This is a genomic window from Stenotrophomonas sp. PvP093 (assembly GCF_017876915.1).
Lineage (GTDB): Bacteria > Pseudomonadota > Gammaproteobacteria > Xanthomonadales > Xanthomonadaceae > Stenotrophomonas > Stenotrophomonas muris.
In genome coordinates, this window is sequence record NZ_JAGIOX010000004.1 from 2,494,481 (window position 1) to 2,609,823 (window position 115,343).

Annotated in this window: 98 protein-coding genes and 1 pseudogene (2 of these 99 running past the window's edge); 76 read left to right on the top strand and 23 right to left on the bottom strand. The window is 67.3% G+C overall.

Going from position 1 to position 115,343, the window contains the following annotated elements; all coding sequences use genetic code 11:
- The 4 genes from J3A72_RS14035 to flgA form a co-directional block, all read right to left on the bottom strand.
- Positions 1-400, bottom strand: partial view of an ATP-binding protein gene (locus tag J3A72_RS14035; RefSeq protein WP_014647069.1) — the start only. Its footprint begins 821 nt before the window's first position; 400 of the gene's 1,221 nt are visible here — the first part of the coding sequence; it begins with the start codon at positions 398-400; its stop codon lies off the left edge, out of view.
- Positions 401-491: 91 nt separating this feature from the next.
- Positions 492-830, bottom strand: a complete 339-nt coding sequence (locus J3A72_RS14040; RefSeq protein ID WP_014037132.1) for a FlgN family protein — start codon at positions 828-830, stop codon at positions 492-494.
- The gene (flgM, locus tag J3A72_RS14045) at positions 827-1,132 is read right to left on the bottom strand and encodes a flagellar biosynthesis anti-sigma factor FlgM (protein ID WP_014647067.1); all 306 of its coding nucleotides are present in this window, start codon (positions 1,130-1,132) and stop codon (positions 827-829) included. Before flgM ends, J3A72_RS14040 begins: the two co-directional genes overlap by 4 nt.
- A gap of 75 nt (positions 1,133-1,207) precedes the next feature.
- The gene (gene flgA / locus J3A72_RS14050) at positions 1,208-1,864 is read right to left on the bottom strand and encodes a flagellar basal body P-ring formation chaperone FlgA (RefSeq protein ID WP_140222812.1); all 657 of its coding nucleotides are present in this window, start codon (positions 1,862-1,864) and stop codon (positions 1,208-1,210) included.
- A gap of 258 nt (positions 1,865-2,122) precedes the next feature.
- On the opposite strand from flgA, the gene J3A72_RS14055 reads away from it, so the two are divergent.
- From J3A72_RS14055 to J3A72_RS14375, 65 genes and pseudogenes are all read left to right on the top strand, one after another.
- On the top strand, positions 2,123-3,067 hold the full coding sequence (locus J3A72_RS14055) for a chemotaxis protein (RefSeq protein WP_140222813.1): 945 nt from the start codon (positions 2,123-2,125) through the stop codon (positions 3,065-3,067).
- A 151-nt stretch (positions 3,068-3,218) separates the two neighbouring features.
- Positions 3,219-3,614: a flagellar basal body rod protein FlgB gene (flgB, locus tag J3A72_RS14060; protein WP_005409576.1), complete on the top strand. Its 396-nt coding sequence runs from the start codon at positions 3,219-3,221 to the stop codon at positions 3,612-3,614.
- A gap of 3 nt (positions 3,615-3,617) precedes the next feature.
- Positions 3,618-4,025: a flagellar basal body rod protein FlgC gene (gene flgC / locus J3A72_RS14065; RefSeq protein ID WP_005416461.1), complete on the top strand. Its 408-nt coding sequence runs from the start codon at positions 3,618-3,620 to the stop codon at positions 4,023-4,025.
- Positions 4,026-4,048: 23 nt separating this feature from the next.
- Positions 4,049-4,732: a flagellar hook capping FlgD N-terminal domain-containing protein gene (locus J3A72_RS14070; RefSeq protein ID WP_014647064.1), complete on the top strand. Its 684-nt coding sequence runs from the start codon at positions 4,049-4,051 to the stop codon at positions 4,730-4,732.
- Between the two features lie 32 nt (positions 4,733-4,764).
- Entirely contained in the window at positions 4,765-5,988 is a 1,224-nt protein-coding gene (flgE, locus tag J3A72_RS14075) for a flagellar hook protein FlgE (protein ID WP_014647063.1), read from the top strand.
- Between the two features lie 32 nt (positions 5,989-6,020).
- Complete coding sequence (locus J3A72_RS14080; protein WP_032961905.1) at positions 6,021-6,770, top strand: flagellar basal body rod protein FlgF; 750 nt, start codon at positions 6,021-6,023, stop codon at positions 6,768-6,770.
- A gap of 103 nt (positions 6,771-6,873) precedes the next feature.
- Complete coding sequence (gene flgG / locus J3A72_RS14085) at positions 6,874-7,659, top strand: flagellar basal-body rod protein FlgG (RefSeq protein ID WP_005409571.1); 786 nt, start codon at positions 6,874-6,876, stop codon at positions 7,657-7,659.
- Between the two features lie 22 nt (positions 7,660-7,681).
- Positions 7,682-8,374, top strand: a complete 693-nt coding sequence (gene flgH / locus J3A72_RS14090) for a flagellar basal body L-ring protein FlgH (RefSeq protein WP_140222814.1) — start codon at positions 7,682-7,684, stop codon at positions 8,372-8,374.
- Positions 8,375-8,376: 2 nt separating this feature from the next.
- Positions 8,377-9,513 (top strand): flagellar basal body P-ring protein FlgI, encoded by a 1,137-nt coding sequence (locus tag J3A72_RS14095; RefSeq protein WP_140222815.1) that lies wholly within the window; start codon positions 8,377-8,379, stop codon positions 9,511-9,513.
- A 1-nt stretch (position 9,514) separates the two neighbouring features.
- A complete protein-coding gene (flgJ, locus tag J3A72_RS14100; RefSeq protein ID WP_014647059.1) occupies positions 9,515-10,714 on the top strand; it encodes a flagellar assembly peptidoglycan hydrolase FlgJ in 1,200 nt (399 codons plus the stop codon).
- 8 nt (positions 10,715-10,722) lie between these two features.
- The gene (gene flgK, locus J3A72_RS14105) at positions 10,723-12,603 is read left to right on the top strand and encodes a flagellar hook-associated protein FlgK (protein ID WP_032961912.1); all 1,881 of its coding nucleotides are present in this window, start codon (positions 10,723-10,725) and stop codon (positions 12,601-12,603) included.
- Entirely contained in the window at positions 12,600-13,802 is a 1,203-nt protein-coding gene (flgL, locus tag J3A72_RS14110) for a flagellar hook-associated protein FlgL (protein WP_126412109.1), read from the top strand. Before flgK ends, flgL begins: the two co-directional genes overlap by 4 nt.
- Positions 13,803-14,201: 399 nt before the next feature.
- Entirely contained in the window at positions 14,202-15,419 is a 1,218-nt protein-coding gene (locus tag J3A72_RS14115) for a flagellin (RefSeq protein ID WP_140222816.1), read from the top strand.
- Positions 15,420-15,491: 72 nt separating this feature from the next.
- Positions 15,492-16,676 (top strand): flagellin, encoded by a 1,185-nt coding sequence (locus J3A72_RS14120; protein WP_005413266.1) that lies wholly within the window; start codon positions 15,492-15,494, stop codon positions 16,674-16,676.
- A gap of 86 nt (positions 16,677-16,762) precedes the next feature.
- A complete protein-coding gene (locus tag J3A72_RS14125) occupies positions 16,763-17,941 on the top strand; it encodes a flagellin (protein ID WP_014647055.1) in 1,179 nt (392 codons plus the stop codon).
- 441 nt (positions 17,942-18,382) lie between these two features.
- A complete protein-coding gene (gene fliD / locus J3A72_RS14130; protein WP_014647054.1) occupies positions 18,383-19,798 on the top strand; it encodes a flagellar filament capping protein FliD in 1,416 nt (471 codons plus the stop codon).
- A gap of 128 nt (positions 19,799-19,926) precedes the next feature.
- Positions 19,927-20,343, top strand: a complete 417-nt coding sequence (gene fliS, locus J3A72_RS14135; RefSeq protein WP_005416447.1) for a flagellar export chaperone FliS — start codon at positions 19,927-19,929, stop codon at positions 20,341-20,343.
- The gene (locus tag J3A72_RS14140) at positions 20,340-20,633 is read left to right on the top strand and encodes a hypothetical protein (RefSeq protein WP_032959403.1); all 294 of its coding nucleotides are present in this window, start codon (positions 20,340-20,342) and stop codon (positions 20,631-20,633) included. The genes fliS and J3A72_RS14140 overlap by 4 nt, the downstream gene beginning before the upstream one ends.
- Positions 20,630-21,208 carry a PilZ domain-containing protein gene (locus tag J3A72_RS14145; protein ID WP_014647052.1) on the top strand — a complete coding sequence of 193 codons (579 nt, stop codon included), beginning with the start codon at positions 20,630-20,632 and terminating at the stop codon, positions 21,206-21,208. The genes J3A72_RS14140 and J3A72_RS14145 overlap by 4 nt, the downstream gene beginning before the upstream one ends.
- A gap of 92 nt (positions 21,209-21,300) precedes the next feature.
- A complete protein-coding gene (locus J3A72_RS14150) occupies positions 21,301-21,933 on the top strand; it encodes a response regulator transcription factor (RefSeq protein WP_032959406.1) in 633 nt (210 codons plus the stop codon).
- Positions 21,934-22,254: 321 nt separating this feature from the next.
- Positions 22,255-23,664, top strand: a complete 1,410-nt coding sequence (gene rpoN / locus J3A72_RS14155; RefSeq protein ID WP_140222817.1) for an RNA polymerase factor sigma-54 — start codon at positions 22,255-22,257, stop codon at positions 23,662-23,664.
- A gap of 14 nt (positions 23,665-23,678) precedes the next feature.
- A complete protein-coding gene (locus tag J3A72_RS14160) occupies positions 23,679-24,056 on the top strand; it encodes a response regulator transcription factor (protein ID WP_010485922.1) in 378 nt (125 codons plus the stop codon).
- A complete protein-coding gene (locus tag J3A72_RS14165) occupies positions 24,053-25,558 on the top strand; it encodes a sigma-54 dependent transcriptional regulator (protein ID WP_075076490.1) in 1,506 nt (501 codons plus the stop codon). The genes J3A72_RS14160 and J3A72_RS14165 overlap by 4 nt, the downstream gene beginning before the upstream one ends.
- 185 nt (positions 25,559-25,743) lie before the next feature.
- Positions 25,744-26,160: a hypothetical protein gene (locus tag J3A72_RS14170; RefSeq protein WP_075076491.1), complete on the top strand. Its 417-nt coding sequence runs from the start codon at positions 25,744-25,746 to the stop codon at positions 26,158-26,160.
- Positions 26,161-26,497: 337 nt separating this feature from the next.
- Positions 26,498-26,863: a flagellar hook-basal body complex protein FliE gene (gene fliE, locus J3A72_RS14175; RefSeq protein WP_014037113.1), complete on the top strand. Its 366-nt coding sequence runs from the start codon at positions 26,498-26,500 to the stop codon at positions 26,861-26,863.
- Between the two features lie 13 nt (positions 26,864-26,876).
- Positions 26,877-28,523: a flagellar basal-body MS-ring/collar protein FliF gene (fliF, locus tag J3A72_RS14180; protein ID WP_014647047.1), complete on the top strand. Its 1,647-nt coding sequence runs from the start codon at positions 26,877-26,879 to the stop codon at positions 28,521-28,523.
- 7 nt (positions 28,524-28,530) lie between these two features.
- Positions 28,531-29,517: a flagellar motor switch protein FliG gene (gene fliG / locus J3A72_RS14185; RefSeq protein ID WP_024958226.1), complete on the top strand. Its 987-nt coding sequence runs from the start codon at positions 28,531-28,533 to the stop codon at positions 29,515-29,517.
- Positions 29,514-30,155 (top strand): FliH/SctL family protein, encoded by a 642-nt coding sequence (locus tag J3A72_RS14190; RefSeq protein ID WP_014647045.1) that lies wholly within the window; start codon positions 29,514-29,516, stop codon positions 30,153-30,155. Before fliG ends, J3A72_RS14190 begins: the two co-directional genes overlap by 4 nt.
- A complete protein-coding gene (locus tag J3A72_RS14195; protein WP_014647044.1) occupies positions 30,152-31,537 on the top strand; it encodes a FliI/YscN family ATPase in 1,386 nt (461 codons plus the stop codon). The genes J3A72_RS14190 and J3A72_RS14195 overlap by 4 nt, the downstream gene beginning before the upstream one ends.
- 3 nt (positions 31,538-31,540) lie before the next feature.
- The gene (fliJ, locus tag J3A72_RS14200; protein WP_075076492.1) at positions 31,541-32,008 is read left to right on the top strand and encodes a flagellar export protein FliJ; all 468 of its coding nucleotides are present in this window, start codon (positions 31,541-31,543) and stop codon (positions 32,006-32,008) included.
- Positions 32,008-33,174: a flagellar hook-length control protein FliK gene (locus J3A72_RS14205; RefSeq protein ID WP_075076493.1), complete on the top strand. Its 1,167-nt coding sequence runs from the start codon at positions 32,008-32,010 to the stop codon at positions 33,172-33,174. Before fliJ ends, J3A72_RS14205 begins: the two co-directional genes overlap by 1 nt.
- A 192-nt stretch (positions 33,175-33,366) precedes the next feature.
- On the top strand, positions 33,367-33,882 hold the full coding sequence (locus tag J3A72_RS14210; RefSeq protein WP_049441913.1) for a flagellar basal body-associated FliL family protein: 516 nt from the start codon (positions 33,367-33,369) through the stop codon (positions 33,880-33,882).
- 10 nt (positions 33,883-33,892) lie between these two features.
- Positions 33,893-34,897 carry a flagellar motor switch protein FliM gene (gene fliM / locus J3A72_RS14215; protein WP_014647040.1) on the top strand — a complete coding sequence of 335 codons (1,005 nt, stop codon included), beginning with the start codon at positions 33,893-33,895 and terminating at the stop codon, positions 34,895-34,897.
- Complete coding sequence (fliN, locus tag J3A72_RS14220) at positions 34,894-35,229, top strand: flagellar motor switch protein FliN (protein WP_005409543.1); 336 nt, start codon at positions 34,894-34,896, stop codon at positions 35,227-35,229. Before fliM ends, fliN begins: the two co-directional genes overlap by 4 nt.
- Entirely contained in the window at positions 35,226-35,645 is a 420-nt protein-coding gene (fliO, locus tag J3A72_RS14225) for a flagellar biosynthetic protein FliO (protein WP_014037105.1), read from the top strand. The genes fliN and fliO overlap by 4 nt, the downstream gene beginning before the upstream one ends.
- 1 nt (position 35,646) lies before the next feature.
- On the top strand, positions 35,647-36,426 hold the full coding sequence (fliP, locus tag J3A72_RS14230) for a flagellar type III secretion system pore protein FliP (RefSeq protein ID WP_075076494.1): 780 nt from the start codon (positions 35,647-35,649) through the stop codon (positions 36,424-36,426).
- Between the two features lie 66 nt (positions 36,427-36,492).
- Complete coding sequence (locus J3A72_RS14235) at positions 36,493-36,762, top strand: flagellar biosynthetic protein FliQ (protein WP_005413254.1); 270 nt, start codon at positions 36,493-36,495, stop codon at positions 36,760-36,762.
- 13 nt (positions 36,763-36,775) lie between these two features.
- Complete coding sequence (fliR, locus tag J3A72_RS14240) at positions 36,776-37,567, top strand: flagellar biosynthetic protein FliR (protein WP_014037103.1); 792 nt, start codon at positions 36,776-36,778, stop codon at positions 37,565-37,567.
- 275 nt (positions 37,568-37,842) lie between these two features.
- Positions 37,843-39,975, top strand: a complete 2,133-nt coding sequence (locus tag J3A72_RS14245) for a bifunctional diguanylate cyclase/phosphodiesterase (RefSeq protein ID WP_075076495.1) — start codon at positions 37,843-37,845, stop codon at positions 39,973-39,975.
- A gap of 206 nt (positions 39,976-40,181) precedes the next feature.
- On the top strand, positions 40,182-41,312 hold the full coding sequence (flhB, locus tag J3A72_RS14250; RefSeq protein ID WP_049441911.1) for a flagellar biosynthesis protein FlhB: 1,131 nt from the start codon (positions 40,182-40,184) through the stop codon (positions 41,310-41,312).
- Positions 41,313-41,356: 44 nt separating this feature from the next.
- Positions 41,357-43,417, top strand: a complete 2,061-nt coding sequence (gene flhA / locus J3A72_RS14255; RefSeq protein ID WP_153643679.1) for a flagellar biosynthesis protein FlhA — start codon at positions 41,357-41,359, stop codon at positions 43,415-43,417.
- 145 nt (positions 43,418-43,562) lie between these two features.
- Positions 43,563-45,179: a flagellar biosynthesis protein FlhF gene (gene flhF / locus J3A72_RS14260; protein WP_046430441.1), complete on the top strand. Its 1,617-nt coding sequence runs from the start codon at positions 43,563-43,565 to the stop codon at positions 45,177-45,179.
- The gene (locus J3A72_RS14265; RefSeq protein WP_032959426.1) at positions 45,166-46,053 is read left to right on the top strand and encodes a P-loop NTPase; all 888 of its coding nucleotides are present in this window, start codon (positions 45,166-45,168) and stop codon (positions 46,051-46,053) included. The genes flhF and J3A72_RS14265 overlap by 14 nt, the downstream gene beginning before the upstream one ends.
- Complete coding sequence (locus J3A72_RS14270) at positions 46,050-46,796, top strand: RNA polymerase sigma factor FliA (protein WP_075076496.1); 747 nt, start codon at positions 46,050-46,052, stop codon at positions 46,794-46,796. The genes J3A72_RS14265 and J3A72_RS14270 overlap by 4 nt, the downstream gene beginning before the upstream one ends.
- A 57-nt stretch (positions 46,797-46,853) precedes the next feature.
- Positions 46,854-47,246: a chemotaxis response regulator CheY gene (cheY, locus tag J3A72_RS14275; protein WP_005413247.1), complete on the top strand. Its 393-nt coding sequence runs from the start codon at positions 46,854-46,856 to the stop codon at positions 47,244-47,246.
- Complete coding sequence (locus J3A72_RS14280; protein WP_006442968.1) at positions 47,246-47,851, top strand: protein phosphatase CheZ; 606 nt, start codon at positions 47,246-47,248, stop codon at positions 47,849-47,851. The genes cheY and J3A72_RS14280 overlap by 1 nt, the downstream gene beginning before the upstream one ends.
- Positions 47,852-47,853: 2 nt before the next feature.
- On the top strand, positions 47,854-49,698 hold the full coding sequence (locus J3A72_RS14285; RefSeq protein WP_075076497.1) for a chemotaxis protein CheA: 1,845 nt from the start codon (positions 47,854-47,856) through the stop codon (positions 49,696-49,698).
- A 90-nt stretch (positions 49,699-49,788) separates the two neighbouring features.
- Positions 49,789-50,529: a flagellar motor protein gene (locus tag J3A72_RS14290; RefSeq protein WP_005409527.1), complete on the top strand. Its 741-nt coding sequence runs from the start codon at positions 49,789-49,791 to the stop codon at positions 50,527-50,529.
- 1 nt (position 50,530) lies between these two features.
- A pseudogene (gene motD, locus J3A72_RS14295) lies at positions 50,531-51,376 on the top strand (flagellar motor protein MotD); the annotation flags it as partial.
- A gap of 175 nt (positions 51,377-51,551) precedes the next feature.
- Positions 51,552-52,334, top strand: a complete 783-nt coding sequence (locus tag J3A72_RS14300; RefSeq protein ID WP_014647028.1) for a ParA family protein — start codon at positions 51,552-51,554, stop codon at positions 52,332-52,334.
- Positions 52,331-53,596: a chemotaxis protein CheW gene (locus J3A72_RS14305; RefSeq protein WP_075076498.1), complete on the top strand. Its 1,266-nt coding sequence runs from the start codon at positions 52,331-52,333 to the stop codon at positions 53,594-53,596. Before J3A72_RS14300 ends, J3A72_RS14305 begins: the two co-directional genes overlap by 4 nt.
- A gap of 285 nt (positions 53,597-53,881) precedes the next feature.
- Positions 53,882-54,190 carry an STAS domain-containing protein gene (locus J3A72_RS14310; RefSeq protein ID WP_209572044.1) on the top strand — a complete coding sequence of 103 codons (309 nt, stop codon included), beginning with the start codon at positions 53,882-53,884 and terminating at the stop codon, positions 54,188-54,190.
- Complete coding sequence (locus J3A72_RS14315) at positions 54,187-54,552, top strand: response regulator (RefSeq protein WP_005409521.1); 366 nt, start codon at positions 54,187-54,189, stop codon at positions 54,550-54,552. The genes J3A72_RS14310 and J3A72_RS14315 overlap by 4 nt, the downstream gene beginning before the upstream one ends.
- Positions 54,553-54,597: 45 nt before the next feature.
- On the top strand, positions 54,598-56,586 hold the full coding sequence (locus J3A72_RS14320) for a chemotaxis protein CheA (protein WP_014647024.1): 1,989 nt from the start codon (positions 54,598-54,600) through the stop codon (positions 56,584-56,586).
- 371 nt (positions 56,587-56,957) lie between these two features.
- Positions 56,958-59,207: a methyl-accepting chemotaxis protein gene (locus J3A72_RS14325; RefSeq protein ID WP_075076499.1), complete on the top strand. Its 2,250-nt coding sequence runs from the start codon at positions 56,958-56,960 to the stop codon at positions 59,205-59,207.
- Between the two features lie 160 nt (positions 59,208-59,367).
- Positions 59,368-60,141 (top strand): flagellar brake protein, encoded by a 774-nt coding sequence (locus tag J3A72_RS14330; RefSeq protein ID WP_075076500.1) that lies wholly within the window; start codon positions 59,368-59,370, stop codon positions 60,139-60,141.
- Between the two features lie 183 nt (positions 60,142-60,324).
- Positions 60,325-60,816: a chemotaxis protein CheW gene (locus J3A72_RS14335; protein WP_075076501.1), complete on the top strand. Its 492-nt coding sequence runs from the start codon at positions 60,325-60,327 to the stop codon at positions 60,814-60,816.
- A gap of 213 nt (positions 60,817-61,029) precedes the next feature.
- Entirely contained in the window at positions 61,030-61,335 is a 306-nt protein-coding gene (locus J3A72_RS14340; protein WP_223224824.1) for a hypothetical protein, read from the top strand.
- Between the two features lie 101 nt (positions 61,336-61,436).
- Positions 61,437-63,812, top strand: coding sequence for a methyl-accepting chemotaxis protein (locus tag J3A72_RS14345; protein ID WP_075076502.1), 2,376 nt, complete (start codon positions 61,437-61,439; stop codon positions 63,810-63,812).
- An 816-nt stretch (positions 63,813-64,628) separates the two neighbouring features.
- Positions 64,629-66,899, top strand: coding sequence for a methyl-accepting chemotaxis protein (locus tag J3A72_RS14350; protein WP_075076503.1), 2,271 nt, complete (start codon positions 64,629-64,631; stop codon positions 66,897-66,899).
- A 37-nt stretch (positions 66,900-66,936) separates the two neighbouring features.
- Complete coding sequence (locus tag J3A72_RS14355) at positions 66,937-67,806, top strand: CheR family methyltransferase (RefSeq protein WP_049416359.1); 870 nt, start codon at positions 66,937-66,939, stop codon at positions 67,804-67,806.
- Positions 67,803-68,399: a chemoreceptor glutamine deamidase CheD gene (gene cheD / locus J3A72_RS14360; RefSeq protein WP_014037083.1), complete on the top strand. Its 597-nt coding sequence runs from the start codon at positions 67,803-67,805 to the stop codon at positions 68,397-68,399. Before J3A72_RS14355 ends, cheD begins: the two co-directional genes overlap by 4 nt.
- Positions 68,396-69,469 (top strand): chemotaxis response regulator protein-glutamate methylesterase, encoded by a 1,074-nt coding sequence (locus J3A72_RS14365; protein WP_014647016.1) that lies wholly within the window; start codon positions 68,396-68,398, stop codon positions 69,467-69,469. The genes cheD and J3A72_RS14365 overlap by 4 nt, the downstream gene beginning before the upstream one ends.
- Before the next feature lie 414 nt (positions 69,470-69,883).
- Entirely contained in the window at positions 69,884-70,522 is a 639-nt protein-coding gene (locus J3A72_RS14370; RefSeq protein WP_075076504.1) for a hypothetical protein, read from the top strand.
- The gene (locus J3A72_RS14375) at positions 70,519-71,994 is read left to right on the top strand and encodes an XVIPCD domain-containing protein (protein WP_075076505.1); all 1,476 of its coding nucleotides are present in this window, start codon (positions 70,519-70,521) and stop codon (positions 71,992-71,994) included. The genes J3A72_RS14370 and J3A72_RS14375 overlap by 4 nt, the downstream gene beginning before the upstream one ends.
- 144 nt (positions 71,995-72,138) lie before the next feature.
- Here the strand turns inward: J3A72_RS14375 and acnB are convergent, their stop codons facing one another.
- From acnB to J3A72_RS14390, 3 genes are read right to left on the bottom strand one after another with little or no spacing between them, the layout of a single operon-like run.
- Positions 72,139-74,730, bottom strand: coding sequence for a bifunctional aconitate hydratase 2/2-methylisocitrate dehydratase (acnB, locus tag J3A72_RS14380; RefSeq protein WP_014647014.1), 2,592 nt, complete (start codon positions 74,728-74,730; stop codon positions 72,139-72,141).
- Positions 74,731-74,773: 43 nt separating this feature from the next.
- The gene (locus tag J3A72_RS14385; RefSeq protein ID WP_005416402.1) at positions 74,774-75,172 is read right to left on the bottom strand and encodes a type II toxin-antitoxin system VapC family toxin; all 399 of its coding nucleotides are present in this window, start codon (positions 75,170-75,172) and stop codon (positions 74,774-74,776) included.
- Between the two features lie 6 nt (positions 75,173-75,178).
- Entirely contained in the window at positions 75,179-75,403 is a 225-nt protein-coding gene (locus J3A72_RS14390; protein ID WP_005409505.1) for an AbrB/MazE/SpoVT family DNA-binding domain-containing protein, read from the bottom strand.
- 302 nt (positions 75,404-75,705) lie between these two features.
- On the opposite strand from J3A72_RS14390, the gene acnA reads away from it, so the two are divergent.
- Entirely contained in the window at positions 75,706-78,459 is a 2,754-nt protein-coding gene (acnA, locus tag J3A72_RS14395) for an aconitate hydratase AcnA (RefSeq protein ID WP_069118468.1), read from the top strand.
- 128 nt (positions 78,460-78,587) lie between these two features.
- Here acnA and J3A72_RS14400 read toward each other — a convergent pair whose 3' ends face one another.
- Complete coding sequence (locus tag J3A72_RS14400; protein WP_014647012.1) at positions 78,588-80,138, bottom strand: BCCT family transporter; 1,551 nt, start codon at positions 80,136-80,138, stop codon at positions 78,588-78,590.
- A 168-nt stretch (positions 80,139-80,306) separates the two neighbouring features.
- On the opposite strand from J3A72_RS14400, the gene betI reads away from it, so the two are divergent.
- The 5 genes from betI (at position 80,307) to J3A72_RS14425 (ending at position 87,123) form a co-directional block, all read left to right on the top strand.
- A complete protein-coding gene (betI, locus tag J3A72_RS14405) occupies positions 80,307-80,897 on the top strand; it encodes a transcriptional regulator BetI (protein WP_014647011.1) in 591 nt (196 codons plus the stop codon).
- A gap of 38 nt (positions 80,898-80,935) precedes the next feature.
- On the top strand, positions 80,936-82,408 hold the full coding sequence (gene betB, locus J3A72_RS14410) for a betaine-aldehyde dehydrogenase (RefSeq protein WP_014647010.1): 1,473 nt from the start codon (positions 80,936-80,938) through the stop codon (positions 82,406-82,408).
- A gap of 101 nt (positions 82,409-82,509) precedes the next feature.
- Positions 82,510-84,192 carry a choline dehydrogenase gene (gene betA / locus J3A72_RS14415; protein WP_046430400.1) on the top strand — a complete coding sequence of 561 codons (1,683 nt, stop codon included), beginning with the start codon at positions 82,510-82,512 and terminating at the stop codon, positions 84,190-84,192.
- A gap of 220 nt (positions 84,193-84,412) precedes the next feature.
- The gene (locus J3A72_RS14420) at positions 84,413-86,089 is read left to right on the top strand and encodes a long-chain fatty acid--CoA ligase (RefSeq protein WP_014647008.1); all 1,677 of its coding nucleotides are present in this window, start codon (positions 84,413-84,415) and stop codon (positions 86,087-86,089) included.
- Positions 86,090-86,250: 161 nt separating this feature from the next.
- Positions 86,251-87,123, top strand: a complete 873-nt coding sequence (locus J3A72_RS14425) for a crotonase/enoyl-CoA hydratase family protein (protein WP_014647007.1) — start codon at positions 86,251-86,253, stop codon at positions 87,121-87,123.
- A 70-nt stretch (positions 87,124-87,193) separates the two neighbouring features.
- On the opposite strand, the gene J3A72_RS14430 is transcribed toward J3A72_RS14425, so the two are convergent.
- The 8 genes from J3A72_RS14430 to J3A72_RS14465 all read right to left on the bottom strand — a co-directional run bounded on the left by J3A72_RS14430 (position 87,194) and on the right by J3A72_RS14465 (position 99,161).
- Positions 87,194-89,371 (bottom strand): response regulator, encoded by a 2,178-nt coding sequence (locus tag J3A72_RS14430; RefSeq protein WP_075077052.1) that lies wholly within the window; start codon positions 89,369-89,371, stop codon positions 87,194-87,196.
- On the bottom strand, positions 89,368-90,513 hold the full coding sequence (locus J3A72_RS14435; RefSeq protein WP_032959453.1) for a two-component system response regulator: 1,146 nt from the start codon (positions 90,511-90,513) through the stop codon (positions 89,368-89,370). The genes J3A72_RS14430 and J3A72_RS14435 overlap by 4 nt, the downstream gene beginning before the upstream one ends.
- Positions 90,514-90,717: 204 nt before the next feature.
- Complete coding sequence (gene lysS / locus J3A72_RS14440; RefSeq protein ID WP_049440102.1) at positions 90,718-92,229, bottom strand: lysine--tRNA ligase; 1,512 nt, start codon at positions 92,227-92,229, stop codon at positions 90,718-90,720.
- Positions 92,230-92,416: 187 nt separating this feature from the next.
- Complete coding sequence (locus J3A72_RS14445) at positions 92,417-94,057, bottom strand: acetolactate synthase large subunit (protein ID WP_014647004.1); 1,641 nt, start codon at positions 94,055-94,057, stop codon at positions 92,417-92,419.
- Positions 94,058-94,119: 62 nt separating this feature from the next.
- Positions 94,120-95,505 carry an NAD-dependent succinate-semialdehyde dehydrogenase gene (locus J3A72_RS14450; RefSeq protein WP_075077053.1) on the bottom strand — a complete coding sequence of 462 codons (1,386 nt, stop codon included), beginning with the start codon at positions 95,503-95,505 and terminating at the stop codon, positions 94,120-94,122.
- Between the two features lie 660 nt (positions 95,506-96,165).
- A complete protein-coding gene (locus J3A72_RS14455; protein ID WP_019661470.1) occupies positions 96,166-96,948 on the bottom strand; it encodes a helix-turn-helix transcriptional regulator in 783 nt (260 codons plus the stop codon).
- A gap of 156 nt (positions 96,949-97,104) precedes the next feature.
- Positions 97,105-98,230, bottom strand: a protein-coding gene (prfB, locus tag J3A72_RS14460) for a peptide chain release factor 2 (protein WP_014037064.1) whose coding sequence is annotated in 2 segments (ribosomal slippage) — positions 97,105-98,154 and positions 98,156-98,230 — 1,125 coding nt in all. Because the reading frame shifts where the segments join, the coding sequence is not laid out codon by codon here.
- A 70-nt stretch (positions 98,231-98,300) separates the two neighbouring features.
- Positions 98,301-99,161 (bottom strand): LytTR family DNA-binding domain-containing protein, encoded by an 861-nt coding sequence (locus J3A72_RS14465; protein WP_032959458.1) that lies wholly within the window; start codon positions 99,159-99,161, stop codon positions 98,301-98,303.
- Positions 99,162-99,336: 175 nt separating this feature from the next.
- Between J3A72_RS14465 and J3A72_RS14470 the strand changes: the two genes are divergently transcribed.
- Entirely contained in the window at positions 99,337-100,536 is a 1,200-nt protein-coding gene (locus J3A72_RS14470) for an acyltransferase family protein (RefSeq protein ID WP_049418897.1), read from the top strand.
- Between the two features lie 102 nt (positions 100,537-100,638).
- On the opposite strand, the gene J3A72_RS14475 is transcribed toward J3A72_RS14470, so the two are convergent.
- Together J3A72_RS14475 and recJ are read right to left on the bottom strand one after the other, a co-directional pair.
- Complete coding sequence (locus J3A72_RS14475) at positions 100,639-103,551, bottom strand: VIT domain-containing protein (protein ID WP_075077082.1); 2,913 nt, start codon at positions 103,549-103,551, stop codon at positions 100,639-100,641.
- A 142-nt stretch (positions 103,552-103,693) separates the two neighbouring features.
- Complete coding sequence (recJ, locus tag J3A72_RS14480) at positions 103,694-105,451, bottom strand: single-stranded-DNA-specific exonuclease RecJ (protein WP_075077098.1); 1,758 nt, start codon at positions 105,449-105,451, stop codon at positions 103,694-103,696.
- Between the two features lie 145 nt (positions 105,452-105,596).
- Between recJ and J3A72_RS14485 the strand changes: the two genes are divergently transcribed.
- Positions 105,597-106,637 (top strand): DUF1176 domain-containing protein, encoded by a 1,041-nt coding sequence (locus J3A72_RS14485; RefSeq protein WP_075077083.1) that lies wholly within the window; start codon positions 105,597-105,599, stop codon positions 106,635-106,637.
- Between the two features lie 112 nt (positions 106,638-106,749).
- Here the strand turns inward: J3A72_RS14485 and J3A72_RS14490 are convergent, their stop codons facing one another.
- The 5 genes from J3A72_RS14490 to J3A72_RS14510 form a co-directional block, all read right to left on the bottom strand.
- Positions 106,750-107,667 carry a phosphoglycerate mutase gene (locus J3A72_RS14490; RefSeq protein WP_053494864.1) on the bottom strand — a complete coding sequence of 306 codons (918 nt, stop codon included), beginning with the start codon at positions 107,665-107,667 and terminating at the stop codon, positions 106,750-106,752.
- Between the two features lie 4 nt (positions 107,668-107,671).
- On the bottom strand, positions 107,672-108,136 hold the full coding sequence (greA, locus tag J3A72_RS14495; protein ID WP_026347191.1) for a transcription elongation factor GreA: 465 nt from the start codon (positions 108,134-108,136) through the stop codon (positions 107,672-107,674).
- A gap of 8 nt (positions 108,137-108,144) precedes the next feature.
- Positions 108,145-111,387 carry a carbamoyl-phosphate synthase large subunit gene (gene carB, locus J3A72_RS14500; RefSeq protein ID WP_014646994.1) on the bottom strand — a complete coding sequence of 1,081 codons (3,243 nt, stop codon included), beginning with the start codon at positions 111,385-111,387 and terminating at the stop codon, positions 108,145-108,147.
- Between the two features lie 149 nt (positions 111,388-111,536).
- Positions 111,537-112,664 (bottom strand): glutamine-hydrolyzing carbamoyl-phosphate synthase small subunit, encoded by a 1,128-nt coding sequence (carA, locus tag J3A72_RS14505; protein ID WP_014646993.1) that lies wholly within the window; start codon positions 112,662-112,664, stop codon positions 111,537-111,539.
- 336 nt (positions 112,665-113,000) lie between these two features.
- The gene (locus J3A72_RS14510) at positions 113,001-113,672 is read right to left on the bottom strand and encodes a dihydrodipicolinate reductase C-terminal domain-containing protein (RefSeq protein ID WP_014646992.1); all 672 of its coding nucleotides are present in this window, start codon (positions 113,670-113,672) and stop codon (positions 113,001-113,003) included.
- Between the two features lie 120 nt (positions 113,673-113,792).
- Here J3A72_RS14510 and J3A72_RS14515 point away from each other — a divergent pair, with 120 nt between their 5' ends.
- The 3 genes in view from J3A72_RS14515 to J3A72_RS14525 are tightly spaced (at most 55 nt apart) and all read left to right on the top strand, a layout consistent with a single transcriptional unit that may run on beyond the window.
- On the top strand, positions 113,793-114,572 hold the full coding sequence (locus tag J3A72_RS14515) for a 3-oxoacyl-ACP reductase (protein ID WP_075077085.1): 780 nt from the start codon (positions 113,793-113,795) through the stop codon (positions 114,570-114,572).
- Positions 114,573-114,576: 4 nt separating this feature from the next.
- Positions 114,577-114,972: a MerR family transcriptional regulator gene (locus J3A72_RS14520; protein WP_075077086.1), complete on the top strand. Its 396-nt coding sequence runs from the start codon at positions 114,577-114,579 to the stop codon at positions 114,970-114,972.
- Positions 114,973-115,027: 55 nt separating this feature from the next.
- Positions 115,028-115,343 carry the 5' portion of an NAD(P)H-dependent oxidoreductase gene (locus J3A72_RS14525; protein ID WP_049408776.1) on the top strand. The gene runs 266 nt beyond the window's last position, so only the first 316 of its 582 coding nucleotides appear in the window; its start codon is at positions 115,028-115,030; its stop codon lies off the right edge, out of view.

The window sequence follows — 115,343 nt, forward strand, 5'->3', positions numbered from 1 at the left end:
CCTGGCGCAGCTCGGCGTGGCGCTGCTGCAGTTCGCGCTCGTAGTCTTCCTGCCCTTCGATGTGGCGGAACAACGCAAGGAAATGCCCTTCGCCGACCGGACCATGGTGGTACAGGTGGGCGATGACCACGCCCTCGCCCAGCGGCAGGCTGCCATTCCAGTGGCCATGCTGGCGGGCCTGCTCCAGTGCATCAGGGGGGAGCAGCTCGCGCAGCCGCTGCGGCGGCGGCAATCCGCCGTCCGAGCCACTGGCCAGCAGGTTCTGCGCGGCCGGGTTGGCCAGGGCCACCTGCCCGTCTTCAGTGAACAGCAGCAGGCCTTCGCGCAGGCGCTCAAGCAGGGCCTGCAGCACCGGCTGCGGCGGAAGGGGGGCGGTAACCAGGGCGTTGGCAGCGGACACGGCGACTCGGGGCGTTCGAACAGGCGCCCAATATACGCGGTCATGCAGCGGGCTTCAGCCCACCGGGAGGGGGTGTGCGACCGCCGTCGCGTCAGGCGACGGCGAGTGGCCGGCCGATGCTGACCGTGTGCGACTGGCCCTTGGCATCGTAGGCCGAGGCATCTTCGGTACGGCCGAGCTGGCGCAGCGCCCAGTTCACCTCGCGGCGACGGCGCGACAGCAGCACGCCGTTGGCGCGGTTGCGCTCGGCCAGTTCCTGCAGCTGTTCGCCCTCGCCCACCGGCGGCGCGCCTTCCAGCGCACGCAGCGCTTCCAGCTTGGCGCCGGTGGCCCGGATCAGGGCGTGCACGTCGTGCTCGACCAGGGCCTGGCGCTCAACGTCCAGGGCCTGGGCGAGGCGCTGCAGCGGCTCGCTCATCGCCGCAGTCATCCGTGCAGCTGCTGGTCCAGATCGAGCATGCGCGATGCGATCGCGTCCGGGTTGATCTTGTAGGTGCCGTTCTGCAGTGACTCGCGCACGGCCGCCACGCGCTGGGCGTCGATCGCCGGGGCGGTGGTCAGCTCACGCTCGATGGCCTGCAGGTTGGTGGCCTCGCCGGTCAGGCGCAGGCTGTCGGCCGCCTCGACCGGGCGCGCCGCCGCATCGGTGCTGACGCCGGGCTTGCTGGCCGGGGTCGTCACGCTGCGCAGTGCCTGGGGGACCTGCAGGTTGCCGTCGATTTTCTGGCTCATGGGGTGTCCTGGAGTTGCCGTTCACAAGGGATAACGGCCGCAGGGCCGTGATCTTTAGGGATATTTTGCGGTAAATCAACGCGCCACGATTACGTCACCTGCGGCGTCGACCGTGCCCTGCACGATCCGCCGCGAGGACAGGTTCTCGACCGAGACCCGCTCGTTCTCACCGGCATCACCCATCGCACGGCCGGCAATGCGCACCTCGACCGAGCCGCGACGCGACACCAGGGCTACATTGTCTCCTCGCTTGATGAGACGCTGGACCACCAGATCGTTGTTCGACAGCAGGGCTCCGGCCTGCAACGGACGGCGGGCGATGCGGCCGATCGCTGCATTGGGATCGGACAGCACCGCGCCGGCAATCCGGGCAGCGTCACGCTGGGCAGTGGTGATATCGGCGGCCGTGAGGGTTTCTCCAGTGCCGATTCCGCGGTTGAGCACCAGCACGGTCTGGTTGCGCCGCACCTTCACCGGCACGAACAGGCGCCAGCCGCCCGCATCGGGACAGCTCACCTCCACCGTGGTGTTGGCGGTGGGCTGCACCTGCAACGCGCTGCCGCATTTCGGCAGGCGCAGCGCATCGGCCACCTGCGCCTCGCCTTCACTGCCGGCAGGCAGCGTCGACAATGCGGCCGCGCGGATGCTGGCCACCGGTTGCCAGTCGGCAGCCGCCGCCCACGGCGCAGCAGCGGCCAGTGCAAGGGCCAGTAGGGATGTGATCCGGCGCATGGCGCCTCCTGTCGATGGGATCTGGCCCAGCAGCGTGCAAGGGGTGTGCCAGAGACCGGGTCCCGTTGATCGGATCCGGGATGGGGATTCGACCGGATGGGTAGAGTCGACTGCCAGTCGACTTTCGCGCGAAGCGCGGGGTTTCCCGTGATCGGATCGAAGAGCAGTCGACTGACAGTCGCTCTACAAAAGCGGTGTGGAGCGCGCGGACGACAGAGCGCCCTCAAGTTCCGCCCCCACCACGCCGATACAGCAGCCATGTCCCATGACCTGCTCAACCGGATCGACCAGCGGACCCGACTGGCCGGCCACAACCGCCTGGCGCTGCTGCTGTTCCGCCTCGGCGGACGTCAGCTTTTTGGCGTCAATGTCTTCAAGGTGCAGGAAGTCCTGCGCCGCCCGGAGCTGTTCCAGGTGCCCGGCCTGCCCAGCCAGTTCTCCGGCGTGGCCGACGTGCGCGGCCGCTCGGTGCCGGTACTGGACCTGGGCCTGGCGATCGGCCACCCCGAGCGCGAACCGGACGCGGACACCTCGCCCGGCTACCTGGTCGTCACCGAATTCAACCGCTCGATCCAGGGCTTCCTGGTCAGTGGCGTCGAACGCATCGTCAACATCGCGGTGGAAGACATCCACCCGCCACCGGAGCTGGGCGCCGAGTCGAGCTACCTGACCGCGGTGACCCGCTTCCAGGGCGAGCTGATCCAGGTGATCGACGTTGAGAGCGTGCTGGCCGATATCGCCCAGATGCGCGGAGAAGCGGTACTCGACCCGGCAATGGCCATGCCCGCCGACGGCCCGCAGCTGCAGGTGCTGGTGGTGGACGACTCGCGCGTGGCCCGCCAGCAGATCCGCAGCGTGCTGGACCAGCTGGGCGTGGGTGCCACCCTGCTTTCCGACGGCAAGCAGGCGCTGGACCACCTGCTGCAGGTCCACGCCTCGGGGGAAAACCCGGCTGAGCGCTATGCCATGGTCATCTCGGACATCGAGATGCCGGCCATGGATGGCTACACGCTGACGACGGAAATCCGGCGCCACCCGGGCCTGGCCGGCCTGTACGTGCTGCTGCACACCTCACTGTCGGGCGTCTTCAACAACGCCATGGTCGAGCGCGTCGGCGCCAATGCGTTCGTCGCCAAGTACTCGCCGCACGAGCTGGCCGACTTCGTGCTGGACCGCCTGCGCAAGGTGGCGCTGGCGGCGTAAGGCCCGCCGAGGGGTCGGATGCCGGAACGGGCTCCGACCCCGCATCGCAACGCGTCAACCACGGGGTCAGAGCCCCTGCGGGGATCTGACCCCCTCTCCATTTGGCACACCCCTTGCAGCTCCCCGGGCAACGTTCCCGTGGGAGTGCACCGTGCGCAACCTGATTACCGACTACCTGGGCGTCCACGCCCAGGCCATGCCGTTGCGCGAACAGCGGATGAAGCTGATCGCCAGCAACCTCGGCAATGCCGACACTCCCGGCTACAAGGCCCAGGACCTGGACTTCGATGCCGCCCTGCGCCACGCCCAGGGGCAGGATGCCAATGGCCTGATGGCCACCACCCATGAGCAGCACTACGAGATCAGTAGTGGCCTGAACCCGTTCCAGATCGCGCGCGAAGGCGTGCAGCCCAGCCTGGACGGCAACACCGTCGACCCCGATGCCGAGCGTGCCGCCTATGGCCGCGCCGCACTGGAATACCGCGCCTCGCTCAGCTTCGTCGAGAGCAAGGTGCGTTCCATGCTGACCGCGATCACGGGGCAATAAGCCATGAGCAACCTGCCGATCTTCGACATCGCCGGCTCCGCGCTGCAGGCACAGTCGGTGCGCATGAGCACCATCGCCTCCAACCTCTCCAATGCCGACACCGTCGCCGGTTCCGCCGACGCCGTGTACAAGCCGCTGGAACCGATCTTCCAGGCCGTCACCAGCAAGAACGATCCCAACATCACCTCGGTGAAGGTGAAGGAGATCACCCAGAGCGAGGCCGCGCCGATCAAGCGCTACGAGCCAGGCCACCCGCTGGCCGACGCCGATGGCTACATCTACCAGCCCGATGTCGATCCGGTGGCGCAGATGGTCAACCTGATCTCGACCTCGCGCAATTACCAGGCCGGCGTGGAGATGTTGACCACCGCCAAGGAACTGGCCCTGGCCACCCTGACCATGGGCCGCTGAGGCCCGCAGCACCGGATACCGCCATGACCACCGCCGTCAACAACCAGACCAGCCAGGACGTCTATTCCGCGCTGGGCCTGAACGCCCCCAACAGCAACGCCACGAAAAAGAAGAACACGCTGGACCAGGCCGACTTCCTGCGCCTGATGACCGAGCAGCTGCAGCACCAGGATCCGCTGAAGCCGATGGACAACACGCAGATGGTCGCGCAGATGGCGCAGATGTCCACCGTGCAGGGCATCACCGATCTGAACAAGACGGTGAAGGGCTTCCAGGAGTCGATGGCCAGCGACCAGGTGCTGCGTGGCGCTGCGCTGGTCGGCCACCAGGTGCTGGTGCCGTCGGAAAAGCTGGTGCTGGAGAAGGAAGGCAATGTCGAAGGCACGGTGGCTGCACCGTCGGCCGGCATCATCACCGTGGACATCACCGACGCCAACGGCGCCAAGGTCACCTCGCTGAGCGTGGAAGCCAAGGCTGCCGGCGAAACCGCCTTCCAGTGGGACGGCAAGGATGCCAACGGCAAGCGCATGGAGCCGGGCAAGTACTCCATCGTCGCCAACCATGTCGACACCGCCGGCAAGAGCACCAAGCTGTCCACCTACGTACAGGCGCCGGTGGAGAGCGTGACCGTTGGTTCCGACGGCCTGTACCTGAACCTCAAGGGCCTGGGCACGGCCCCGATCGACTACGTGCTCCGCGTCAGCTGAGCCGCACCTTCCGCATCAACCAGGAGCATCCCATGGGCTTCAATGTCTCGCTGTCCGGCATCAACGCCGCCAACACCGACCTGAGCGTCACCGCCAACAACGTCGCCAACGTCAACACTACCGGCTTCAAGCAGTCGCGCGCGGAGTTCGCCGACCTGTTCGCTTCGACCAGCTACGGCCTGTCGAAGAACCAGACCGGCTCGGGCGTGCGCGTTTCCAACGTCGCCCAGCAGTTCATCCAGGGCCACAACGAGCAGACCGGGCGCAGCCTGGACATGGCCATTTCCGGTGAAGGCTTCTTCACCATGAACATGAATGGTTCGCGCGTGTACTCGCGCGCCGGCAACTTCCAGACCGACTCGGCCGGCTACGTGGTCAACCCGCAGGGTGCGCGCCTGCAGGTGTTCGCGCCGAATGCCGATGGCACCAACTTCGATGCAGGCCGCCTGGTCGACCTGCAGCTGCTGACCACCGACAGCCCGCCGAAGCAGACCAGCGAAGTGAAGGTTGGCTTCACCCTGCCGGCCAACGCCAAGCAACCGACGGTGGCGACCTTCGACCCGGCCGATTCGAACAGCTACAACCACTCCAGCGGTGGCATCACCGTGTACGACTCGCTGGGCGTGAGCCACATCCAGGTCTCGTACTTCGTCAAGGGCGCCAACCCCAACGAATGGACCGTGCGCAATTACGTCGATGGCCAGCCGGCCGGCGCACCGACGCCGGTCACCTTCGACAACAGCGGTAAGCTGGTCGCACCTGCCAACGGCAAGGTCAGCCTCGGCACCTTCACCCCGACCACCGGTGCCGGCCAGTTGAACATGACGCTGGACATCAGCGGCTCCACCCAGTACGGCGAGAAGTTCGCCCTGCGCAATACCCAGCAGGACGGCTATGCCGCCGGCAAGCTCAACGAAGTGACCGTGTCCGAATCCGGCGTGGTCTACGCCCGCTATTCCAACGGCGACGACAAGCCGCTGGGCCAGGTCGCCCTGACCACCTTCAACAACACGCAGGGCCTGGAATCGAAGGGCAACAACCTGTGGGTGGAGACCTTCGAATCGGGCACGCCGCGCACCGGCATGCCGGACACCTCCAACCTCGGCAAGATCCAGGCCGGCTCGCTGGAAGCGTCCACCGTCGATCTCACCGAGCAGCTGGTCAACATGATCACCGCGCAGCGCAACTTCCAGGCCAACGCGCAGATGATCACCACGCAGGACCAGATCACCCAGACCGTCATCAACATCCGTTGATGAGCTGCTGACCCTGTCACGGAACTCCCCGCATGGATAAAGCCCTTTACGTGGCGATGACCGGTGCCCGCGCCTCCCTGCAGGCGCAGGGAACGCTCAGCCACAACCTCGCCAACTCGGACACCCCTGGCTTCAAGGAAGCGCTGGCCAACACCGAAGCGTTCCCGATCAAGGGCCCGGGCTTTGCCTCGCGGGTGGATGCGCTGCACGTCGACGCCGGCTTCAACCGTACGCCCGGCTCGCAGCACATCACCGGCAAGCCGCTGGATCTGTCCCTGCAGACCGGCACCTGGCTGGCCGTGCAGTCCAGCGACGGCAGTGAGGCGTACACGCGCGGCGCTGCATTGTCGGTCACCCCGAACGGCCAGCTGGTGACCTCCAGCGGCCGTCCGGTACTGGATGACAACAACAACCCGATCGCCATTCCGCCCTACCAGGCGATGGAAATCGGTGCCGACGGCACGCTCTCGATCATCCCGCAGGGCGAAGGCCCGCAGACCATGGCGCAGATCGGCCGGATCAAGGTGGTACAGGCGCCGGACGAGCGCCTCGAGCGTGGCCTGGATGGCCTGTTCCGCAACACCGACCCACTGCAGCCGTTCGCACCGGCACAGGGCACGGCCGTGCACAGCGGCCAGCTGGAAGGCAGCAACGTCGATGCCGCCGGTGCACTGGTGCAGATGATCCAGCTGCAGCGCCAGTACGAAATGCAGGTGCAGGTGATCAAGCACGGCGACGACAACGCGCGCAGTGCCAACAGCCTGCTGCGCCTGGGCAGCTGACGGAATTCCGGCGCCGCCCGGGCGCGGCGCTGGCACACCGCTTGCACACCCGTTACCAGGGGCCGCATCGCGCGGCCGGCTTTACCCAGACAGGACACCGAAGATGAACCAGGCATTGTGGATCGCGAAAACCGGACTGGATGCGCAGCAGATGCGCATGTCGGTGGTTTCCAACAACCTCGCCAACACCAACACCACCGGCTTCAAGCAGGACCGTGCCAGCTTCGAGGACCTGCTGTACCAGCAGGTGCGCCAGCCCGGCGGCTCTTCGTCGGCGCAGACCCAGCTGCCGACCGGCCTGCAGCTGGGTACCGGCGTACGCGTGGTCGCCACCGCCAAGAATTTTGAGCAGGGTGGCCAGCAGCAGACCGGCCGTGCGCTGGACGTGATGGTCAACGGCCGCGGCTTCTTCGAAGTGCAGATGCCCGACGGCAGCTCGGCCTACACCCGTGATGGCTCGTTCAAGATCAACCAGGACAGCGAGCTGGTCACCAACAGCGGCTACCCGGTGCAGCCGGGCATCCAGATTCCCGAGGGCGCACAGTCGGTGACCATCGGTACCGACGGCACCATCAGCGTGAAGATGGCCGACGGCGCGGCGTCAGTGGAAGTGGGTGCGCTGACCCTGACCGACTTCGTCAATCCGGCCGGCCTGCAGGCGCGCGGCGAGAACCTGTTCCTGGAAACCACCGCTTCCGGTCCGGCACAGAACGGCAATCCCGGGCTCAACGGCCTCGGCACCGTGGTGCAGGGCGCGCTGGAAGGCAGCAACGTCAATGTGGTCGAAGAGCTGGTGTCGATGATCGAAACCCAGCGCGCCTACGAAATGAACGCCAAGGCGATCTCCACCACCGACTCGATGCTCGGCTATCTCAACAACAAGCTCTGACCGGCCCAACCGGGAAACCGCCATGTCGCCCATTTCCAGATTCACCCGCACTGCCCTCGCCTGCGCCGTGGTCGCCCTGCTCGGTGGCTGCGTGATCGCCGGCGACGTGCGCCCCTACGCGGCGATGGCACCGATCCAGCCGATCATGCCGCCGCAGGCCGCGCCGACCGCCGGTGCGATCTACGCTGCCGGCCCGACCCTGCAGCTGTACTCGGACCGCCGCGCACGCGATGTCGGCGACCTGCTGACCATCACCCTGCTGGAAAACACCACCGCGCAGACCAGCGCCAACACGGCCACCAACAAGGAATCCAACCTGAGCCTGGGCACGCCGTCCATCCTCGGTGCGCCGGTCACCCTGGGCGGCAAGGACATCCTCAGTGCGACGGCCAAGGGCGCGCGTGACTTCACCGGCAAGGGCAACAGCGCGCAGAGCAACCGCCTGCAGGGCAGTGTCACCGTCACGGTGATCCAGCGCCTGCCCAATGGCAACCTGGTGGTACAGGGGCAGAAGAACCTGCGACTGAACCAGGGTGATGAACTGGTGCAGGTGCAGGGCATCGTGCGCCCGGGCGACATCAACCAGGACAACACCATTCCTTCCAGCCGCGTGGCCGAAGCCCGCATCGTCTACGGCGGCCGCGGCCCGGTCGCGCAGTCCAACGCGATGGGCTGGCTGAGCCGCTTCTTCAATTCCGGCCTGACGCCGTTCTGAGTATGGCCATGAAACTCCTCCCCTCTTCTTCCTGGCAGCGCCGCGTGGCGTCGTTCGTCGCGCTGATGCTGCTGGTCGTGGCAGCCCCGGCCAGCGCCGAGCGCATCAAGGACCTGGCCCAGGTCGGCGGCGTGCGTGGTAACGCCCTGGTGGGCTACGGCCTGGTGGTCGGCCTGGATGGCAGCGGCGACCGCACCAGCCAGGCGCCCTTCACCGTGCAGAGCCTGAAGAACCTGCTCGGCGAGCTGGGCGTGAACGTACCGGCCAACGTCAATCCGCAGCTGAAGAATGTTGCGGCCGTCGCGATCCATGCCGAGCTGCCGCCGTTCGCCAAGCCGGGCCAGCCGATCGACATCACCGTGTCGTCGATCGGCAACGCCGTCTCGCTGCGCGGCGGCTCGCTGCTGATGGCCCCGCTGCGCGGCGCCGACGGCCAGATCTATGCGATCGCGCAGGGCAACCTGATCGTCGGCGGCTTTGGTGCGCAGGGCAAGGATGGTTCGCGGGTTTCGGTGAACGTACCGAGCGTGGGCCGCATTCCCAATGGCGCCACGGTCGAGCGTGCCCTGCCCGACCCGCTGACCAATGGCGGCGACATCACGCTGAACCTGCACAACAACGATTTCACCACCGTTTCGCGCATGGTCGCCGCACTCAACAACGCGTTCGGCGAAGGCGCCGCGCGTGCGGTCGACGGCGTGACCGTGGCCGTGACTGCGCCGACCGATCCGGGCGCACGCATCGGCCTGCTGGCCCGCATCGAGAACCTGGAGCTGACCCCGGGCAGCGCCCCGGCCAAGGTCGTGGTCAATTCCCGCACCGGCACCGTGGTCATCGGCCAGCAGGTGCGGGTCGGCCCTGCCGCGATCTCGCATGGTTCGCTGACGGTGACGATCCAGGAGAACACCAACGTCAGCCAACCCAATGCCCTGTCCGGTGGCCGTACCGTGGCCAGCCCACAGTCGACCATCACCGCCACCAACGACGGCAGCCGCATGTTCAAGTTCAGCGGCGGCACCACCCTGGACGAGATCGTGCACGCGGTGAACGCCGTGGGCGCGGCGCCGGGCGACCTGATCGCGATCCTGGAAGCCCTGAAGCAGGCCGGCGCATTGAGTGCCGAGCTCGAGGTGATCTGACATGCGCATCAATCCCGCATTCGACCTGCACCCGGCGCAGCAGAACGACCCGGCGAAGATCGACAAGGTCGCACGCCAGCTGGAAGGCCAGTTCGCACAGATGCTGGTCAAGAGCATGCGTGATGCCAGTTTCGGCGACTCGCTGTTTCCCGGCGAGAACAAGATGTTCCGCGACATGTACGACCAGAAGATCGCCGAGGCGATGACCCGCGGCAAGGGGCTGGGCCTGTCCGGCATGATCAGCCGCCAGCTGTCCGGCCAGGCCGCCGACGGCCCCGCGCTGGATACCCGCGTGGATCCGGCCAAGGCCAGCCGCGCCTACCAGCTCAACGCGCCGGACAAGCCGGCACCGTCGCTGCCGTTGGAAGATGGCAGCCAGGCCGTGCGCATGCTGCAGCAGATGGCGGCCGGCGCACAGCACGGCGCGCAGGCCGCGCTGGCACCGATGGAACAGGCACTGGACCTGATCGCCGGTCGCGAAAGCAGCAGCCTGCACCGCTCGCTGGGCACCGAGGATCCGTACATCGGCAACCTGCAGGGCGAGGACTGGTCCACCAACAACGACCAGTGGTCGGCGACGGCCAGCAACCGCGGTACGGCCATGAGCCAAGCCGATGCGATGGCTACCCGCACCGCCGTGGCCCAGCTGGGGCCGCACACGCCGGAAGGTTTCGTCGCCAGCATCTGGCAGCACGCGCAGAGCGCGGCCAGGGAACTGGGCGTGGATGCCCGTGCGCTGGTCGCCCAGGCCGCGTTGGAAACCGGCTGGGGCAAGCGCCACATCCGCCAGTCCGACGGCAGTACCTCGCACAATCTGTTCGGCATCAAGGCCACCGGCTGGAGCGGCCAGCGCGTTGAAGCCGGCACCCACGAATACGTGGATGGCGTACGCCGCAACGAAACCGCCAGCTTCCGCGCCTACAGCTCGCCGGCCGAAAGCTTCGCCGACTACGTGCGCCTGCTGAAGACCAGCCCGCGCTACCAGCAGGCCCTGCAGGCCGGCACCGACGTGCAGGGCTTCGCCCGTGGCCTGCAGCGCGCCGGCTATGCCACCGACCCGCGCTATGCGGCCAAGATCGCCGCGATCGCCGGCGGCCCGACCATCGAGCGTGCCGTAGCGGCCGTGACCGACGCCGGCGCGCGCCTTGGCCAGACCTTCGCCAGCACCGCGACCGCGGCGCTGGGTATCACCCGTCGTTGAGGAACCCCATGTCCAGCGTACTTTCCACCGGTACCGGTGCCCTGCTCGCCTTCCAGCGTGCGTTGGCGACCACCAGCCACAACGTGGCCAACCTCAATACGCCCGGCTACAGCCGGCAGAAGGTCAACTTCGCTACCGCCGACCCGCAGAACTACGGCTATGGCACGGTCGGCAACGGCACCCGGATCACTGACATCCGCCGCACTGCCGACCAGCTGGCGATCTCGCGCCTGCTCGACAGCAGCGGTGAACTGGCGCGCCTGAAACAGCTTTCGGGCATGGCCGACCGGGTCAACGCGCTGTTCTCCGATGCGGCCACCAATGTGGCCGGCGTCTGGTCGAACTTCTTCGATTCGGTCAGTGGCCTGTCGTCCAACGCGGCCGGCACCGCCGACCGCCAGAACATGCTCGACGGCGGCAAGGCCTTGGCCAACCGCTTCGTGCAGCTCAACACGCACTTGAACAACCTCAACAGCGAGGTCAACAACGGCCTGCTGGCCGGTGCCACCGAGGTCAACCGCCTGGCGCAGGAAATCGCGCAGATCAACGGCGCCATCGGCACCAACATCGCCTCTGCCGCACCCGATCTGCTCGACCGCCGCGACCAGCTGATCACCCAGCTGATCGGCTACACCGGTGGCACGGCGGTGATCCAGGACGGCGGCATCATGAATGTCTACACCGCCGGCGGCAACGCGCTGGTGGTGGGTACCACGGCGACCAAGGTCACCACCGTGGCCGACCCGTACCAGCCCGAGCGCCTGCAGTTGGCGCTGGAGACCCAGGGCAACACCATCCGCCTCGACCCGAAGGCGGTCGGCGGCCAGATCGGTGGCCTGCTGGAATTCCGCGACACCGTGCTGACCCCTGCCCAGGCTGAACTGGGCAAGCTGGCGGTGGGCCTGGCCGAGAGCTTCAACCAGGCGCACCACCAGGGCGTGGACCTGTATGGCCAGCTGGGCGGGGACTTCTTCACCATCGGCAACCCGCGCGTCACCGGCAACAACAGCAATACCGGCACCGCCAGCCTCAGCGCAACCTACGGCGACCTGGGCAAGCTGGACGCGCAGAACGTGGTGCTGCAGTTCGATGGCACCAACTGGAAGGCCAGCCGCGCCGACACCGGCGCCAGCATCCCGCTGACCGGCACCGGCACCGCCGCCGATCCGCTGGTGATCAACGGCGTCAAGCTGGTCGTCGGCGGTACGCCGGCTGCAAATGACCGCTTCCTGCTGCAGCCGACCGCGGGCGTGGCCGGCAGCATGGAAGTGGCAATCACCGATCCGTCGCGCATCGCCGCCGCTGCAGCGGTGAAGGGCGCGGCCGCCACCGCCAACACCGGTACCGGCAAGCTGAGCGGTGTCACCGTCACCGATTCGACCAACGCCAACCTGCGCAATCCGTCGGCGATCGTGTTCACCTCGGCCACCACCTACACCATCGACGGTGGGCCGCCGCAGACCTACACGCCCGGCCAGACCATCAGCGCCAACGGCTGGAGCTTCGTGCTGGACGGTGCACCGAAGGTGGGCGATACCTTCAACATCACCCCGACCCCGGCCGGTTCGTCGGACAACAGCAACGCGTCGAAGCTGGCCAAGGTGGAAAGCGCGAAGGCGTTCAACGCCGGAACGGTGACACTGAACGGCGCGCTGGGTGGCCTGACCACCCAGGTCGGCGCCGCCGCCCGCTCGGCCGAGTACTCGCTCGACGCGCAGCTGGTGATCAATGACAAGGCGCAGGAAGCCCGCGACGAAGTCTCCGGCGTGAACCTGGACGAGGAAGCGGCGGACATGCTGCGCCTGCAGCAGGCCTACCAGGCCGCCTCGCAGCTGATCTCGACCGCCGACAGCATGTTCCAGACCATCCTGGGAGCCGTCCGCCGATGAGCAGCCGCATCTCCACCAGCATGATGTTCAACCAGTCGGTGTCGCTGATGATGGCCAAGCAGGCCAAGCTCAGCCACCTGGAGCAGCAGATCGCCACCGGCAGCAAGATCGTCAGCGCCAAGGACGATCCGGTTGCCGCCGGCACTGCGGTCGGCCTTGACCGCAGCCTGGCTGCACTGGACCGCATGAAGCTCAATGCCGGCAACGTGCAGAACCGCCTGGGCGTGCAGGAAAACACCCTGGCACAGGTCAACGAGCTGATGGCACGCGTCAACGATCTGACCATCCAGGCCAGCAATCCGGCGCTGAGCGCGGCGGACAAGAAGACGCTGATCACCGAGGTCAACCAGATCCGCGACGGCCTGCTGTCGCTGGCCAACGCCGATGATGGCACCGGCCGCTACGTGTTCGGTGGCACCAACGACGGCGACCCGCCGTTTGCCAAGATCAACGGCAAAGTGGTCTACCGTGGCGACCAGACCCAGCGCCAGGTTGAAGTCGGTCCGGATACCTACGTGAAGGACGCGCTGCCCGGCAGCGAGATCTTCATGCGCATTCCCACCGGCGATGGCTTCGTCGACGGCAGCGCTGCGGCCGGCAACACCGGCAACGGCGTGCTCACCAACATCACCCGCGACGGCAGCGACAGCTGGAACGGCCAGGGCTTCAGCGTGCGCTTCACCACTGGCAACCAATACGAGGTGGTGGACGGTGCGGGCAACGTGACCGGAACCGGCACCTACAAGGCCGGCGACGATCTGGAAGTGAACGGTGTGCGCCTGCGCATCACCGGCGCACCGGCAGCGGGCGACAGCTTCAGCGTACAGGCCGCCAGCAGCCGCGACATCTTCTCCACCATGGACAACCTGGTGGCGGCGCTGGGTGCCGACACCGGTACCACCGCGCAGATGACTGCGCAGCAGAACCAGCTGCAGAGCGCACTGCGCGACGTGGCGCGCGCTTCCGAGCGGATGATCGATTCGCGTGCCGCAGGCGGTGCGCAGTTGAAGGCGCTGGACAATGCCGCCGACATGCGCGAGGCCAATGGCGTGACCCTGAAGACCACGCTGTCGCAGATGCGCGACCTGGATTACGCCGATGCGCTGAGCCAGTACCAGCTGCAGAGCACCGCGCTGCAGGCGGCGCAGACGATCTTCTCGCAGATGCAGTCGATGTCGCTGTTCAACAAGCTGCGCTGACGCGCCGCCCGCGTCAGTCCCGAAAGGCCGCGATGCCCTGCATCGCGGCCTTTTTCGTTTGCGCGCCTGCCCGCCGCTGCGCGGCCACCTGGCCGTCGCCGACCGATTTTCCGTGATTCTCCATCAAGCCCGGCCCGACCCCGCCGATACCTTCATCAGCGCTGGTCAGGCCCTGCCCGACCGCCCCTCCCGGGGCCGCTTCCACCCTGGCAACAGGGCTGAAAACCCCGGGAAAACAGCTTCAGGCAACGAATTCTGGCTTCAACGGAATTCACGGCTAAAGGTTGTTGACAAAGCGCCGTTATTCATTTGGCAACGGCGAAGCACACAGCCACACAAAAAAACAGGCGGCGCTTCGTTTCATTCACCAACGGGTTCCATATAAGAGGAGACGACCCCATGGCACAGGTAATCAACACCAATACGATGTCGCTCAACGCCCAGCGCAACCTGAGCACCAGCGGCAGCTCGCTCGCCACCACCATCCAGCGCCTCTCGTCCGGCCTGCGCATCAACAGCGCGAAGGACGACGCGGCCGGCCTGGCCATCAGCGAGCGCTTCACCACCCAGATCCGTGGTCTGGACGTGGCCATCCGCAACGCCAACGACGGCATCTCGCTGGCCCAGGTCGCCGAAGGTTCGCTGAACGAAGTCGGCAACAACCTGCAGCGCATCCGCGAACTGGGCGTGCAGGCTTCCAACGCCACCAATTCGGCCAGCGACCGCAAGGCCCTGCAGGCTGAAGTGACCCAGCTGGTCAGCGAGATCGACCGCGTCGCCAAGCAGGCCGACTTCAACGGCACCAAGCTGCTGGACGGCAGCTTCACCAGCCAGCTGTTCCAGGTGGGCGCCAACGCAGGCCAGGCCATCGCCATCAACAGCGTGGTCAACGCCAAGGCCGATTCGCTGGGCGCGGCCACCTTCGCCAACGGTTATACCGGCACCGCACTGGCGGTGGACAAGGCGACGGCCGACACCACCTACTCCGGCCTGCAGGTCTCGGTGACCCCGCCCGGCGGCACCGCCACCACGGTCACCATCAGCGACTTCACGGTGAAGGCCGGCGAATCGATCACCTCGGCCACCGCCGCGGCGATCAACAACAAGCTGGGCGAAACCGGCGTGGTTGCCTCGGTCAATACCGGCGTCGTCAGCCTGGCCTCGGTCAAGGATGGCCAGACCTTCGCCCTGGGTGTCAGCGCGGCGACTCCGCCGGCCGGCGCCACCGCCGCGACCCTCGCCGGCCTGGGCCTGACCGAGACCAGCACCAACGGCGGCACCCTGACCGGTGCAGCGGCCAGCTTCGTCAAGGACCTGAACGTCACCACCGCCGAAGGCGCACAGAAGGCGATGTCGATCGTCGACAAGGCCCTGGAATCGGTCAACAGCGTCCGCGCCGACCTCGGCGCGATCCAGAACCGCTTCACCTCGGTGGTCGCCAACCTGCAGACCTCCTCGGAGAACCTGTCCGCATCGCGCAGCCGCATCCGCGATACCGACTTCGCCAAGGAAACCGCCGAACTGACCCGCACCCAGATCCTGCAGCAGGCCGGTACGGCCATGCTGGCCCAAGCCAACCAGGTACCGCAGAACGTGCTCAGCCTGTTGCAGCGCTGACATGAGCCGCCCCCGGGGCACGTCGGGGGCGTCTAACCCAACTCACGTGCAACCGCTCAAGGACCTCTCCTCATGGCACAAGTCATCAACACCAATACGATGTCGTTGAATGCTCAGCGTAACCTGAGCACCAGCGGCAGCTCGCTGGCTACCACCATCCAGCGCCTGTCCTCCGGTTCGCGCATCAACAGCGCCAAGGACGACGCCGCCGGCCTGGCGATCTCCGAGCGCTTCGGCACGCAGATCCGCGGTACCGACGTCGCCATCCGCAATGCCAACGACGGTATCTCGCTGGCCCAGGTCGCCGAAGGTTCGCTGACCGAAATCGGCAACAACCTGCAGCGCGTCCGCGAGCTGTCGGTGCAGGCCTCCAACGCCACCAACTCGGCCAGCGACCGCAAGGCGCTGCAGGCCGAAGTGACCCAGCTGGTCTCGGAAATCGACCGCGTCGCCAAGCAGTCGGACTTCAACGGCACCAAGCTGCTGGACGGTTCGTTCTCCAGCCAGCTGTTCCAGGTCGGTGCCAACGCCGGCCAGGCCATCGCCATCGACAAGACCATCGATGCCAAGGCCAACGCCCTGGGCGGCGCCAAGTTCGACACCAACGCGCTGGCCCTGGCCGACCCGGGCACCAACGCTGATTTCAGCACCAGCGGCCTGCAGATCAATGGCGTTGCCATTGCCGATGTCTCGGTCAAGCAGGGCGCCGACGCCGCTGCCACCGGCAAGGCCTCGCGTGAAGCACTGGTGACCGCGATCAACGCCAAGATCGGCGAGACCGGCGTGTTCGCGGAAGTGAACGGCACCGCTGGCGTGACCCTGACCTCGGTCAAGGACAGCGTCAACGCCGATGGCTCGTTCAAGGCCATCACCGCGACCCCGGGCACCTGGACCGGCGCCACCGCGCCGACCTTCACCGCCTCGACGGCCGCACCGGCCGCCAAGTACGCCAGCGACCTGGACGTCAGCACCGTGAAGGGCGCCCAGCAGGCGATGGAAATCGTCGACAAGGCCCTGGGTGCGATCAACAGCACCCGCGCCGACCTCGGTGCGATCCAGAACCGCTTCACCTCGGTCGTGGCCAACCTGCAGACCTCGTCGGAAAACCTGTCGGCTTCCCGCAGCCGCATCAAGGACACCGACTTCGCCAAGGAAACCGCCGAACTGACCCGCACCCAGATCCTGCAGCAGGCCGGTACGGCCATGCTGGCCCAGGCCAACCAGGTGCCGCAGGGCGTGCTCAGCCTGCTGCGCTGATCCGCTCGCTGATCGACCTCCGGGCGCCGCATGACGCGGCGCCCGGATCCTGAAACACGTTCCACCTTCGCCAAAGGAAAAGCACCATGGCACAAGTCATCAACACCAATACGATGTCCCTGAATGCTCAGCGCAACCTGAGCACCAGCGGCAGCTCGCTGGCTACCACCATCCAGCGCCTGTCCTCCGGTTCGCGCATCAACAGCGCCAAGGACGACGCCGCCGGCCTGGCGATCTCCGAACGCTTCGGCACCCAGATCCGCGGTACCGACGTCGCCATCCGCAATGCCAACGACGGCATCTCGCTGGCCCAGGTCGCCGAAGGTTCGCTGACCGAAATCGGCAACAACCTGCAGCGCGTCCGCGAGCTGTCGGTGCAGGCCTCCAACGCCACCAACTCGGCCAGCGACCGCAAGGCGCTGCAGGCCGAAGTGACCCAGCTGGTCTCGGAAATCGACCGCGTCGCCAAGCAGTCGGACTTCAACGGCACCAAGCTGCTGGACGGCACCTTCTCCAGCCAGCTGTTCCAGGTCGGCGCCAATGCCGGCCAGGCCATCGCCATCGACAAGACCATCGATGCCAAGGCCGGCTCGCTGGGCACCTCGACCTTCGCCACCGGCGCGACTGCCGCCCTGGCTGCCAGCACCGACGGCGCCCGTTTCTCCGGCACCGTGATGGGCGTGGACATCGGCACGGTTGAAGTGAAGGCCGGCGCCACCACGGCCGATGCCTCCAAGGCCGTCGCCACCGCCATCAACGCCAAGATCGGCGAGGCCGGCATCTACGCCGAAGCCAATGCCGACGGCACCCTGAAGCTGAGCTCGGTGAAGGAAGGCAAGGCTGTCGCCGCCGCCGATATCGCCCTGATGCGCAGCGACTACGACGCGACCGCCAAGACCTGGGGCACCGCGGCAGCTGCGGGCGCCTACACTGCCGGCACCGATACCTCGGCCAACGTGCAGAAGCTGGACGTGAGCACCGTGCTCGGCGCCCAGCAGGCGCTGGAAGTGGTCGACAAGGCTCTGGGTGCGATCAACAGCACCCGCGCCGACCTCGGTGCGATCCAGAACCGCTTCACCTCGGTCGTGGCCAACCTGCAGACCTCGTCGGAAAACCTGTCGGCATCGCGCAGCCGCATCAAGGACACCGACTTCGCCAAGGAAACCGCCGAACTGACCCGCACCCAGATCCTGCAGCAGGCCGGTACGGCCATGCTGGCCCAGGCCAACCAGGTGCCGCAGGGCGTGCTCAGCCTGCTGCGCTGATCCACGGCAAGAAGGCGCCGCTACCGTCGGGTCGAACCGACGGTAGCGGCAACCGGGAAGCCACGATGCACGAAGGCGCGGGCCATGCCCGGCCCGGGATCACTCCCGAACCGGCTTGGCATCGCCCGCTCCTGCGGACCTCTCTTTCAGCGCTGTACCTTTGACTGTACGTACCGGGCGGCTTCGTCTCCCCCCGATTGTCAGTAGCCTGATCCCTCCCCTGCATTGGGGGAGGGCTTTTTGCAGACTCCCGGCAGCCCGCGGTGAACCTACCCGCACCCTGCCCCAGCCCTCCTGCAACCCGCGTGCCAGAACCCGCGCCAGGCGATTGGCACGGCACGTGCATCGACGAAGTCCTCAAGACCCAGCGGCGCAGGCCGCTATTTTCGTTGACGACGGGCCACCGCACGGCGGCCGGGCCCGGATACCAGGAGAAACGACGTGGCAGACTTTGGATACGGTGGCATTGGCTCGGGACTGGATATTTCCAGCATCGTCAACCAGCTGGTCGCAGCTGACCGCAAGCCCGCCGACAATGCGCTGAACCTGCAGCAGTCCAAGGCCAAGATGCAGTTGTCGTCGATCGGCACCATCACCTCTGCCTTCGACAAGCTGAAGACGGCGCTGACCGCACTGAAGGCCACCACGGCGTTCGACACGCGCACGGTGACCGCCAGCAAGGGCGGCGACAAGGGCACCGACGAGATCCTGACGGCATCGGTCGCGCTGTATGACGTTGGCACCACCAAGGCTGCGGCCTCCAACGGCACGCACGTGGTCAATGTCACCTCGCTGGCGACAGCGCACAAACTGATCGCCGATACCTCGGTACCCAAGACCGACACGTTTGCTGCCGGAACCTTGACGCTGACCGTTGGCGTGGGCGACAAGGCCAAGACCATGAACGTGGAGGTGGAGGACGGCGACACGCTGACCACCATCCGCAACAAGATCGATGCGGCCGGCCGCAAGGAAGGCGTGCAGGCCACCCTGATCAGCTCCGGCGACAACCAGTACCTGTCGATCGCCCAGGAGAAGACCGGTGCCGCCAACGCGATCAAGCTCGAATACGCCGGCAGCGACGCCAAACTGGGCGGCCTGGTCAACAGCCTCAAGCAGAACACCGCCGCCGCCGACGCCGAGCTGACCATCGATGGTGTGAAGGTCGTCAGCGCCAGCAACACCGTGGCCGATGCGGTTCCGGGCCTGACCCTGAACCTGAAGATGCCGGGCACCAGCACGGTGACCATCAGCACGGACACTGCGGCAGCCACCAAGGTGATGCAGGAGTTCGTCACCGCCTACAACGCTGCACTGGCGGCGATCAACACCGAAACCAAGTACGACGCCAAGACCAAGGAAGCCTCCACGCTGACCGGCGATGCGCAGATGCGCGGCGCCACCAGCCAGCTGCGCTCGGTGATGTCGAGCGTGCTCAAGGACCTGGCCGGTGACAAGCTCGATGCCAAGGCGATCGGCCTGGATACCCGTGGCTATCCCAATGCCGACGGCACGCTGATCCTGGACACCACCAAGTTCGCCGCCGCACTGGCCAGCCAGCCGGAGAAGATGCGCCAGGCGATCACCGGTGATACCGGCGGTGCCGGCAAGCTGTACACGCTGGTCGACGGCTATGTCAGCACCACGGTCGGCAAGGAAGGCGCCTTCGTTGCCCGCACCAAGGGCCTGAACACCACGCTGGACAACATCGACAAGCGCCGCAAGGACCTCGACACGCGCATGAAGAGCGTGGAAGAGCGCTACAAGAAGCAGTTCCTGGCGCTGGACAGCCTGATGGGCAAGCTGCAGCAGAGCAACACCGCGCTGCAGCAGCAGCTGGCCCAGTTGAACCGCTGACGGAACATGCACGGCACTCAAGTTTGCCGCGCAATGCACCGATAACGGACGCAACAGCAATCATCGCCGCGCCGTCGGCACCGGTCCCCGCGATCACCCGACGGCACCCCGCGCAAGGAGAATCACGAATGTACGGTTCCAGCCGTCAATATGCCGAGCAGTACCGCCAGGTGGGGGTGACCAGTGCGGTCGCCGATGCCGATCCACACAAGCTGGTGGCGATGCTGCTGGCCGGCGCGCTGGAGCGCGTGCGCCGCGCCCTGGCCAGCCTTGAACGCGGTGACCAGGCCGGCAAGGGCAAGGCGATCGGCGAAGTCTGCGCGATCGTCGGCCACCTCAACGGCTCGCTGGACCATGAGGCCGGTGGCGAGATCGCCGGAAATCTGTCTGCGCTGTACGACTACGTGCTGCAGCGCCTGACCGAGGCCAACCTGCACAACGACCGTGCCGCGCTGGATGAATCGCTGCAGCTGCTGGGCGAGATCGACAGCGCCTGGAACGCGATCCCGCACGAACAGCGCCGCCCGGCCGCGGTGGCGCCATGAGCCTGCAGGAACTGCATGCGCAGCTGGATGCCTTCGAGAGAGCCTTGGGCGAAGAATCCCTCGACCAGGCAGACAGCCTGCTCGACGGCCACGACAGCACCCTGCACGCCCTGCTCAGCCAGCCGCTGACCGCTGCGGACCACGCGCCGCTGAGCGCCCTGTTCGAGCGCCAGCAGAGTCTGCTCGGCCTGCTGCGCCAGCGCCGTGATGCCGTGGCCGCACTGATGAACGACGGCCAGCGCTCCCTTCGCGCGGCGCATGCCTATCTGCAGGCAGAATCGCTGGCATGACCTCGCTGCCGACCACCTCGCTGCATCACCCGGCCGAAAGCGAGCTGTTCGACGAGACGCTCAGCTGCGAACTGGCCCTGCCGGCCGAGTTCCAGGCGGGCAGCGCGGCCGGCCGCACCAGCAGCGCCGAAGGCCTGCTGCGCAGCCTGGCACTGGTCGAGGACAGCCGCGGCGACGAGCACGACGAACGCAACGAAGCCAGCCTGCAGCTGCAGCGCTTGGAAGCCAAGCTGGACCTGGCGATGGTGCTGCTCGGCCGGCTGGTGCGCCAGCAGGGCCAGGAGCTGACCCTGCGACCGGTGCGCTGGTCGCGCCGTGGCATCCGCCTGCAGCTGGGCCCGCGCAGTGGCGCAAGCCCCGGCCAGGCCGGCGTGGTGCGCCTGCAGCCCAGCGACTGGCTGCCCGACCACATCGACCTGCCGGTGGAGGTCGTCGCAGAAGCCGCCGACGGTAGCGGCGGGCACTTCCTGTGGCTGCGCTTCCAGCGTTTGGGCGATGGCCTGGAGATGGCGATGGAGCGGCACCTGTTCCGCCTGCACCGCCGCCAGGTGGCCGAGGCACGCCGCGCACGCTGAAACCCGCCCCCTTGGCGCTGTACGGCCGACCCTTGGCGCGCCCGTTCAGCTAAGTTAAGGTGGATGCCCCTACACGGATCTGCTGCGTGCCTGTGCGAGTTCTCATCGTCGACGATCACACCCTTGTCCGCGCCGGCCTGGCGCGGCTGCTGCAGGGGTTTGCCGACGTGCAGCTCGTGGCCGAGGCCAGCAACGCCGAACAGGCACTGCAACTGTCCCTGCAGCACGCACCGGATGTGGTGCTGATGGACCTCTCGCTGCCGGGCCGCACCGGCCTGGAAGCGCTCAGCGACATCCGCCTGCGTGCCCCCGGTACCCGGGTGGTGATGATGACCATGCACGACGATGCCGCCCACGTGCGCGATGCACTGGATCGTGGCGCGGTCGGGTTCGTGGTGAAGGACGCCGCACCGCAGGAACTGGAACTGGCACTGCGGGCCGCGCACGCCGGCCAGGTGTTCCTGAGCCCGCAGATCTCGGCCAAGATGCTGGCGCCGATGCTGGGCCGCGAGAAACCCACCGGCATCGCCGCACTCTCACCACGGCAGCGTGAGATCCTGCGCCGCATCGGCAAGGGCGAGAGCAACAAGGAAATCGCCGCCGATCTCGGCATCAGCGTCAAGACGGTGGAGACCCACCGCGCGCGGATGATGGAATCGCTGGGCTGCCGCCGCGCCAATGACCTGCTGCTGCTGGCCGCACGCCATCAGCACGAGCTCGAGTAGGCGCCGGCATCGGGGTCAGATCCCTTTCCCGCGGAAACGGATCTGACCCCGCGACACCCTGCGTTGGCGACGACATCCCGTCACCCCGACATTCCCTGACAGGAATCCGTGCCCCGACCGCCGCGCGCCCAGCGGCTTCGCCACCACAAATCAATGACTTGGCGACGCATTTCGTCAATTTCCCGCGTCGGTGTAGGGAATTCCCCTACACCCTGTCGGGAGTTCCACGAAATGCATCAGGAACCCCCCGATTCCGCCCCCGCCGGATCAAAAGCAAGATGCGTTCCACAAGGCGCCGGGGAGCGGTGCCGGGGAACCACGATGAAGGCTGCACTCTCGACCCAGCTGGGCCAGCAACTCCACCTCACCCCGCAACTGCTGCAGTCGATCCGACTGCTGCAGCTCGATGGCCTGCACCTGGAGCAGGAAATCCAGCGCCTGCTGGACTCCAACCCGCTGCTGGAGATCGAGGAGGCCGAAGCGCCCGCTGCCGACGCCACCGAAGCGAGTGCCACCACCCTCGATACCGCCGCCTTTGACGAACTGCCCGAGCCGTCGATGTGGGACGTGGCCGGCGCCAGTTGGCAGGACGGCGACGACGATCGCATGGCGCGCATCGCCGCCGGCGAGTCGACCGACCCGCAGCTGCGCGTGCTGCAGCGCCTGGCGCTGGACATGGACGACCGCCAGCTGGCGGTGGCCGCGTTCTGGCTGGACCACTGCGATGAGGCAGGCTACCTGCAGGCGCCGCTGGCACAGCTGCAGCTGCTGGCCAGTGCCCAGTTCGACATCACCGCCGACGGCGTGGAAGCGATCCGCCAGCAGCTGCTGCATGGCGAGCCCGCCGGCATGGCCGCGCAGGACCTGCGCGAAGGCCTGCAGGCGCAGCTGCGCAGCCTGCATGGCGTGGTGCCGGCCCGCCACCTGGCGGCACGCATTCTCGATGGCGCACTCGACGCGCTCGCGGCCCACGACTACCCCGCCCTCGCCCGCCAGCACGACGCCGAGATCGACGACGTGCGCGAGGCGGTGCGCCTGATCCTCTCGCTGCAGCCGCGCCCCGGCGACAGCCTGCTGCCCGAACGCAACGCCGTGGTGGTGCCGGACGTGGTCGCCTGGCACGCTGATGGGCAGTGGAAGGTCGCACTGAACCCGGCCACCAGCCGCCGCGTGTCGATCAACAGCCAGTACGAACAGGCCCTGGCCGAGACCAGCGACGCCGCCCCGGCACTGCGCGAAATGCTGCAGGAGGCGCGCTGGTTCAGCCGCGGCCTGTCGATGCGCTACGACACCCTGCTGCGCACCGCGCGGGTGATCGTCGAGCGCCAAGCCGCCTTCCTGGTCCGTGGCGAAGAGGCCATGGCGCCGTTGACCCTGAAGGAAGTGGCCGAGGAGATCGGCATGCACGAGTCCACCGTCTCGCGCATCACCACCGGCAAGTTCCTGCAGACCCCGCGCGGCACCTTCGAACTGAAGCACTTCTTCGCCGTGCGTCTGGAAGGCGCCAGCGTCTCCGGCCAGGCGGTGAAGGCCATGGTCCGCCGCCTGATCGACGCCGAACCGGCCGGCCGCCCGCTGGCCGATGAGGCCATTGCCGGCCTGCTGTCACGCCAGGGGGTGAACATTGCCCGCCGAACCGTCGCAAAATACCGAGAACAACTGGATATCGCCCCGGCCCGCGAACGGCGCCGGCTCAGCGCCAGGCAACCCCAGCTGGCCCGGGTGGGCTGAAAAGGATGTTGGACATGAACAAGCTCACGGTCCTGCTGGTCGATGACCACGAGGGCTTCATCAACGCGGCGATGCGCCATTTCCGCAAGATCGACTGGCTGCAGATCGTCGGCAGTGCCGGCAACGGCCTGGAAGCGATCGAGCGCTCGGAAACGCTGCGCCCGCAGGTGGTGCTGATGGACCTGGCGATGCCGGAAATGGGTGGCCTGCAGGCCACCCGCCTGATCAAGTCGCAGGACGATGCACCGTACATCGTGATCGCCAGCCACTTCGACGACGCCGAGCACCGCGAACACGCGCTGCGCGCCGGCGCCGACAACTTTGTCAGCAAGCTGTCCTACATCCAGGAAGTCATGCCGATCCTGGAAGGCCTCAGGGAGGATCGATCGTGAGCGAATCGCGCATCCTGGTGCTGGACAACGACGCCGTGCGCGCAGAGCGCACCGTTGCCCTGCTGGAATTCATGGACTTCAACCCGCGCTGGGTGTCCGACGCGGCCGACTTCGACCTGGGCCGCCAGCGCCAGAACGACTGGATGGCGGTGATCGTCGGCAGCCTGGATGACAGCGCCGCCAGTACCGCGCTGTACCACTGGCTGGGCGGCAGCAGCCTGCCGCCGCCGGTGCTGCTGGCCGATGGTGATGCTGCAGCGTTTGCCCAGCAGCACGGGCTGCACGAAGCCAACATCTGGCCGCTGGAAACGCCGCTGCGCCACGCGCAGATGGAAGCCCTGCTGCGCCGTGCCAGCCTCAAGCGCCTGGATGCCGAGCACCAGGCCGGCGCCGCGCAGGATCAAGGCCCGACCGGCAACGGCCCGGCGGTCACCGCGCTGCGCACCATGATCGAGCAGGTGGCCGCGTTCGACACCACCGTGCTGGTGCTGGGCGAATCCGGCACCGGCAAGGAAGTGGTATCGCGCGCCATCCACCAGCGCTCGCCGCGCCGTGATGGCCCGTTCGTGGCGATCAACTGTGGCGCCATTCCGGCCGACCTGCTGGAAAGCGAACTGTTCGGCCACGAGAAGGGCGCCTTCACCGGCGCACTGACCGCGCGCAAGGGCCGGTTTGAAATGGCCGAGGGCGGCACCCTGCTGCTCGACGAAATCGGCGACATGAGCCTGCCGATGCAGGTGAAGCTGCTGCGCGTGCTGCAGGAACGCAGTTTCGAGCGCGTTGGCGGCAACCAGACCATCCGCTGCAACGTGCGCGTGGTGGCCGCGACCCACCGCGACCTGGAGACCCGCATCGCCGAGGGCAAGTTCCGCGAGGACCTGTTCTACCGCCTCAACGTGTTCCCGATCGACGTGCCCGCGCTGCGCGAACGGCGCGAAGACCTGCCGGCGCTGGTGGAAACCATCGCCGCGCAGCTGGCCCGCACCGGCCGTGGCGAAGTGCGCTTCACCCCGGAAGCGCTGCAGGCGCTGGCCGACTACGAGTGGCCGGGCAACGTGCGCGAGCTGACCAACCTGGTCGAGCGCCTGGCCGTGCTGCATCCGGGTGGTTCGGTGCGCGTGCAGGACCTGCCGGCCCGCTATCGTGGCGATGCCGCGCTGGCAGCGGTGGCCGCAGCGGTACCTGCAGCGCCGGTTGCCAGCGAAGAACGCCTGGACCTGCGCAGCTTCTCGTTCCACACGCCCGGCAGCGGCAACCAGCCGGCGCTGGAGCACGGCATCGCCGTCAATCGCCCGGCGGCACCGGCGGCACTGCCCGACGATGGCCTGGACCTGCGCAACCACATGGCCAACATCGAACTGGGCCTGATCAACGAAGCGCTGGAACGCACCCAGGGCGTGGTCGCCCACGCCGCCCAACTGCTCGGCCTGCGCCGCACCACGCTGGTGGAAAAGCTGCGCAAGTACGGCATCGAGCGCGAGCAGGCCGAACTGGCCGGCTGAAGCGCGCGACCCGCATGAAGGGGGCACGAACGCCTGGGCTTGCCCGGGCGTTGGTGTTTGTGGTGCCCGGGGTCAGATCCCTTTCCTGCGGAAAGGGATCTGACCCCATTGCATTTGCACGTTTTCCTAGAGACAACGGAATCGCAGTGCGGAGCATGGCAGGGACATCCCAAGGAGGTCCCACCATGCATCACCTGATCCTGCTCGCCGTCCTGCTCTGCCCGGCCCTGGCCACCGCGGCCAACTGCACCCTGCCCGCCACGCTCGACCAACGCCAGTTCACCAACCTCAGCGACCCGTTGTACGCGCCGGACAACCCCAACGCCGGACGCATGGTGCAGCTCAGCTTTGCTGGCAGCCAGTACGTGCTGGACATCCTCGGCACCGACCTCCGCATCGGCGGCAGCTACCGCTACCAGCGCCTGGCCCCGCATATCGCGGAAATCCAGATGACCGAGGCCCATCCGGCCGGCCTCGCCCACCACACCCTGCTGCTGACCTGCCAGAGCGACCGCCAGGGCCGTTTCATCTACACCCAGCATGACGGCCCCATCGCCCCGCGCCAGCGCCAGAATTCCGGCCGATGGACCCTGCAGCCATAGGCCAGAAAACCGACGCCGGTTAAATGGCGCCGCCAATGGGGTCAGAGCCCGTTGCGTTGCAACGGGATCCGACCCCGTGCCGACCAACGGTCGGCACCCACCATCAGCAGCAGGTTCCAACAGATCGCGGCCACCTGCCGCCGGACCCAGCCCGCCACCCCACGGATAGCCCGATTTTGACGTTGATGTTGACGTGGCGTCGGCGGGTGCAGGGCGCAGCCCTGCCACCACACACCCACCCCCCACCCTCACTTCACTGAATCGAAAACCGGTTTCGGCACGGCACTTGCACTGGCTCCAGCAGACAACCCCATCCCTGTTTCTGGAACCGTTGCAGATGTCCCACTCCGTCACTTCGATCCTTTCGCAGATCCGCTCCTATCAGACCCAGATGGGACAGCCGGCGCTCAACCCGCTGGGCGAAACGCCGCGCAGCAATGCCCTGCCGGGCACGGTGCTGGATGCGCCGCAGGTGCAGCCGGCCAGCTTCACCGAAACCCTGCGTGGTGCGATTGCCGGCGTCAACGATGCGCAACAGAAATCCGGCGCCCTCGCCAAGGCCTTCGAGATGGGCGACCCCAGCGCCGACCTGGCCAAGGTGATGGTCGCCTCGCAGCAGTCCCAGATCGCCTTCCGCGCCACCGTGGAAGTCCGCAACCGTCTCGTCCAGGCCTACCAGGACGTGATGAACATGCCGCTGTAAGGAACGTTGACGCATGGCACTGACGCTCTCCAAGGACAGCCTGAACGCCGAGAAGGCCGGGCAATGGTTCGACCGCCTGCAGAGTCTGCAGATCACCCGTCGGCTGGGCCTGATGGCGATGATCGCGGTGGCGGTGGCGGCAGGCCTGTCCGTGTTCTTCTGGTCACAGAAGCCGGGCATGGTCCCGCTGTACACCGGCCTGGACCAGAAGGCGACCGCTGAAGCGACCGACCTGCTGCGCGCCGCGCAGATTCCGTTCGCGCTCGACCCGGCCACCGGTGGCATCACCGTGCCGGAAAAGAACCTGCACGATGCCCGCCTGAAGCTGGCCGGCTCCGGCCTGACCGACAGCGGCAAGCTGGGCTTCGAGCTGATGGAACGCGACCCCGGCTTTGGTGTCAGCCAGTTCGTGGAAAGCGCGCGCTACCAGCACGCGCTGGAAACCGAGCTGTCGCGCACCATCAACACGCTGCGCCCGGTGCGCGATTCGCGCGTGCACCTGGCCATTCCCAAGCCCAGCGCGTTCACCCGCCAGCGTGACGTGGCCAGCGCCTCGGTCACCCTGGAACTGCGTGGCGGCCAGCAGCTGGAACGCAGCCAGGTCGATGCCATCGTGCACATGGTCGCCGCCAGCATTCCGGACCTCGCGCCGGAACGGGTGACCGTGGTCGACCAGAGCGGGCGCATGCTCAGCATCACCGACCCGAACAGCGAGGCGGCGGTCAACGCGGCCCAGTTCGAGCAGGTGCGCCGCCAGGAAACTTCGTTCAACCAGCGCATCCGCGAACTGCTGGAGCCGATGACTGGCCCCGGCCGCGTCAACCCGGAAGTGAGCGTGGACATGGATTTCTCGGTGACCGAGGAAGCCCGCGAGCTCTACAACGGCGAGCCGCAGAAGCTGCGCAGCGAGCAGATGAGCGAGAACACCACCAGCACGCCGGGCCCGCAGGGCGTGCCGGGTGCGACCAGCAACAGCCCGCCGGGCCAGCAGGCCGCACCGGCCACCGCGCAGGCCCCGACCGAAAGCAGCAAGAACGCGACCCGCAACTACGAGCTGGACCGCACCCTGCAGCACACCCGCCAGCCGGCCGGCCGCATCAAGCGCGTCTCGGTGGCGGTGCTGGTGGACAACGTGCCGCGCGCCGGCGCCAACGGCAAGATGAGCCCGCAGCCGCTGTCGGCTGCCGAACTGACCCGCGTCGAAGCGCTGGTCAAGCAGGCCGTCGGCTTCAACGCCGAGCGTGGCGACACCGTGTCGGTGATGAATGCCCCGTTCGTGCGTGACACCACGCCGGTCGAAGGCCCGTCGTGGTGGGAGCTGCCGTGGGTGCACGATGCCGGCCGCATGCTGCTTGGCGCGGTGGTGGTGCTGGCGCTGCTGTTCGGCGTGCTGCGTCCGGCGCTGCGCGCGATCACCGGCCAGAGCAGGAAGAACGACGAACAGGCACTCGAGCCGCATACCGCGGACGTGCAGCTGGTCGATGACGACGGCATGCCGCTGCCGGCGCTGGGCGCTGACCGGGCCAGCCTGGGCGGGCCGGAAGCACTGGCCCTGCCGGTGGATTCATATGAGGAACGATTGCGGATGGCGCGTGAAGCCGTGAAGACCGACTCCAAGCGCGTGGCCCAGGTGGTCAAGGGTTGGGTGGCAAATGACTGAGGCCGCACTGACTGGCGTGCAGCGCGCCGCCGTACTGCTGCTTTCGCTGGGTGAGCTGGACGCGGCCGAAGTGCTGCGCCACATGGAACCCAAGGAGGTGCAGAAAATCGGCATCGCCATGGCCACCATGACCGACATCACCCGCGAGCAGGTGGAGCGGGTGATGGACCAGTTCGGCCAGGAGCTGGGCTCGAAGACCTCACTCGGCGTTGGCTCGGACGACTACATCCGCAACATGCTGGTGCAGGCGCTGGGCAGCGAGAAGGCCGGCAACCTGATCGACCGCATCCTGCTCGGCCGCAACACCACCGGCCTGGACGCGCTGAAGTGGATGGACCCGCGTGCGGTGGCCGACCTGGTGCGCAACGAGCACCCGCAGATCATCGCCATCGTGATGGCGCACCTGGAAACCGACCAGGCCGCCGACGCGCTGAAACTGCTGCCGGACCGTACCCGCGTGGACGTGCTGCTGCGCATCGCTACCCTCGACGGCATTCCGCCGAACGCGCTCAATGAACTCAACGAGATCATGGAGCGCCAGTTCGCCGGCAACCAGAACCTGAAGTCGTCGAACATCGGTGGCGTGCAGTGCGCGGCCAACATCCTGAACTTCATGGACAGCGGCCAGGACCAGGCGATCCTGGGCGAAATCGCCCGCATCGATGCGCCGTTGAGCAACCGCATCCAGGACCTGATGTTCGTGTTCGACGATCTGGTCGACCTGGACGACCGCGAGATGCAGCTGGTGCTGCGCGAGGTGAGCGGCGAGCGCCTGGGCCTGGCCCTGCGCGGCGCCGACATCAAGGTGCGCGACAAGATCACCCGCAACATGTCGCAGCGCGCGGCCGAGATCCTGCTGGAAGACATGGAAGCCCGCGGGCCGGTGCGCCTGTCCGACGTGGAAGGCGCGCAGCGCGAGATCCTGGCCATCGTCAAGCGCATGGCCGATGAAGGCACCGTCACCATCGGCGGCAGCGCGGAGGCCATGCTGTGAGCAACGTCGTGCGCTGGCTTGCCCCGGACCTGCTGGCCCAGCCCGAACCGGCGCTGGAGCAGGAGGACGCGTTCGAACTCACCGAGCCGGACCCGGAACACGAACCGGAGCCGCCGCTGCAGCTGCCGACCCTGGAGGAAATCCAGGCGATCCAGGACAGCGCGGAGAAGGAAGGATTCGATCAGGGCCATGCCGAAGGCTACGGCCAGGGCCAGGCGGAGGTGCGTCGCCTCGCCGCGCAGATCGAAGGCATCCTCGACAACTTCAGCCGGCCGCTGGTGCGGCTGGAGAACGAAGTGGTCGGCGCCCTTGGTGAACTGGCGGTGCGCATCGCCGGCGCGCTGGTCGGCCGCGCCTACGAGGCCGAGCCGGCACTGCTGGCGCAGCTGGTCGGCGAAGCGATTGACGCCGTGGGCGGCAGCACCCGCGAGGTGGAAGTGCGGCTGCACCCGGATGACATCGCCGCGCTTGCCCCGCTGCTGAACCTGTCGCCGGCGCAGCGCCTGGTACCGGATACCAGCCTCAGCCGTGGCGACCTGCGCGTGCACGCCGAAGCCGTACGCATCGACGGCACCCTGGAGGCCCGCCTGCGCGGTGCGCTGGATGCGGTGATCCGCCAGACCGGGGCGACGGCATGAGCGCCGCACCGCAAACGACGCCGCCGCCGGCCGACTGGGCCGTGGCCCGCAACCTGCGCCTGGCCCGGCGCCTGGACGGCCTGCGCGTGGATACCGCGCATGGCCGTGGGCTGATCCGCGAGGGCGTGCTGCGCCGCGCGGTCGGGCTCACCCTGGAAGCGGTCGGCTGCGAGGCGCCGCTGGGCGCCAGCTGCAAGGTGGAAGTGGTCGATGGTGGCTGGGTCGATGCCGAAGTGGTCGGCTTTGCCGGTGAGCGCACCTACCTGATGCCCAGCGCCGAACTGCACGGCCTGCTGCCCAACGCCCGCGTGGTACCGTCGGCGCGACGTGGCGGCGTGGAAGTGGGTGAAGGCCTGCTCGGCCGCGTCATCGACAGCGACGGCGTGCCGCTGGATGGCAAGGGCCCGATCCGCGCAGAAGGGCATGTCGGCATGGCCGGCGTGTCGATCAATCCGTTGGCGCGTGAACCGATCACCCAGCCGCTGGACGTGGGCGTGCGCGCGATCAACGCGCTGTTGCCGATCGGCCGCGGCCAGCGTGTCGGCCTGTTCGCCGGTTCCGGCGTCGGCAAGTCGACGCTGCTGGGCATGATGACCCGCTACACCGCTGCCGACGTGATCGTGGTCGGCCTGATTGGTGAACGAGGCCGCGAAGTACGCGATTTCGTCGAGACCACGCTGGGCGAGGAAGGCCTGCGCCGCGCCGTGGTGGTGGCCAGCCCCGCCGACCGGCCACCCTTGGCGCGCCTGCACGGTGCCTACCGTGCCACCGCCATCGCCGAGTGGTTCCGCGACCAGGGCCTGAACGTGCTGCTGCTGATGGACTCGCTGACCCGCTTCGCCCAGGCGCAGCGCGAGATCGGCTTGTCGGTCGGTGAACCACCGACCACCCGCGGTTACCCGCCCTCGGTGTTCGCCAAGCTGCCGGCGCTGGTCGAACGCGCTGGCAACGGCGCAAAGGGCCGCGGCTCGATCACCGCGTTCTACACCGTACTGACCGAAGGCGATGATCCACAGGATCCGATCGCCGACGCCGCACGCGCGATCCTCGACGGCCACATCCTGCTCTCGCGCCGGGTGGCCGACAGCGGCCTGTACCCGGCCATCGACGTCGAATCGTCGGTCAGCCGCGTGGTCACGGAAATCGCCGACGAGCCGTGGCGCCTGCGCATCCGCAAGTTGAAGCGACTGGTCTCGGCGTACTCGGCCAACCGTGACCTGATCGCGATCGGTGCCTACCAGCGTGGTAACGACGCGGCCACCGACGAAGCCCTGGAACGCTGGCCGGAAATCATGGAGTTCCTCGGCCAGGACGTTGCAAAGGCCGCAGATCTCCCGCACAGCCAGGCGGCGCTGCAGCGCCTGGTGGAACAAGAGAGTTAAGCCATGAACCAGTCCAAGCGCATCGATCCCCTGCTCAAGCGGGCCCAGGAACACGAGGACGCGGTCGCCCGCGACCTGGCCGAACGCCAGCGCGTGCTCGACACCCATCTGTCGCGCCTGGACGAACTGCGCCGCTATGCCGAGGAGTACGCCAACGCCCAGATGGCAGCGACCAGCCCGGCACAGCTGCTGAACCGCCGCGCCTTCCTTGATCGCCTGGACAGTGCGGTCGAGCAGCAGCAGGCCACGGTCAACGGCAACCGCGAAAAAGTGGAGGCCGAGCGCGCGCGGCTGATCCTGGCCAGCCGTGACAAGGCGGTGCTGGAGCAGCTGGCCGCCAGCTACCGCGCGCAGGAAAAGGTGGTGACCGACCGCCGCGACCAGCGCGAGATGGACGACATTGGCGCGCGGCGCGCGCGCGTGGTGCAGGCCGAAGACCAGGACGGCGCCGAGCAGGGAGGCCGCCCGTGATGCCCGCCCCGCTCGCCAGCAGCGCCAACCCGGCCACGCCCGCCACCAGCAACAGTGCCGCACGCGCCGCGCGCAGCGAAGGCGCAAAGGACTTCAGCCAGCTGCTGCAGGGCGGTGCGCCCTCCGCGCCCGCGCCTGCCGGCAGCGCTACCACACCGACGCCGTCCACGCCCAGCCAGCCATCGACCGCCGACAGCAATGGCCAGGCACCGGGCGAACGCAGCGCGGACGCGGAAGCGGCAACTGCCGAAACGCCGCCGCTACCGCCCGTTGCCCTGCCCCCGGCTGGACCCGGCACCGACAAGGACAAGCCCGCCGCGACCGAGGACGCCCCGTGGCCACCGATCGGCCTGGCCGGCCTGGTGCTGGCGATGCCGACGCCTGCCGATCCGGCCGTCGCTCTGGCGGGCAGCGCTGCACCATCACTGGCCAGCGGTACGGCGCTACCCACCACTGCCCCCGCCGCGACCCCGACACTGCCTGCAGCAGCGCCAGCAGCGGCAACCGCAGCCCCCGTGGCGGCCGACGGCAAACCGGCGGCGACCAGCGCGGAGGATGCCACCGCGCTGCCATTGCCGGCGATGAGCCTGCCCGGCAAGCGCAGCGAGCGCGGCGAAGGCAGTGACGTGGCCGCCGTTGGCGACCGCGCAAATACACCGTTGCTGCACGCACCGGCAGCCGCCGCCGTGCAGGACCTGAAGGCGGCGCTCGCCACCGGCAACGCGATCTTCAATGGCGAACCCACGCCCAAGCCCGTGCTGGGTGACGATGGCTTCGACCAGGCCATCGGCGCACGCCTGGGCTGGCTGGCCGACCAGAAGATCGGCCATGCCCACATCCGCCTGAGCCCGGACGACATGGGGCCGGTCGACGTGCGCCTGCAGTTGAACGGCGACAAGGTGCATGCCAGCTTCAGCAGCCCGCACGTGGACGTGCGCCAGGCACTGGAAAGCAGCCTGCCGCGCCTGCGCGAGCTGCTGGGCGAACAGGGCTTCCAGCTGGCTCACGCCGATGTCGGCCACCAGGCGTCTGGTGGTGACGGCAATGCGTCGGGACAACCCGGTGGCGGGGGCATGACCGGCGACGGAGAACCGACGCCGGGCGATGCCAGCGTGTCGTCCGCGCAGTTGATCCGCCAGCGCGGCTTGCTGGACGCCTACGCCTGACAGGTGTGCCAACCAAGGTTGGCACCCACCAGGGCAGGCGGTCGGCACCTCCCCGTATTGCGTTGGTGGGTGCTGAGCTTGCTCCGCACGGCCCTACCTGCACCCCGACGGAATTCCGTCGCACCCTGCGGGCCCAGCCTTCGGCACACCCCTTGCATATCCCGGTGAAGCAACCCTCAGGAGCTTCACCCCGTGGCCGCAGCCGCTGACAAAACCAAGAAGACCGCCGAGAAGGACAAGGCCGCCAAGCCGCGTAGTCCGATCCTGATCACCGCACTGGTGGCCGTACTGGCCGCCGCTGCCGCTGGTGGCGGCGTGTGGTTCTTCACCCAGTCCAAGCACGAAGAGAAGACCGCGCAGGCGCCCAAGAAGAGCGCGACCCCGGCCCCGGCACAGTACTTCGCGCTGGACCCGGCGTTCGTGGTCAACCTCAATGGCCCGGTCGACGGCCCGCGCTACCTGCAGCTGGAGGTCCAGCTGATGACCCGCGACCCGGCCGCGCTGGAAGCGATCAAGACCCATGCCCCGGCCATCCGCGCGCGCCTGCTGATGCTGTTCTCGCAGGTCAGCCCGGACCAGATCGCCGATGTCGCCGGCAAGCAGAAGCTGCAGGCCAGTTCGCTGGCCGAGGTGCAGAAGGTGCTCAAGGCCGAGACCGGCAGCAACGGCGCAGACGATCTGCTGTTCACCAGCTTCGTGACCCAGTAAGGGCCCCCCGATGAATGATCTGCTGTCCCAGGACGAGATCGATGCCCTGCTCCACGGCGTGGACAGCGGCGCGGTCGAGACCGATGCGGAACCCCCGTCAGGCGAAGCGCGCTCGTACGACTTCGCCAGCCAGGACCGCATCATCCGTGGTCGCATGCCGACCCTGGAAATGGTCCACGAGCGCTTCGCGCGCCTGTGGCGGATCGGCCTGTTCAACCTGATCCGGCGCTCGGCCGAGCTGTCGGTGCGCGGCATCGAACTGATCAAGTTCAACGACTACATGCACTCGCTGTATGTGCCGACCAACCTGAACCTGATCCGCTTCAAGCCGCTGCGCGGTACCGGCCTGATCGTGTTCGAGCCGACCCTGGTGTTCGCCATCGTCGACAACTTCTTCGGCGGCGACGGGCGCTACCCGACCCGCATCGAGGGCCGCGAATTCACGGCCACCGAAATGCGGGTGATCCACCTGCTGCTGAAGCAGACTTTCGCCGACCTGCGCGAAGCGTGGGCACCGGTGATGGACGTCGACTTCGAGTACATCAACTCGGAGATCAACCCGCATTTCGCCAACATCGTGACCCCGCGCGAGTACGTGGTGGTGTGCCGCCTGCACGTCGAGCTCGACGGCGGCGGCGGTGACATCCACGTCACCCTGCCCTACTCGATGCTGGAACCGATCCGCGAACTGCTCGACGCCGGCATCCAGAGCGACCGCAACGACCGCGACGAGAGCTGGGGCAAGACCCTGCGCGAGCAGCTCAACATCGCCGAAGTCACCCTGTCCAGCGTACTGGCCAGCAAGCGCATGACCCTGCGCGACCTGACCCAGTTGAAGGTCGGCGACATCCTGCCGATCGAGCTGAGCCCGCAGGTGCCGCTGTGCGTGGAGAACATTCCGGTGTTCACCGGCGAGTTCGGCATCGCCAACGGCATGAACGCCGTGAAGATCACCGCTACCCATCCGCCGGGCACCCGCCCGCGCGTACCCGTCATCCAGGAAGACCCGCAATGAACGATATCGACGCCCTCGAACCGACCCCGGCCCAGTTCAGCAGCCTGCAGGCCGACGAGGCCAACGGTCCGGACCTGAACCTGGACGTGATCCTCGATGTGCCGGTGACCCTGTCGCTGGAAGTCGGTCGTGCCCGCCTGCCGATCCGCAACCTGCTGCAGCTCAACCAGGGTTCAGTGGTGGAACTGGAGCGCGGTGCCGGCGAATCGCTGGACGTGTTCGTCAACGGCACCCTGATCGCCCACGGCGAAGTGGTGGTGATCAATGACCGCTTCGGCGTGCGCCTGACCGACGTGGTCAGCCCGAGCGAGCGGATCCGGAGACTGCGTTGAGCCTGCTGGCCTCCACCCTGCTGGCGGTCGGCAAGACCGCAGCGCCGATCGGCCCGCAGGTCGGCCAGCACGCGGCCGCCGCACCCAGCCTGTTCGGTGCGGTGCTGGCGCTGCTGGCGGTGCTGGCGCTGGTGATCGGCCTGGGCTGGCTGCTCAAGCGCATGCCCGGCAGCGGCTTCCGCCCGGCCGAAGGCATGAAGCTGGTGGCCAGCCTCAGCGTCGGCGCCAAGGAGCGCGTGGTGGTGGTGGAGGTCAACGGCCAGCAATTGCTGCTGGGCGTCACTGCCGGCGGCATCAACACCCTGCATACCCTGCCCGAACCGTTGCCGCCACCGGCGCCGGTGCGCGTGCCGGATTTCAAGAACCTGCCGAATTTCGCCCAGCTGCTGCAGCAGCGGCTGCGCAAGGACCCCTGACATGCGTGTCACCCGTACCCGTGTTGCCACCCTGATGCCGTGGCTGCTGTTGCTTGCCCTGTGCCTGTTGCCGGTGCTGGCGTTCGCCGCGCCCGGCACCCCGGCCACCCCGCTGCCGGACGTCAACGTCGGCAAGATCGGCGGCCAGCCGGTCAGCCTGCCGCTGCAGACCCTGCTGCTGATGACCGCGATCACCCTGATCCCGTCGATGCTGCTGGTGCTGACCTCGTTCACCCGCATCATCATCGTGCTGGGCCTGCTGCGCCAGGCACTGGGTACCGGCCAGACGCCGTCCAACCAGGTACTGCTGGGCCTGGCCCTGTTCCTCACCGCGATGGTGATGATGCCGACCTGGGACAAGGCGTGGAGCACGGGCATGGCGCCCTATCTCAACGGCGACATCGACTTCCAGACCGCCTGGACATTGACCACGCAGCCGCTGCGCGGGTTCATGCTGGCGCAGATCCGCGAGACCGACCTGATGACCTTCGCCGGCATCGCCGGGCACGGCACCTACGCCAGCCCCGATGCGATCCCGTTCCCGGTGCTGGTCGCCTCGTTCGTCACCAGCGAACTGAAGACCGCTTTCGAGATCGGCTTCCTGATCTTCATTCCGTTCGTGATCATCGATCTGGTCGTCGCCAGCGTGCTGATGTCCATGGGCATGATGATGCTGTCGCCGATGCTGGTGTCGGCACCGTTCAAGATCCTGCTGTTCGTGCTGGTGGATGGCTGGGTGCTGACCGTGGGCACGCTGGCGGCCAGCTTCAATCCCGCGTGACGCGATCCGGCGCGATTGAAAGACAGTCGAGCATGGCTCGACTCTATATAAGAAGGTGGAACCCGAATGTCTCCCGAACTTGCCTTGACCGAACTGCGTGGCGGCCTGATCACCGTGCTGTGGGTGGCCGGCCCGCTGCTGCTCACCGTACTGGTGGTGGGCGTGGTGGTCGGTGTCGTGCAGGCCGCGACCCAGCTCAATGAACCGACCATCGCCTTCGTCGCCAAGGCGGCGGCGCTGACCGCAGTGCTGTTCGCGCTGGGCAGCCTGCTGATCGGCCACCTGGTTGAATTCACCACGCTGCTGTTCCAGCGCATTCCGCACCTGATCGGCTAGGACACGCGCTTCGATGGACGCCGCGACACAGATGGCGGCCGACGGCCTGCAGGCCTTCGGCATGATCGGCACCGTGCTGTGGACCATGCTGCGCATCGGCGCGGTGGCCATGGCCATGCCCATGGTCGGCACGCGCGCGGTGCCGTCGCGGGTGCGCGTGGTACTGGCCGGCACCCTGGCCATTGCACTGGCGCCGCTGCTGCCACCGGTACCGGACTGGACCGGCTTCGACGCGGCTACGGTGCTGACCATCGCGCGCGAACTGGCCATCGGCGTTTCCATCGGTTTCATGCTGCGGCTGGTATTCGAAGCCGGTGCGATGGCCGGCGAACTGATCGCGCAGGGCACCGGCCTGGCCTTCGCGCAGATGAGCGACCCGCTGCGCGGTGGCACTTCGGGTGTGATCGGCCAGTGGTTCTACCTGCTGTTCGGCCTGCTGTTCTTCACCGCCAACGGCCACCTGGCGTTGATTTCGCTGCTGGTCGACAGCTACCGCGCACTGCCGATCGGCGCCCCGCTGCCGGACCCGCACGCCTTCTTCAGCATCGCCCCGACCTTCCTGCTGACCGTGCTGCGCGGCGCGCTGACGCTGGCGATTCCGCTCACCGTGGCGATGCTGGCGGTGAACCTGGCCTTCGGCGTACTGGCGCGTGCCGCCCCTGCGCTGAATCCGATCCAGCTGGGCCTGCCGGTCTCGCTGCTGCTGGGCCTGTTCCTGCTGGCCCTGCTGGCAGGGGAAATGGGGCCGCCGGTACAGCGCCTGTTCGACGCCGCCTTCCAGGCTGCGGACGCGGTCACACACTGACCCGATCATCACGTTCTACTGCTTGCCATGCATTTGTTTCTGTAGAGCCGAGCCCATGCTCGGCTGCCGTTCCTGCCGAAGGCAGCCGAGCATGGGCTCGGCTCTACAGAGGCGCAATTTCACGTATTGCCGCTTGAAGTCCCCCCCGGTCTGCGCGTTAGAGTGAATGCGCGGCAACCGGGGGGATGCCGCACATGGCCGGCGTCGTGCGTCGGCCTGCCTCATGCATGCCCCACCGTGGTTTCCGTCGACAGGCAGGTCCGGGAGACTGACGAATGCTGGTAGGCACGTACAACCCGTGGCTGGTGGCGATCTCGCTGCTGGTCGCCGTGATGGCTTCATACACCGCGCTGGCGATGGCCGGGCGCACGGTGACCGCACCGGGCAGGGGCGCGGCCTGGTGGTGGCGGCTGGGCGGCGGCTTCGCCATGGGCCTGGGCATCTGGTCGATGCATTTCATCGGCATGCTGGCTTTCGACCTGCCCATTCCATTGGGCTACGACCTTCCCATCACCCTGCTCTCGCTTGCGCTTGCCATCGCCTCATCGGTGTTCGCGCTGTGGCTGGTCTCGCTGCGCACCCTGCCCCACCCGCGATTGGCGGTCGGCGCCCTGCTGATGGGCACCGGCATCGCCGGCATGCATTACGTTGGCATGGCTGCAATGCGCATGCAGCCGGGCATCGACTACGACCCGGGTTGGCTGCTGTTCTCGCTGATGGTGGCGGTGGCTGCCTCCTGGACCGCGCTGTACGTGGCGTTCCGGCTGCGCGCCCAGCGCACCCGCATCGGTGATCGACTGGCGGCGGCGGGCCTGCTCGGCCTGGCCATCGTCGGCATGCATTACACCGGCATGGCCGCTGCGCGCTTCCCGGAAGGCAGCGTCTGCGGCGCGGCGGTCGGCGATGGCCTGCAGAACGAGTGGCTGGCGATGCTGGTGGTAGTGCTGACCGTGGCGATCCTGGCCGTGGTGCTGGTGGTCTCATGGCTGGACCAGCGCGTGGAAGCGCAACTGCTGCGGCTGCGCAATTCGATGCTGAGCACCTCGTTGACCGACGCGCAGCAGGAACTGACCCAGGCCGCGCTGCACGATCCGCTCACCCGCCTGCCCAACCGCCTGCTGCTGCAGCGGCGCATCGTGCAGGCACTGGCCGAGGCCGAACAGGGCGGCAACCGCTTCGCGGTGATGTTCATGGACCTGGACGGCTTCAAGCAGGTCAATGATGCCTATGGCCATCAGGCCGGTGATGCGCTGCTGGTGGCGGTGGCCGAACGCACCCGCCAACTGCTGCGCCCGCACGATATGCTGGCACGGCTGGGCGGCGACGAGTTCGTGCTGGTGGTGCGCATCGAGCACGACGAGGACCTGCCGACCCTGGCCCGGCGCATCCTGCAGGCGGTGGGCAGCGGCCCGTTGCTGCCGGACAACGAACTGCAGGTGACCGCCAGCATCGGCGTGGCGATCTGCCCGGACCACGCCGCCAGCGAGCGCCAGTTGATGGCCTTCGCCGACGCGGCGATGTACCAGGCCAAGGAGTCCGGCCGCAACGCCTTCGTGCTGTTCGCCGACTGGATGAACGACAGTGCCGAGCAGCAGTTCCGGCTGCTGGCCGACCTGCGCCGTGCCATCGGCAGCGAGCAGCTGTTCCTGCACTATCAGCCGAAGATCCGCGTGGCCACGCAGAAGGTGGCCGGCGCCGAAGCGCTGATCCGCTGGCGCCATCCGGAACACGGCCTGATTCCCCCCGACCGCTTCATCCGCCTGGCCGAGCGCAGCGGTGCGATCAACGAGATCGGGCGCTGGGCGCTGGACCAGGCCTGCCAGCAGCTGCGGCGCTGGCACGACACCGGGCATGAAAGCTGGTCGATGTCGGTGAACCTGTCGCCGGTGCAGTTCAGTTCGCCGCACCTGCTGCAGGATGTGCGCGAGGTGATCGAGCGCCATGGCATTGCCCCGCGCCACCTGGTGCTGGAGATCACTGAAAGCACCGTCATGCGCGATACCGATACCAGCCTTCGCCTGCTGCAGGCGCTGTCGGCGCTGGGCGTGGGCATCTCCATCGATGATTTCGGAACCGGCTATTCCAGCCTGCTGTACCTGAAGCGGCTGCCGGCCACCGAGATCAAGATCGACCATGCGTTCGTGCGCGACCTGGAACACAGTGCCGAAGACGTGGTGATCGTCTCGGCGATCGTGGCGCTGGGCCATGCGCTGGACATGGACATCGTCGCCGAGGGCGTGGAGACCGCCGCGCAGCGCGCCTACCTGGAACGCCTGGGCTGCGACTTCCTGCAGGGATACCTGCTGGGCCGCCCGGTCGACGCGGCGCGCTTCATGCAGCTGCACGACCTGCCGCGGCCGCGGGTGGAACTGGCGCAGAGCCCGCCGCCGCAATACCCGCCGGGCTGACACCGGGCCACGCGCGCCCGCCATCACGGAACGATTCCTGCGGCACCCTCCTGTAGAGCCGAGCCCATGCTCGGCGGTGCTACGCGCCTGGCCCCAACCGTAGCCGAGCGTGGGCTCGGCTCTACAGAACGGGCCGTCGGTAGATCCACGCCATGCGTGGAACAGTTCTTGCACGCACCCCGGCACCCCCTGCCGCAGTGCCCGTGATGTCCGAGAACGAATCCGCCGGCGAAAAGACCGAACAACCCACCGAAAAACGCCTGCGCGATGCCCGTGAACAGGGCAACCTGCCGCGCTCGCGCGAACTTGGCACCGCCGCCGTGTTCGGCGCCGGCGTGCTGGCGGTGATGGCCATGAGCGGCTCGATCGGCCGTGGCGCCACGGCCTGGATGAAGCACGCGCTCAGCCCCGAACAGAGCCTGCGGCAGAACCCGAAGGAACTGTTCGGCCACTTCGGCGACCTGCTGCTGCAGTTCCTGCTGGTGATCGCACCGCTGGTGCTGGTCTGCCTGCTGGCCAGCTTCGTCGCCCCGCTGGTGATGGGCGGCCTGCGCTGGTCGCAGAAGGCGTTGCTGCCCGACATCAACCGCATGAACCCGATGAGCGGGCTCAAGCGCCTGTATGGCCCGGAGGCGATTGCCGAATTCACCAAATCGCTGCTGCGCGTGGCCTTCGTCGGCGTCGCCGCCGGGCTGGTGGTCTGGACCGGCTTCGACACCCTGCGCGGGCTGATCCACCACCCGCTGGAAACCGCCATCACCGATGGCCTGGGCTTCACCCTGCGCCTGCTGCTGGCCACCGCCGGCGCGATGCTGGTGCTGGCCGCCATCGATGCGCCGTACCAGCGCTGGAACTGGATGCGCAAGCTGAAGATGACCCGCGAGGAACTGCGCCGGGAAATGAAGGAAAGCGAGGGCAGCCCCGAGGTGAAGGGCCGCATCCGCCAGCTGCAGCAGCAGATGGCCAACCGCCGGATGATGGAGGCGGTGCCCACTGCCGACGTGGTGGTGGTCAACCCCACCCACTACGCGGTGGCCCTGAAGTACGAGGGCGGCGCCATGAACGCCCCCACCGTGGTCGCGCTGGGCGTGGACGAAACCGCCCTGCGCATCCGTGAAGTGGCCGACGGCAACAAGGTGGCGATCGTCTCCGCCCCGCCTTTGGCACGCGCCTTGTATCGGGAAGGCCAACTCGGAAAGGAAATCCCCGTGAGACTGTATTCGGCCGTCGCCCAGGTCCTGTCCTACGTCTACCAGCTGCGCGCCTGGCGCACTGGCCCGATGCCGGACGCCCCGCACATCCAGGTGGATGAATTCGGCAAGGGAGGCCGCCCGTGAGCGCCCAGCCCTCCGCCGGTTTCAACACCCGCCGCGCCCTGGAAATGATCCGCCAGGGCCTTGGCGCGCCGCTGATCGTGCTGGCCCTGCTGGCCATGGTCGTGGTGCCGCTGGCCGCGCCGGTGCTCGATGCGCTGTTCACCTTCAACATCGCCATCTCGCTGATGGTGCTGCTGGCGGTGGTCTACGTGAAGCGCCCGCTGGACTTCACCATCTTCCCGATCGTGCTGCTGATCACCACCATGCTGCGGCTGGCGCTGAACGTGGCCTCCACCCGCGTGATCCTGCTGAACGGCCAGAACGGCCATGATGCCGCGGGCAAGGTCATCGCCGCCTTCGGTGAATTCGTGATCGGCGGCAACTATGCGGTCGGCATCGTGGTGTTCGCGATCCTGACCATCATCAATTTCGTGGTCATTACCAAGGGTGCCGGCCGCGTTTCGGAAGTGACCGCGCGCTTCATCCTGGACGCGATGCCCGGCAAGCAGATGGCGATCGACGCCGACCTCAACGCCGGTTTGCTGACGCGTGAAGAAGCCAAGCTGCGCCGCGAGGAAGTGCGTGAGGAAGCCGACTTCTACGGTGCGATGGACGGCGCCAGCAAGTTCATCCGCGGCGATGCCATTGCCGGCATCCTGATCCTGTTCATCAACATGCTCGGCGGCCTGGCCGTGGGCGTGCTGCAGCATGGCATGCCGTTCGGCGAAGCCGCCGCCACCTACACCCTGCTGTCGATCGGTGACGGCCTGGTAGCGCAGCTGCCGGCCCTGCTGGTCTCCAGCGCCGTGGCCATGCTGGTTACCCGCGCCTCGCGCTCGCAGGACATGGCCCAGGCCATGACCGGCCAGGTGTTCGGCCAGTACCGTGCGCTGGCGATCACCGCCGGCATCATCGGCGTGGTCGGCCTGGTGCCGGGCATGCCCAACGTCGCTTTCCTGACGCTGGCCGCGATCCTCGGCTTCATCGCCTGGAAGCTGTACCGCAAGGGCAAGGCGCCGGCTGCCGATGCGGCAGGCGGTGGCACCGATGCCGCCGCACTCAACGCACTCGGCCGCCCGGCCGCACCGGCACCGACTGCCGAACTGAGCTGGGACGAACTGCGCCCGGTCGATCCGCTGGGCCTGGAGGTCGGCTACCGGCTGATCCCGCTGGTGGACAGCAACCAGGGCGGCGAACTGATGGCGCGCATCAAGGGCGTGCGCCGCAAGCTGACCCAGGATGTCGGCTTCCTGATCCCGTCGGTGCACATCCGCGACAACCTGGAACTGCCGGCCAACGGCTACCGCGTGCTGGTGCACGGCGTGCCGGTGGCCACCGCCGAGATCCACCCCGACCGCGAGCTGGCGCTGGACCCGGGCAGCGCGCTCGGCGCGCTGGAAGGCATCGCCGGCAAGGACCCCGCGTTCGGCCTGGACGCCACCTGGATCCAGCCGCACCAGCGCGCCCAGGCAGAAACGCTGGGCTACACCGTGGTCGATCCGGCCACCGTGGTCGCCACCCATCTGTCGCACCTGATCCGTGAGCACGCGCCGGAACTGCTCGGCCACGAAGAAGTGCAGCACCTGCTGGCCAACCTGGCCAAGAGCGCGCCCAAGCTCGTCGAAGATCTGACGCCGAAGGCGTTGCCGCTGTCGGCGGTGGTGCGCGTGCTGCAGAACCTGCTGGTCGAGCGCATTCCGATCCGCCAGCTGCGCAAGATCGCCGAGGCACTGGTCGAACATGCGCCCAGCAGCCAGGACCCGGCCGTGCTGACCGCCGCTGTTCGCACCGCACTGGGCCGCTTCATCGTGCAGGAGATCGCCGGAATGTCGGCGGAGCTGCCGGTATTCACCCTCAACCCGCAATTGGAACGTGTCTTGCAGGAGTCCACGCAGGGCAACGGCGCCGCGCTGGAACCCGGACTCGCTGAGCGACTGCACCAGAGCCTGGCCGAATGTGTCAGCAAGCAGGAAGCCCGCAACGAGCCCGCGGTCGTGCTGGTACCTGGCCCGGTGCGCGCCGCGCTGGCCCGCCTGGTCCGCCACAGCGTTCCGTCGCTGTCGGTCCTGGCCTACAGCGAGGTGCCGGAGGACAAGCGCCTGAAGCTGGTCGGAACGATCAGCTGACGCCGCCCTGCGATGCGCCAGAAAACAGACACCACTTTCGAACCAACGCAACAGACAGATACCAAGGGGAACCCGCACCGTGCAGACCACCGACCACCCGAGTTCTCCGACCGCCACCCCGCCGTCTTCGCCCCGTGACCACAGCATGAAAATCAAACGATTCGTCGCCGCCGACATGCGCTCGGCCATGAACCTAGTGCGCAAGGAACATGGTCCTGACGCCGTGATCCTGTCCAACCGCCGGATCGAGGAAGGCATCGAGATCGTCGCCGCCGCCAACTACGACGAGAGCGCCGTGCAGCGTGCACTGGAAGCCTCGCGCCGTGACGTTGCACCGCCGCCGGCACCCAAGCCGCGCACCGCCGCCGACGCGGTGATCGCCGCCGTCACCCGCCGCCGCAGCAGCACCCCGGCGCCGGAACCGGTCGCGGCCACCACCTCGGCAGTGGCCGCCCTCGCCCGCGCCGCCGTCGGTGCCACCGGCCGCACCCTGGACAGCGCCGACGAGATCGTGCCGACCCGGGGCAGCACCGGCTTCGCCGCCACCCTGGCCCGCGCCGCCGTCAACGAACCGGCACCGCCGGACCAGATCTTCGCCCCGTTCGCCGAGGCCATCGTTGCACCGGCCGCAACCGTGCCGGCCAACCGCGCGCGCTTCCAGATCGACCCGCCGCACGAGGCGCATCACGAAAGCGTGGCCCCGGCCGTGCTGCCGCCGCCGCTGCCGACCGCTGCCGTGATCGACGCGCAGCCCGGGATCGCCGCCAGCGAACCGGCAGCGGTCGAAGCCGCTATCGAGGCCAGCCCGGCCCCCATGCTGGCCCCGGCACCGACGCTGACCGTGGTTGCCCAGGACGACGCCGAGATCCGCCAGCTGCGCCAGGAAGTGGCCGGCATGCGCCAGGTGATCGAGCGCGAGATGAACCGCTTCACCGATGAGCGCCTGCGTGGCAGCCCGGTGCGCGCCACCGCGCTGGACCTGATGGACGAGTACGGTTTCGACGCCGGGCTGGCCCGCGACGTGGCCATGCAGATCCCGCTGGAAACCGAAGCCCATCGTGGCCGCGGCCTGATGCTGGGGCTGATCTCGCGCAAGCTGCCGATCGCCCCGGTCGACCCGCTGGAAGAAGGCGGCGTGATCGCGCTGGTCGGCCCGACCGGCGCCGGCAAGACCACCACCATCGCCAAGCTGGCCTCGCGCTTCGCCGAGAAGCACGCCCCGCGTGACGTCGCCCTGGTCACCACCGACACCACCCGCATCGGCGCCCGTGAACAGCTGTATGGCTACGGCCGCCAGCTCGGCATCGCCGTGCACGAGGCCAACAGCGGCACCGACCTGGACCAGCTGCTGGAACGCTTGAAGGACTACAAGCTGGTGCTGATCGATACCGCCGGCCTGGGCCCGCGCGACCGTGCCCTGGCCGCCCAGCTGCAGTGGCTGCGCGCCGCGCGCCAGGTGCGCACCCTGCTGGTGCTGCCGGCCAACACCAGCTTCGGCGACATGGACGAGGTGGTGCGCCGCTTCGGTGCGGCCAACCTGCAGGGCCTGGTGCTGAGCAAGCTGGACGAGACCGGCCGCTTCGGCAACGCCCTGTCGGTGGCCGTGGACCACGCCCTGCCGATCACCTGGGTGACCGATGGCCAGGACGTCCCGGAGGACCTGCACCGGGCCAGTGCAGCCAATCTTGTACTTCGCCTTGAAGATTTGCGCCGAGCGGCCGATATGCCCTGCAACCCGGAGTTGAACCATGCCGTCGCGTGAGTACGCCAAGCTGACCAAGACCTTCCCGCTGTCGGCCACCCGCAGCGAGCCGCTCGGCCCTGTGCGCACCATCGCGGTGACCGGCGGCAAGGGCGGCGTGGGCAAGACGAATGTGTCCGCCAACCTGGCGGTGGCGCTGGCGGGCATGGGCAAGCGCACGCTGCTGCTGGACGCCGACCTCGGCCTGGCCAACATCGACGTGATCCTGGGCTTGAACCCCACCTTTACGCTGGCCGACCTGGTGGCCGGCCGCTGCTCGCTGGACGACGTCATCGTCGAAGGCCCGAACGGCGTGCTGGTGGTCCCGGCCGCTTCCGGCCGCCGGCACATGGCCGAGCTTGCCCCGGCCGAGCATGTCGGCCTGGTCAACGTGTTCTCCGAACTGGAACGCGAGCTGGACATCATGGTGGTCGATACCGCCGCAGGCATCACCGACGGCGTGCTGACCTTCTGCCAGGCCGCGCAGGACACCGTGGTGGTGGTCTGTGACGAACCGGCCTCGATCACCGACGCCTACGCACTGATCAAGGTGCTGTCGCGCGAGCGCGGCGTGGACCGCGTCCAGGTGGTGGCCAACATGGTGCGCGACCCGAACGAGGGCCGCGTGCTGTACGAGAAGCTGACCCGCGTCTGCGAGAAGTTCCTCGCCGATGTCTCGCTGAACTACCTGGGCTGCGTGCCGCAGGATGACTGGCTGCGCCTGTCGGTGCAGCGCCAGCAGCCGGTGGTGAAGGCCTATCCGTCCAGCCCGTCGGCGCTGGCGATCACCGAGATCGCACGCCGCACCGCGCGCTGGCAGGCACCGACCGAACCGCGCGGTGGCGTCGAGTTCTTCCTCGAACGCATCCTCAAGCAGCGTGGGGTGGCCGCATGAAAGGCGCAGCCCACCAGTACAGGGAAGTCCAGCGCTCGGCGGCCAACGAGGTCATCGCCCAGCATTCGGACCTGGTGCGACGCATCGCCCACCACCTGGCCGCGCGCCTGCCGGCCAGCGTCGAAGTCGATGATCTGATCCAGGCCGGCATGATGGGCCTGATCGAAGCCTCGCGCAGCTACGACGCCGACCAGGGCGCCTCGTTCGAGACCTATGCCTCGATCCGCATCCGCGGCTCGATGATCGACGAGATCCGCCGTGGCGACTGGGTGCCGCGCTCGGTGCACCGCCGTGCCCGTGATGCCGCCGCCACCATCCGCGGCCTGGAACAGAGCACGGGCCGTGCCGCCAGCGCCACCGAAGTGGCCGCCGCGATGGAGATGCCGCTGCCCGAGTACCTGCGCCTGATGGAAGACGCCGCACGTGGCCAGGTGCTGAGCCTGGAGTCGCGCATCGAAGACCAGGGCGAACTGGATACCGTCGCCCAGGGCGGCCCGACTCCACAACAGGTGCTGGAGCGCGGCGAGTTCGGCCGTGAGCTGGGCAAGGCCATCGGCCACCTGCCCGAGCGCGAACAGCTGGTGCTCTCGCTGTACTACGAGCAGGAGCTGAACCTGAAGGAGATCGGCGCGGTGCTCGGCGTGAGCGAGTCGCGGGTCTGCCAGATCCATGGCCAGGCCGTGCTGCGCCTGCGCGGCCGCCTGAAGATTTTCGAGGCCGTCGACGCCGGCCTGGAAGAATGAACATCCCCGAGGCGACTGCCCCCGGTCGCCCGGAATGAACAACAAAGGAACTCTGCTTTGAACAAGAACATGCGCATCCTCATCGTCGACGACTTCTCGACCATGCGTCGAATCGTCAAGAACCTGCTGGGCGATCTGGGCTTCACCAACACCGCCGAAGCCGAGGACGGGCATGCCGCGCTGTCGCTGCTGCAGAGCCAGCCCTTCGATTTCGTCGTCACCGACTGGAACATGCCGGTGATGACCGGCATCGAACTGCTCAAGGCGATCCGTGCCGACGCCAAGCTGAAGACCCTGCCCGTGCTGATGGTCACCGCCGAAGCCAAGCGCGAGCAGATCATCGAAGCGGCCCAGAACGGCGTGAACGGCTACATCATCAAGCCGTTCACCGCGCAGACGCTGGAAGAGAAGCTGGGCAAGATCTTCGAACGCCTGGCGGCCAGCGCCTGATGGATACCACGGTCGACAAGAACGCCCTCGCCCTGCGCCTGCAGGAAGCCCTGGATGCCCTGGAGTCCGGTGACGAAGCCGCCTGGCGGCAACGCATCGACGGACTGGTCGCGCTGCGCACGCAGCCGATGATGAGCGGCCTCTCGCGGCTGGCCCGCGAGCTGGGGCAGGCCCTGGGCGAACTGCCGACCGTGCCCAGCGAGGCCGGCGAACTGGACGATGCGTGCGCACGCCTGGACCACGTGGTGGCGATGACCGAACAGGCCACCCACCGCACCCTGGACCTGGCCGAGGAATGCCGCAGCCTGACCGAGCAGCTGCGCGCCGAAGGCCTGCAGCCAGGCCAGGACGCGCAGCTGGAGCGCATCCGCCACAACCTGACCGAGATCGCCCTGACCCAGAGCTACCAGGACCTGACCGGGCAGATCATCCGTCGCGTGGTCGGCATCGTCCGCCGCGTGCATGAAGGCTTCGGCGCGCTCGGCCTGCCGCCGGAACAGCATCGCACCGACCCGGAACTGGCCGGGCCGGCACTGAAGGGACTGGACCGCCACGCGGTCTCGCAGAACGACGCCGACGACCTGTTGTCGGATCTGGGGCTGTAAGCATGAGCGCGGTATCCGACGACATCACTGCCGATTTCATCATCGAGGCACAGGAAATCCTGGATCGCCTCGGCGAACAGCTGGTGTCGCTGGAGCAGGCACCGCAGGACACCGAACAGCTCAACGCGGTGTTCCGGGGCTACCACACGCTCAAGGGCGGTGCGGGTTTCCTCGGTGTCACCGCCATGGTCGAGCTGTGCCACGCCGCTGAAGAAGCGCTGGGCGCTGCACGTGCCGGCCAGGCCGTGCTGCAGGCCCATCACTTCGACGCCGCCCAGCAATCGCTGGACTACCTGCAGTCGATGCTCGATGCCGTGTCTTGCGGCACCGAGCCGGGCTATGCACCGCCGGACCTGATCGCCCAGTTCGACGTGCATGGAGGTGCAGCAGCGCCTGCCGCCGCTGCCGCCGCACCGGCGGCCGGTGCCGGCGACCTGATCACCGACGACGAGTTCGAGGCGCTGCTCGACCAGCTGCACGGTGGCAACGCACCGACTGCGGTGGCGCCGGCAAAGAAGGCCGACGACGGCCTGATCAGCGAAGATGAGTTCGAAGCCCTGCTCGACCAGCTGCACGGTGGCGCCGCACCCGGCGCCAGGCCCGCGGCTGCGGTGGCGCCGGCACCGATCGCCGCCCCGCGCCCGGCCGCCGCACCGGCACCGGTGGCCAAGCCGGCCGCCAAGCCGCTGGCCGAAGCCGAACACACCGTGCGCGTGGACACCAAGCGCCTGGATGCGATCGTCAACCTGATCGGCGAACTGGTGCTGTCGCGCAACCGGCTCAAGACCCTGCGTGCGCGCCTGCGCGACGAGGAGCTGGACCGCGCCGTGTCCACCCTGGACATCGCCACCGCGCGCCTGCAGTCGGCGGTGATGCGCACCCGCATGCAGCCGGTGGGCAAGGTATTCTCGCGCTTCCCCAAGGTCGCCCGCGACGTCGCCCGCTCGCTGAAGAAGGAAGTGGACCTGGAGCTGATCGGCGCCGAGACCGAGCTCGACCGCAACCTGGTCGAAGCGCTGGCCGACCCGCTGGTGCACCTGGTCCGCAACGCCATCGACCATGGCGTGGAAATGCCCGACCTGCGCGAAGCGCAGGGCAAGCCGCGGATGGGCCATGTGCGGTTGTCGGCGCAGCAGGAAGGTGACTACGTCAGCATCGAGGTGCAGGACGATGGCGCCGGCATCGATCCGGAAAAGCTGCGCGCGAAGGCACGCGAGAAGGGCCTGATCGATCCGGAAGCCGCCGCCCGCCTGAGCAGCGAGGAGTGCCTGCACCTGGTGTTCCTGCCCGGCTTCTCGACCAAGCAGCAGGTCACGGATATTTCCGGGCGCGGCGTCGGCATGGACGTGGTGCAGTCGCGCATCCGCGAACTCAGCGGGCAGATCCAGATCCAGTCGGAGCTGGGCCGCGGCAGCCGCTTCCTGATCCGCGTGCCGCTGACCCTGGCGATCCTGCCGACCCTGCTGGTGCAGGCCGGCGAGGACGTCTATGCGCTGCCGCTGGCGCGCGTGATGGAGGTACTGCACGCGCCGCCCACCTCGCTGGGCTGGTTCGATGGCCGTGCCGTGCTCGACCGCCGTTCGCACACGCTGCCACTGGTCGATCTGCGGCAGTGGCTGGATGTGACGCCGGCCGCATCGACCCTGCTGACCATCGTGGTGCTGCAGGCCGGCGAAGCGCGCTTCGGCCTGGTCGTGGACCAGGTCCGTGGGCGCGAGGAAGTGGTCATCAAACCACTGCCGAAGGCCCTGCGCGGCCTGCGCGGTTACGCCGGTGCAACCTTGATCGGCGATGGTCGCATGGCGCTGATCCTGGATGTGGATGGCCTGCGCAGCCCGCACGACTGACCCGCTTGCTGAACCCGTAAAACCGTGAAGTCGCACCAGTAGCCCGTACCGGTGTCTCAAGTCCCATTCATACAAGCCGATACCGGATCCATGGATAGACTCAGCCTCATTGGACTCTTTCTCGCCCTGGCCTCGCTGGTCGGCGGCAGCATCCTCAAGGGCGCCGGCCTGGCGTCGTTGTGGTCGCCTGCGGCGTTCGTGATCGTCATCGTCGGCACCGTTGCCGCGATCCTGCTGCACACCTCGCCGGCGGTGTTCAAGCATGCGTTCAAGATCGTGCGCTGGGTCGTGCGCCCGCCGCACAGCGATCGCCGCGAACTGATCCAGCAGATCGTCGAGTGGAGCAACATCGCCCGCCGCCAGGGCCTGCTCGGCCTGGAATCGCAGGTGGAAGCGCAGCAGGACCCGTTCCTGCGCAAGGGCCTGCAGCTGCTGGTGGACGGTGTCGAGCCCGAATCGATGCGGCACATGCTGGAAATCGAACTGGGCAGCCAGGAACACCAGGACCAGGCCGGCGCCAAGGTGTTCGAAGCGATGGGCATCTACGCACCGACGCTCGGCATCATCGGCGCCGTGCTGGGCCTGATCGCGGTGATGAAGAACCTGGCCGACCCGAGCAAGCTCGGCCACGGCATCGCTGCGGCGTTCACCGCCACGATCTACGGCATCGCCTCGGCCAACCTGCTGTTCCTGCCGATCGCCGCCAAGCTCAAGAGCGTGATCTCGCACAACACGCGCGACCGCGAAATGGTCATCGAAGGCCTGATCTCGATCGCCCAGGGCGAGAACCCGCGCAACATCGAAACCAACCTCTCCGGCTTCCTGCACTGACATGGCCCGCCGCAAGCACCACGAAGAGCACGCCAACCACGAAGCATGGGCGATCCCCTATGCCGACCTGATGACGCTGCTGCTCGCCTTCTTCGTGGTCATGTACGCGATCTCGTCGGTGAACGAGGGCAAGTACCGGATCATGGCTGACGCGCTCACCGATGCCTTCGGTGGCGCGCCGCGCACGATCAATCCGGTGCAGGTGGGCAACAAGCAGGTGCAGGGTGGCGGCTGGGACAGCCCGTCGGTGATCAAGTCCGGCACCAAGATCGGACCGTCCGCGCCGGCGCCCTCGCACGACCCGACGCTGCTGCCGTCGATGGCCTCGCAGATGCGCATGCCGGTGTCGGTGCACAACCAGGAGCAGATCGCCCGTGCCGAGCGCCAGCTCAACACGATTGCCGACCGCCTCACCGCCGCCCTGGCGCCGCTGATCGACCGCGGCATGATCAGCGTGCGCCGCACGGAACTGTGGATCGAGGTCGAGATCAACAGCGACATCCTGTTCCCCACCGGCTCGGCCGCACTGGACGTACATGCGCGGCAGACCCTGGCCAGCCTGGCCGAGGTGCTGCGCGACGTGCCCAACAGCGTGCGCGTGGAAGGCCACACCGACAACGTGCCGATCGCCACCGCCACCTTCCCGTCGAACTGGGAGCTGTCGGCCGGACGCGCCGCCAGCGTGGTGCATCTGTTCGCCGACCAGGGCGTGCAGCCGTCGCGGCTGGCGATGGTCGGCTATGGCCAGTTCCGCCCTCGCGAAGAGAACGACAGCGCACAGGGCCGCAACCGCAACCGCCGGGTGATGGTCATCATCCTGGCCGACACCTCGCATTCGGTGGACCCGCTCGGCCAGCGCCTGAACGCAGCCACCGGCGCCACCGGCAGCACCGTCACCGAACAGGCCGCCGCAACGCCGGCCAGCGCCCCCACCTCCCCCATCGCACCGGTGACGTTGCCACCGGTGCCGGCTGGCAGCCGCGTCGGCGCCGCCGTTCCCCCGGCAATGAAGGAGTAATCCGATGCGCATCTGGGCAGTCGCCAACCAGAAGGGCGGAGTCGGCAAGACCACCACCACCCTCGCCCTCGGCCGCGGCCTGGCCGCGCTCGGCCATCGCGTGCTGCTGATCGACCTCGACCCGCATGCTTCGCTCAGCCGCGCCTTCGGCGTGCCGGTGGACCCGCCGCCGGCCGGCGTGCTGGAGCTGTTCGGCGCACCGCCGGCGGACCTGTCCGGCCTGTGCCATGCCAGCAACATCCAGGGCCTGGACTACGTCTGCGCGCAGTCCGCGCTGGCCACGCTGGAACGCCGTAGCGCCAACCAACCCGGCCTCGGCCTGGCCCTGCAGAACGCGCTGGCGCGCCACCAGGGCCAGCACGACTACATCCTGCTGGACTGCGCACCGACGCTCGGCCTGCTGATGATCAACGCACTGGCTGCCGCCGATCGCCTGATCATTCCGACCCAGGCCGAGCCGCTGGCGCTGCACGGCCTGGATGGCATGGTCCGCACCGGCGAGATGGTCGAGCGTTCGCGCCGCCGGCCGCTGCCGATCTCGATCCTGCCAACCCTGTTCGACCGCCGCACCCGCGCCGGCAACGAATCGCTGCGCACCATGCAGGACCGCCATGGCAGCCGCGTCTGGGAAGACGCGATTCCGATCGACACCCGCATCAGCAACGCCGCCGGGCTGACCCTGCCGAGCGTCGGCGAAGACTACCCGGGGCGTGGCCTGGCTGCCTACCGGCGCGCCTTGAACTGGATCCTCGGCGAGGATGCCCGCGCCCTGGAGCAGGCCGCATGAACAGCACCGGCATCCTCGACGACTACCTGGACGAACTGCTGGGCGAGGCGATCGCCCCGGCCGCCGCTCCCCTCCCCGCGCCGATCAGCACCGCCCCGGCCACGGCCACCGAAGCCGCCGCCGAACGCGAACCCACCTGGGATGACCTGCCGGCCGAGGTGATCTACGAAACCGAAACCGAGAGCGTTGCCGCTGCCCCTGCCGTGGACAATGCCGCACTGGAAGCCGCTTTCGATGCCGCGTCCGCGCCCGTCAGCGTGATCGATGCCGAACGCGAACCCACGTGGGACGACCTGCCCGCTGAAGTGGTCTACGAAACGGATGCCGTCGTCGCGGCCCCGGCCGAGGATGAGGCTGCACTGGAGGCCGCCTTCGAGGCCGCCGCCGCGCCGGCCAGCGCCTCGTCCACCGAACGCGAGCCGACCTGGGATGACCTGCCCGACGAGGTCATCCACGAAACCGCGCCGGCACCCGCTGCGGCCGCTGCGAACACCGGCCCGGAACCCACCTGGGACGATCTGCCGGACGAAGTGATCTACGAGACCGACCCGGCGGACAGCCATCGTCTCGCCCACACCGACAGCCCCGGCCTGCAGGCCGCCTTCGAGGCAGCCGCTGGTGGCGAAGACGTGCCTGCGCCGCCGCCCGCCGTGGTCGCAGCGCCGGTGCCCCCCCCGGCGGCACGCCCTGCACCGGCCCCGGCCGCACGCGCCGCCACGCCGCCGCCGCGCGTCGCCGTCGATGCACCCGCAGGCAACCGCCCCGGCACCTGGCAGGAGCTGCAGGCGCAGGCCCACCAACCGGCCCGCAGCCCGCATCCGCAGAACCGTCGCGCCGGTGAACGCACCTCGCGCTGGCTGCGCCTGCGCTGCGGCACCCAGGCCTATGCGCTGGAACTGCTGAAGGTCCAGGAGGTCGTGCTGCCGGTGCCGCTACTGCCGTTGCGCGGCACCGCTGCCGCCATGCTCGGCATCATGAACCTGCGCGGCCAGGTGGTTCCGGTGATGGATCTGGGCCTGCACCTGGGCGCGGCTGCCGCCGAGGACGACGCCCAGACCCGCATCGTGGTGCTGGAAGAAGACGGCGAGACCATCGGCCTGCGCGTGTCGGCGGTGGAAGATGTCGCCAACCTCACCGATTCGCAGATCGAACCTCCCGATACCGCACGCATCTGCCAGATTTCCAACGACCTGTTCCGCGGCGTGGCCCGCGTCAGCCAGCGCCCGATGATCCTGCTGGACGCCACACGGCTGTTGAGCTGACCCCCAAAAAGGGGACGGAGGGGATTAAGTCGCAAGTGGCTCGGCGCTTGGCGCCGAAGCGGTGCCTGTCGGGGACGCAAGGAGTTGATCCGTTGGATCAACACCTTACATCCCCACTGCGCGGTCGCCGTTGCCGAGGGGGCTGCGGCAGAGCCAGGTCGCTTGCGACTTAATCCCCTCCGTCCCCTTTTCAACAGCGACCACATCGACGCACCGCGTCGATTCTTCTAAAGAACCCCACCGGGATGCCGTTATGGATCACGGAACCGTTTGTCCGGAGCAACGATGAGCACTGTCGAACTGGATGGGGATCTCGGCATCGAGAGCACTACCGAGCTCAAGAACCGCCTTGCCCCCCTGGTGGAGCAGGCAGGCGAGCTGACCCTGGATGCCAGCCAGGTCGCCCGCATCCACACGGCCGCCGTGCAGGTGCTGTGTGCGTTCGTGCAGGCCCGCCGCGAGGCAGGCCTGGGCACCGGCTTCCACGGTTGCACTGCAACCTTCCGTGACGCCGCGCGCCTGCTGGGCGTCACCCAGGCCCTCGGCCTGGACGTAACCCATGACAACCTGAAATCTGTGGAGAACGCTGCATGAGCGCACGTATCTTGGTGGTGGACGATTCGGCGTCGATGCGCCAGATGGTGTCCTTCGCCCTCACCTCGGCCGGTTTTGCCGTCGAAGAAGCTGAAGACGGCGCGGTCGCGCTCGGTCGCGCCAAGGGCCAGCGCTTCAATGCGGTGGTTACCGACGTCAACATGCCGAACATGGATGGCATCGCGCTGATCCGCGAACTGCGCCAGCTGCCGGACTACAAGTTCACCCCGCTGCTGATGCTGACCACCGAATCTGCCGCCGACAAGAAGTCCGAAGGCAAGGCCGCTGGCGCTACGGGTTGGCTGGTCAAGCCGTTCAATCCCGAACAGCTGGTCGCCACCGTGCAGAAAGTGCTGGGCTGATCGCCCGGCACCGCTCCCCCTCTTCGCTTCCGGACCACCACTGCCATGAGCATGGACCTGCAACGCTTCCACGCCACCTTCTTCGAGGAGAGCCGCGAAGGCCTCGACGCGATGGAGGCTGGCCTGCTGGCCCTGGAATCGGGGCAGCAGGACGCGGAGATCATCAATTCGGTGTTCCGCGCTGCCCATTCGATCAAGGGCGGCGCCGGCACCTTCGGCTTCGACGCGATCGCCGGCCTGACCCACGTGCTGGAAACGCTGCTCGATGAGCTGCGCGCCGGCAAGCGGGCACTGGAAGGCCACGCCGTCGACGCCATGCTGTCTTCGGTGGACGTGCTGCGCGCCCTGCTGCGCGAAGCCGAACATGGCCAGGCTGCCGATCCGGCTGCCGTCGCTGCGGTGAAGGCACGCCTGGAGGCGGTTCTGTCCGGCCAGGCCGCAGCGAGCGCCCCGGCGGCCGCCGCAGCCAAGGTGGACGATACGCCGGAAGCCTGGCAGATCGGCTTCACCCCGGCGCCGTCGCTGTTCATGAGCGGCAACGACCCGCTGCGCATCATCCGCGAACTGGAACACCTCGGTTCGCTGCAGGTCGCCGCGCGCATGGACCGCCTGCCGGGCTTCGCGCAGCTCGATCCGCTCGAAGCCCACCTGGCGTGGGACCTGGGTCTGGTCGGCAAGGTGCCGCGCAGCAAGATCGAAGACACCTTCGCGTGGGTACTGGACGACTGCGAGCTGGACATCCGTCCGGCCGCACCGCCGAGCCTGGCCACCCAGGCGCCGGCCGCGGCTGCTCCCGCTCCGGCGGCAGCGTCGCCGTCGGCACCCGCCGCGCCTGCCGCCAGCGGTGGCGCCAGCCAGGAAGCGGAAACCTCCATCCGCGTCAGCGTCGACAAGGTCGACGCGCTGATCAACCTGGTCGGCGAACTGGTCATCACCCAGGCCATGCTCAAGCAGGTCTCGCATGCGCTGGACCCGGTCCACGCCGAAAGCCTGTTCGCTGGCCTGGACCAGCTTGAACGCAACACCCGCGACCTGCAGGAAGCGGTGATCGGCGTGCGCATGCTGCCGGTCGATGCGGTGTTCCGTCGCTTCCCGCGCCTGGTCCGCGACCTGTCCAGCCGCCTCGGCAAGCAGGTGCGGCTGCGCACCGTCGGCGAAGGTACCGAGCTGGACAAGGGCCTGATCGAGAAGATCGCCGATCCGCTGGTGCACCTGGTGCGCAACTCGATCGACCACGGCCTGGAAATGCCCGACGTGCGCCGCGGTGCAGGCAAGGACGAAACCGGCACGATCACCCTGGCGGCCTCGCACCAGGGCGGCCACATCGTCATCGAAGTCAGCGACGACGGTCGCGGCCTGGACCGCGCCAAGATCCTGGCCAAGGCCACCGAGCGCGGCCTGGCGGTGCCGGACAACCCGACCGATTCGCAGGTCTGGGACCTGATCTTCCAGCCCGGCTTCTCCACGGCCGATGCAGTCACTGACCTGTCCGGTCGTGGCGTCGGCATGGACGTGGTCCGCCGCAACATCCAGGCGTTGGGGGGCGAGGTGCAGATTGAAAGCAGCCTCGGCGCTGGCACCCGCACGCTGATCCGCCTGCCGCTCACCCTGGCCATCCTCGATGGCATGACCGTGGCGGTAGCCGGTGAGACCCTGATCCTGCCGTTGGCCTATGTGCTTGAGGCGTTGCAGCCGCAAGCCGAGGACATCCGCAGCATGGCCGGCGAAGGCCGCGTGCTGCGCGTGCGCGGTGAATACCTGCCGATCCTGTCGCTGAGCGAGTACTACGGCTACGGCAACCGTGCACCCGGCAGCGAATCGCTGGTGGTGGTGGTCGAGGGCGATGGCCAGAAGATCGCCCTGGAAGTGGACGAACTGGTCGGCCAGCAGCAGGTGGTGGTGAAGAACATCGAGAACAACTACCGCCGCATCGGCGGGGTGTCCGGTGCGACCATTCTCGGCGACGGCCGCGTCGCATTGATCGTCGACATCGGCGGGCTGGTGCGTTCACTGCGGATGCCGCAGGCCGCCTGATCCACACTGCATGCGTGTACTGGACCGCCGCCCTTCGGGGCGGCGGTTTTTGTTTGCGCGCTCCCCGGCGGTGGGGTCAGATCCCTTTCCTGCGGAAAGGGATCTGACCCCACCTCTTCCGTGAACTCCGTCGGCGCCGTGCTTTCGCATGCAACTACGCCATGCAAGCGAAAGCCCCGCCGCTGCGCCACTTCCGCGCCGTCATCCCTACGACACCGAATGTGACATGCGTCCATAAAGTCCATCCGGACTGCGCCGCTATTTCGCTTTGACGGCCGTCACCGAACCCCACCGGGCACCACCGTTCGCTCTGCAACCACCCCCAAACCGGCGCACAGACGCCGGCACTCTGCCCACCTGGAGCACCCTGCATGAAGTGGTTCCAAGATCTGCCCATCGCCCGCAAGCTGGCCGTGGGGTTCACCCTTACCACCCTGATGACCCTGGTCCTCGGCGCGTTCGCCCTGCTGCGACTGAGCGAAGCCAACGCACAGCTGCGCGAGATGGCCGGCAACGATATCCCCTCGGTCCAGCACCTGGGCGAGGCGCGCTCGCAGCTCGGTGAGTTCCGCACCTACGAACTGGCCCAGCTGAGCATGCTCGACCAGCCGGAGAAGGTCGCCGACTACAACAAGCGCATGGACGACACCGCCAAGGCCGTACATGACGAACTGGCGGCGTACGCGGCGCTGCCGGCGCTGGACAAGGAGCGCGAACTGTATCGCGCCGCCAGCACCCAGCTGGATCGCTACTTCGCCGCCAACAAGGCGATGCGCGACGCCGTGGCCGCCGGTGATGGCGCGCAGGCCCAGCAGATCTCCGATGAGCAGTCACGCCCGGCGCGCCGCGACCTGTTCGCTGCGATGAAGGCACTGGGCACCCACATCGCCGGGCAGATGGACGGCAAGATCGCCGACGCCAACGCCACCCATCGCACCAGCATGATCGCCATCATCGGCTGCATCGTGCTGCTGTCGCTGGTGGCCGCCGCGCTGGCCATCGTCATCTCGCGTGCAGTGACCGGCCCGCTGGGCAAGGCCGTGCATGCCATCCAGGCGGTTGCCCGCGGCGACCTCAGCGTCAGCACCCAGGCCACCAGCAAGGACGAAGCCGGCAGGATGCTGGCCGCCACGACCGAGATGACCGCAATGCTCCGCCGCTTCAGCGAGCAGACCCAGCTGATGGCACAGATGCACGCGGGACCGGACATCAGCCATCGCATTCCGGAAGATTTCCCGGGTGTCTATGGCCAGCTGGCCGGCGGCATCAATACGGTGATCTTCGAGCACCTGGATGCGATCCGCGATGCCATCGACGTGCTCAACCAGTACGCCATCGGCAATCTCACCCCGGATGCACGCCGCCTGCCCGGCAGCCGCGCGATCCTGCACGAATCGATGGACGCGGCCAAGGCCAGCCTGCTGGCGATCAATTCGCAGATCCAGCAGCTGGCCGCGGCGGCCGCTGCCGGTGACTTCAGCCAGCGCGGCGACGCACAGCGTTTCCAGCATGACTTCAAGCTGATGATCGAGCATCTCAACACCATGATGCAGGTGGCCGACGGCAACCTCGGCCAGCTCTCGCAGCTGCTGCAGTCGATCGCCGCCGGCGACCTGACCGCGCGCATGGAAGGCCAGTTCAATGGCGTGTTCGCGCGCATGCGGGATGATGCCAACACCACCGTTGCACAGCTGACCCAGATCGTCGGCCAGATCCAGGCCAGCGCCTCCAGCATCACCCTGGCCGCCGGCGAGATCGCCTCCGGCAACAGCGACCTGTCGCGCCGCACCGAGCAGCAGGCCGCCAACCTGGAAGAAACCGCCGCCTCGATGGAGGAACTGACCTCCACCGTGCGCCAGAACGCCGAGCACGCCCGCCAGGCCAACCAGCTCGCCATCGGCGCGCACGGTGTCGCCTCGCAGGGCGGTGACGTGGTCGGCCAGGTGGTCACCACCATGTCGGCCATCGAAGCCTCGTCGAAGAAGATCGCCGAGATCATCTCGGTCATCGACGGCATTGCCTTCCAGACCAACATCCTGGCGCTGAATGCCGCAGTGGAAGCCGCCCGTGCCGGCGAACAGGGCCGCGGCTTCGCCGTGGTCGCCAGCGAAGTGCGCACCCTTGCCCAGCGCTCGGCCGCCGCCGCCAAGGAGATCAAGGGCCTGATCGACGACTCGGTCGGCAAGGTTGCCGAAGGCTCCACCCTGGTCCACCAGGCCGGCAGCACCATGGGCGAGATCGTCGCCTCGGTGCAGCGCGTGACCGACATCATGGCCGAGATCTCTGCGGCCTCGCAGGAACAGTCGGCGGGCATCGAGCAGGTCAACCAGACCGTGGTGCAGATGGACGAAACCACCCAGCAGAATGCTGCGCTGGTGGAAGAAGCCACTGCTGCGGCGCGCGCGATGGAAGACCAGGCCGTGCAGCTGGGTGAAGCCGTGGCCCGCTTCCGGCTGGCATCGCAGGGCACGATGGCCATCCCGGCACGCCCGCTGGCCGCACCGGTACCGCGACAGGTCGCAGCCGCCGCGCCTGCGGCAAAGCCGGCCCCGGCACGTGCGCTGCGCACGGCAACGGCCCAGCCGGCGCTGGCCACGGACGGCGACTGGCAGGAATTCTGACAGAAGCACGGGGTCAGATCCCTTTCCTGTGGGAAAGGGATCTGACCCCTTACGCGTGGAAAGTGATGCAAATCCCACTTCATAATCCGGTGCACGAGCCGATATCCCCATCGAGCCTCGCGCCAATGCGTGCTGGCGCCCGCCCCTGACCGTAGATTCCATGTCCGACGGCAACGACACTGCAGTGCATGATGTCCACGCGGCCGATGCCGCGGACGAACGATTCCTGGTCCGCAACCCGCGCCAGCTGCGCCAGCTGCTGCGCTCGCTGATCGACCAGCGATCGCTGATCAATGCCCATATCGACGGCCGCGACCGTTCCTTCCCGACCGCCCTGCTCGACCTCGACGAGGACGAGGACTTCCTGCTGCTCGATGGCAGCCCGCAGGAAGCCTCCAACCGCGCCGCCGAGCAGGCCGATCACCTGCTGTGCTTCGCCCAGCTCGAACGCGTGCTGGTACGTTTCCGGCTGCACGAACTGCAGCGCGTGGACAACGACGGCCATGTGGCCTTCCGTGCGCCGCTGCCTGACGAACTGGTGCACCTGCAGCGCCGCGAGCTGTACCGGCTGGAGACGCCGGTCACCGACTCGCCCCACCTGCTGCTGCCGCTTGGCGAAGCGCGCGCCGAAGCCCTGTCGATGCGCGTAGTGGACATCAGCGGTGGCGGCCTGGCCGTGGTGGTGCCCAATGACTGCGCGGTGTTTGGTCTGCAGAAGCGCTATCCGGCGCGGCTGTCGCTGCCGGACGGCCCCGACCTGGATATCGAACTGGTGGTCTGCAACCTGCTGCCGCAGCGTCAGCCCAATGGCATCGAGGTCAAGCGCGTGGGAATGCGCTTTGAATGCCTGCCACGCGGCGCCGACAGCGCCATCCAGCGCTACATCTTCCGCATCGACCGCCAGCGCAAGGCCCGCCGCAACGGCGAGCTCTGAGGCCGTCCGACCGGTAGTGCCGGCCGCCGGCCGGCAACCCTGGAACGCGTGCCGGGGTCAGATCCCTTTTCCCTGAAAAGGGATCTGACCCCATCCACGGCACTGCCCGGCACCTAAAGTCCCCCCCGGCGGGGCCGATATCGAGCCTGACACCGGGACTTCCGGCAGAACCAGGACCCCTCGATGAACGACAAGACCAGCTCCGCCGCCAGCGCCGGTGGCGAATTCCTCAGCTTCACCCTTGGTGATGAGCACTACGGCGTGGACATCCTCAAGGTGCAGGAAATCCGCGGCTACGACGCCGTCACCCGCGTGCCGGACGCCCCGGACTACATCAAGGGCGTGATCAACCTGCGCGGCACCATCGTCCCGGTCATCGACCTGCGCCTGAAGCTGCGCCTGGACAACGCCCGCTACGATGCCTTCACCGTGATGATCGTGCTGAACGTGGAAGACCGCGTGGTCGGCATCGTCGTCGACAGCGTCTCCGACGTGATCCCGCTGTCGGCCGATCAGATCCGCCCGACCCCGGAATTCGGCGCGGCCGTCGACACCCGTTTCATCTCCGGCATCGGTACCCACGACGATCGCATGCTGATCCTGCTGGACATCGAGACCCTGCTCGACAGCGCCGACATGGGCCAGGCCAACCTCGCCGAAGACGTCGCTGCCTGAGCAAACGGAACTGCTTCACGTTCCAGTCACAAAACCCTTCAGTTCCCTTCGGCGGTGCCGATAGGGGGACAGAAGCCGGTCGCGCAGGAGCGCGCAGGACCGGCCCGATCGTTACCATCCCCGGAGATACCCTCGATGAAGTCCCTGTTTGCGTTCGTCTCGGCCGCTGTCCTGGCCACCACCGCCGCCTCCGCTTTCGCCCAGTCGGCCGACATGATCCCGCCGGAAATGGCGCCGCGTTCGGTCGGCAAGGACGGCATGGTCTGTGGCAAGGTCGAAAAGGCCCGTTACGCAGAAGGCTCCGAAGGCCAGCCGACCTTCCTGTACATGGGCGGCGCCTTCCCGCGCCACACCTTCTCGGCGCGTATCGCCGGCGAGAACCGCGGCAAGTTCTCCTTCCCGCTGGAAACCCTGGAAGGCAAGACCGTGTGCGTGATCGGCAAGATCCAGCGCGACGCCTCGCGTGCGGAAATCGAAGTCAGCTCGCCGGCCGGGCTGAAGCTGGCCAACATCAAGTAATCCGCCGTTCGTCGGACCACGCCGGGCCTGGTCCTGGCGTGGTTTCTGCTGCAACCGGGCCCGATGCCCGGGCGCGTCTGCCTTAGGAGCTCGCAACGCCCATGCCGTGGATCAACAACCTGAAACTGATGCCGAAACTGCTGCTGACCTTCGGCGTCCTCCTGCTGGTGATGCTGCTGCAGGGCATCGTCGCCTATCGCGGCCTGCATTCGCTGAACAACGTGACCACCGAGCTGGCCGGTTCGCGCATGGAGAGCATCCGCATGGCCGGCGAGATGCGCGGCATGCTGGGCGAGTACCGCAATGCCGCCTACCAGCAGCTGATCCGCGCCAGCGATGACGTCAAGTCCGATGCGCGCAAGCAGGGTGTCGACCTGCGCGCCAGCATGGACAAGTCGATCAAGGAGTATCCGAAGCTGGTCGACAACCCGCAGCAGAAGAAGCTGTTCGACGCCTTCGCCAAGGAATGGAAGGACGCCCTGGCATCCTATGACAGCGTCACCGAGATGCTGGAACTGGACCTCCCGGACGACGCCATCGATACCTTCGTCGGCGAAACCCGCACCAAGCACCGCAAGGCCGCCTCCGCGCTGGAGGCGCTGATCGCCGAAGACAACCGCCTCGCCCGCGCCTCGCGCGAAGAGGCCGCATCCACCTACTCCGCCTCGGCCGTGCTGACCGTGATCGCCCTGCTGGGCGGCGCCGCGCTCGGCCTGGTACTGGTGTGGCTGTTTGCCCGCGCCCTGGTCGGCAGCGTGCGTGGCGCCGTCTCGGTGGCCAACGACGTGGCCGGCGGCAAGCTCGATGGCCACATCGACGTCAGCCGCCAGGATGAAGTGGGCGAACTGATGCAGGCCATGCAGCGCATGCAGCGCGACCTGCGCGAGCGCATCGAGACCGACCAGGCCATCGCCCGCGAGAACCTGCGCATCCGTACCGCGCTGGACTACAGCTCGACCGGCGTCTACCTGACCGACACCAGCAACACCATCGTCTACAGCAACCGCGCCCTGCAGCAGACCCTGAGCCAGTACCAGGACGAACTGCGCCGCGACCTGCCGGACTTCGATGCGCAGGCTTCGCTGATCGGCAAGCCGGTCACCGTGCTCGAACACCGCGGCGAGATGGACCAGACCCTGCTGGGCAACCTGAAGGCACACGGCGTCGCCCGTCGCCCGATGCAGTACGGCGATGCCCAGTTCGCCCAGGTGGTCTCGACCATCCGCAATGAAGGCGGCGACACCGTCGGCTACGTGGTGGAATGGCGCGACCGTACCCAGGAAGCGCAGGTCGAAGCCGAAGTGGCCCGCGTGATCGCCCAGGCCGCCGCTGGCGACCTGTCCGGCCGCATCGATGCCAGCGACAAGGAAGGCTTCTTCCTGCAGCTGGCCCAGCAGATCAACGGCCTGCTGGACGCCAACGCCGGCAGCATCGAGCAGATCTCCGGCCTGCTGGCCGCGCTGTCGCAGGGCGACCTGACCGTGCGCATGCACGGCGATTACCAGGGCGTGTTCGCCCGCATGCGCGACGACGCCAACGCCACCGCCGCGCAGCTGAGCGAGATCGTCACCCGCATCAAGCAGTCCAGCCGCGCGATCAGCTCCGCTGCCGGTGAAATCGCCTCCGGCAACAGCGACCTGTCGCGCCGCACCGAACAGCAGGCCGCCAACCTGGAGGAAACCGCTGCCTCCATGGAGGAACTGACCTCCACCGTGCGCCAGAACGCCGAGCACGCACGCCAGGCCAACCAGCTCGCCATCGGCGCGCACGGTGTCGCCTCGCAGGGCGGTGACGTGGTCGGCCAGGTGGTCACCACCATGTCGGCCATCGAAGCCTCGTCGAAGAAGATTGCCGAGATCATCTCGGTGATCGACGGCATTGCCTTCCAGACCAACATCCTGGCGCTGAACGCCGCAGTGGAAGCCGCGCGTGCCGGCGAACAGGGCCGCGGCTTCGCCGTGGTCGCCAGCGAAGTGCGCACCCTCGCCCAGCGCTCGGCCGCGGCCGCCAAGGAGATCAAGGGCCTGATCGACGACTCGGTCGGCAAGGTCAACGACGGCTCGGCGCTGGTGCACAAGGCCGGCGCGACCATGGGCGAGATCGTCGCCTCGGTGCAGCGCGTGACCGACATCATGGCCGAGATCTCCGCCGCCTCGCAGGAACAGAGCGCCGGCATCGAGCAGGTCAACCAGACCGTGGTGCAGATGGACGAAACCACCCAGCAGAACGCCGCGCTGGTGGAAGAAGCCACCGCCGCCGCACGTGCGATGGAAGAACAGGCCGGCCACCTCAGCGAGGCCGTGTCGATCTTCGTGGTGGACGAAGCCGAGGTCGTCGCCGCCCCGCGCGTCACCGCCCCGGCGCCGCGCGCCGCTGCACCGGCTGCCCCGGCCCCGGCTGCCCCGCCGGCCCGCCGCACGGCGGGTGGTCGCCCGATGGCCACCGAACTGGCCGACGGGGACTGGCAGGAGTTCTGATGCCTGCCTGACCTGAGTTACAAGAACGCCCTGGCCCTGTGCTGGGGCGTTTTTGTTTAGGGGGTATCTGATTATCCAGCCAACGGCGAAGCCCCTCGGGGTGGTCGCTGAGAGCGGCGGACTTCCTTCGTTTGGGCCGGGAGGATGGGTTGCGCAGGGGACGCTGCAAGTACGTCTCTGTAAGCTCGGTCGCCGCTTGCACGTGTGCACTGTCCTGCGCACACGGCAAGACCGGGGTTGGGCATCCTGCCCAACCCGCCCGAGGCATGCCTCGACCCCATGCGGCTCGCGCCCCTGCGCAACCCACCCTCCCGGCCACGGACACTTCCCGTGCGCGTCCACCCCGGATTGAAGAAAGAAGAGCAAAAGACAAAAGCCAGGTCACTTCCGGGGTCAGATCCGTTTTCCGCAGGAGAACGGATCTGACCCCTCCTTCCACCTGGAAACCCAATGCTCTTGCGGTCCGCCGAAGTGAAGCCCTGGCGGGCCGGGTCGGGGTGGGCAGGCAGGACCGTTGGCGCCATGGATGGCGCCATCGAGCCCCCATGGATGGGTTCACGGCGTGTCCTGCCTGCCCATCCCGACCCGGCCAACCCGTAGCTACCCATCGCCATGACCTGCCGTTGCCGTTGCCGTTGCCGTTGCTTCAAAAGCCTGCCGCAGGCAGCGCCGCAGCCGCCGCTGCAAGGAAACCTGAATACGTTCGGACACCGCACCTCAATCCCCCGCCCGCGCGGCCGATAACGGGGTTGTCACGGCGTATCCCGCCGCTGACCGGCACGGCGCCGCCCGCCCGCTTCGACCTGGTCCTGCTCGATGAATCTCCTGCATCGCTGGCAACACTACTTCCGCAATCTTTCCGTCCGGCGCAAGCTCAACCTGCTGACGCTGCTCATCGCGCTCGGCGTGATCGCGCTCTCGGTGATCGCCGCCCGCATGCAGTACCTGGACCTGACCGAAACCCGCAAGAGCGCGCTGAAGACCCAGGTCGAACTGAGCTACGGCATCCTGCAGCACTACCACCGCCTGGCCGGTACCGGCGAGCTCAGCGAAGAGGCCGCCAAGAGCGCCGCGCTGCAGGCGCTGGAGGTCATGCGCGCCGGGAACGATACCTACTACTTCAACATCTACGACACCGGCTACCGCCTGCTGATGCACCCGTTCCGCAAGGACCTGGTCGGCAAGGACATGAAGGACTTCCGCACCGACGACGGCGTCCGGATCTACTACGACCAGGTCGAAGCGGCTCGCGCCGGCGGCGGCTTCGTCAACTACCGCTGGGCCAAGCCGGGCAGCAAGGGCGAGGTCGAGAAGGTCGCCTATGCCGGCCTGTTCGCGCCCTGGAACTGGGTGGTCAGCAGCGGCGTCTACATGGACGACGTGCAGAAACAGGCGCTGGTGTTCACCGCCATCATGGCGGTCTCTGGTGGCGTACTGGTGCTGATCGTGCTGGCCCTGAGCTGGGTCATCGGCAACCGCATCGCCGTGCCGCTGAAGCAGGCCACCGCCGTGGCCGAAGGCATCGCCGGCGGCAAGCTGGACAGCCACATCGGCCCGCAGCCGCACGACGAAACCGGCCGCCTGCTGGTGGCCATGGCCGGCATGCAGCAGCAGCTGCATGCAGTCATCACCGGCCAGCGCGAAATGGCGCGCCGTCACGACGGTGGCGAACTGAGCTACCGCATCGACGCCAGCGCCTTCCCCGGCGAGTACGGGCTGATGGTGCAGGAAACCAACGCCCTGGTCGGCGGCCACGTGCAGACCCTGCACGACGTGCTGGACGTGGTGCAGCAGTACGCGGTTGGCGATCTCAGCCGCGACATTGCACGCTACCCGGGCGAAAAGGCCGCGATGACAACCACCGTTGATACGGTCAAGGCCAACCTCGGCCGCATCAATGCCGAGATCAAGCAGCTGGCCAGCGCCGCCGCCGCCGGCGACTTCAGCCTCCGTGGCGATGCGCAGCGCTTCGATCACGATTTCCGCCTGATGCTGGAGAACCTCAACGCGATGATGGCGGTCAGCGATGACAACCTCGGCAAGCTCTCGCAGCTGCTGTCGGCCATCGCCGAAGGTGACCTGACCGCACGCATGCACGGCGATTACCAGGGCGTGTTCGCACGCATGCGCGACGATGCCAACACCACCGTTGCACAGCTGACCCAGATCGTCGGCCAGATCCAGGCCACCGCCTCCAGCATCACCCTGGCCGCCGGCGAGATCGCCTCCGGCAACAGCGACCTGTCGCGCCGCACCGAGCAGCAGGCTGCCAACCTGGAAGAAACCGCCGCCTCGATGGAGGAACTGACCTCCACCGTGCGCCAGAACGCCGAGCACGCACGCCAGGCCAACCAGCTCGCCATCGGCGCGCACGGTGTCGCCTTGCAGGGGGGTGAAGTGGTCGGCCAGGTGGTCACCACCATGTCGGCCATCGAAGCCTCGTCGAAGAAGATCGCCGAGATCATCTCGGTCATCGACGGCATTGCCTTCCAGACCAACATCCTGGCGCTGAACGCCGCAGTGGAAGCCGCCCGTGCCGGCGAACAGGGCCGCGGCTTTGCCGTGGTCGCCAGCGAAGTGCGCACCCTCGCCCAGCGCTCGGCCGCCGCCGCCAAGGAGATCAAGGGCCTGATCGACGACTCGGTCGGCAAGGTCAACGACGGCTCGGCGCTGGTGCACAAGGCCGGCGCGACCATGGGCGAGATCGTCGCCTCGGTGCAGCGCGTGACTGACATCATGGCCGAGATCTCTGCGGCCTCGCAGGAACAGTCGGCGGGCATCGAGCAGGTCAACCAGACCGTGGTGCAGATGGACGAAACCACCCAGCAGAATGCTGCGTTGGTGGAAGAAGCCACTGCTGCGGCACGCGCAATGGAGGACCAGGCCGGCCAGCTGGCTGACGCCGTGGCGATCTTCCGCCTCGACAACCAGGTGTCCGCCGCAGTGAAGGCCGTGGCCGCGCGCGCGGAGCCGGCCCGTATCACCACCGTGGCACGCCCGCAGCCGACCAGCACGCCCGCTCCGGTCCGCCGCAGCAGCAACGCCAGCACCTTCGCCGCCAGCGACAGCGACTGGCAGGAATTCTGAGACCCACCCGCGGCGGCTGCGGCCGCCGCCTCTGCCGATGGACACGTCCCCCGTGCAAAGTCCTACCCCCATCGTCACCGGCCCGCGCGAATTCGAGTTCGCCGACCGCGATTTCCGCCGCGTCTGCGACCTGATCTACCAGCGCGTGGGCATCGCCCTCGCGCCGGCAAAGCGCGACATGGTCTATGGCCGCCTGTCGCGCCGCCTGCGCACGCTGGGCATGCGCAGCTTCCAGCAGTACCTGGACCATCTGGAACAGGAAGATGGTGACGAATGGCAGGCGTTCACCAACGCGCTGACCACCAACCTGACCTCGTTCTTCCGCGAACCGCATCACTTCGACAAGCTGCGCGAGGAACTCCAACAGCGCTCCAGCCGCACCCCACTGCTGCTGTGGTCGTGCGCGGCGTCCACCGGCGAAGAGCCCTACTCGATGGCGATCACCGCCTGCGAGGCCTTCGGCACGTTGAAGCCGCCGGTACGCATCATTGCCACCGACGTCGATACCCAGGTGCTGGCCACCGCCGGCCGCGGCGTCTACAACATCGATCGCGTCGCCAGCCTCGATCCGGACCTGCGCCGCCGCTACTTCCAGCGCGGCAGCGGCCCCAACGAGGGCCAGTGCCGCGTGCTGCCGGCGCTACGCGAACTGATCGAGTTCCGCCCATTGAACCTGCTCGCCCCGCGCTACGACGTCGGCGGCCCGTTCGACGCGCTGTTCTGCCGCAACGTGATGATCTACTTCGACAAGCCGACCCAGCGCGCCATCCTCGGTCGCCTGGTCCAGCACCTGGCCGATGACGGCCTGCTCTACACCGGCCACTCGGAGAACTACCTGCACGCCGCCGACCTGATCCAGCCCTGCGGCCGCACCCTGTACCGCCGTGCGGCAAAGGCCGGCGCATGAATGCCTCGCTGCGTACCGACGATGTGATGCGCTACCAGGATGCGCGCTTCCAGACCATCGCCGCCAAGCTGCTGCCGACCCAGTACCTGGTGGTCGATGACACCACTGCGCTGACCACCACGCTGGGCTCCTGCGTGGCGGCCTGCCTGCGCGACCCGGTGCTGAAGATCGGCGGCATGAACCACTTCCTGCTGCCGGAGGGCAACGCCGGTGACGGCGCACCCGCACGCTACGGCAGCTATGCGATGGAACTGCTGATCAACGACATGCTCAAGCGGGGCGCCCACCGCAAGCGCATCGAAGCCAAGGTGTTCGGCGGCGCCAACGTGCTCAAGGGCTTCACCAGCAATCCAGTGGGCACCCGCAACGCCGAGTTCGTGCGCCAGTACCTGCAGGCCGAGCACATCCCGATCATCGCCGAGGACCTGTGCGGCATCCATCCGCGCAAGATCTGGTTCTTCGCCGACACCGGCCGCGTGGTGGTGCAGCGCCTGCCGCATGCGCATGAGGCCGAAGTGGCCGCCACCGAATCGGCGGTGCGTGCGCGCCTGTCCAAGGCGCCGGTCACCGGTGGCGTGGAGCTGTTCGAATGACCTTTACCGGCAACGCCCCCTGCCGGGTGCTGATCGTCGACGACTCTGCCGTCGTGCGCCAGATGCTCACCGAGATCCTGTCCAGCGATCCCGCCATCGACGTGGTCGGCACCGCCGCCGACCCGCTGCTGGCCCGTGAAAAGATCAAGCGACTGGCCCCGGACGTGATCACCCTGGACGTGGAAATGCCGCGCATGGACGGGCTGGCGTTCCTGGAAAACCTGATGCGCCTGCACCCGTTGCCGGTGGTGATGATCTCCTCGCTCACCGAGCGCGGCGCCGACACCACCCTGCAGGCACTGGCGCTGGGCGCCGTGGATTTCGTATCCAAGCCGAAGTTGGACGTGGCCCGCGGCCTGCAGGGCTACGCCGACGAGATCATCGCCAAGGTCAAGATGGCGGCGCGCTCGCGGGTACGTCCGCTGGTGCGCGCTGCCGCGCCGAAGCTCATGCTGGACGCCGCGCCCGCGATACGCCCGGCCGCGCCGCAGTTCCGCACCACCGACCGGCTGATCGCGATCGGTTCCTCGGCGGGCGGCACCGAAGCGCTGCGCGTGGTGCTGGAAGGCATGCCTGCCGACGCGCCCGCCGTGGTGATGACCCAGCACCTGCCGGCCAGCTTCAGCAGTGCCTTCGCCGAACGCCTGGACCGCCACTCGGCGATGGCCGTGCGCGAGGCCAGCGATGGCGAAGCAGTGCTGCCTGGCCATGCCTACCTGCCACCCGGCGGCAAGCACCTGCGGATCATCCGCGACGGTGCGCGCTGGCGCTGCCGCGTCGACGATGGCCCGGCAGTGAACCGCCACAAGCCCGCGGTGGACGTGCTGTTCCGTTCGGTCGCGCAGAACGCCGGTGGCAATGCGATCGGTGCCATCCTCACCGGCATGGGCGATGACGGTGCACGCGGCCTGCTGGAAATGCGCCAGGCCGGCGCGCCGACGTTGGTGCAGGACGAGGCCACCAGCGTGGTCTGGGGCATGCCGGGTGCCGCGTTCAAGCTGGGCGCGGCCGAGGAACAGGTGCCACTGGAGCGGATCGCCGAGCGGCTGCTCGCCCTCGCCCGCGGCTGACAGGCCCCTGTAGAGCCGAGCCCACGCTCGGCTCTGCACCCTGCTGGACACCTCCAAGAGACGTCAGGCTCCATTGCCGATCCGCCGCCAGCACTTTCGACCATTGATGTTTCAACGACGCTGATCGAGGTTTGATCCTGCCGCAAGCCATGCGCGCCAAACGGGAGGCCCGCAGGACACCGACTTGGAGCGCGGCTGGAGCGGGTCGTATAGTCAGGTATCGCACAGCAATGGAACGCCGATGAACGTTACCCCGCAAGGCCGCGCTGCTCGGGTACGCAGGGAGGGAGGTCCGGATAGCGGGCAATACCCACTGCGCAACCTGTCGCACTTGCCCGGATGCGGCGCCGTCGTTCGTGATGAGACCGCATGTTCCAGGGATCAAGGAAAATCCTGCAGCGACATGGACCGCTCATGCTGAAAGTTCTCCCGACCCTTGCTCACGTTGCGTTGATCGCCTCGATCACACTGGCCGTTCCGGGCTGCAACAAGGAACGCTCATACCCGGTCTATCGCGAGAATCCTGCACCCAGGGATGCGCTGCCTATTGTGATTCGGGTCCACGATGCACCCGTGGATGTCCCCGTTCCTTCGGTCTTTGTCACGTATGAGATAGACCCACTCTGTCTCCCTCCGGTCAACAATTGGGAGGGGGTGCAGTACGAGCCGAACCAGCACAAGGTTGAGCTTCAGGCACAGCGCCTCAGTGCCACTGAATTCAGCAGTGTTGTATTCAACGATGGCATGGAAGTTGCCGACTATTACGGTCGCGGCCCGTGCACTTGGACGCCCGTGCTCGTGGAAGCTTCATTCGCCTTCATCATCGATGATCGCCCTATCCAAGCAACCGCATGGACTTCATTCACAAAGCTTGAAACCGAGAAACTCGCTACTACCTACGTACATCGCGCCTTACGCCCCATGACTTCAGGGGGATCGCCAGAGTGGACGCCTACCGAGCCTTCGACTTGGTACGAGAAGATGCCTCAAGATAAGCGAAAGGATTACTTCCCAATCGAAATCTCCACACGGACTGAAGGAACAGCCCAATGAATCCTGGAGCAAATGCAGCCCTCTCAGATCATGTCTACAAGGATCCGCTCCCTGCGCCCAAGGCCATTGTTACCATTGCCGGGACGGAATATCGTGTATTGGCCAGCCTAAACTCCGCCACCGGCTACCAAGGCGTCATTTACCATAATCTCGAATCCAAAGAAGTAATCGTCACCCATCGCGGTACCGAGTTTGATCGCCAGCCTCTGATTGACGGCGGCATCGACGCTGCGATGGTCACCGCAAGAGTCAACGCACAACTCGGTGATGCCCTCGCACTGACCAAGCAGGCGATCGATCTGGCTAAAGAGAATGGGTATGGTCCGGTGTACGTCACCGGCCACTCGCTGGGCGGCGCGCTCGCCCAGATCACTGCACACCACTACAACCTCCCCGGCGACGCATTCAATCCTTACGGTGCTGCCGGGCTGGCGTATCGCCTACCTGAGGGCCAGCCGGCCAACGCGGCGCCCTTCACCAACCATGTGATGGCAGGCGACCTGGTCAGCGCGGGCGGTCCTCATTACGGCAAGGTCGAGATGTATGCGCTGCCCAGGGAACTGGAGGTCCTGCGCAACGCCGAGCACGGCCAGCGCATCGCCTCGCTTGGAACACCTGGGATGAAAAGCGGCCATGTCATGTCCGCCGCGGTGGCGGTCCAGTTGGGCGACTCCCATCGATTGGTTCATTTCCTTGATCGCGTGACCGACAAGGGCCCGGTGCCGTCTGTACTGGACAATCCCCAGGCCCGGATCACAGATCCCGAAGACCTGCGCAGGATTGCCGACTACCGCAGTGATGTTCATCAGTTGCGCGCAGGCGCGACCGTGCTGGTCGGCGGCGGACCTGGCCTGCTGCGCGACGGGGTCAACTACCTGCGCGGCATTGAGGAAGCCGGTGCATATGCCCGCCGCGAGGCTGAAGCGGAGCAGCGGGCCCAGAATGCGCTCAGGCCGGGGGAGCAACTGACCCAGGATGCAACCGACAAGGGCTCGCCCTCTCTCGGCAATCCCGGCTTCTCTCCCAGGAGTCCATTGCAGGAGAGCATTGAGTCAACCTTGGACAAGGCAGGCTTGGATCCCAGGAAGGAAGGCCATCCAGACCATGTGCTCTACCAGCAGAGCCGCGATGGTGTATCCGCCGTGGATGCCAGGCACGGGCGCAGCTTCGATGAAACCAGTGAGCGCATGACGGCCAGCCTGCTTGCGACGGCCAAGAGCAGCGGCCTCGAACGCGTTGATCATGTGGTCCTGGGCATTCCACCCAGCGATGGCTCGGGCCCTCGCCTGTTCGTTGTGCAGGGAGCACCGGGCAATCCGGCACACCTGCGGGCGTCGGTTCCGATCAGCGAGGCAATCAATACGCCGGTGGAGCAGTCGATCGCCAAGGCCGAACAGATTGCGCAGGCACAGCAGGTCGGTCAGCAAGACCACGCCCAGGAGCAGACCCGAACCGCGATGCGCATGGGCTAGGCCACCTGGCCGGGCACAATAAAAACCCGGCTTTCACCGGAGGTTCTTCGTTTCAACGGGTTGTCGGCCAGCGGCCGGCACTACCATGCGTCGTCCGCTCACAAAAAAACCCCCGGCGCGAGCCGGGGGTTTTCAGTTACCGCATCAGGCAGCGACCGTCTTGGCCACGTCCTGGTATTCCTCGATCTGGTCGAAGTTCATGTAGCGGTAGATCTCCGCGCCATTGGCGTTGATCACGCCGATGTCCGCCATGTACTCCTCCTTGGTCGGGATGCGGCCCAGGCGCGAGCAGATCGCCGCCAGTTCCGCCGAACCCAGGTACACGTTGGTGTTGCGGCCCAAGCGGTTCGGGAAGTTGCGGGTCGAGGTCGACATCGCGGTGGAGCCTTCGCGGATCTGCGCCTGGTTGCCCATGCACAGCGAGCAGCCCGGCATTTCCATGCGCGCGCCGGTAGCGCCGAAGGTGCCGTACACGCCTTCCTTGGTCAGCTCCGAAGCATCCATCTTGGTCGGCGGGGCCACCCACAGGCGGGTCGGCAGGTCACGCTTGCCTTCCAGCAGCTTCGCAGCGGCGCGGAAGTGACCGATGTTGGTCATGCACGAACCGATGAACACTTCGTCGATCTTGGCGCCGGCCACTTCGGACAGGGTCTTCACGTCGTCCGGGTCGTTCGGGCAGGCCACGATCGGCTCGTGGATGTCGGCCAGGTCTATCTCGATGACGGCGGCGTATTCGGCGTCGGCATCCGGCTCCAGCAGCTGCGGGTTGGCCAGCCACGCTTCCATCTTCTCGATGCGACGCTGCAGCGAACGCGGGTCCTGGTAACCCTCGGCAATCATCCACTTCAGCAGCGTGATGTTGCTGGTCAGGTACTCGATGATCGGTTCCTTGTTCAGGCGCACCGAGCAACCGGCCGCCGAACGCTCGGCCGAGGCATCGGACAGTTCGAACGCCTGTTCGACCTTCAGCTCCGGCAGGCCTTCGATTTCCAGGATGCGACCGGAGAAGATGTTCTTCTTGCCAGCCTTGGCCACGGTCAGCAGGCCCGACTTGATCGCGTACAGCGGGATCGCGTTGACCAGGTCACGCAGGGTCACGCCCGGCTGCATCTTGCCCTTGAAGCGCACCAGCACCGACTCCGGCATGTCCAGCGGCATCACGCCGGTGGCCGCGGCGAAGGCGACCAGGCCCGAACCGGCCGGGAACGAAATACCCACCGGGAAACGGGTGTGCGAGTCACCACCGGTGCCGACGGTGTCCGGCAGCAGCATGCGGTTGAGCCAGCTGTGGATCACGCCGTCGCCCGGGCGCAGCGAAACGCCGCCACGGGTGGAGATGAACTCCGGCAGGGTGTGGTGGGTCTTCACGTCCACCGGCTTCGGGTACGCGGCGGTATGGCAGAACGACTGCATCACCAGGTCGGCCGAGAAGCCCAGGCACGCCAGGTCCTTCAGCTCGTCACGGGTCATCGGGCCGGTGGTGTCCTGCGAACCCACCGAGGTCATCTTCGGTTCGCAGTAGGTGCCCGGGCGCATGCCCTGGCCTTCCGGCAGGCCACAGGCGCGGCCGACCATCTTCTGCGCCAGCGAGAAGCCCTTGCCGGTGTCGACCGGCTGCACCGGCAGGCGGAACAGATCGGTCGGGGCCAGGCCCAGCGCTTCGCGCGCCTTGCCGGTCAGGCCACGGCCGATGATCAGCGGAATGCGGCCACCGGCACGCACTTCGTCGAACAGCACGTCGGACTTGACCTGGAACTCGGCGATCACTTCACCGTTCTTCAGCGCCTTGCCTTCATACGGACGCAGCTCGACCACATCGCCGTGTTCCATCTTCGACACGTCCAGCTCGATCGGCAGCGCGCCGGCATCTTCCATGGTGTTGTAGAAGATCGGGGCGATCTTCGAACCCAGGCAGACGCCGCCGGCGCGCTTGTTCGGGATGAACGGAATGTCGTCGCCGGTCCACCACAGCACGCTGTTGGTGGCCGACTTGCGCGAGGAACCGGTGCCGACCACATCGCCGACGTAGGCGACCAGATGGCCCTTGTCCTTCAGGTCGAGGATCTGCTGGATCGGGCCGCGCTTGCCGTCTTCTTCCGGGGTGAACGGCGCGTCGTCGCGCTTGTTCTTCAGCATCGCCAGGGCGTGCATCGGAATGTCCGGGCGGGTGGTCGCGTCCGGTGCCGGCGACAGGTCGTCGGTGTTGGTCTCGCCCGGCACCTTGAACACGGTGACGGTCAGGCTCTGCGGCACTTCCGGATTGCTGGTGAACCACTCGGCATCGGCCCAGCTCTGCAGCACGGCCTGGGCGTTGGCGTTGCCGGCCTTGGCCTTTTCCTGCACGTCATGGAACGCATCGAACACCAGCAGGGTCTTCTTCAGGCCGTTGGCGGCGATGGTGCCGACGCTGGCGTCGTCCAGCAGCTGCACCAGCGGGGCGACGTTGTAACCGCCGAGCATGGTGCCCAGCAGTTCGGTGGCGCGCTCGCGGCTGATCAGCGGGTTCTGCTCGCTGCCCAGGGCGATCGCCGCCAGGTAAGAGGCCTTGACCTTGGCCGCGTCATCGACACCGGCCGGCACGCGATGGGTCAGCAGGTCGAGCAGGAACTCGGCCTCGCCCTGCGGCGGGTTCTTCAGCAGTTCGATGACATCGGCCGTCTGCTGCGCGCTCAGCGGCAGCGGCGGGATGCCAAGCGCAGCGCGCTCGGCGACGTGGTGGCGGTAGGCTTCCAACATGACAACTCCCGGGTAATGCGTAGGTTGAAATAACAAAGTGGGCTCAGGCGTGCGGCACGATCAGCTTCAGGCCCTTGAAGTAGTCGCGGTAAAACGTGTCGTTCCAGGTGATCAGGCCGTCACACTGCAGCAGTGCGTGGGCGCCGACCATGAATTCGTCCAGGCTGCGGCGGCTGCCGCCGCGCTGGCGATGACGGCGGTGCATCTCGCCGGCGCGCAGCGCCGACTTGGCTTCCATCGGGTTGAAGTGCACGCCCATTTCTTCCAGCGCTTCGAGCACCTCGGCGCCGCCGCGCAGCGATGCGCAGACCTCGGCCAGGGTCGCGCCACAGACCACCACGCGGCCACCGACCAGGCTCTGCCGGAGGATGGCTTCCACGGCATCGGCCTGCGGACCATTGCTGAGCAGCTCGACCAGCACCGGTGAATCGACGGCGATCATCACGGCTTATTCCTCGTCACGCACCGCGCGTACCGCTGCGTCGGACGATTCGAAGCCGTCCAGCGCAAACTTGCCGCGCGCCCGTGAAATCGCATCGTCAACACTCTTGCGCAGGATGATGCGGCTGCCGTCCAGCTCGACCTTCAGCAGCGTGCCCTTGGTCAGGCCGAGGGCATCACGCACCGCCTTGGGCAGGGTGATCTGTCCGCGTTCTGCAACAGTGGCTTCCATCGGTAGGCCCTCCAGAGTATGCACAAATTATACATACTTCCCCGGGCATACTTCCACCCTGAACAGGACCGGCGCCCCGCCAGCCCTTGCCTCGCAAAGGATCGGCCACAAACGTGACATACGCCATACACCTTCCCCTGTAGTCTGGAACCGCTGCCGCAGGCCGGAACCCGGCCCGGATGAATCCATTCAGTCTGAGGTTCATACTGGGACGACCGGGGCCGTCAGGCCCGCGGCGACCGCAAGCAGGCCCGCCCATGCGCGGGCCACTGCAAGCCATCCGCAAGAAGGAGTTACCCCGCATGAGCGATTCGTTCTCCACCCGCAGCCAGCTGAACGTCGGCGGCAAGACCTACGACTACTTCAGCCTGCCCACGCTGGGCCAGCGCTTCGATATCTCCCACCTGCCCTACTCGATGAAGATCCTGCTGGAGAACCTGCTCCGGCACGAGGACGGCGGTATCACCGTCGGCAAGGACCACATCGAAGCCGTGGCCCGCTGGAACCCGGCGGCCGAGCCGGACACCGAGATCGCCTTCATGCCGGCGCGCGTGGTCCTGCAGGACTTCACCGGCGTGCCCTGCGTGGTCGACCTGGCCGCGATGCGCGACGCGGTCGTCAAGCTGGGCGGCTCGCCGGAGCAGATCAACCCGCAGATCCCCTCCGAACTGGTCATCGACCACTCGGTGCAGGTCGATGTGTTCGGCAAGCCGGACGCGCTCGACCTCAACGGCAAGATCGAGTTCCAGCGCAACCAGGAACGCTACGGCTTCCTGCGCTGGGGCCAGAAGGCCTTCGACAACTTCAAGGTGGTGCCGCCGAACACCGGCATCGTCCACCAGGTGAACCTGGAGAACCTGGCCCGCGTAGTGATGACCGCCGACAAGGACGGCAAGGCGGTCGCCTACCCCGATACCGTGTTCGGTACCGACAGCCACACCACCATGATCAACGGCATCGGCGTGCTTGGCTGGGGCGTGGGCGGCATCGAAGCCGAGGCCGCCATGCTCGGCCAACCGTCGTCGATGCTGATTCCGCAGGTGGTCGGCTTCAAGCTGACCGGCAAGCTGCCCGAGGGTGCCACCGCTACGGACCTGGTGCTGACCGTCACCCAGATGCTGCGCAAGCTGGGCGTCGTCGGCAAGTTCGTCGAGTTCTACGGTGACGGCCTGCAGCACCTGCCGCTGGCCGACCGTGCCACCATCGGCAACATGGCCCCGGAGTACGGCGCCACCTGCGGCATCTTCCCGATCGACGCCGAATCGCTGAACTACCTGCGCCTGTCCGGCCGCAGCGAAGAGCAGATCGACCTGGTCGAAGCCTATGCCAAGGCACAGGGCCTGTGGCACGAACCGGGCAGCCCGCATGCCCAGTACAGCACCACGCTGGAACTGGACATGGGCACGGTGAAGCCGTCGCTAGCCGGCCCGAAGCGTCCGCAGGACCGCGTGCTGCTGGAGGACGTGCAGAAGAACTACCGCGAAGCACTGGTTGGCATGACCAGCAACCGCGACAAGCGCAGTGATGATGTTTCCTCGTTCGTCAATGAAGGCGGCGGCGCGGCGGTCGGCAACGAGCAGCTGGCCAAGGGCTTCGCCGACATCGAGATCGAAGGCCGCAAGGTGCGGCTGAAGGATGGCGCGGTGGTCATCGCCGCCATCACCTCCTGCACCAACACCTCCAACCCGGCGGTGATGATCGGTGCCGGCCTGCTGGCCCGCAATGCGGCCGCCAAGGGCCTGAACCGCCAGCCGTGGGTGAAGACCTCGCTCGGGCCGGGCTCGCGCGTGGTCACGGACTACCTGGAAAAGGCCGGCGTGCTGAAGGAGCTGGAGAAGATCGGCTTCTACGTGGTCGGCTACGGCTGCACCACCTGCATCGGCAACTCCGGCCCGCTGCCGACCGAAGTCAGCGCCGGCATCGCCACCGGCGACCTGGTGGTCACCTCGGTGCTGTCGGGCAACCGCAACTTCGAGGGTCGCGTGCACCCCGAAGTGAAGATGAACTACCTGGCCAGCCCGCCGCTGGTGGTGGCCTATGCCATCGCCGGCACCACCGACATCGACCTGACCACCCAGCCGCTGGGCACCGGCAGCGATGGCCAGCCGGTGTTCCTGCGCGACATCTGGCCGAGCAACAAGGAAATCGGCGATGTCATCGCCGCCACCATCGGCCCGGAGATGTTCAAGCAGAACTACGCCGACGTGTTCAAGGGCGACACCCGCTGGAACACCATCGCCTCGCCGGACGGCAACCTGTACGCGTGGAGCGATGCCTCCACCTACATCAAGAACCCGCCGTACTTCGATGGCATGACCATGCAGACCGGCAGCATCGACGACGTGCACGGCGCACGCGTGATGGGCCTGTTCGGCGATTCGATCACCACCGACCACATTTCCCCGGCCGGCAACATCAAGAAGGACTCGCCGGCGGGCCGCTTCCTGCAGGAACGCGGCGTGCAGCCGGCCGACTTCAACAGCTACGGCAGCCGCCGCGGCAACGATGACGTGATGGTCCGCGGCACCTTCGCCAACATCCGCATCAAGAACCTGATGTTCGGTGGCGAGGAAGGCGGCAACACCCTGTACTACCCCGCCGGCGGTGGCCAGCCGGAGAAGCTGGCGATCTACGATGCGGCCATGAAGTACAAGGCCGACAAGGTGCCGCTGGTGGTGCTGGCCGGCAAGGAATACGGCACCGGTTCGTCGCGCGACTGGGCGGCCAAGGGCACCCTGCTGCTGGGGGTGAAGGCGGTCATCGCCGAAAGCTTCGAGCGCATCCACCGCTCCAACCTGGTCGGCATGGGCGTGCTGCCGCTGCAGTTCCGCAACGGCGAGAACGCGCAGAGCCTGGGCCTGGACGGCTCGGAAGTGATCGACATCACCGGCCTGCAGGACGGTGCCAGCAAGCGCGCCACGGTCACCGCGACCAAGGCCGATGGCACGAAGAAGACCTTCGAGGTCTCGGTGATGCTGCTGACCCCGAAGGAAGTCGAGTACTTCCGTCATGGCGGCCTGCTGCAGTACGTGCTGCGCCAGCTGGCAGCCAAGTAACGGAAAAGGGCCGGATCCTTGCGGGTCCGGCCCTTTCCGTCTGCGATGCCCCCCTGTAGAGCCGAGCCTGCGCTCGGCTGCTTCTGCGCCAACAGCAGCCGAGCATGGGCTCGGCTCTACAGAGGCGCTCAGCGGCGGGGTGCGTCCGGGTCGGTGCGCAGCGCCTTCAGCAGGCCCCACATGTAGAACGCCAGGGTGAACGAGAACGGCAGGCCACACAGCACCACCGCCGTCTGCATCGCACTGAAATTGCCCGCCAGCAGCAGGCCGACGCTGGCCACGGTGATGCCGGCCGCCCAGAACACGCGCAGCCAGATCGGCGCGTCATGGCCGTCTTCCACACCATCGTCAACGCGACGGGTGCACAGGTTGGCGATCATCAGCGTGCCCGAGTCGACCGGGGTCAGGAACAGCACGAAGCCGATCACCACTGCGGCACCGGCCACGTACGGCGCGCCGGGCAGGTATTCCAGCAGCTTGAACAGCGTCATCGCCGCATCGTGCTGGGCCACCTCACCCAGGATCGCCTGGCCGTGGTTGAGCACCAGGTCGATGGCGGTGTTGCCGAAGATCGACAGCCAGGCCAGGGTGAAGCCGAGCGGGATCAGCAGCACGCCCATGATCACTTCGCGGATGGTGCGGCCGCGCGAGATGCGCGCCACGAAAAGGCCGACGAACGGCGCCCAGGCGATCCACCAGGCCCAGTAGAACAGCGTCCACGAGCCCATCCACTCACGGCCCTTCGGGTCGTTGAGGTACATGTCGAAGCTCTTGCGCACGAACGCGCCAAGGTAATCGCCGGTGTTCTGGATCAGGCCGTCGAACAGGTGCAGGGTCGGGCCGGTGACCAGCACGAACAGCAGCAGGCCACACAGCAGGCGCACATTGAGGTTGGACAGCCAGGCAATGCCCTTTTCCACACCGGCGACCACGCCGATGGTGGCCACCACCATCATCACCAGCACGATGGCCACCAGCACCTGCGGCGTATCCGGGATGTGGAACAGGTAGACCAGGCCGGACTGCACCACCAGCGCGCCGATGCCGAGGTTGGTCACCATCGAGATCAGCGTGGCCAGGATGCCGAAACCATCGACCATGTCGCCGATGCGGCCGTGGATGCGCTCACCGAAGATCGGGTACAGCGCCGAGCGCAGCGCCAGCGGCAGGTCGCGGCGGTACGCGAAGTAGCCCAGCGCCACGCCGACCAGCGCGTACAGCGCCCAGCCGTGCAGGCCCCAGTGCAGGAAGGTCAGCACCATCGCTTCGCGGCCGGCGGCCACGGTCCCGCCGGGTTGCCCGGGCGGATGCAGGAAATGGTCCAGCGGCTCGTAGGCACCGTAGTACAGCAGCGCGATGCCGATGCCGGCCGAGAACAGCATCGAGACCCAGGCAACGTAGCCAAACGCCGGTGACTCCTCGTTGTGGCCCAGGCGGATGCGGCCATACGGCGAGAACGCCAGCCACAGCACGAAGCCCAGGCACAGCACGATCAGCAGCATGTACCACCAGCCGAACGCGGCCGACACCTCGGCCTGCGCCCATTGCAGCCAGTGCTCGCTGCCTTCGGGATAGAGAACGGTGAGCAGCCCGAGGATGCCGATCGACACCGAGGAGCTGAGAAAGACAAAACGGTTCAAGCGCAGGGGCGAACGCTTGGGATGAGCCAGGGAAGACATGGGATCGTCTCATCAGTCCGGGGGAGCACATGGGCGGGGCCGGACCGGTAAACCGGGCCCATGGCGTGGGGCGCGAGCGCATCCTAGGGTTTATTGATTGAACGTTCAATCAATAAAAAGCATAATGGCGGGCAGCCGATCCTTCGGGTCGCAATCCGTGGAGAGACAATGCCGAAGAAAGGCGTGGAACCGGTACGGCGCGAACAGCTGATCCGGGCCACTTTCCAGACCATCGACGAGATCGGCATGGCCGACGCGACCGTCGCCACCATCGCGAAGAAGGCAGGGCTGTCCAGCGGCATCGTCGCCCACTACTTTGGCGACAAGGACGGCCTGCTCAATGCTGCAATGCGGCAGATCCTGCGCGAACTGAAGGACGCCGTCGCCCGCTACCGCGCCGAGGCCAGCGATGACCCCCGCGAGCAGTTGCGTGCCATCGTCGATGGCAACTTCGACGACAGCCAGATCAACGGTACCGCAATGCGCGTCTGGCTCACGTTCTGGGCCGCCAGCATGCACCAGCCGGAACTGGCCCGGCTGCAGCGCGCCAACGACCAGCGCCTGTTCTCCAACCTGTGCCACCAGTTCAACCGCCTGCTGCCCCACCCGCAGGCCCGCCTGGCCGCCCGTGGCCTGGCCGCGATGATCGACGGCCTGTGGCTGCGTGGCAGCCTGGTCGGCGGCCAGTTCAACGCCGACAAGTCGCGGCGCATCGCCTACGGCTACATCGACTTCCAGTTGCAGGCTGCCGCGCTATAAGCGCTTCAGCACCCGCCCCCTTCCAAGGAGTACGCCCCATGACCACCCTGCCCGTCCAACAGCTCTACATCCACGGCCAGCGCGTCGATGCCACCAGCGGCAAGACCTTCAAGACCGTCAACCCGGCCACCGGTGAGGTGATCGCCGAAGTGCAGGTTGCCAGCCAGGCCGACGTCGAGCGCGCCGTGCAGAGCGCGGCCGAAGGCCAGAAGGTGTGGGCCGCGATGACGGCCATGGAGCGCTCGCGCATCCTGCGCCGCGCCGTCGAGCTCCTGCGCGAGCGCAACGACGAACTGGCCCACCTGGAAACCCTGGACACCGGCAAGGCGCTGGCCGAGACCACCACCGTGGACATCGTCACCGGCGCCGACGTGGTCGAGTACTACGCTGGCCTGGCCACCGCCATCGAAGGCATCCAGCTGCCGCTGCGCGAATCGAGCTTCTTCTACACCCGCCGCGAACCGCTGGGCGTGGTGGCCGGCATCGGCGCCTGGAACTACCCGATCCAGATCGCCATGTGGAAGTCGGCCCCGGCCCTCGCCGCCGGCAATGCGATGGTGTTCAAGCCGTCCGAAGTGACCCCGCTGACCGCGATCCGGCTGGCCGAGATCTACACCGAAGCCGGCGTGCCGGCCGGCGTGTTCAACGTCGTGCAGGGCCCGGGCCGCGAGATCGGGCAGTGGCTGACCGAGCACCCGGTGATCGAGAAGATTTCCTTCACCGGCGGCGTCGCCACCGGCAAGAAGGTCATGGCCAGCGCGGCGTCCTCGTCGCTGAAGGAAGTGACCATGGAGCTGGGCGGCAAGTCGCCGCTGGTGATCTGCGATGACGCCGATCTGGACCGCGCCGCCGACATCGCGGTGATGGCCAACTTCTTCAGCTCCGGCCAGGTCTGCACCAACGGCACCCGCGTGTTCGTGCCGCGCAGCATGCTGGCCGCGTTCGAGGCCGCCGTTGTCGAGCGCGTCAAGCGCATCCGCATCGGCGACCCGATGGCCGCCGAGACCAACTTCGGCCCGCTGACCAGCTTCCCGCACATGGAAAACGTGCTGCGCTACATCGAAAGCGGCAAGGCCGAAGGCGCCCGCCTGCTGACCGGCGGCGGCCGTGCCACCGAAGGCGCGCTGGCCAATGGCGCGTACGTGCTGCCGACCGTGTTCTCCGACTGCCGCGATGACATGACGATTGTCCGGGAAGAGATCTTCGGGCCGGTGATGAGCATCCTCGCCTACGACGACGAAGACGAAGTGGTGCGTCGTGCCAACGACACCACCTTCGGCCTCGCCGCCGGCGTGGTCAGCAAGGACGTCAGCCGCGCCCACCGCATCATCCACCGCCTGGAAGCCGGCATCTGCTGGATCAACACCTGGGGCGAATCGCCGGCCGAAATGCCCGTCGGTGGCTACAAGGAATCCGGCGTCGGCCGCGAGAACGGCATCTCGACCCTCGGCCACTACACCCGCATCAAGTCGGTGCAGGTCGAGCTGGGCGACTACGCCAGCGTGTTCTGACCGGCGCGCCGCCAGCACGCCCCATCGTCCGGCCACCGCGCCGATCCGACATCCCGCCGGGACGCCTGCATGCAGCGCGCCCCGGCCTGCAGGAGACACCCATGAGCACCCACAACGAGTACGACTACATCATCATCGGCGCCGGTTCGGCCGGCAACGTGCTGGCTACCCGCCTCACCGAAGATGCCGATGTCAGCGTGCTGCTGCTGGAAGCCGGTGGCCCGGACTACCGGCTCGACTTCCGTACCCAGATGCCGGCGGCACTGGCCTTCCCACTGCAGGGCAAGCGCTACAACTGGGCGTACAAGACCGATCCGGAGCCCTTCATGAACAACCGCCGCATGGACTGCGGCCGCGGCAAGGGCCTGGGCGGCTCGTCGCTGATCAACGGCATGTGCTACATCCGCGGCAACGCGATGGACTATGACAACTGGGCCAGCATGCCGGGCCTGGAAGACTGGACCTACCTGGACTGCCTGCCCTACTTCCGCAAGGCCGAAACCCGTGATATCGGCCCCAATGACTACCACGGTGGCGACGGCCCGCTGCGCGTTACCACGCCGAAGGCCGGCAACAACGAGCTGTTCGCTGCGATGGTCGAAGCCGGCGTGCAGGCCGGCTACCCGCGCACCGACGACCTCAACGGCTACCAGCAGGAAGGTTTCGGCCCGATGGACCGCACGGTGACCCCGAAGGGCCGTCGTTCCAGCACCGCCCGCGGCTACCTGGACCTGGCCAAGCCGCGCCCGAACCTGACCATCGTCACCCACGCGCTGACCGACCGCATCCTGTTCTCGGGCAAGCGCGCCGTGGGCGTGCAGTGGCTGCACAGCGACCGGCCGCAGCGCGCCACCGCCCGCCGCGAAGTGCTGCTGTGCGGCGGCGCCATCGCCTCGCCGCAGATCCTGCAGCGCTCGGGCGTCGGCCCGGCCGACCTGCTGCGCAGCCTGGACATCGACCTGGTGCACCACCTGCCGGGCGTCGGCGCCAACCTGCAGGACCACCTTGAGATGTACCTGCAGTACGAGTGCAAGAAGCCGGTGTCGCTGGCGCCGGCACTGAAGCTGTACAACCAGCCGGCGATCGGTGCCGAGTGGCTGTTCCTGGGCACCGGCATCGGCGCCAGCAACCAGTTCGAGGCCGGTGGCTTCATCCGCAGCGACGCCGAATTCGACTGGCCGAACCTGCAGTACCACTTCCTGCCGGTGGCGATCAATTACAACGGCTCCAACCCGATCAAGGCGCACAGCTTCCAGATGCACGTCGGTTCGATGCGCTCACCCAGCCGCGGCCGCATCCACGTGCGCTCGAAGGACCCGCGCGAACATCCGAGCATCCTGTTCAACTACATGTCGCACGACCAGGACTGGCGCGAGTTCCGTGCGGCGATCCGCATCACCCGCGAGATCTTCGCGCAGCCGGCGCTGGCCCCGTACAGCGGCCGCGAGATCTCGCCGGGAAGCGCGCTGCAGACCGACGCGCAGATCGATGCGTTCGTGCGCGAGCACGCCGAGACTGCCTATCACCCGTCGTGCTCGAACAAGATGGGCCATGCCGACGATCCGATGGCGGTGGTCGATGGCCAGGGCCGCGTACACGGGCTGGAAGGCCTGCGCATCGTCGATGCCTCGATCATGCCGCAGGTGGTGACCGGCAACCTCAACGCGCCGACCATCATGATGGCCGAGAAGCTGGCCGACGTGATCCGCGGCCGCACCCCGCTCGCCCGTAGCACCGCGCCGTACTACAAGGCCAACGGCGCACCCGTTCGCAAGCAGGGTTGACGCAGCCGGCCCGCTTGGGGCCACGGTAGTGCCGGCCGCTGGCCGGCATCCATCGTATGGTCCGTCCAGCGCAGATGCCGGCCAGCGGCCAGCACTACCCAGCAAGGGGCTCTTCGGGGCCTCTTCGCGTTTTCCCTACGGCGGGGTATGCTGCAATGACCGGCCGTTGTCGATACGCTCAGGGCCGGACCTAATACATCACGATTCCTGGAGGGGGAATATGAGTCTGGATCGTCCCTGGCTGCAGAGCTATCCGAAAGGCGTTCCCGCCGAGATCGACGTCAACGAGTTCCATTCGGTAGCTTCGGTCTTCGACGCTTCCGTCGCGAAATTCCGCGACCGTCCCGCCTACTCCAGCTTCGGCAAGGTCCTCACCTACGGCGAGACCGACGCGCTGGTCGAACAGTTCGCGGCCTACCTGCTCGGTGAGCTCAAGCTCAAGAAGGGTGACCGCGTCGCCCTGATGATGCCCAACTGCCTGCAGTACCCGGTGGCCACCTTCGGCGTGCTGCGCGCCGGCCTGACCGTGGTCAACGTCAACCCGCTGTACACCGCCCGCGAGCTCAAGCACCAGCTGGTCGATGCCGGCGTGACCGCGCTGGTGGTGGTCGACAACTTCGGCGACACCGTCGAGCAGGTCATCGCCGATACGCCGGTCAAGCATGTGGTCACCACCGGCCTGGGCGACCTGCTCGGCGCCAAGGGCGTGATCGTCAACTTCGTGCTGAAGTACATCAAGAAGATGGTGCCCAACTACCATCTCAAGGGCGCGGTGCGCTTCCGCCAGGCGCTCAAGCTCGGCAGCCGCCACAGCCTGCCCAAGGTCGAGATCGACCACGACGACATCGCGTTCCTGCAGTACACCGGCGGCACCACCGGCGTGGCCAAGGGCGCGATGCTGACCAACCGCAACCTGATCGCCAACATGCAGCAGGCCTCGGCCTGGATCAGTGCGTCCGGCATCGAGATGGGCAAGGAGTGGATCATCACCGCCCTGCCGCTGTACCACATCTTCGCACTGACCGCGAACGGGCTGGTCTTCATGAAGTTCGGTGGCTGCAATCACCTGATCACCAACCCGCGCGACATGAAGGGCTTCGTCAAGGAGCTCAAGTCGGTGCGTTTCACCGCCATCACCGGCGTCAACACGCTGTTCAACGGCCTGCTCAACACCCCCGGTTTCGACACGGTCGACTTCTCCTCGCTGAAGGTCACCCTGGGCGGCGGCATGGCCGTGCAGCGCGCCGTGGCCGAGCGCTGGAAGAAGGTCACCGGCGTGACCCTGGTCGAGGCCTATGGCCTGACCGAGACCTCGCCGGCAGCCTGCATCAACCCGCTTACCCTGACCGAGTACAACGGCTCGATCGGCCTGCCGATCCCCTCCACCGATGCCTGCATCAAAGATGACAACAGTGCCATCCTGCCGCTGGGCGAGGTCGGCGAGCTCTGCATCAAGGGCCCGCAGGTGATGAAGGGCTACTGGCAGCGCCCGGAGGAAACGGCCAAGGCCATCGACGCGGACGGCTGGCTGCATACCGGCGACATGGCCAAGATGGACGAACACGGCTTCTTCTACATCGTCGACCGCAAGAAGGACATGATCCTGGTGTCCGGCTTCAACGTGTACCCGAACGAAGTCGAGGACGTGATCGCGATGATGCCGGGCGTGCTGGAAGTGGCCGCGGTCGGCGTCCCGGACGACAAGTCCGGCGAGGTGGTGAAGGTGGTCATCGTGAAGAAGGACCCGAACCTGACCGCCGAAATGGTCAAGGAGCATGCCCGAGCCAACCTGACGGGCTACAAGCACCCCAAAATCGTTGAATTCCGAAAGGAGCTGCCGAAGACCAACGTCGGCAAGATCCTCCGTCGCGAACTCCGCGATACGCCCGCCCAGTAAGGGTTTGCGGCAATCTGGACAGTGCAGGGCCCGGGGCGGAAACGTCCCGGGCCCTTTCGCATGCGACGCCGCTGAGGCGGTGTAGCATCGCCGCGTGTGTGGACCGTTCGGCCCGCCGGCCACCCACCTGACACTGCGGGCCGCATGCCGAGGACCCTTCCATGAGTACCATCGAAAAGCTGCCTTCAAGCGGCTCACCGTTCGCCACCATCCGTACCGAAGACAGCGCCGACGGCGCTGCCCACTGGCTGTTCATGCACGCCGATGCCGCCACCGGGATCCGTCCCTGCTGCCGCAAGGACATGCTCGACGAAATGTGGAGCTACATGGCGGCCATCACCCGCAGCCCTGCCGAACGCCACAACGGGACATTGCGGCATTTCGTGCTGGCCTCCGATGCCGTCGCCTACAACCTGGGCGGCGACCTGGACCTGTTCACCCGCCTGATCCGCGAAGGCAACCGCGACCTCCTGCTGAACTACGCCCAGCGCTGCGTGGAGGGCGTGCACCACCTGCACACCGGGTTCGGCGGCGACGTCCGTTCGATCGCGCTGATCCAGGGTGACGCGCTCGGCGGCGGCCTGGAAATGGCCCTGGCCTGCCACACCATCGTCGCCGAGGAAGGCAGCGGACTGGGCCTGCCGGAGGTGCTGTTCGGCCTGTTCCCGGGCATGGGTGCGTACTCCTTCCTGTGCCGGCGCGTGTCCCCCCATCTGGCCGAGAAGATCATCCTCGACGGCCGGGTCTACAGTGCCGAGGAGATGCATGCCATGGGCGTGGTCGACGTGCTGGTGAAGAAGGGCGAAGGCCGGGCGGCGGTCGAGGAACTGATCCGCCAGCAGCAGCGCACGCCGCAGTCCTATCTGGCGATGAATGCCGCACGCGCCATCGCCCAGCCGGTCAGCTACGACGAACTGCTGGAGATCACCAAGGTATGGGTCGATTCCGCCCTCGCACTCGGCGACCGCTCGCTGCGCACCATGGATCGCCTGATCAAGGCCCAGACCCGTCGCGCCAGTCTCGACGCGGCCTGATTCCTCCCCTCCCCCAGGATGGGTTCAAGCCCGGCTGGCCACCGGGCTTTTTTTGGGTTCACGCCACGCCTCAGCGCGCTTCACCATCATCGGCGGCGCCGCGCATGCGGCGTTCGGCCCGCGCGTCCAGCGCGCGCCGGCCTTCCTTGATCGCCTCCTGCAGGATGCCCAGGCGCTGACGCCATTCGGTCTTGAGCTGCCAGTCGGCCATCCGCATCAGCTCGCCGGCACGGTTGGACGCGCGCATCAGGCCGAGGTTGCTGGCCACGCCCTTGATCGCGTGGGATTGTTCGCGGAACACATCCCACTGCGTGGCCTCGCCGGCCTGCTCGGCCTTGCCCATGCAGCTCGCCACGTCCTCCAGGCACTGGCGGATGAACTCACGTTCGAAGCCCTCGCCCATGCCCAGCGAAGCCAGTTCGTCCAGCACGCTGCTGTCGAGCACGCCATCCTGCAGCGGCGCCGCCGGTCGCACCACCGGTGCGGCCATGGTCTTCAGCTGGGCATTGCTGGCGATCTCGGCCAGCGTATCGAGCAGGCGCACCGCAACGACGGGCTTGGCCAGGAAGGCATGTGCGCCGGCCTGGGTACAGCGCTGGATCGCCTCGGGCGTTACATCCGCACTGAGTACCAGTACCGGCGTGCGCGGACCGCCGCCGGCCTGCATCACCCGCAGTTCCTTGAGCATGTCCAGCCCGCTCATGCCCGGCATGTGCAGATCGACGATGACCGCGTCGAACTCGCTGTCGGCCAGCGCATCCAGCACCGCCTCACCGCCGTCCACGCACAGCACGCGATGGCCGGCCTTCTGCAGCAGGCGCTGCAGGACCATGCGGTTGGCCTCGTGATCGTCGGCCACCAGGATCTGCATGCTGCGCACGCGGGCGCGATGGCGCAGGAACGGATCGGCAAAAGCGATCACGTTGCCGCCCGGGCCCGCGTCTTCGTCGCCGCTCAGGCTCGGCACCGCGCCCGGCACCTGCGGCTGCGGCGGCGCGAACGGCAGCTCGACCCAGAAGTGGCTGCCGCGCGGCGGGTTTTCCAGATAGCCGATGTCACCGTCCATCGCCTCGACCAGGCCCTTGGCGATGGTCGTGCCCAGCCCCGTCCCCTCGTGGCGGCGCGCCATGCTGACATCGGCCTGCTCGAACGCGTCGAACAGCCGTGCACGCATGGCAGGTGGCACGCCGATGCCGGTGTCGAGGATGTCGAAGCGCAACCGCACCGCCCCGCTGGCATCGGCCTGCACCACGCCGACACGTATCTCGACCCGGCCATGGTCGGTGAACTTGACCGCGTTGCCGGCCAGGTTCAGCAGGATCTGCCGCAGGTGCCCGACATCGCCGCGCACGCGTGGCGGCACACCATCGGCCACCTTCACCCGGTAATCCAGCCGTTTGGCCTTGGCCTGTGGCAACAGGATCAGACCGATCGCCTGGATCACGTCGGCCACGGCGAAGTCCTCGGCCACCACGCGCAGCTTGCCGGCCTCGATGGCCGAGATGTCCAGCACTTCCTCCACCAGTGCCAGCAGGCTGCGCGACGACGCCTGGATGGTGTTGAGGCACTCGCGCTGCTCGTCATCCAGGCGCGTGGTGGCCAGCACTTCGGTCATGCCGTTGAGACCGTTCAACGGCGTGCGGAACTCATGGCTCATGTTGGCCAGGAACCGGCTCTTGGCCTCGCTGGCGCGGCGCGCCTCGGCCATTGCTTCGGTCAACTGCCGCAGCAATGTCGAGAAGTACAGCGGCACCGCTGCCAGGCCCAGCCAGAGGCCGATGGCCAGGCGGAAATTCTGTTGCCAGTAAGGCGTCAGCATCACGGTGCAACCGAAGCTCACCATCGCCATGGCCACCGCCACGTACAGATAGTGGTTGCCAAAGCGCATGCCATTGCCGACCGTCACCCACATCACCACGATGTAGACCCAGGCCAGCGGCTCACCCATCTGCACCATGCCGGCAGCAATGAGGCCGTAGTCAGCCAGCATGCCCAGCACGCGGCGGGGATCGGAACGCGCCGGCCGCGACAGCAGCCAGCCGAACAGCAACAGTGACAGGCTCAGGCCGGTCAGCACGATCGCCAGCACACCGACGTACTGGGTGTGCGGCAGATCGTGGCGCGGTGCCGGCAACAGTACGTAGGCCAGGATCAGGCTGATCAGCACGATGCGGACGATCTGCTGGCCGTGCTCGCTGTCCTGGCGCTGGGACAGGCGCAGCCGCAGCTGCGACAACAGGCGTTTCACGCGCCCAGCCCCGGGCGCGCGGACGCCATCGAATGCTCGGCGCAGATCTGGTCGAGCTGTTCGCGGCCGCGCAGCAGCGCGTCCACGCATCGGGGATCGAACAGGCGGCCACGCTGGGCGTAGAGATAAGCCAGGGTGGCTTCCATGGTCCATGCTTCCTTGTACGGACGGGGCGAAATCAGGGCGTCGAAGACATCGGCGACGGCCACGATGCGCGCTTCCAGCGGAATCGCGTCGCCGACCAGCCCATCGGGATAGCCACTGCCGTCGTAGCGCTCATGATGACGCAGTGCGATCAACGCGCCAACCTGGATGAAGCGATTCTGGCTGCCGCTCAGCAGTTCATGGCCAATCCGCGGGTGCCGGCGCATGATCGCCAGCTCTTCCTCGTTGAGCTTGCCCTGCTTGAGCAGCACCGCATCGGGAATGGCGATCTTGCCCATGTCATGCAGCGGCGCAGCCATTTCGATCAGGCGCACCTCCTCTTCGGGCAGCCCGAGCTGTTCGGCGATCAGTCCGGCCACGCGCGCCATGCGCTCCAGGTAGGCGCTGGTGCCGGCATCACGGAACTCGATCGCGCGTGCCAGCCGCGACAGCGTCTCGCGCTCGCGCTCTTCGACCTCATGCATGCTGGCCAGCAGGCGCTGCTCCAGCGACAGCGCCCGCTGCTTCACGTTCTCGGTCTGCTGGCGCAGCTGCAGCAGGTTGTAGCAGCGCGCACGCAGCTCGCGCGGGCGGATCGGCTTGACCAGGAAGTCGATGACGCCTGCTTCCAGTGCCGCCTGCCGGATCGGCTCGTCACCGACCACGGTGATCAGGATCACCGGAATGTCGCGGTGCTTGGGCAGGCGACGGAAACGACGGGCGAATTCCAGCCCATCCATCTCCGGCATGCGGTAATCGAGCAGCAGCAGGTCGACCGGATGGGCTTCGCACCAGGCCAATGCGGTCAGCGGGTCTCCGAAGTCATACACGCTCAGTTCCGGCGCGATGTCTTCGATGACGTGACGCAGCATCGTCCGGGCCGAAGTCTGGTCGTCAACGATGACGATGTTCAACGCGTACTCTGCCTGGTTTCTCGACCACGCTGGATCATCAGCAGGCGAGGATACTCTGCCACTGCGAACGCTCGCACCCTGCATCGGCCTGACTCCCGTGTCATGCGTTCCGATTCATGATCGTCATCACAATGTGAAGCGGACTCCCCACACCGTGCCCTCCCCTGGCGCCGATCAAGCCATAACAGGCGTCAAGGTAGTGCAATTACGATACGCCGAGTGCGGGACGCGTCAATCGCGCCGTCTCGTTTCGGGACGGCGCGCACAATCGGGAGTCAAAAAGGCGACTTACTGCTCCGGACGCATGTACGGGAACAGCAGTACATCGCGGATCGAGCTGCTGCCGGTCAGCAGCATCACCAGGCGATCCACGCCGATGCCGAGGCCGCCGGTCGGTGCCATGCCGTACTCCAGCGCACGGATGTAGTCGGCGTCGTAGTGCATGGCCTCGTCATCGCCACCTTCCTTCGCCGCCACCTGGGCCTGGAAGCGCTGGGCCTGGTCTTCCGGATCGTTCAGCTCGGAGAAGCCGTTGGCCAGCTCCTTGCCGTTGACGAACAGCTCGAAGCGGTCGGTGTAGCCCGGGTCATTGTCGTTGGCACGCGCCAGCGGCGAGACCTCCACCGGATGGTCGGTGATGAAGGTCGGCTGGATCAGGGTGTGCTCAACGGTGGCCTCGAAGATCTCCAGCAGCAGCTTGCCCCAGCCGTAGGACGGCTTGACGCGGATCTTCAGGCGCTCGCAATGACGCAGCAGCGCATCGCGGTCGGTGCAATCGGCGACGGAGATTTCCGGGTTGTGGTGGCGGACTGCCTCGTCCATGCGCCAGCGGCGGAATGCCGGGCCCAGGTCGATCTTCGCGCCGTCCCATTCGACCTCGGTGCCGCCGTTGACGGCCTTGGCCACGTCACGGATCACGCCTTCGGTCAGGTCCATGATCTCGTTGTACGTGGCATAGGCCTCGTACAGCTCCATCATGGTGAATTCCGGGTTGTGGCGGGTGCTGACGCCTTCATTGCGGAAGTTGCGGTTGATCTCGTACACGCGCTCAAGGCCACCCACGGTCAGGCGCTTGAGGTACAGCTCCGGCGCCACGCGCAGGTACAGGTCCAGGTCCAGCGCATTGTGGTGGGTGGTGAACGGCTTGGCCGCCGCGCCGCCGGGGATGTAATGCATCATCGGCGTCTCGACTTCCAGGAAGTCGCGGTTGTCCAGCCACGCGCGCATGGCGCGGATGATCTTCGAGCGCTTGATGAACACCGCGCGCGACTCCGGGGTCACGATCAGGTCGACGTAACGCTGGCGGTAACGCTGCTCGACGTCGGCCAGGCCATGCCACTTGTCCGGCAGCGGGCGCAGCGACTTGGTCAGCAGGCGGATCGATTCGGCCTTGACCGACAGCTCGCCGGTCTTGGTACGGGTCAGGCCGCCTTCGACGGCGATGATGTCGCCCACGTCCCAGCCCTTGAAGGCGGTATAGGCATCGCCCAGCACCGCGCCCTGCAGGAACAGCTGGATGCGGCCGGACTCGTCCTGGATCTGCGCGAAGCTGGCCTTGCCCATGATGCGCTTGGCCATCAGGCGGCCCGCCATCTTCACCTGGCGGCCGTTGCCTTCCAGGGCCTCGGCGGTCCAGGTTTCGGCATCTGCGAATTCTTCCTGCAGGCGGCCGGCGAAGTCCTCGCGACGGAAGTCGTTCGGGTACGCGATGCCCTGCCCACGCAGCGCTTTGAGTTTCTCACGGCGCTCGGCGATCAACTTGTTTTCGTCGACGGGGGGGGTATCGGTAGCTTCGCTCATGGATCTGCGGGAATCGTGTAGTGAGGGGGGATGCAGCGCCCGGCACAGCCGGTTGCCCAGCATACCAAAACCGCCCAGCCCCAGCCCTGGGCCGGGCCCGCCCCGGTAGCCGCCAACCTTGGTTGGCGCCGTGCGTGTCGACCAAGGTCGACACCTACCGGGCGGATCGGCCGGCCCTGCTCCGCCGCTACCTGTTGCCGGGGAACGCCTGGCGCAACTCATCCACCAGCACCCGCTGGTTCTCCGAATAGTCCACCGGCACCGACACCAGGTGCACCCCGCCCTCGTTGAAGGCCGCTTCCAGGGTCGGGATGAACTGCTCGATGGCCGTCACCTCGTGGCCCTTGCAGCCATAGGCCTCGGCGTACTTCACGAAATCGGGGTTGCTGAAGGTCATGCCGTAGTCGGTGAATCCGTCCACGGCCTGCTTCCAGCGGATCATGCCGTAGGCACCGTCGTTGAGGATCAGCACCACCAGGTTCAGGCCCAGCCGGCGGGCGGTCTCCAGCTCCTGGCTGTTCATCATGAAGCCGCCGTCGCCGCACACCGCCAGCACCCGCCGCTGCGGATACAGGATCGAGGCCATGATCGCCGACGGCAGGCCCGCGCCCATCGTCGCCAGCGCGTTGTCCAGCAGCAGCGTGTTGGCCACCTGGGTGCGGTAGTTGCGCGCGAACCAGATCTTGTACATGCCGTTGTCCAGCGCCACGATGCCATCCGGCGGCATCACCTGGCGCACGTCGTGCACCAGCCGCTGCGGGGTGAACCCGGCCTCTTCGGCCCGGTCGGCCAGGTGCTCGAGGATGGTCGCGCGCAGCGGCAGCAGCGCAGCGGCATTCGGCACCGCGCCCTCGATGCGGTCGGCCAGCTGGGTCAGCGAACGACCGATATCGCCGATCACCTCCACCTGCGGGAAATACACCTGTTCCACCGCCGCCTGCGAGTACCCGATATGGATCACCGTCGGCCCACCCGGGCGCATCACGAATGGCGGCTTCTCGGTGACCTCGTGGCCGATGGTCACGATCACGTCGGCCTGGTCGATCGCCATGTGCACGTAATCGCGCTCGGTCAGCGCCGCGGTGCCCATGTACAGGCCTGAACCACCGGCCACCGCGCCCTTGCCCATCTGCGTGGTGAAGAACGGGATGCCGGCGCGCAGCACGAACGCGGACAGCGCGTCGCTGGACTGCGGCCGCGAGGCCGCCGAAGCGATCATCAGCAGCGGCCGCTTTGCATTGCGGATGAGCTCTGCTGCCCGATCCAGCGCCTCCGGGCTGGCAATGGGACGGTCCACCGCGTGCGGCGGAATCAGCGCCACGCCCTCGACCTCATCGGCAGCAATGTCTTCGGGCAGCTCCAGCAACACCGGGCCCGGGCGCTCTTCCTGGGCGACACGGAACGCCTCGCGGACGATGGTCGGAATGGTGCGTGCCGAGACGATCTGCCGCGCCTGTTTGGTCAGCGGCTTCATCGTGCCGACGATGTCGACGATCTGGAAGCGCGCCTGCTTGCTGGCGACGATGCCCTTCTGGCCAGTGATCATGATCACCGGCCACGCACCCAGCAGCGCATAGGCGGCGCCGGTGGTGAAGTTGAGCGCGCCCGGGCCGAGCGTGGCCAGGCATACGCCCGGCTTGCCGGTCAGGCGGCCGTAAGTGGCCGCCATGAACACCGCCGCCTGTTCGTGGCGGGTGATGACCAGTTCGATGCTGGAATGGCGGAGCGACTCGACCACGTCGAGGTTTTCTTCGCCGGGAATGCCGAAAATGCGCTCGACGCCTTCGTTCTCAAGTGCGGCGACGAGCAGATCTGAACCCTTGGACATCGGATGCCGTCCTTTGTGCTGGACTGATGGTGGATCGTTGCAGGAAGGATGAGAGCCGCGCGTCAATGCTTGTCGAACCACACTGTCTGCGCGTTGACGAATTCACGGATGCCGAAGTGCGAGAGCTCGCGGCCGAAGCCGCTCTTCTTCACACCGCCGATCGGCACGCGAGGGTCGGATGCGGAGAAGCCGTTGACGAACACACCGCCGGTCTGCAGCCGGCGCGCCAGCTGCATGGCCCGCGCGCGGTCACCGGTCCACAGGTTGCCGCTGAGGCCGAACTCGCTCTGGTTGGCCAGTTCCACCGCGTGGTCGGCATCGCGGGCGCGGCTGATCGAGGCCACCGGCCCGAACGTTTCCGTGTCAAAGGCCTGCATGCCCGGCTCCACGTCCGCCAGTACGGTGGGCGCGTAGAACGCGCCCTGGCGATCGAGCTGATGGCCGCCGACGAGCAGCTTCGCGCCTGCGTCCACCGAGGCGCGCACCTGCGCGTCCAACTGTTCCAGCAGGTCCTGGCGTGCCATCGGACCAATGCGATTGCCCGCTTCACGGCCATCACCAATGGTCAGCGCCTGCACCTTCTGGCAGAACTGCGCCACGAAGCGGTCGTACACCGCGTCTTCAACGATGATGCGCTTGCCGGCAATGCAGACCTGCCCGGTGTTCTGGAAGCGCGAGGTCACCGCCGCATCGACGGCCGCATCCAGGTCAGCGTCGGCCAGCACGATGAACGGATCCGAGCCGCCCAGTTCCAGCACCACCTTCTTCAGCGCCTGCCCGGCCTGGGCAGCGATGCTGCGGCCTGCGGCCACGCTGCCGGTCAGGGTGACGGCGGCGATGCGGTCATCGGCGATCGCACGGCTGGTACCCTCGCGGCTGATGTTGGCGGCGATGAAGGTGCCTTCCGGCAGCCCGGCATCACGCCAGGCGGCATCGAGCAGCTGCGCGGTGCCGACGATGTTCTCGGCCGGCTTCAGCAGGAAGCCGTTGCCGCCCATCAGGATCGGTACCGCCGCGCGCATCACCTGCCAGTACGGGAAATTCCACGGCATGATGCCCAGCACCACGCCCAGCGGCAGGTAGGACACGTAAGCCTTGTCGTCGGGCACCTGGGTCGGCTCGTCGCGCAGGAACTGCGCACCGTGGTCGGCGTACCAGTCGCACAGCACGGCACACTTCTCGATCTCGGCCAGTGCTTCGGCCTGCACCTTGCCCATCTCGGCGGTAGCCAGCGCAGCCAGCGTCTCGCGGTCACGGCGCAGTACGCCCGCCATCGCACGCAACACCTGCGCTCGCTGTTCCAGGCTGCGGGCGCTCCAGGCGGCGAAACCGGCCTGACCGCGATCGAGGATCGCTTCCAGCTCGGCATCCGTGGCGAAGGGATGGCTGGCGATCTGCTGGCCGGTGGCCGGATCGCGGGAAATGGCGGTGCTGGGGGCAGCGGACATGCAGGTCTCCTGGTGTCTCGACGACGGGCGGCGGCCCGTCTCCTGCACAGGAATGTGGACCCGATTGGCGGAGGCAACAAGGCGTCTGCTTATCCTGTGACCTGCACTTACCTGTCTGAATGGGGGCTCTTGGCAGGGCTGCGCCCTGCACCCGCAGAGGCAACTGCAACAGCCGAAGCAGCAGCAACAGCGGGCAATCCGTGGGATGGCGAGGTGGGTCCGGTTGCGGGAGACGCCGTAAACCCGTCCTTGGGGGCTTGGCCGCGGCATCCATGCCGCGGACACTCCCGCAACCGGACCCACCCCGCCTTCGACGGTTTTCCGCGATCTGCCGGAAATGCTCTTGGGGTCAGATCCGTTTTCCATAGGAAAACGGATCTGACCCCGGAATTTCTTTCGATATCTGACAGATGTGTCGACCAAGGTCGACACCTACCAACAGCCGCGGGAAATCTGTCAGAGGCGGGGCGGTGTGGGTTGGCAGGACCGTTGGCGCCATGGATGGCGCCATCGAGCCCCCATGGACGGGTTTACGGCGTGTCCTGCCAACCCACACCACCCCGCCATCCCTCGGATAGCCCGCTGTTGCTGTTGCTGTTGCTGTTGCTGTTGCTGTCGCTTCGGCCTCTGCGGGTGCAGGGCGCAGCCCTGCCGACCAACCTACTTCCGCGGCAGGTAAGTCACCAGGGAAAGATCGTGCCGGCTCTCCGGCACCAGCGCCACGTACTGCAGGTCCAGCAGCCCGCGCGTGGGATGGTTCAGCTTCTTCGCACCCTCATCGAACCGGCGCACGTCGTGCTCCGGCCACCACTGGCGGAACTCCTCGCTATGCGCCGCGATGTCCTCCACCAGCGCCAGGAACGGCGCCTTGTCCGGCGCCTGCGCCATCGCCGCACGGAAGCCTGCCAGCAGGCCGCGGGTCATTTCTTCCCAGTTGAGGATCAGCGTGCGGTACGGCGGGTACAGGAACATCAGCCGCAGCGTGTTGCGCTCATGCGGCGCCAGTTGGCTGTAGTCCACGAACAGATCGGCGATGGCCGGGTTCCAGGCCAGGATGTCGAAGCGGGTGTTGCGCACATAGGCCGGGATCGGCTGCATCGCCTCCACCAGCTGGCGCAAGCCGTCGGTCACGCTCTCGTCCGGTGATTCCAGCGGCACGCCGTAGCCGGACAGCGCGAACGCGTAGGCGCGTTCGTCGTCGCTCATGCGCAGCACCTGCGCCAGGCGCTCCAGCACCTCGGGCGAGGCGCGCACTTCACGGCCCTGCTCGATCCAGGTGTACCAGCTGACGCTCACCCCGATCGCCAGCGCGACTTCCTCGCGCTTCAGGCCCGGGGTACGCCGGCGCCCGGCCGGCAGGCCGAGCGTGGCAGGATCGACACGGGCGCGGCAGGCCTTGAGAAAGCCGCCGAGTTCCTTGCGTTCACTTTCGCTGCGCATCATCGCTACCGCCGTACCCGTTGTAGCGTCGAGCCATGCTCGACGCATCTGCTACTGCGCCAACAGCAGCCGAGCATGGGCTCGGCCCCACATCGGAAGCGTGATCAGCCACCCTCGGCGTTGCGCACGAGGGTGACGATATCCGCGCAGGCGCGCCGATCAGGCATCGACGCGCTTGGAGCCCACGGCCAGGCCGGCCTTCAGGCTGGCCTCGACGAACTCGTCCAGGTCGCCGTCCAGCACCTTCTGCGTGTCCGACCGTTCGATGCCGGTGCGCAGGTCCTTGATGCGGCTCTGGTCGAGCACGTAGTTGCGGATCTGGCTGCCCCAACCGATGTCGGACTTGGTGGCTTCCACCGCGTCCTTCTCGGCATTGCGCTTCTGGATCTCCAGTTCATACAGCTTGGCGGCCAGCATCTTCATCGCGTTGTCGCGGTTCTGGTGCTGGCTGCGGCCGGTCTGGCAGGCCACGACGATGTTGGTCGGGATGTGGGTGATACGCACCGCCGACTCGGTCTTGTTCACGTGCTGGCCACCGGCACCGGACGAACGGTACACGTCAGTACGCAGGTCGGCCGGGTTGATGGTGATGTCGATGTTGTCGTCGATTTCCGGCGACACGAACACCGAGGTGAAGCTGGTGTGGCGGCGGTTGTCCGAGTCGAACGGCGACTTGCGCACCAGGCGGTGCACGCCGGTCTCGGTCTTCAGCCAGCCATAGGCATAGTCGCCTTCCACGCGCAGCGTGGCCGACTTGATGCCGGCAACGTCGCCACCGGACACTTCCATCAGTTCGGTCTTCCAGCCGCGCGACTCGCACCAGCGCAGGTACATGCGCAGCAGGATCTCGGCCCAGTCCTGGGCTTCGGTGCCGCCGGCACCGGCCTGGATGTCGACGAACGCCGCCGCATTGTCCATCTCGCCGGAGAACATGCGCTGGAACTCCAGCTTCTCCACGTGGGCCTGGTGCTTGTCCAGGTCGGCGACCACGGCCAGGGCGGTGTCCTCGTCCTGCTCGGACTCGGCCAGCTCCAGCAGCTCGGTGGCGTCGTTCAGGCCATCCAGCACCGAGGCGATGCCGCCCACGGTCTTTTCCAGGCTGGAACGCTCGCGGCCCAGGTTCTGGGCGTACTCGGCGTTGTTCCAGACGTCGGGGCTTTCCAGCTCCCGCGTTACTTCTTCAAGACGCTCTTTCTTGGCGTCGTAGTCAAAGATACCCCCGAAGCGACAGCACGCGATCGGTCAGATCGGTGATGCGCTGGCGGACAGGATTCAGTTCGATCATGTCGGCGGTTATGCATTCAAAAGATGACTGGTAATAATACCGCAGGCTGCGGGTGCCCGGAATGAGGGCCTCACCCTGCCCCCAGCGCCTGCCGCAGCAGCGGCAGCTGGCGCCGGCTGCAGGGCACTTTCGCCCCGTCGGCCATGTGCAGCAGGGCCTCGCCACCGTCCAGCGGCTCGATCGAGCGCAGCTGGCCCCGATGGATCAGCCAGCTGCGGTGCGGGCGCAGGAACTCGCCCGGGTCGAGCCGCTGCTCCAGCACCGCCATGGTGATCCGCAGCGGATAGTCGTGGCCGCGTACCCGCAGGTTCACATAGTTCCCCGCGGCCTGGGCGTACTCCACGTCCGCCGTGGCGACCAGGAACTCCTTGCCCAGCTTGCGCACCAGGAAGTGCTGGGGGCGCTCGACCGGCTCCACCGGCGGGCCGACGTCCGGCTCGGCCAGCAGGCTCGCCTCGCCCTGCCTGCGCCGGCCGAACCAGCTGGCAAAGTGCTCCAGTGCCACGAACATCGCAAACGTGCGTACATCCTTCAGGTATTCGTAGGCAAAACGCTCCAGCCAGCCGGCATCATCCTGGTAGCGATGGCCCAGCGACCCGTAGGCCAGGTGCCGCAGCAGCACCATCCCCACCACGTGCAGCAGCGACCAGCCGACGCTGGCCAGCAGATACAGCGGCAATCGCCGCTTCCAGGTATCGGCATGCAGCGGCCAGCGCTCGCAGCCCCACCACAGCAGCGGCAGGGTCAACAGGACCAGGCCGAGGCTGCTGAACTCCCAGATCATCGGCTCCCACAGCCCGAGATCGGCGCCGCGGCGACTGGCGTCCATCACTTCCACCAGCGCATTGGTCACTGCCGAGGCCGACAGGATCGCCGCCCATACCAGCAGGCGGGTTGAAGTACGCCAGCGCGATGGTCGGCCCTGAGTCATTGCTGCATCCATGTCGTTGCGGTGCTCCAGCCTGCCTCAAGGGACAAAGGGTAGCGGCTCCATTGATCCCACCACCCCCGCCATTGGTCACTGCATCGGTTCCAGCGGCCCCTTGCCAGTCGCCGCACGGACCGGGCGGCGTCACCTTGGCTCGACTCTCCGGCACACCACCACCATGACCCGACGCTACGACATCGACGCCCTGCGCGTGTTCGCCTTCGCCCTGCTGATCCTCTACCACACCGCCATGGCCTACGTGGACGACTGGGGCTTTCACCTCAAGAGCGTGCATACCGCCGAATGGCTGCAGTGGCCGATGCTGTTCGTCAACCGCTGGCGGATGTCGCTGCTGTTCCTGATCTCGGGTATCGCCATCGCGCTGATGCGGCCGGAAGGCAGGTTGCTGCGCTTCGCCGGCCTGCGCACCTGGCGGCTGCTGCTGCCGCTGCTGTTCGGCATGTTCGTGATCGTGCCGATCCAGCCCTATTGCGAAGGCGTGGCCAACGGCCACGTGGCACCCGGCTTCGGCCAGTTCCTGCTGCGCTACTGGCAGGTGCGGCCGTGGCCGGAAGGCAGCTTCGCCGGCTGGCAGTACGGCATCACCTGGAACCACCTGTGGTACCTGGCCTATCTGTGGAACTACACGCTGGCCTTGGCCCTGTTGATGCCATTGCTGGGAACGGCGGTGGTTCGCCGCGCGATGGCGCTCTGCGCAGCATCGCCGATGCTGCTGATCGGCCTTCCGTCCGCCCTGCTGCTGGCCTGGGTGATCTGGCTGGAGCCGATCTACCCGTCCACCAATGCCCTGCTCGGCGACTGGTACCAGCACGCGAAATACGCAACGGTGTTCCTGGCCGGCTACCTGCTGGGTCGCGAACCGGTGTTCTGGGAGCGCGTGGTCGCCCTGCGCCGCACCACGCTATGGCTGGCGCTGGCTGCCGTCGGCTGGTATCTGGGGTTGCGCATCCTCGGCCAGGTATTGCCCGCCGATTCCCCGCTGCGGCAATGGCCCGAACCGTTCTGGGACCTGCAGGGCCGGGCCAGCCAGTCGCTTTACGTATGGACCGCGCTGCTGGCCATCCTCGGCTGGGGAAAGGTCTTCCTCGATCGCCCGTTCCGCTGGCTGCCGTACTGCACCGAGGCGATCTATCCCTGGTACATGCTGCACCAGAGCCTGATCATCGTGCTGCTGTTCTGGCTCAAGCCACTTCAGTTGGGCCCGTGGATGGAACCGGCCCTGCTGCTGGCCGGTACTGTCGGCGGCTGCCTGCTGATCCATGAGTTGCTGATCCGTCGCGTGCGTTGGCTGCGGCCCCTGTTCGGCCTGCGTGCGAATCCGCCGGCGGCGCCAATGGCGCGCACCGCAGTAGTGTAGAGCCGAGCCCGCGCTCGGCTGCCTCTGCCATGAGCCGCGCATGTGCCCGGCGCTACGTCAAGGCAGTCGAGCCAGCTCGACTCTACACGGGTGCCCGAGCGATCAACGCACCTCGAACTCGCCCACCAGCACGGTTTCGGCGCGATCCTTCAGCCGCATCGTCACCATCTGGTCCTTCTGCTTGGCCGTGCCCCAATGGGTGGTCAGGCGCAGCATCAGCGTCGTCGCACCGGTCACCAGTTGCTGGCGACTGCCGAAATAGTTCGCCTCGACCTTGTACTTGCCAGGCTTGGCGTTGCGCAGCGAGAACTGCTCGGGGCCATAGCCGCCGGTGAAGTCCTGCGACATCCGCCCGCCCTGGTAGGTCTGGCGGTTGCCGTAGTAGGCACGCTCGCCATTCGGGTCGGTCACCCACAGGTCCATGTCGCTGTTGTCGGCATCCCAGGACAGCACCACGCGCAGGTCCAGCGGCATTGCCTGCAGCAGGCGCGGGTCGATGGCCGAGGTATCCAGCCGTGGCGTGCTGCGCGCCACCAGGTTGGTCAGCTCATCCAATGCGATCAGGGCGATGCCATCGAAGCGGCTGTCCCACGGCCGCACCACCACCTGGTACAGCGGCGCCAGCGCCTGTTGCGGCTTGCCGGCCGCTGCCAGCGCCAGGCCCAGGTCGCGGAAGCTCTGCGGTTCTTCCTGGCCCATCGCCAGCACCTGCTCGAACACCGGCACCGCCAGTGCCGGGGCATCAGCCTGCATCAGCCGGTAGCCGAGCACGCGCAGCAGATGCCGGTTGTCCAGATCCATCTCGGCCAGGTTCGACAGTACCCGCAGTGCCAGTTCGCGCTGGCCCTGCCCCAGCAGCAGGTCGGCCACATCGAGGAAGAACGCGCTGCTGTCGGCGTGGGCATCGCGCTCGGCCAGATAGCGGTCGTAGAGTTGCGACGGCGGGCCCTCGCGCAGGCGCCGGGCGATGGCCGAGTCCGGCTGCCAGGCCGCCAGCTGGATGCCGAGTTGGCCGTCGTTGGCAGCAGCGGGCGCAGCGAGACGGCCACCAGTGACCGTGATTGAATCCAGGGCCTTGTTCGATGCAGGCGCTGAGCGACGCGCACGCGCGCTGCTGGCTTCCATGCGCTGCTCGGCGGCGGCGGCCATCGGTGCCGGGGCGGGTGGTGCCGCCGGGGCCGGCGCGGCGAGCATCGCCACCGGCGCTGATTCCATCGCGTAGTCCGCGGAGGCCACTTCGAGTGCCCCGCCCTTCGGCTGCGGCGGCACACCCTTCGGCCAGCTGCGGTTCCACCACTGCTGGCGCTCCTTCCAGCGAGCGGCCACTTCATCCAGGCGCTGGCGATCGGCTGCGGCGCGATCACTTACCTGCACTGCAAACCTGGCGTCGTACTCGGCGCGCAACGTGCCCGAAGGGCGGATCGCATAGCGCAGGTAGTCCTCCAGCGTCTCCAGCACGATCAGCGAGGTATCCGGCCCGACCAGGCCGAACTGTTGTGACAGGCGCTGCATCGCCTCACGGTTGCCACGGCGGTCGGCGGCCAGCTGCTGCAGGCGCGCCTGCGCCCACAAGCCTGCCAGCAGTTCACCGTCTTTGCTCTTCTGCGTGGCGGGCAGCGCCTGCCATTCGCCGCCACCCACGCGCACCCGCATCGGCACACCGTCGGCCGCCAGTCGTGCATGCAGCCACAACCAGCCCTGGGCTTCACTGCGACGATCGATCACCACGTCCTGCACGCCGCGCCCTGCATCGACCTGCACATCCAGCGGCGACGACAGCAGCTCACGGGCGGCCAATTCGACATCCTTGCCCAGCGCAACGAAGCGGCCGCCATGCGCTTCGCTCCAACCACGCAGCCGCACCGCATCGGTGCGCGCACCGGCGCTGCTGACCGCAAACAGGCGTTGGTCCGGCGCCATCGCCGGCAGCTGTTCCGGCCCATAGGTCAGCAGGCCATCGCTGACCAGCAGGTATTCCTTCACGCCCGGCTGCGGCTGCCACTGCGCCAGTGCGCTGGCGCCGTCCGGACGCACGGCCTGCAGTGCTGCGCGCAGCTCGTTCCAGTTGCCGGCGCGGATGCGGAATCGACGCACCGGCTCGGCGCGATCGCGCAGCACGGTCAAGGCCACGGTGCCGTCACCCATCGCAGCGAAGTAGCGATCCAGCAGGGCGAACTCACGCGAGCGATCGCGCTGTCCCGCCGAACCGGAGCCGTCCCACAGCAGGCCGATCTCGCTGGGCAACGTGCGCGGCGTGCTGCTGGCCACCACCGGCAGCTGCGCCAACAGGTAATGGCCGTCCTGCCAGGGCGCCGCCTGCACCTGTGCCTGTCGGGCTGCCGGCAGGCTCCACTGCAGCTGCTGCGGCAGCTGCGCGCCCCTGCCCTGCCACTGCAGCTGGCCCGCGCTGATGCGGAAGGGCGCCGTACCCGCGGTGGCCGTGTCGGGGGCCTGCAGTTTCAGCTCAACCGAGGCTGCACCGGCGGCGAACTGCAGCGGCAGTGTCCACTGCCAGCCTTGGCCGGCGAAGGCCAACGGCTCGCGAATCACCAGCTCCACGCGCCGGCTACCGCCGGCCGGCAGCGGGTAGATGCGCAACCGGAACTGGTTGCCAGCGGTCTGTTCCAGCAGGCCCGGGTCGACCCCGCGACGGGCGATCTCCTCGAACACCTGGCGGCCGCGATCCTTGGGCACCGGCACCGCGTCACGCATCTCGCCGTTGATATCCAGCGCGAAGCCGCTGACCTGCTGACCGTCGGCCAGCGGGAACTGCAGCTCGCCCTCCAGCACGCGCCGGTTCGGGTTGTGGAATTCCAGTGTGATCCGGGTCTGGGCGATGCCGGCCTGGACTTCGCCTTCGATGCGGGCGTGTCGTAATTGAACCGACTGCTCAGCCGCCGGCGCGATCAGCAGCGGCGTGGCGGCCTGCGGCCGGGAGATCGTCGGCGACTGTGCGCCAACGGGCCAGGCCGCAACGGCCAGCAGCAATACGGTGCAGCAACGGGCGAAGACCATGACCGGACTCCAGTGGGATCGTGAACCTTTGAACGCACCAGCAACCGTAATGGGGTTGGCGCCCCCAAAAAGGGGACGGAGGGGATTAAGTCGCAAGTGGCAAACGAGGCACAAGCGACTTAATCCCCTCCGTCCCCTTTTTCTATGCGGGCAGGCAGTGCTCCACGATCAGCTGGATGGCGCTGCCGCCGCGATAGTCGTCGCAGGCGAGGCGATAGGCGAGATGCACATGGCGACCGGGCGCGTTGCCGTGCCAGCCGCCGAAATGGATGGCGTTGATCGTGCCGGGTACCCCGGTCAGGCGCAGTTCCAGCTTCAGGTGGCGCTCCTTCAGCACGCGCCAGTTGGCCACTTCGAAGTGGCCGTCGAACAGCGGCTCGGGGAAGCCCTGGCCCCACGGCCCGGCCAGGCGCAACGCATCGGCGTGGCGATGGTCCAGCTCGTCCGCCGCCAGTTCGCCATCACTGAGGACCTGCTGCTGCAGTGCCGCCGGGTCGAGCATTTCCAGCACCACGGCGACGAAGGCGGCCTTGAAGTCATCGACGTGGTCACGCCGCAGGCTGAGCCCGGCCGCCATGGCGTGGCCGCCGAAGCGTTCGATCAGGCCCGGATGGCGCGCGTCGACCAGCGCCAGGGCGTCACGGATGTGCAGGCCGGGAATCGAGCGCGCCGAGCCACGCAGGGTGTCGGCGCCCGGTTCGGCCGGGGCAAAGGCGATCACCGGGCGATGCAGGCGATCCTTCATCTTCGATGCGACCAGGCCAACCACACCCGGATGCCAGTCGGCATCGAACAGGCAGGCCGCCACCGGTCGCTGACCGGCCATGTCCAGCACCACCCGGGTCAACGCCTGCTCGGCATCGTCGGTCATCGACTGCTGCACGGCGCGCCGTTCCGAATTGATCTGCTCCAGCGTCTGCGCGATCTCGCGCGCCTGGCGCGGGTCTTCGGTCAGCAGCAGCGCGATGCCCAGCGCCATGTCTTCCAGCCGGCCCGCGGCGTTCAGGCGCGGGCCGAGCGCGAAGCCGATGTCGGTGGCAGTGAGCCGCGCGGCATCACGGCCGCTGGCTTCGATCAGCGCACGCAGGCCGACACAGCCCTGCCCCGCGCGCAGACGGCGCAGGCCCGCGCTGACCAGTGCCCGGTTGTTCGGATCCAGCGCCACCAAGTCGGCGACGGTGCCGACCGCCACCAGGTCCAGCAGCGTGGTGAGGTCCGGCCCCTTGCCATCGGCGAAGACGCCGGCCTCGCGCATGTGCCGGCGCAGCGCCATCAGCACGTAGAAGATCACGCCGACGCCGGCCAGTGACTTGCTGGGGAAGGCATCACCGTCGAGATTGGGATTGACGATGACATCGGCCGGCGGCAGCTGCGGCCCGGGAAGGTGATGGTCGGTGACCAGCACCTGCCAGCCGCGCGCCTTGGCGGCGGTCACGCCCGCATGGCAGGCGATGCCGTGATCTACAGTCACCAGCAGGTCCGGCTGCAGCGCGGCCAGTTCCTCCACCAGCGACGGCGACAGGCCATAGCCATGCACCATGCGGTTCGGCACCGCGTGGAAGACGTGCTGCGCGCCGAGCATGCGCAGGCCGCGCACGCCGACCGCACAGGCGGTGGCGCCATCGCAATCGAAATCGCCGACCACCAGGATGCGCCTGTCATTGGCGATGGCCTCGATCAGCAGACCCACCGCATCATCGATGCCGGTCAGCAACTCGGGCGCGTGGAGGCTGCCCAGTTTCGGCAGCGCCAGCTCTGGCGTACCTGCGCCACGGCTGGCATACAGGCGCGCCAGCAGTGGCAGCGTGCCCTCTGGCCAGCTGCCGGGTACGACCGCATCGCGGCGGCGGATCATCGGCGTATCGGAGGAGGAGTGCGCAGCATCGGCGGCAAGGGACATCGGCATCGCCGGGTTGCGGAAGACATCCCCATGATAGCGCGGGGTCGGATCTCTCTGCCCGCAGGAGGCTCCACCCCGATCGCGAGCATTTGGAATTTGCCAGCATATCTTCCATGCTTGTCGGCCCGGAAATGGACTTCAACGCATGCATCGCACGCTCCTTCCCGCGCTGCTGGGCATCGCCCTGGCCCCGGCCGTCCACGCCGCCACGCCCGAACCGAAGGCCGGCGTGCAGTTCCAGCACAACGACTGGTCGCTGGCCTGTGACAACACCCGCACCTGCCGCGCCGCCGGCTACAGTCCGGAACAACCCGGCAATCTGCTCAGCCTGATGCTGGAACGCGCGGGCGGCCCGGGTACGAAGGTGCTCGCGCGGCTGCGCAATGGCGAGGATAGCGAAAGCCCGACGCCGACCGGGGCGCTGCGCCTGCGCCTGAACGGCAAGGACCTGGGCCCGGTGCACGACACCGGCGACGGGGACAACGTGTTGTTGCAGCAGGCACAGACCGATGCACTGGTCGCCGCACTGCCGCGCCAGGCACGCATCGAGATCATCGACGGCAAGGGCAAGGCGTGGCCGATCTCCGACAGCGGCGCAGCGGCCGTACTGCTGAAGATGGACGAGGCCCAGGGCCGGCTGGGCACGCCCGGTGCGCTGGTGCGGCGTGGCGACAAGCCCGGGGCGAGCGTGCCTGCGGCGTTGCCGGTACCAGTGATCGTGCGCGGCACGCTGATGGCACCGCGCGCCTCGGACGCGGCGCTGGCCAAGGCACCGGGCCTGCGCGAGGCGCTGATCGCCAGCCTGCCGAAGCCGGATGAGTGCGGCCGCCTGAGCGATGGCGGGACAGATGAGATCGAGATCCAGCGACTGGACGCCCAGCATGTACTGGCAAGCACCAGTTGCTTCGTGGGTGCCTACAACATGAGCAACGCCTACTGGGTGGTGCGAGACAGATCGCCGTACCAGGCGACCTTTGTCACCAACCTGGCCGAAGATTTTGACCGCGATGACGCTACGCTGCGAGGCCGCTCCCGAGGCCGCGGTGTCGGCGATTGCATCTCCGCCAATGACTGGGTGTGGGACGGGGAGCGCTTCGTGAAGAGCAGCGATTTCACGACGGGCCAGTGTCGCAATATGCTCGGCGGGCACTGGACACTGCCGACGGTGGTCAGCGAGGTCCGTTGAGGCGCCGCTACCTGCGGTAGTGCCGGCCGCTGGTCGGCAACCCCGACAAACCCTGGGAGTCAGAGCCGTTTTCCGATGGAAAACGGATCCGACCCCGATCGGTCGACCCCGATCAATCGTGAAGCTGCCGCGGCTTCTTCCAGAACTGCCAGCGCTGGCCGCGGTCCAGCTGGAACTGCAGGCCGTCCTCGAAATCGAGCACCAGCCGCTGCAGCTCGCCACGCTTGAGCGCGGCCAGCAGCGGCCGGATTGCATCATTGCCGAGCTGCTGCAGCGAACGCAGCTGGCGCAGGTCGACCAGTGCATCCACCGCCTGGTCGCCATCGACGGCTACGCCAGCCGCCAGGGCCAGGCCCTGCAGCAGCGCATCGCGGCTGCGCACCTGTGCGTGCGGCGTGCTGACCGACACCGGCATCACGCCACCGCCCCAGAACCACAGCGAATTGATCGGCTGTTGTCCCTGAGCGGCGCGCTGCTGGTTCCAGGAATGGTTGTGCAGCAGTACCTGCGCTTCGGTCATCAGCGCCCGCCAGCGACGGCCGCCCTCGCCCTCCGGCAGATGCGAGAACAGGTCATCGCCCAGCACCTCGTCCGGACTATTGAAGTCCGGCAGCACCAGGTCGATTGGAAGCCGCAGGTACCAGCGCGACGGGTCCGGTGCGTCAAGCACGAACCCGGCATCGGCAAACAAGGGCTGCAGCACCGGCAGCAGGGCCAGGCTGTCGGCCAGCGTCGGCCGCAGCGTTTCGCCGTAGGCCATCATCCGCGCGCCATGCATGTCCGGCACCATGCAGGCCGGATCGGCACGCAGCCAGCTGGCGCCGGCCGCATCGCCGACGTCGCGCTGGCGGGTCAACGCGGCCACCGGCCAGTGCGGCGCGGCAACCGCGAAATGGCGCGTCAGCTGCGCGCGTTCGCCCGGCGCGACCTGCACGGTCGTGGCACGGCCGAGCGCACGTGCCACATCGTCCGGCAACGCAGCCGCGGCAAAGCGGCTGCGGGCCGGCAACAGCAGGGTCGCCGTTGCCACCGTGTCAGTCCACGTAGCTGACGCTGACGATCTCGTACTCGCGCTGGCCGGCCGGGGCGTCGATCACGATCGAATCGCCTTCCAGCTTGCCGATCATCGCGCGCGCCACCGGCGAGGAAATCGCGATCAGGCCCAGCTTGATGTCCGCTTCCAGGTCACCGACGATCTGGTACTTCTTCTCTTCGTCGGTTTCCACGTCGGCCAGCGTCACGCTGGCGCCGAACACTACCTTGGAGCCGGCGTTGAGCTTGCTCACGTCGATGATCTCGGCGTGCGACAGCTCGCCTTCCAGCTGCTTGATGCGGCCTTCGATGAAGCCCTGTTCCTCGCGCGCGGCGTGATACTCGGCGTTCTCCTTCAGGTCGCCATGCTCACGCGCTTCGGCGATGGCGGCGATCACCTTCGGGCGCTTGACCGACTTCAGGTGATCCAGTTCGTCGCGCAGCTTCTGCGCGCCCTTCATGGTGATGGGGGCTCTCATGCATTCAACTCCTTGTGCAGCTCCTGCAGCGACCAGACGGGACCGGTGCCGCGGAATTCCAGTGAATCCACCAGCGCCTTGGCGCCGGCAATGGTGGTCGAGTAGGTGACGCGATGCTGCAGCGCCTCGCGACGGATCGAGAACGAGTCGTTGATCGCCGAACGACCTTCGGTCGTGTTGACGATGTAGACGATCTCGCCGTTCTTGATCGAGTCGACGATGTGCGGACGGCCTTCGACCACCTTGTTGATGATCTCGCAGTCCATGCCGTGCTGCTGCAGCCAGGCGGCGGTGCCACGGGTGGCGACCAGGCTGTAGCCGCGCGCCAGCAGCGCCTTGGCCACCGGCAGCACGCGCTTCTTGTCCGGATCACGCACCGAGACGAAGGCCTTGCCAACCGGCGGGGCCTTGATGCCGCCGGCTTCCTGCGCACGCGCGAAGGCGGCGTTGAAGGTGCGGCCCACGCCCATCACCTCACCGGTGGAGCGCATCTCCGGCCCGAGGATCGGGTCGACGCCCTGGAACTTGGCGAACGGGAAGATCGCTTCCTTCACCGAGTAGTAGTCCGGCACGATTTCCTTGGTCGCGCCCTGCTCGGCCAGCGTCTTGCCGGCCATGCAGCGGGCGGCGATCTTGGCCAGCGGCATGCCGGTGGCCTTGGACACGAACGGCACGGTGCGCGAGGCACGCGGGTTCACTTCCAACAGGTAGATGGTGTCGGCACCCTCGTCGCTGGTCTGGATCGCGAACTGGGTGTTCATCAGGCCGACCACGTTCAGGGCCTTGGCCAGCTCCACCACCTGGCGGCGCAGCTCGGCCTGGGTTTCAGCCGACAGCGAGTACGGCGGCAGCGAGCACGAGGAATCGCCCGAGTGCACGCCGGCTTCTTCGATGTGCTCCATCACGCCACCGATCAGGACGTTGCCCTGGGCATCGGCAATGATGTCGACGTCGCACTCCACGGCGTTGTCGAGGAAGCGGTCCAGCAGCACCGGCGAATCGTTGGACACCTTCACCGCGTCGCGCACGTAGCGGGCCAGGTCGGCTTCGCCGTAGACGATTTCCATCGCACGGCCGCCCAGCACGTAGCTCGGGCGCACCACCAGCGGGTAGCCGATCTCGCGGGCCAGCAGCAGGGCTTCCTGGTCGTTGCGGGCGATGCGGTTCGGCGGCTGCTTCAGGCCCAGCGTGTCGACCAGCTGCTGGAAGCGCTCGCGGTCTTCGGCCAGGTCGATCGAGTCCGGGCTGGTGCCGATCACCGGCACGCCATTGGCTTCCAGCGCGCGCGCCAGCTTCAGCGGGGTCTGGCCGCCGTACTGCACGATCACGCCCTTCGGCTGTTCCAGTTCGACGATCTCCAGCACGTCTTCCAGGGTCAGCGGTTCGAAGTACAGGCGGTCGGAGGTGTCGTAGTCGGTCGACACGGTTTCCGGGTTGCAGTTGACCATGATGGTTTCATAGCCATCCTCGCGCAGCGCCAGTGCGGCGTGCACGCAGCAGTAGTCGAACTCGATGCCCTGGCCGATGCGGTTCGGGCCACCGCCCAGGATCATGATCTTGTCGCGGTTGCTCGGCGCGGCCTCGCACTCGTCCTCGTAGGTGGAGTACAGGTAGGCGGTGCCGGTGGAGAATTCACCGGCGCAGGAGTCCACGCGCTTGTAGACCGGGCGCACCTTGTGCGCACGACGCAGCGCGCGGATGGCGGCTTCATTGGTGCCGGTCAGCTGCGCCAGGCGCGCATCGGAGAAGCCAGCACGCTTCAGCTTGCGCAGGCGTGCGGCGTCCAGCGCGTCGATGCCACCGGCAGCGACTTCGCCTTCTGCAGCGATGATTTCCTCGATCTGGTCCAGGAACCAGTGGTCGATGAACGACAGTGCGTAGATCTCTTCCACGCTCATGCCGGCGCGGAACGCATCGGCGACGAAGAACAGGCGCTCCGGGCCCGGCGCCTTCAACTCGCGACGCAGGGTCTGCAGGTCGTCTTCGTTGGCCAGGTCCAGGCCGGTCGGGTCGAAGCCGACCTTGCCGGTTTCCAGGCCACGCAGGGCCTTCTGCACCGACTCCTGGAAGGTGCGGCCCATCGCCATCACCTCACCCACCGACTTCATCTGGGTGGTCAGGCGGGCGTCGGCGGCCGGGAACTTCTCGAAGGCGAAACGCGGGATCTTGGTGACGACATAGTCGATCGACGGTTCGAACGAGGCCGGGGTCAGGCCACCGGTGATCTCGTTCTTCAGTTCGTCCAGGGTGTAACCCACGGCCAGCTTGGCGGCGACCTTGGCGATCGGGAAGCCGGTGGCCTTGGAGGCCAGCGCCGAGGAACGCGACACGCGCGGGTTCATCTCGATGACGACCACGCGGCCGGTCTTCGGGTTGATGCCGAACTGCACGTTCGAGCCACCGGTATCGACGCCGATCTTGCGCAGCACGGCGATGGAGGCATCGCGCAGGCGCTGGTACTCCTTGTCCGTCAGGGTCTGCGCCGGCGCCACGGTGATCGAGTCACCGGTGTGCACGCCCATCGGGTCCAGGTTTTCGATCGAGCAGACGATGATGCAGTTGTCCGCAGTGTCGCGGACCACTTCCATCTCGAACTCCTTCCAGCCCAGCACCGACTCTTCCACCAGCACCTCGGTGGTCGGCGACAGTTCCAGGCCGCGGCTGACGATCTCGACCAGCTCTTCGCGGTTGTAGGCGATGCCGCCACCGCTGCCGCCCAGGGTGAAGCTGGGGCGGATGATGGTCGGGTAGCCGACGCGGGTCTGGATCTCCAGCGCTTCGTCCAGGGTGTGGGCGACGGCGGCGGTCGGGCATTCCAGGCCGATCTCACCCATGGCCACGCGGAACAGCTCGCGGTCTTCGGCCATGCGGATCGCTTCGCGCTTGGCGCCGATCAGTTCGACGTTGTACTTCTCCAGCACGCCGTTGTCGGCCAGGTCCAGCGCGCAGTTCAGCGCGGTCTGGCCACCCATGGTCGGCAGCAGCGCATCGGGCTTTTCCTTGGCGATGATCTTCTCGACCGTCTGCCAGTTGATCGGCTCGATGTAGACGGCGTCGGCCATCTCCGGGTCGGTCATGATCGTGGCCGGGTTGCTGTTGACCAGCACCACGCGGTAACCCTCGTCACGCAGGGCCTTGCAGGCCTGGGCGCCGGAGTAGTCGAACTCGCAGGCCTGGCCGATGACGATCGGGCCAGCACCGATGATGAGGATGGTCTTGAGGTCAGTGCGCTTGGGCATTTTCTTCTCTAAGTCAGTACAGCGTGACAAGGGGGAGTGATCGCACGCTGTCGATCAGGAATCTTGATCCGCAGCGCCGCGCCAGCGGCAGCAGCGATGCGGGGTTTACGGTCCATCGCGACGCCACCGGGGGGCCGGCGGCGTACTGATCACGCTTTGGCCTGCTCCATCAGCACCACGAAGCGGTCGAACAGCGGACCGACATCGGTCGGGCCCGGCGACGCTTCCGGGTGGCCCTGGAACGAGAACGCCGGCACGTCGGTGCGGGCGACACCCTGGTTGGTGCCGTCGAACAGCGAGCGGTGGGTCACGCGCAGGGTCGGCGGCAGGGTCGCTTCATCGATCGCGAAGCCGTGGTTCTGCGAGGTGATCATCACCCGGCCGCTGTCCAGGTCCTGCACCGGGTGATTGGCACCGTGGTGGCCATGGCCCATCTTCATGGTCTGCGCGCCCGAGGCCAGGCCCAGCAGCTGGTGGCCCAGGCAGATGCCGAAGGTCGGGATCTTCACATCGATGAAGGTCTTGATCGCTTCGATGGCGTAGTCACACGGCTCCGGGTCACCCGGGCCGTTGGACAGGAACACGCCGTCCGGCTTCAGGGCCAGCACTTCGGCGGCCGGGGTCTGCGCCGGTACCACGGTCACTTCGCAGCCACGCTCGGCCAGCATGCGCAGGATGTTGGTCTTCACGCCGAAGTCGTAGGCCACGACCTTGAACCGGGCCGGCACGCTGACGAAAGCGTTGGCATCCAGGTCCAGCTGGCCCTCGGTCCAGGTGTAGGTCTTCTCGGTAGTGACGACCTTGGCCAGATCCATGCCCTTCAGCCCCGGGAACTTGCGGGCGGCTTCCAGTGCCTTTTCCACGTCGATGTCGCCGGCCATCAGCGCACCGTTCTGCGCGCCCTTCTCGCGCAGGATGCGGGTCAGCTTGCGGGTGTCGATGCCGGCGATGGCAACCACGCCACGCTGGATCAGCCAGTCCTGCAGCGACACCTGGCTGCGCCAGTTGCTGGGGCGGCGCGGAACGTCGCGCACGATCAGGCCGGCCGACCACACCTTGGACGCTTCGTTGTCCTGGTCGGTCATGCCGGTGTTACCGATATGCGGATAGGTCAGCGTGACCATCTGCCGGGCGTAGGACGGGTCGGTCAGCACTTCCTGGTAGCCGGTCATGGCGGTGTTGAACACCACCTCACCGACGGACAGGCCGGGCGCGCCTACGGATTCGCCCTCGAATACGGTGCCGTCTTCGAGGACGAGGATTGCGGCTTGGGTCACGGGAATCTCACTTTGGCTACCGAGGGGGCTGCCGAAGTCACGCCTGCGCTTCACGGAAATCCGGTTGCAAAAAAGCGCGGACGTACGGTCTGGGACCGGTCCGGCTTTCGTGATTCGGCGAGTGCGAATTGTAGCGCTGCCGGGGCGCTCGCGCCAGCGGTTATCGCGCTTCATGAACAGGCGATTGCGCATTCATTTCAATCCGGCGGCGTATGCGGGCCGGAGGCGGGGTCGGATCCATTTCCCGAATGGGAAAGGCTCTGACCCCAGGCGCCCTCGGATGGGGTCAGAGCCCTTTCCGCAGGAAAGGGATCCGACCCCACGAATCAGCCCGCCCTACTGCAGCAGGTCCCGCACCCGGTAGCTGCCCGGCGCCCGCCCCTGCAGCTGGCGGGCGGCGAACAGGGCGCCGCGGGCGAAGATGTCGCGGTTGGTGGCCCGATGCACCAGCTCGATGCGCTCGCCCAGACCGGTGAACTGCACCAGATGCTCGCCCACGATGTCACCGGCACGCAGGCTGGCGTAGTGCGGCTCCGCCCCGCCCCGTTGCGCGGCCGCGCCCAGGGTCAGCGCGGTGCCCGATGGCGCATCCTTCTTCTGGGTGTGGTGCGATTCGACGATGTCGCAGTCCCAGCCGGCCAGCGCCTGCGCCGCGCGCTCCACCAGCTCGTCCAGTACCGCCACGCCCAGGCTGAAGTTCGAGGCCCACACCAGCGGGATCTTCGCCGCCGCGGCCTCCAGCGCCTGGCGCTGCGTGCTGGAGATGCCGGTGGTACCCGACACCAGCCCGGCACCCCGCTCCACGCACAGCGCCAGCATCGGGTCGAAGCCCTCCGGCAGGCTGAAGTCGATCGCCACATCGAACACCGGCGCGCCGGGCAGCTCACTGGCGCCGAAGAACGGAACGCCGTCGACCACGCGCTGTGCCGGCGCACGGCCGGTCACTGCGGCCACGATCTGCAGGGTTTCGGGATGTTCGGCGGCCAGCCGCAGCAGGGCCTGGCCCATGCGCCCGGAGGCGCCGTGAATGAGGAATCGCAGGGGAGTCTGGTTCATGCCTGCAGGCTAGCGGCAGCACGCCTGCTCCGGCAAGCGCCATCACTGCTACGCTGCATGCCCTTTCATGCAATGGATGGCAGCTCCCTCATGCAGATCAGCGAACAGCTGGTGCTGGTCACCGGTGCCGGCCGCGGCCTTGGCCAGCACATCGCCCGCGCGTTCGCGGCGCAGGGTGCGCGCGTCATCGTCAACTACCACCGCAGCGAAGGCCCCGCACGGGCGCTGGCCGCCGAGCTGGGCGGACAGGCGATCGCGCTGCCGGCCGACGTCACCGACCGCAGCCAGGTCGATGCAATGCTGCAGCACGCCCTGGCCCACTTCGGCCAGGGCGTCACCACCGTGGTCAACAACGCGCTCGCCGCGTTCTCGTTCAATGGTGATGCCCGCGACGGCGCCGCCGATATCGGCTGGCCGGCGTTCCAGGCGCAGTTCGAGGGCAGCGTGCGCGGCGCGCTGAACACCGTGCAGGCCGCCCTGCCCGGCATGCAGGCCCGCCGCTTCGGCCGCATCATCAACATCGGCACCAACCTGTTCCAGAACCCGGTCGTGCCCTACCACGACTACACCGCCGCCAAGGCCGCGCTACTGTCCCTCACGCGCACGCTGGCCGGCGACCTCGGCCCGCATGGCATCACCGTGAACATGCTGTCCGGCGGCCTGCTGCGCACCACCGATGCCAGCGCTGCCACGCCGGAGGCAGTGTTCGACTACATCGCCGCCAACACGCCACTGCGCAGCGTTACCACGCCAGCAGAATTCGCCGATGCCGCGCTGTTCTTCGCCAGCCCCTGGTCGCGCGCGGTGACCGGGCAGAACCTGGTGGTCGATGGCGGGCTGGTGCGGGACTGAGCCAATGCGCATTTCCGAGGTCAGCCGCCTGACCGGCGCCAGCGCCAAGGCCATCCGCCTGTACGAGGCGCGCGGACTACTGCCGCCGGTGCCGCGGCTGAACCGCTATCGCGACTACAGCGAACAGGATGTGGCCTGGGTGCAGCTGATCCGCCAGGCGTTGGCGCTGGGCATCACCCTGGCCGCGATCTCACGCCTGCAGGGCCGCGACGGACGGCTCGACTGGCCCGCGGTGCTGGCCCTGCTTGAGCAACAACGCAGCCGCATCGCCAGCGAGCGGGCACGGCTGGCGCAGGTCGAGCTCGACCTGCAGCAGGTCAGCGACGAACTGCGGCAGTGGCTGCACTCCGGTAGCGGTGACTGCATCCTGGAGCCCAGCTGCTGCGCCGCTGGTGGTTGACTCTGCCCCAAGGGCATAGCCCAACCTCGCGCACTTTCCATTGCCCGAGGTTGCCGTGTCCCGTTCCATCCTGATCCTGCTCGGCCATCCCGACCGCGACAGCCTGTGCGGTGCCCTCGCCCAGCGCTACGCCACCGCCGCCGAGAATGCTGGCCATCGGGTGCGCCTGATCGCACTGGGCGAACTCGAGTTCGATCCGGTGCTGCGCCATGGCTACCGCCAGATCCAGCCGCTGGAAGCCGACCTGCAGGACACTGCGGATGCGATCGAGGCCTGCGACCATCTGGTGCTGGTCTATCCCACCTGGTGGGGCGCGATGCCGGCGCTGCTGAAGGGCTTCTTCGATCGCGTGCTGCTGCCGGGGTACGCCT

Coding starts and splice junctions, on each gene's coding strand:
- J3A72_RS14375 (WP_075076505.1), top strand. CDS start 70,519: ATGAATCCTGGAGCAAATGCAGCCCTCTCAGATCATGTCTACAAGGAT.
- betA (WP_046430400.1), top strand. CDS start 82,510: ATGAGCACCCACAACGAGTACGACTACATCATCATCGGCGCCGGTTCG.
- J3A72_RS14365 (WP_014647016.1), top strand. CDS start 68,396: ATGACCTTTACCGGCAACGCCCCCTGCCGGGTGCTGATCGTCGACGAC.
- J3A72_RS14335 (WP_075076501.1), top strand. CDS start 60,325: ATGAACGACAAGACCAGCTCCGCCGCCAGCGCCGGTGGCGAATTCCTC.
- flgA (WP_140222812.1), bottom strand. CDS start 1,864: ATGCGCCGGATCACATCCCTACTGGCCCTTGCACTGGCCGCTGCTGCG.
- J3A72_RS14300 (WP_014647028.1), top strand. CDS start 51,552: ATGCGCATCTGGGCAGTCGCCAACCAGAAGGGCGGAGTCGGCAAGACC.
- J3A72_RS14450 (WP_075077053.1), bottom strand. CDS start 95,505: ATGTCCGCTGCCCCCAGCACCGCCATTTCCCGCGATCCGGCCACCGGC.
- J3A72_RS14325 (WP_075076499.1), top strand. CDS start 56,958: ATGAAGTGGTTCCAAGATCTGCCCATCGCCCGCAAGCTGGCCGTGGGG.
- flgL (WP_126412109.1), top strand. CDS start 12,600: ATGAGCAGCCGCATCTCCACCAGCATGATGTTCAACCAGTCGGTGTCG.
- J3A72_RS14140 (WP_032959403.1), top strand. CDS start 20,340: ATGAGCCTGCAGGAACTGCATGCGCAGCTGGATGCCTTCGAGAGAGCC.
- J3A72_RS14445 (WP_014647004.1), bottom strand. CDS start 94,057: ATGTCCAAGGGTTCAGATCTGCTCGTCGCCGCACTTGAGAACGAAGGC.
- lysS (WP_049440102.1), bottom strand. CDS start 92,229: ATGAGCGAAGCTACCGATACCCCCCCCGTCGACGAAAACAAGTTGATC.
- J3A72_RS14290 (WP_005409527.1), top strand. CDS start 49,789: ATGGATAGACTCAGCCTCATTGGACTCTTTCTCGCCCTGGCCTCGCTG.
- J3A72_RS14195 (WP_014647044.1), top strand. CDS start 30,152: ATGAGCGCCGCACCGCAAACGACGCCGCCGCCGGCCGACTGGGCCGTG.
- J3A72_RS14515 (WP_075077085.1), top strand. CDS start 113,793: ATGGATGGCAGCTCCCTCATGCAGATCAGCGAACAGCTGGTGCTGGTC.
- flgH (WP_140222814.1), top strand. CDS start 7,682: ATGTCGCCCATTTCCAGATTCACCCGCACTGCCCTCGCCTGCGCCGTG.
- J3A72_RS14310 (WP_209572044.1), top strand. CDS start 53,882: ATGAGCACTGTCGAACTGGATGGGGATCTCGGCATCGAGAGCACTACC.
- J3A72_RS14330 (WP_075076500.1), top strand. CDS start 59,368: ATGTCCGACGGCAACGACACTGCAGTGCATGATGTCCACGCGGCCGAT.
- J3A72_RS14125 (WP_014647055.1), top strand. CDS start 16,763: ATGGCACAAGTCATCAACACCAATACGATGTCCCTGAATGCTCAGCGC.
- J3A72_RS14245 (WP_075076495.1), top strand. CDS start 37,843: ATGCTGGTAGGCACGTACAACCCGTGGCTGGTGGCGATCTCGCTGCTG.
- J3A72_RS14120 (WP_005413266.1), top strand. CDS start 15,492: ATGGCACAAGTCATCAACACCAATACGATGTCGTTGAATGCTCAGCGT.
- rpoN (WP_140222817.1), top strand. CDS start 22,255: ATGAAGGCTGCACTCTCGACCCAGCTGGGCCAGCAACTCCACCTCACC.
- fliS (WP_005416447.1), top strand. CDS start 19,927: ATGTACGGTTCCAGCCGTCAATATGCCGAGCAGTACCGCCAGGTGGGG.
- J3A72_RS14235 (WP_005413254.1), top strand. CDS start 36,493: ATGTCTCCCGAACTTGCCTTGACCGAACTGCGTGGCGGCCTGATCACC.
- J3A72_RS14385 (WP_005416402.1), bottom strand. CDS start 75,172: ATGATCGCCGTCGATTCACCGGTGCTGGTCGAGCTGCTCAGCAATGGT.
- J3A72_RS14095 (WP_140222815.1), top strand. CDS start 8,377: ATGGCCATGAAACTCCTCCCCTCTTCTTCCTGGCAGCGCCGCGTGGCG.
- flgG (WP_005409571.1), top strand. CDS start 6,874: ATGAACCAGGCATTGTGGATCGCGAAAACCGGACTGGATGCGCAGCAG.
- recJ (WP_075077098.1), bottom strand. CDS start 105,451: ATGTCCCTTGCCGCCGATGCTGCGCACTCCTCCTCCGATACGCCGATG.
- J3A72_RS14520 (WP_075077086.1), top strand. CDS start 114,577: ATGCGCATTTCCGAGGTCAGCCGCCTGACCGGCGCCAGCGCCAAGGCC.
- J3A72_RS14080 (WP_032961905.1), top strand. CDS start 6,021: ATGGATAAAGCCCTTTACGTGGCGATGACCGGTGCCCGCGCCTCCCTG.
- flhF (WP_046430441.1), top strand. CDS start 43,563: ATGAAAATCAAACGATTCGTCGCCGCCGACATGCGCTCGGCCATGAAC.
- J3A72_RS14425 (WP_014647007.1), top strand. CDS start 86,251: ATGAGTACCATCGAAAAGCTGCCTTCAAGCGGCTCACCGTTCGCCACC.
- cheD (WP_014037083.1), top strand. CDS start 67,803: ATGAATGCCTCGCTGCGTACCGACGATGTGATGCGCTACCAGGATGCG.
- J3A72_RS14465 (WP_032959458.1), bottom strand. CDS start 99,161: ATGACTCAGGGCCGACCATCGCGCTGGCGTACTTCAACCCGCCTGCTG.
- J3A72_RS14400 (WP_014647012.1), bottom strand. CDS start 80,138: ATGTCTTCCCTGGCTCATCCCAAGCGTTCGCCCCTGCGCTTGAACCGT.
- J3A72_RS14370 (WP_075076504.1), top strand. CDS start 69,884: ATGCTGAAAGTTCTCCCGACCCTTGCTCACGTTGCGTTGATCGCCTCG.
- betB (WP_014647010.1), top strand. CDS start 80,936: ATGACCACCCTGCCCGTCCAACAGCTCTACATCCACGGCCAGCGCGTC.
- J3A72_RS14420 (WP_014647008.1), top strand. CDS start 84,413: ATGAGTCTGGATCGTCCCTGGCTGCAGAGCTATCCGAAAGGCGTTCCC.
- J3A72_RS14355 (WP_049416359.1), top strand. CDS start 66,937: ATGGACACGTCCCCCGTGCAAAGTCCTACCCCCATCGTCACCGGCCCG.
- flgK (WP_032961912.1), top strand. CDS start 10,723: ATGTCCAGCGTACTTTCCACCGGTACCGGTGCCCTGCTCGCCTTCCAG.
- J3A72_RS14040 (WP_014037132.1), bottom strand. CDS start 830: ATGACTGCGGCGATGAGCGAGCCGCTGCAGCGCCTCGCCCAGGCCCTG.
- flgC (WP_005416461.1), top strand. CDS start 3,618: ATGAGCAACCTGCCGATCTTCGACATCGCCGGCTCCGCGCTGCAGGCA.
- J3A72_RS14160 (WP_010485922.1), top strand. CDS start 23,679: ATGAACAAGCTCACGGTCCTGCTGGTCGATGACCACGAGGGCTTCATC.
- J3A72_RS14485 (WP_075077083.1), top strand. CDS start 105,597: ATGCATCGCACGCTCCTTCCCGCGCTGCTGGGCATCGCCCTGGCCCCG.
- fliR (WP_014037103.1), top strand. CDS start 36,776: ATGGACGCCGCGACACAGATGGCGGCCGACGGCCTGCAGGCCTTCGGC.
- J3A72_RS14145 (WP_014647052.1), top strand. CDS start 20,630: ATGACCTCGCTGCCGACCACCTCGCTGCATCACCCGGCCGAAAGCGAG.
- fliE (WP_014037113.1), top strand. CDS start 26,498: ATGTCCCACTCCGTCACTTCGATCCTTTCGCAGATCCGCTCCTATCAG.
- J3A72_RS14350 (WP_075076503.1), top strand. CDS start 64,629: ATGAATCTCCTGCATCGCTGGCAACACTACTTCCGCAATCTTTCCGTC.
- J3A72_RS14280 (WP_006442968.1), top strand. CDS start 47,246: ATGGATACCACGGTCGACAAGAACGCCCTCGCCCTGCGCCTGCAGGAA.
- flhB (WP_049441911.1), top strand. CDS start 40,182: ATGTCCGAGAACGAATCCGCCGGCGAAAAGACCGAACAACCCACCGAA.
- flhA (WP_153643679.1), top strand. CDS start 41,357: ATGATCCGCCAGGGCCTTGGCGCGCCGCTGATCGTGCTGGCCCTGCTG.
- J3A72_RS14455 (WP_019661470.1), bottom strand. CDS start 96,948: ATGATGCGCAGCGAAAGTGAACGCAAGGAACTCGGCGGCTTTCTCAAG.
- J3A72_RS14205 (WP_075076493.1), top strand. CDS start 32,008: ATGCCCGCCCCGCTCGCCAGCAGCGCCAACCCGGCCACGCCCGCCACC.
- J3A72_RS14315 (WP_005409521.1), top strand. CDS start 54,187: ATGAGCGCACGTATCTTGGTGGTGGACGATTCGGCGTCGATGCGCCAG.
- fliF (WP_014647047.1), top strand. CDS start 26,877: ATGGCACTGACGCTCTCCAAGGACAGCCTGAACGCCGAGAAGGCCGGG.
- J3A72_RS14340 (WP_223224824.1), top strand. CDS start 61,030: ATGATCCCGCCGGAAATGGCGCCGCGTTCGGTCGGCAAGGACGGCATG.
- J3A72_RS14070 (WP_014647064.1), top strand. CDS start 4,049: ATGACCACCGCCGTCAACAACCAGACCAGCCAGGACGTCTATTCCGCG.
- J3A72_RS14435 (WP_032959453.1), bottom strand. CDS start 90,513: ATGCAGGGTGCGAGCGTTCGCAGTGGCAGAGTATCCTCGCCTGCTGAT.
- fliJ (WP_075076492.1), top strand. CDS start 31,541: ATGAACCAGTCCAAGCGCATCGATCCCCTGCTCAAGCGGGCCCAGGAA.
- betI (WP_014647011.1), top strand. CDS start 80,307: ATGCCGAAGAAAGGCGTGGAACCGGTACGGCGCGAACAGCTGATCCGG.
- J3A72_RS14270 (WP_075076496.1), top strand. CDS start 46,050: ATGAAAGGCGCAGCCCACCAGTACAGGGAAGTCCAGCGCTCGGCGGCC.
- flgE (WP_014647063.1), top strand. CDS start 4,765: ATGGGCTTCAATGTCTCGCTGTCCGGCATCAACGCCGCCAACACCGAC.
- carB (WP_014646994.1), bottom strand. CDS start 111,387: ATGCCCAAGCGCACTGACCTCAAGACCATCCTCATCATCGGTGCTGGC.
- J3A72_RS14345 (WP_075076502.1), top strand. CDS start 61,437: ATGCCGTGGATCAACAACCTGAAACTGATGCCGAAACTGCTGCTGACC.
- J3A72_RS14115 (WP_140222816.1), top strand. CDS start 14,202: ATGGCACAGGTAATCAACACCAATACGATGTCGCTCAACGCCCAGCGC.
- acnB (WP_014647014.1), bottom strand. CDS start 74,730: ATGTTGGAAGCCTACCGCCACCACGTCGCCGAGCGCGCTGCGCTTGGC.
- J3A72_RS14475 (WP_075077082.1), bottom strand. CDS start 103,551: ATGGTCTTCGCCCGTTGCTGCACCGTATTGCTGCTGGCCGTTGCGGCC.
- fliP (WP_075076494.1), top strand. CDS start 35,647: ATGCGTGTCACCCGTACCCGTGTTGCCACCCTGATGCCGTGGCTGCTG.
- fliM (WP_014647040.1), top strand. CDS start 33,893: ATGAATGATCTGCTGTCCCAGGACGAGATCGATGCCCTGCTCCACGGC.
- fliN (WP_005409543.1), top strand. CDS start 34,894: ATGAACGATATCGACGCCCTCGAACCGACCCCGGCCCAGTTCAGCAGC.
- flgM (WP_014647067.1), bottom strand. CDS start 1,132: ATGAGCCAGAAAATCGACGGCAACCTGCAGGTCCCCCAGGCACTGCGC.
- J3A72_RS14170 (WP_075076491.1), top strand. CDS start 25,744: ATGCATCACCTGATCCTGCTCGCCGTCCTGCTCTGCCCGGCCCTGGCC.
- acnA (WP_069118468.1), top strand. CDS start 75,706: ATGAGCGATTCGTTCTCCACCCGCAGCCAGCTGAACGTCGGCGGCAAG.
- J3A72_RS14510 (WP_014646992.1), bottom strand. CDS start 113,672: ATGGGCCAGGCCCTGCTGCGGCTGGCCGCCGAACATCCCGAAACCCTG.
- J3A72_RS14305 (WP_075076498.1), top strand. CDS start 52,331: ATGAACAGCACCGGCATCCTCGACGACTACCTGGACGAACTGCTGGGC.
- flgJ (WP_014647059.1), top strand. CDS start 9,515: ATGCGCATCAATCCCGCATTCGACCTGCACCCGGCGCAGCAGAACGAC.
- J3A72_RS14265 (WP_032959426.1), top strand. CDS start 45,166: ATGCCGTCGCGTGAGTACGCCAAGCTGACCAAGACCTTCCCGCTGTCG.
- J3A72_RS14390 (WP_005409505.1), bottom strand. CDS start 75,403: ATGGAAGCCACTGTTGCAGAACGCGGACAGATCACCCTGCCCAAGGCG.
- J3A72_RS14055 (WP_140222813.1), top strand. CDS start 2,123: ATGTCCCATGACCTGCTCAACCGGATCGACCAGCGGACCCGACTGGCC.
- J3A72_RS14320 (WP_014647024.1), top strand. CDS start 54,598: ATGAGCATGGACCTGCAACGCTTCCACGCCACCTTCTTCGAGGAGAGC.
- J3A72_RS14470 (WP_049418897.1), top strand. CDS start 99,337: ATGACCCGACGCTACGACATCGACGCCCTGCGCGTGTTCGCCTTCGCC.
- J3A72_RS14285 (WP_075076497.1), top strand. CDS start 47,854: ATGAGCGCGGTATCCGACGACATCACTGCCGATTTCATCATCGAGGCA.